We start from the raw sequence: 115,343 nt of genomic DNA, 5'->3' as shown, positions 1-115,343 counted from the left end.
AGGAAATTTGAGAGGAGCTGTCCTTAGTACGAGAGGACCGGGATGGACTGACCTCTGGTGTACCAGTTGTTCCGCCAGGAGCACAGCTGGGTAGCTAAGTCGGGAAGGGATAAACGCTGAAAGCATCTAAGCGTGAAGCCCACCTCAAGATGAGATTTCCCATAGTATAAGCTAGTAAGACCCCTTGAAGAACACAAGGTTGATAGGTCAGAGGTGTAAGTATGGTAACATATTTAGCTGACTGATACTAATAGGTCGAGGGCTTGACCTAATTAACTTTATCTTAATGCTTAGTGTAATTTTGAGAGAATATATCTTTCATATAAATAACATGATTATCTGGTGATAATGCTCTTTAAGGTAACACCCGTTTCCATTCCGAACACGAAGGTTAAGCTTTTAGAGGCTGATGGTACTGCATGGGAGACTGTGTGGGAGAGTAAGTGGTTGCCAGGTTTATATGGCTCGATAGCTCAGTCGGTAGAGCAGAGGACTGAAAATCCTCGTGTCACTGGTTCGATTCCAGTTCGAGCCACCAAAAAGCTTAGCATTAGCTAGGCTTTTTCATTTTATATAAAATAATGGTATAATTTATTTATTAAAGATATTAGTTATTTAAATTACTACTATTTCTTTGATAAAATAGATAATAGATTCATATTTAAATAAATTATAGTTAAAGATAATAAGAAAGGATGAATTTTACCATGGATAATAAGGTTTTAGCAAGAGTAGCGGGAAGAGAAATAACTTCTCAATATATATCAGAAGTTATTTCAAGATATCCAGCTCAACAACAAGCAATGATTGACAATGAACAAGGAAGAAGAAATATATTAGAACAAGCAATTGCTTTTGAATTAATGTATGAGCTAGGAAAAGAAAAAGGCATGGATACTTCAGCTGAGTATGTAGAACAAGTTAATAAAATAGCTAAGGAATTATTAGCTCAAATTGTTATGAAGAAAACTTTAGATGAGGTTACTGTTTTAGATGAAGAAGTTTTAAAATACTATAATGAAAATCAAGAAGCTTTTAAAGAACCAGCTAATGTAACTGCAAAACATATTTTAATTGATTCAGAAGAACTTGCAAAAGAAATTAAGGAAAAAATAGCTTTAAATCAATTAACTTTTGAAGAAGCAGCTGCCAAATATTCTTCTTGCCCATCTAAAGAGCAAGGTGGAAATTTAGGATCATTTTCAAAAGGAATGATGGTACCTGAGTTTGAAGAAGTCGCATTTGTTTTACCAATCGGAGAAGTTAGTGAACCTGTTAAAACTCAATTTGGATATCATTTAATTAAAGTTGTTGATAAAAAAGAAGATTCAATAAAAGGTTTTGAAGAAGTTAAAGACGAAGCTTTAAAACAATTATTAGGTCAAAGACAAGAACAAAAGTATTTAGACTTGATAAAGGAATTAAAGAATAAATATACTGTAGAAATCTTATAATATAAAAAAGTAAATACACAAAATTGGGATATTAATATTTAATTAATATCCCAATTTTGTGTATTTAAAGAAATAAAAAATAAATTTTATTTAGATAGTATATTTAATTTATGTATATTTAAGTAAAAGATGAAAACAATATGTAGATGAGAGGGGACTAAGGAGATGAATTAATTGAAAAATTGGTTTTATATTGAAAAAAGCATTTTTTATAATTGGTTTACTATTTTAGATTTGTCAAAAAAAGAATTTGTTCAAGAGTTTGCAAATGCAAGATTAGGAATAATATGGGCAATAATAAAACCATTGGTTATGATAGCAGTGTTTTGTTTTGTATTTTCTTCAGGTATGAGGAATATAACAGGAGATATACAGGTTCCTTATTTAATATGGCTTGTTTCAGCTTATATTCCATGGATATTTATATCTGATGTAATAGTTTCTGGGGCTAGTTCTATAAGAAGTAAATCTTTTTTAGTAAAAAAAATTAAATTCCCTGTAGAAATATTGCCTAACGTGAGGATGTTTATAAGTTTTTATACTTTTTTAATTCTGCTTTGTATAACATTTATAATTTTTGGGGTTAATGGAATGTTAAATATTATAAATTACTTTAAGCTCATTTACGCAATTATAATTACTATGATATTTTTGTCGGCATTACTTAGATTATTAGCAACATGGGTTGTTATGTCAATTGATATATTACACGCTATAGGAGTAATAATGCAATTTTTATTATGGACATGTCCAATTATGTGGCAAAGTGGTGAATTACCTATTGCTCAAAGTATGCCTTGGTTAAATTTAATTTTAAAAATTAATCCATTATATTACTTGGTAGAATTATTTAGAGATGCTTTTTTAGGAACCAATGTTAGTACATTAAGTTATGCTATATATTTTTGGATAATTACGTTATCCTTGTTTATTTTTTCTTCTAAAGAATTTTCTAGATTTAGACCAGAATTTGATGATGTTCTATAATCAATGTGAGCAAAATTTATGTATTATGAGGTTGAAAGTTAATGGAAGTTATAAATGCACTAAATATTACAAAGGAATATAAAATATATAATACAAATAAGGAAAAATTGAAGTTATTAATAAATAAAAGATATAAAATAAAAAAATTTAATGCATTATCTAATGTTTCATTTAATATAAACAAAGGAGAAATTATTGGGATAATAGGAAAAAATGGTGCTGGGAAGTCAACACTTTTAAAGATATTAACTGGAGTAGCGTTTGTAACTTATGGAAAAGTATTCATAAATGGTAGAGTATCATCATTGTTAGAATTGGGTTCTGGTTTTGATATAAGACTTACAGGTTATGAGAATATTTATTTTAATGCTACCTTAAATGGTCTTAAGAGGGTAGAAATTGATAAAAAAATTAATGAAATAATAAAATTTGCTGATATAGGGGATTTTTTGTATCAACCAGTTAAAAATTACTCAAGTGGAATGTTTGCAAGACTTGCTTTTGCTGTTGCAATAAATATAAATCCTGATATTTTAATAGTAGATGAAATTTTGTCAGTAGGTGACATTAAATTTCAAGTTAAATGTATGGAGAAATTTGAGAAATTTAAAAAACAAGGTAAAACTATTTTATATGTTTCTCATTCATTGGCTACGGTAAAAAAATTTTGTAATAGGGTTATATGGATAGATGAAGGCAAAGTTGTGGAAGATGGAAATCCTGTTATGGTAGTTGAGAAATATTTTAATATGAATTTCGGAAATAAAAATCATCTGACATATAAAGAGTTTAGAAATGATATTATTGAAGATTTTAAAATGAATAAAATATCAAATGAAATTGATTATTTAAAAAATTTAGAATTTAAAATTACTTATCTAGTGAAAAATAGTATATATAAAAATGTATATATGGTCATAGAAATAAGAAAAATAGAAATTAATGCTGGGAAAGAATATAGCCAATTTGTTTGTGATTTTAACAGTATTGATTCGCATAAAAATATACCATTTTCTTTGGGGAAAAATACAATATATTTCAATTTAAAGAATCTAAATTTAGTATCTGGGATTTATTATATAGATGTAGTTTTCTTGTGTAATAATGAAGAAATATATAAAAAGATAAAAGCTTACAATTTTACTATAAATGATAAATATAGGGGGGAAGGTTTTATTGTTTTAGAGCATGAATGGGAGCAATAGTTATCATTTATATTTAATAAGATAGTATATTTAAATAAAAGGGAGAAATTAAGTGAGGTTTAAACTATTAATAAAAAAGAGTATACAATTATTGAAAAGCTATAAATTTAATTTTATATTAAAAAAAATAAATATATTCAAATATAAAAGAATATACAATAAATATTATGAAATGATAAATAGTATATTAAGTTATGAAAAATATCACTCTATAATTATTTTTGATTCGAGAGTTGGTTGGAATATACCGTTGTTTCAAAGACCTCAACATATGGCAATTGAATTGTCTAAAAAGGGATTTTTGTATTTTTATAGATCATCTGAGCAGTTTGATTTTAATATAAATGGCGTAAAAAAGATAAAAGAAAAATTGTATTTGGTAGATATGTCTAATTATATTTTTCAAAATGTTTTGATTGATGTGTTAAGCAAAACTAATACTGAAAAGTTTTTACTGTTATATTCAACAGATATATATTTAGATGAAGAATACATAAAGGAAAGATATTTAAATAATGGATTCAAGCTTGTTTATGAATATATTGATGAAATATCGCCGGAAATATCTGGGGATGTACAGAATTTTGTATACACAAGACATAAAAATATTATAAAAAATAAACAAAATTTCATTATAGTAACAGCTGATAAATTAATGAATTATGTTAAAAGTATAAGAGATATACATAAAGTAGCAATGATAAGTAATGGGGTAGATTATGAGCATTGGCAAACTCATATGGATATAGTACCTGAAAAAATTAAAGCTATTGTTAATGATAAAAAGCCTATAATAGGATATTTTGGAGCTTTGGCTAGATGGGTTGATTATAATCTTATAAGGGAGATAGCAAAAAGGAAACCTGATTATAATATAGTTTTAATAGGTTTTTTATATGATAACGAATTTAGGAAAAGTAAAGTGGAGGATATAAAAAATGTCCATTATTTAGGGGTTGTTGATTATAAAGAATTGCCTTTGTACGGACAATGTTTTAATGTAGCGATTATACCATTTTTATTGAATGATATTACAGAGTCTACAAATCCAATAAAACTTTTTGAATATATGGCATTAAATGTTCCCATAGTAACAACTAATCTTAGGGAATGTCAAAAATATAAATCAACATTAATTGCTAAAAATTATAATGAATTCATAGAAAAGTTAGATTATGCGTTGAAAATGAGTAAAGATGATGAATATTATACATATTTAAAAAACGAAGCATTAAAAAATATATGGGAGAAAAAAGCTGAAGCTTTCTATAATTTGGTGAAAATAAGTAAAATTTAATTTTAGGTGATTTTGTGAATATTAAGAGGAAAATTAAGAATGTTTTAAGACCAATTATAAGATTTTTTATTATAAAAATTAAGTATAGAAAAATTAATGGTCTTAAGTCAAAGTTTTTTAGTGATTTAAAAAAAATAATTTTCAGTAAACAGTATGATGCTGTAATTATTTTTGATAATTATTTTGGCTTTAATATGAAAATGTTTCAAAGACCACAACATATGGCTATAAATTTATCAAATGAAAATATACTATATTTTTATAAGGCATCTTCTTGTATAGATAATGATGTAAAGGTATATAAAGAGATAAAGCACAATTTATATCTTATAAATACTGATATTTATTGGGTTCAAGAAGGATTATTAGATATGATTAAAGAAAGTCGTATTGAAGCATTTGTTCAAATTTATTGTACAGCTTTTATGGAATATGATAAATATGTTAAAAAATTTTTAGATAGAGGATTTAAGATTATATATGAGTTTATTGATGAATTATCAGATGATATTGCTGGATTTAAATTAACAGATGATATAAAAGACAGTCATATGCGTATGTTAGAAGACAGTAAAAACATTTATGTCATAACTACTGCTGATAAATTATACAATGAGGCTAAACAGATAAGGGGGCAAAAAAGGTTAGCTCTTATAGAAAATGGTGTGGAATTAGGGCATTTTTCTAATGTAAACTTAAATTATATACCTGAGCAAATAAAAAATGTAGTGAATTCTAATAAAAAGATAATAGGGTATTTTGGGGCTTTAGCTAAATGGTTTGATTATGAGCTTATAACAAAGATTTCTAATAAGTTTAAAGATATTAATATTTTGCTTATAGGTGTAGATTATGATAAATCTATCATAAATAGTGGAATACTTAATTTGCCTAATGTTTATTATGTAGGAACTGTTGAATACAATAATCTTTCTCATTATTCTAAATTTTTTAATATTTCCATAATACCGTTTGTTATAAATAATATAACTAAATCCACATCACCTGTTAAATTATTTGAATATATGGATTTAGGGAAGCCGATAGTTACGACTAATTTACCAGAGTGTAGAAAATATAAGTCTCCCTTAATAAGTGAAAATCATGATGAATTTATAACAAATATAAAGAGAGCTATTTTGTTAGAAGACAATTATGAGTATATATCTTTAATAGAAAATGAAAAAAATAATAATACATGGAAGCAAAGAGCTATTAGTATGAAGAATTTCATATTAAATTCATAAGTGGAGGAATAAAATGAGTTATGCTATAAGAGTTAAAAATATTTCTAAAAAATATAAGATTTATAACTCTGAAAAAAATAGGTTGGGACAAATAATAAATCCATTTAATAAAAATACTCAAAAGGAATTTATAGCTTTAAATAATATTTCATTTGATGTTAATGAAGGAGAAATATTAGGTATAATAGGAAGTAATGGATCTGGTAAATCTACATTACTTAAAATATTAACTGGTGTATGTTTTAAAACTTCGGGAGAGTTATTTATAAAAGGAAAGGTAGCATCTATTTTAGAACTTGGCACGGGATTTAATAATGAACTTACTGGAATAGAAAATATATATTTAAATGCTAGTATAATGGGGATAGGGAAAGAAGAAATTAATAAAATAAAAGATGACATAATAAATTTTGCAGATATTGGAGAATTTATAAACTATCCTATAAAAACATATTCAAGTGGAATGTATGCAAGGTTAGCTTTTGCAGTAGCTATACATGTTAATCCAGATATATTAATAGTAGATGAGATATTATCCGTGGGAGATATAGAGTTTCAAAATAAGTGTATGGATAAATTTAAAGAGTTTAAATCATTGGGAAAAACAATTATTTACGTATCTCATGGGTTGGATGCAGTTCAAAATTACTGTGAAAAGGCTATCTGGCTTGAAAAAGGAGAAATTAAAGAAATAGGTTCTGCTATAGAAGTTGTTGAAAAATATTATAAAAATATTTTAGAATTAGATAATGGTGCTGAATCTAAAAATTGTTTTGTAAAACTTAGTGATGTATTGATATGCGAAAAAAAGAATGTTTATCAATATAATGATTCGATAACATTTAATATAAAATATGAAGTTTTAGATGAAGATATAAGCACCCCTGGGATTACAGTTGAGATGAAAAGAGCTTATACAAAGCCTTGTGAGTTTAGGCATATGGATCAGTTTATATGTTCTATAAATAGCAATGTAGATGATTTTTTGATACCTTGGAATTTAGGTGAGAATAATATTAAACTAACATTTAAGAACTTAATGTTAAAAGGTGGAGTTTATTATATTAATATAATATTTTCTGAAAGTCAAAATTTGATTTCTTTAGAGAGCATAGAAAATGCTATGAGTTTTACTATTAATAGTGAAAGAAAAAGTAGTGGTTTTGTATTTTTAAAAGAAGAATGGAGGGTATAAGGTGTTTGGATTAAAAAAATTAAAGCATAAAGTCCCTAGTGATATTGTAAGTAATGCTATTGAGTATGGATATGATAATTTGGAAGATGAAGAAAAAATAGAGTTAACTGAATCTATATTAAATGCGTATCCAGAAGTAAGTAATATTATGTATGAAGGTTTTGATATTGATGATGAAGAGGAATTTAATTATCAGGTATTAAATGGAGAAATATATGAAAGATATAAGAATGTTAATAAAATAATAGAGAGTGCATTTAATTCAATAGTATATAATACTCAATATGAAGCTTTTAGAAAAGCTTTTATAAGTATGTTTCAAGAAGAATATGATGCAATAGTTGTGTTTTATGCTTCTTTTGGTTGGAATATTGATTTAAAACAAAGACCTCAACATTTAGCGGAAGCTATGAGTAATGAAAGGATATTATATATATATAGAACAGATCCTAATCAAGATAGGGAAGTATTCTCTATAAAACAGATAAAAGAAAATCTTTATTTGGTAAATTTAGATATGGATAGTCTAAACCAAGCTTTTTTTGATGTGATAAATGAAGTTGATAAGCCTAAATTTGTACATGTCTATGCTACGTGTCTTTATGATGTATCTTATGAAAAAATAAAAAAATATTATATGGATAAAGGTTTTAAAGTTATATATGATTTTGTAGATGAAATTTCTTCAGAAATAAGTGGAGTAACTGTAAGTACTCAAATGATAGAAGATCATAAAAAACTTTTAAAGGATGTTGAAAATGTGTTAGTTGTATCTACTGCTAAAGATCTTAAAAAGACATCAGAAAGTATTAGAGGATCGTCAGAAAAAAGCATACTAGTTCCAAATGGAGTGAATTTGGAGGACTTTAGCAAAACAGGATTTAGTATAGCAAAAAGGATGAAACAAATAGTGGACAAGGGTAAGCCTATAATAGGTTACTACGGAGCTTTGGCTAAATGGTTTGATTATGAAAAGATTAAAAAATTAGCAATTAAAAGACCGGATTATGAAATTGTATTAATCGGGATAAATTATGATAGAAGTTATGACAGAAGTGGATTAGATAAATTAACTAATGTATCTTATTTAGGTATAATAAATTATATAGATTTGATAACATATTCAGCATTTTTTGATGTATGTATGGTGCCTTTTATAAAAAATGATATAACTGATGCAACATCACCTGTAAAAATTTTTGAATACATGGCATTAGAAAAGCCAATAGTCACTACAGATATAAACGAATGTAAATCGTATGAGTCTTGTCAAATTGCATATAATGATGATGATTTTATAGATAAAGTAGATTATGCTGTTAAAGTGTTAGTGCATGATGAACAGTATAAAAAAATATTAAAAAAAGAAGCAGCAGATAACACATGGAAACATAGGGCAAAACAAATAAAAATAGCATTAAAGAATTTTAATTAATAAATAAAAGCTATATCTTAGTAATATTATAACTTTATTAAGCTTAGATTTTTATGGCTTATCTAAATTATAATTTTTATGCTAAGTATATAGCTTTATTTTTATATGGTAACTTTTATTTCATTAAGTAATGTATTATAGTCATTAATGTAAATATCGGCTTCTTTTATGATTTTAGCTTTGTCACCTAAAGGGGTGTAGGGCTCATCATTAACTGCAATAACTTTCATACCAGCTGACTTAGCTCCATGAATTGCAGGGAGTATATCTTCAAAAACTATGCAGTCTTTAGGAGAAACATTTAGTTTTTCTGCTGCTAAAAGATATACGTCAGGAAAGCTTTTGTCTCTAGAAACTTCAGATGTAAGAGTAATTTTATCAAATAAATTAAATATGTTATTAGATTTTAAACAAGTTTCAACTAAAATCATAGGATTGCTAGTTGCAAGTCCGATTTTTACACCTTTATTAGAAAGATACTCTAAAAATTCTTTAGCACCTGGTTTTAATTTTATATTATTTGTGTATTCATTATAGGACATGTTATACCAAGTTTTTAGTATTGATTCAATGGAATTGGGGATATTGAATCTTTTTTTAAAATATTCGGCTGTTTTATCAAAACTAAGGTGGGTTATTTCTTTTTTCAAATCTGAAGGCTTGTCTATTCCTAGGCTATTTAAATATGTAGTATCAATTTTATCCCAAAGCCACATAGAATCAACTAGTGTACCATCTAAATCGAATATTGCTGCTTTAGCATTTTCTATCACAATAAATCACGCTCCTTTAGGTTAGTTTAACATAGAATTTATCAATTATATAGAATAAAGGTTAAAAGATAGGAATATAATTATTAAAAACATAAAATTAGAGGTTTATTATGAAAGATTTATTAGATTCAAATAGCAATGTGGAAAATGTGTTAGATGAAAAAAAAGTCAATTATAGTTTTAATATTAATGATAAGCTAAAAATTTTAATAAATGATAAAGATGTAAATTTCAATGAAGAGGAAATAAAGAAGTGGGCAAAAAGAAATAATGCAACAGAATTGTTTTTAAATCTTTGGAATATATATAATGATTTATATAAAACATGTGGGGGTATTAATCCTGTAATAGCATATGTTCAAGCAGCTATAGAAACTAATTTTGGGAATTTTGATGATGATTTGAAAGAATCTTTCAATAATCCTTATGGGGTAAAAGAATTTAAATATGATGATAACGGTGTTCTGAACGAAGAATATACTAAATTTGTTTCTTGGCAAGAGGGGATTGAAGCGCATTTAGATCACTTAGCACTTTATTTTGGAGCAGAAGGTTATCCTAAAGATAATAGTAAAGATACTAGACATTTTTATTATTTATATGGAATATGTTCTAATATACAAGATTTGCAAGATAAATGGACAACTAAAAAAGAGTATTCAAATAGAATTTTAGATGAATTAAAAAATATATATAGTAGCTCAAGTAAAAATGTTAAAAGGGTTGATAATTTAAGTGATGTTGACATACTTAGGTGTGAAAATAAACTTTTAAAGGATAAGTATAATAGGTTAATAGATAGTTTAAAAACTATTTTAGATAATGAAATAAAATAATAAAAAAAGGATTGTAATTTTTACAATCCTTTTTTGGTCGGGGTGACAGGGATCGAACCTGCGACCTCATGGTCCCAAACCACGCGCGCTCCCATCTGCGCCACACCCCGAGAACATATTTATTTTATATTAAATTTTAAGTTTTGTCAATATTGCTTATTAAATTGTTTGTAGTTTATTTAATTGGTTTTATTTGTAAAATATGTTATAATGAAACTTAATATAGTGAACAAGAAGGGAGAGATGCGTTCTCGTTATATGAATGATGAGGGCAAATTAAAATGAAAAAAAAAATAATTTCTTCAATGCTTGCATTTATATCTGCTTTTAGTGTAAGTATAAATGTTTATGCAACTCCTGTAACTGAAGAAAAAACAGAGGCGATAAAACAAAGTTTAAATGAGTATAATGAAATAGAAAATACTATAAGAGAATTAGAGGAAAAAATAGATACTTTAACTGATGAAATAGAGCCTATATTTTTTGAAATAGAAAAGAACAATGAAGAAATTAAAAAACTGGAAGATGAAATAATGCGTCTTGATGAAAATATTTCGCATATTACATCTTCAATAAAAGAGCAACAGGAAGTTTTAGGAGAGAGATTAAGGGCTACTTATAAGAGTAGTTTTTATAATAATTATATAGCAATATTATTATCATCTGATGATTTTGGAACTTTATTACAAAATATTAATGTGGTAAGTAAGATATTTTTGCTTGATAGAGAATTAATAGACAATTTAAATAATGCAAAGCAAGAATTAAATGATAATATATTAGAATTAGATGAAAAAAAGAAAAGTTTGAATGATATAAATAAAGAAAATACAGAAAAAATACAAGAACTTAATATGAAAAAAGAAGAACAGCAGTTGGTAATAGATGAAATGAATCAAAAGAAAAATAGTGTGAGGGGATATATTGAAGTTTTAGAAAGTGATTTAGTTAGTGATTTTTTAAATAATATAAATGATGATAAATCAATTGATGAATTAAATAATTTAATAACATCTTTAAATGGTTTAAAAAATCAAATCAAAACAAAGAGTGTTGTAGAGGATATTAATAATGGAATACAAAAAGCTAAGAGTATAATATTTAATAAAGAAAAAGAGTTAGAAGTTAAAGTTATTGAATTTAGTAATAATATAGATGTTGATAATAGTAATGAAAGTAGTAAGGATTCTGATGTAGAGATAAATAATGATGATGTACAAACTCGTAGTATTATTGATGAAAGCGTTTCTTTAAATAATGATGCATCATCTATTGTATCATATGCATATGAATTTATAGGAGCAGCATATGTGTATGGAGCAACGGGTCCAAATTCATTCGATTGTTCTGGATTTACTCAGTACGTTTTTAATAAATTTGGTTATTCTTTAAGTAGAACAACATATACTCAAGTTAATCAAGGAATACATGTTGATAGAGAAAATCTGCAACCTGGTGATTTGATTTTTACAAGGGGAAGTGTACAAACTCCTCAACATGTAGGAATATATGTTGGAAATGGGAAGATGATTCATGCATCAAGACCGGGAGTTGGTGTTATAGTTGGAGATATATATGATTATGTAACGGCAAGAAGAATAATTAATTGATTTAATTTACAAGTATGAAATATAGAGATTATATTTCATACTTTTTTAATGTGGTGGATTTATATTAATTACTATATAATAGATTTAGTATTAAAAAATTTTAAGAAAGAAATAGAAGTTAATAAATTTTAAATTCTGTTTAAATGGTGAAATTTTATTATGAGAGATTTAGATTTATCATTGGTTAAAGATGGAGAAACTTTAGATGACTTACAGTTGAAGGATATATGTATTATTCAGAAAAGAGAAGGTTTTAGGTTTGGAATAGATGCTGTACTTTTAGCTAACTTTGCAAATGTAAAAAAAAAGCATAAAGTAATGGATTTGTGCACAGGTACAGGAATAGTTCCATTTATAATAAAGGGTAAAAAAGAACCAGAGAAAATTGTAGGTTTAGAGATTCAAAATGAATTTGTTGAAATGGCAAATAGAAGTATTAAAATAAATGGATTTAATGATACTATGGAGTTTTTACATGGTGATTTAAAGGATAAAGAACTATTAAAATCCGTAGGCAGATTTGATGTAGTAACAGTAAATCCACCATATAAACTTGAAAAATCAGGTATAGTAAACCCTAATGATAAATATGCAATAGCAAGACATGAGGTTATGTGCAATTTAGATAATGTTATAGAGGCATGTAGAATTGTTTTAAAAGATAATGGAAGGCTTTATATGGTACATAGACCAGAGCGATTAGCAGATATATTTTGTATTATGAGAAAGTATAAAATTGAGCCCAAAAGAGTTCAAATGGTACATCCAAATACTAAAAAGCCAGCTAATATACTCTTAGTTGAGGGACAAAGAGATGGAGGAGCATACCTAAAATGGGAACCACCTATTTATGTGTATAATGATGATGGGAGTTTTAGTAAAGAAATAAATGAGATATATGGCAGAATATAAGGAGGAATTATGGGAAAAATATATTTAGTTCCAACTCCAATTGGAAATTTAGGAGATATAACTTTAAGAGCTTTAGAAGTTTTAAAATCAGTTGATTTAATTGCTGCTGAAGATACAAGGCAAAGTTTAAAATTATTAAATCATTTTAATATAAAAAAGTCACTTATAAGTTATCATAAACATAATGAGCAGGGAAAAAGTGAAGAACTTATAGATAGGGTCAGAAATGGAGAGAATATAGCAGTAATTAGCGATGCAGGAACACCAGGAATATCAGATCCTGGGAGTATTGTATTAAAAAAATGTATTGAAAATGGAATAGATGTAGAAGTTTTACCAGGAGCAACTGCATTTACAACTGCTATTATTTATTCGGGCTTAGATACAAGTGCATTTATATTTAGAGGCTTTTTACCAAGAGAAAATAAGGAAAAAAAAGAATTTGTAGAAAGTTTAAAGGATAGAAGGGAAACAATTATATTTTATGAATCTCCATATAGGGTAATAGACACTTTAACATTTTTAAAAGAAAACTTTGGAAATAGAAATATTGCTGTTTGCAGAGAATTGACCAAATTACATGAAGAAATATATAGAGGTAGCTTAGAAGAGGCTATATGTTATTTTAATGATAATATACCAAAAGGAGAGTTCGTTTTAGTTTTACAAGGAAAATCTTTAGAAGAAATAAGAAATGAAAATGTAGCTAAATGGGAAGATATGAGTATAAAAGATCATATAATTTATTTTATAAATCAAGGAATGTCTAAAAAAGATGCTATAAAGCAAGTGTCTAAAGATAGAGAATTGCCTAAGTCAGAAGTCTATAAACATTCGATAGAGATAAAATAATAAAAACATAAAAAAGACACTTCTTTCCCCTATGAAGTGTCTTTTTTATGGGTAAATAAACTGATTAAATATGTAAATGTTAATTTAGATTATTTTTTTAATTCATCTAAACAATGTTGGCAGATGTTTTTACCTTTGTAATTAACAACATCTCTAGCATCTCCACAGAATATACAAGCTGGTTCATATTTCTTTAAAATTATTTGTTCACCGTCAACATATATTTCTAAAGCATCTTTTTCAGCTATGTCTAAAGTTCTTCTTAATTCTATTGGAATAACTATTCTTCCTAATTCATCTACTCTTCTTACTACACCTGTTGATTTCATGTTTGTTCCTCCTCATGTCTACATCTTTCGACAAAATATAATATGATAATAACAAAGTTGTCATAATAAGTCAATACTTTTTTTGAAAATAAAATTATAAAAATTTTTTTAAATTAATTTATATATTCAATATACTACCATTATTTTGAAAAGTCAATACCCAAAACTTATATATAATAATAAAATTATAAAAAAAATACAATAAAAAATTTTTTTACTAACATTTTATACACTTAAAATTATAAAAAATTAGATATTTATTTAATTTAATGAAAATAAATCAAAAAATATATAAAAAATAATTTTAAAATATATGCAAAAATTATTTTTGAAAATATAAAGAATTATATAAAACTAATGGTAAAAAGAGTATTTAAAATGCAAAATTAGTCGGAAAAGATAGAAAAATAATTTTAACTTATAATATAAGTTTTGTTTATAAAATTATGATTTAAACTAATATATAAAGAAGCAAATAATAACTTGTAATGTAATTTAAAATACTATATAATATAAATAAGTAAAATACTAGGAATGAGGTGCGATTTTGAGTTGTAGTGATTTGAATAATGATTACATAATGAATATTATTGAAGATATTTCAAAATGTAATATGGTAGCTTATGATGATTTGCCTAAATATGATCTTTTTTTATCTCAAGTTATAGATTATTTAAATGATAAATTTCCAGATGATAAATACACTAACAATATAGTTCAAAATTATATAAAAAGTGAAGTTATTTCAAAACCTGAGGATGGAAAAAAAAGAGGCTATACTAAAATGCATTTAGCACAATTAGCTCTTTTAAGCTACATGAGACCTTTATTAACAACAGAAGAAATAAAAAAGGTTTTTAAACTGGCTTTTAATAATATAAATGATAGAACTGATGATATATTATCATGGGAGGATGCTTATCAAGGATTTTGTGAAATTCAAGAAAAAAGCGTAAAGGATTTTTTGTCAGTCCCTTTACTAGATGAAGGAAAGTTAGAAGAATTGATAAAGGGAACAAATAAAATACAAAATGAAAAAGATGCAGAAGCTATTAGAACTTTTTTAATTGTTATGACGTTAATTGCACGAGGTAGTGTTATAAAAAGTTTAGTGCAAAAAATAGTAGAAGATTATTATTCTGCACATGAATAAAAAACAATAAATATAAAAAATATATGTGAAGCAAGTTATATAATTAGTAGTATGACTTGCTATATTTTTGTAGAATAATTAATAAATTATATGGTATAGTAAGAATATCTGTATTTTCATACTACCATAATATCATTTATATTATTATGATTTTTAGGGAATAATAAAATATAGTAGGTGTGTTAAATGAGTAATGAAAAAGAAAAAAAAGTCTCTTTCATAATAGGACTTATTAAAAAAATATTTAAAGATGACATAATAGGTAATGGAGCACAACTTGCATATTTCTTGATGTTAGCATTTATACCTTTTTTAATATTTTTAATAACTTTGATAGGAAAAAGTAGAATTAGTAGTGATGATTTACTTATGTTTTTATCAACAATAATGCCAAAAACATCGTTTGAATTAATAAAAACTACAATAGGAACAATTATAGATACTCAAAGATCTGATGTGATGTGGGGAAGTATTATACTTGCTATATGGGTATCATCTTCGGGGTTTGGAGCAGTAATTAAAGGGCTTAATATGTCCTATGATGTTCAAGAAACTAGAAGTTACATATTAAGAAAATTTTTATCTATAGTATATACATTATTATTAGCGTGGACAATAGCTATGACTCTACTATTATTTGTTTTTGGAGGAGTAATAGAAAAATTTATAATTTTAAAATTGCATCATCAGTTTTTAATAAACATATTTTGGTATGCAGGGCGTTATAGTATAATTCTTATAGTAATGTTTATAATATTTTTGTTTTTGTATAATGTTACCCCTTGCAAAAGATTAGGATGGAAAGAAGTAATGCCAGGAGCAATTTTTACAACTATAGGGTGGATTGTAACATCATTGATATTTACTTTTTATGTAAATAATTTTAATAATTATGCTAGAATTTACGGTGGATTGTCAGCTGTGTTTGCTATTATGATTTGGTTGTTTATAAGTTCATTGACTTTATTAGTCGGTGGAGAGTTAAATGCTTATATAATAGAGTATAAAAAAAAGAAAAATAAATAATACACTTAGAAAACAGAATAAAGAATAAGCTTGATTTAATATAATTTTAAAGTATTATATAAGCTTATTCTTTATTATATAATAAATGTAAAGAAATTTATATTATAAATAAGTCACGATTATTTTGAATAACCGTCAATATGTGAACTATGCCATTTCCAAGCAGTTTCAATTACAGTTTCTAATGAGTTGAATTTAGGTTTCCAATTTAATTCAGATATAGCTTTATCTGATGAAGCTATAAGAATGGCAGGGTCTCCTGCTCTTCTTGGAGCTATTTTAGCTGGAATAGGATGATTAGTAACCTTTCGAGCTACTTCTATAACTTCTTTTACTGTAAATCCAGTACCATTACCAAGATTATAAATTCTACTTTCTCCACCATCAATTAATCTGTTTAAAGCTAAAAGATGAGCTGATGCTAAATCAGATACATGGATATAATCTCTTACACAGGTACCATCTTTAGTTTTGTAGTCATCTCCAAATATCATTATTTCATCCCTCTTATTTAAAGCTACTTGGAGTATTAGAGGGATAAGATGTGTTTCTGGTGAGTGATCCTCTCCTATTTTTCCATTTATATGTGCTCCAGCAGCATTAAAGTATCTTAAAACAGTAAATTTAATTCCATAGCATGTATCGCACCATTTAAGTATCTTTTCAACTAATAACTTAGATTCGCCATATGCATTAGTAGGAATAGTTTTATCATTTTCTAAAATAGGTGTGTTTTCAGGTTCACCATAAGTTGCAGCAGTAGAGGAAAATACTATATATTTTACTCCATATTTCTTCATTGCTTCTAGTAAACTTATTGTACCTGAAACATTATTATTAAAATATTTTAGAGGTTCTACCATACTTTCGCCAACTAATGAATAGGCAGCGAAATCGATAACAGCTTCTACATGATTTTCAGTAAAAATTTTATCAAGAATATTTTTATCTCTTAAATCACCTTTATAAATTTTACCTCCTAAAATAGCGTCTTCATGACCTTTTTCAAAATTATCAAGGATTATTACTTCTTTATTTTGTACAAGTAGTTCAGCCACCATATGGCTTCCTATATAACCAGCACCACCACATACTAATATAGCCATTTAATTACCTCCTAGAATAAAATATTTATACTTATATTATAACTAAAATTTTTACTAGAGTGAATAGAAAATAGAAAAAAATATCATTCTGATAATAATATATAGTTAAAAAAATTAGGAAAATATATATGCAAGAATTAAATTAATATTATAAAAGAAAGAATTATAAGTGAACCAATAGCATATAAATATAAGAAAAAAAATGTTATCATAATATATGTAGGGAATTGGTAGTAAGAAGATATAAAAAATTAAAAATAGAAAAGTATATATTAGATTTAGGTAAAGAATTAAATGTTAACAAATTGTAAATTTTTATATGGATTAATTTTACATTTTATTATTTTTTTAATAATTTAATAAGAAAATAAAAAATGCTATAAATTTAATTTACAAAAAAAGTAATCATTTTTTTGCTTACATAAAAATTAGTCGAAATAGTACAATTTAAAAGTTAATTAAATACAAAAAATAATAAAAATGTTAATTAAATGTCGTTAATTAACTTTTAGATAATAAATTTACATTGCATGATTTGACATACTTTTTCCCATATAAGTGCTAATATTATATTACTGAGTTAGTGTTTTTGTTTAAGGGGGATATTTATGAAAATTGTTCAGAATTTGAATATTGTTAGAAATTATGATAATTTAAGACATGACTATCAATATAGGATTATTGAAACTAAATATAATGAAGTAAATACTTATGGAATTGAAATTGAAAGAAAAGACTTTAATAATGATGTTTTAATAAATATTGAAAGAAATTCAATAGAAAAAATATCTTACTATTTAGAAAAAGTTAGGGAGCTTCTTTCTATTTTATATAAAAATGAAGTATCTCCAATTCATTTAGTTGATATAATTGGAGAGAAAGTGGATGAATATGTGAGTGAATTTAAATAGGATTTAAATATAATTTTTAGTAGTCTAAATATATACCTTATAAAGTACCATGGAGGAAAAATGATTTTAGGTATAGGAGTAGATATAATAGAAATAGATAGAATAGAGAAAGCTATTAAAAAGCAAAATAAGTTTTTGGAAAAAATTTTTACAAATAAAGAAATAGAATATTTTCAGAATAGAAAAATGAATATTGAAGTAATAGCTGGAAATTTTGCAGCAAAAGAAGCAATAAGTAAAGCTTTAGGGACAGGGTTTAGAGGTATTTCTTTTTTAGATATAGAAGTGCTAAGAGATGAGCTTGGTAAACCCTTAGTCAATATAGAAAATAAAATAAAGAAAAATATAGAATATATTTTAGGGGATAGACAAGCATATAAAATTCATCTTACTATTTCTCATAGTAAGAGCAATGCTGTTGCTTATGCTGTATTCGAAAATTTAGGTTAATCTTTTGACATGGTTGTAATAATATTGAGATAAAAAAATGTTATACATAAGAAGAAAAAGAAAAGTATAGTATCATAGAATAAAATTTAGTTAAGTTTAATAGTATGTAATATAATATTTGAATTTCGGAGGAAATAATGAAAAAGAAAAAAAATATTTTATTATGTATACTATTAACTATTGGCATGATGGGTGTTTGTGGGGTTCTAATTTATAAGCAGAATGTGGAATTAAATAGACCAGAGAATATTTTAGACAAGTTATCAAATATTGATTCTTATTCCACAAAGGTTACATATATTGTGAAAAATTCAAGGGCAGAATTTAAAGAAGAGGGATTAATTGAGTTTAATGGAGATAATGAAACTAAAATAACATTAGAAAACAGGATGGAAATATTTAAAGATGGTAAGATATATATGAAATATATAGATGAAAATAAAAATTATTCAGTATCAGAAGATTTTGATAATTTTTATCAATTCATGTTTATTAATTATTTATCTAGATTTTTAAATGAGGAAAATAATGTTACTTATTCTTATGAAACTATAGAAAATATAGAGTATCTTGTTATTGATTACCTACTTTTAAGTGGAAATCAAAATTTTTATAAGGAAAAATTATATATTGATATAAAAAATAAAAAGCCATTTAAAGCTATAATATATGATAAAAATAATGCTGAAAAGCTTAATATAGGTTATAGTGAATTTATAAAAGGAAATTAAGTTTGATTTAATAATGAAAAATGATTTGGCAAGATAAAATGCAAAAAAATAAAAACAAATGCAAAAAAATAAAAAAACTATAGAAGAACCCTTTGACAACATGATATATATTGCAATATAATGAATACATATTTAACTCTTTTTTGCATTTAAGGAGAACAGAAGTCATGTCAAAATCAAAGGAATTTAAAAAAAATTTAAAAAAAATACAACCAAATAGTGGATTTATTAACTATAAGTTAATATCATGTAGTAAATCAGAAAATAATGATTTATTTGAATGGATGAAAAGAGGCTATAAGGAAATGGCTTCTATCAATTTAGGTTATGCTGAAGAAGCAGTAACTGCAGAATTTTATGATGAATTAGAATATGAGAGATGGCTTTGCGGAGTGTGATAAAAAATGACTAAGTTGAATGTAAAAAGAGGGGACATATTTTATGCCGATTTAAGCCCAGTTGTAGGCTCGGAGCAAGGCGGAATAAGACCTGTAATAGTAATACAAAATGATATAGGAAATAAGTATAGCCCTACTGTTATAGTAGCTGCTATTACTTCACAAATAAATAAAGCTAAATTACCAACACATGTTGAGATTTCATCAGAAGAATATGGACTAAATAGAGATTCTGTTGTTTTGTTAGAACAAGTTAGAACTTTAGATAAAAGAAGATTAAAAGAAAAAATAGGACATATGACTGACGAAGACATGAAAAAGGTTAATAAAGCAATGATGATAAGCTTATCATTAAATCGGTAAAAAAAGTGGACAAGTGAGCTGTTTAATTTTATTAAACAGCTTTTTTTATATTTTTTAATGATTTAATGTGTCAAATATTTAATAAATATGCTATACTATTTAATGGATTTATGATATATATTATACCTTATTGGAGTAATAGTGTAGAAATATGAGTTTTACCGTAATAAATTAATTTAAATACAATATATAAATAAAAGTTAAGTTGAATAATTAGAATAAATATTTATAATATTAATCATATAATCAAAAACTAAAATTAAGAAGTAATTTGAAAGACGAAAATAAAAGTTTTTAATAAATTGTAGGAGGAGCACATGAATAGCATAGAAAATTTAAAAGAAATATCAAGAGTAATAAGAAAAGATATTGTAGAAATGTTGACAGAATCAGCATCAGGACATCCAGGAGGATCATTATCAATAGCAGATATAATAGCAACATTATATTTTAAGGAAATGAATATAGATGTTAAAAATCCAAAGGATGAAAATAGGGATAGATTTGTTTTATCAAAAGGGCATGCAGCACCAGCTCTATACAGTGCTTTAGCAAGAAAGGGATTTTTTGATGCTAAAGAATTAAAAACTTTAAGAAAAATAGGTTCAAAGCTTCAAGGACATCCAAACATGAATGATTTACCAGGGATAGATATGTCAACAGGTTCATTAGGTCAAGGAATATCAGCAGCAGTTGGAATGGCATTAGCAGGAAAGCTTGATAATAAATCTTATAGAACATTTGCAGTTTTAGGGGATGGAGAGCTTGAAGAAGGACAAGTGTGGGAAGCAGCAATGGCAGCAGCTCATTATAAATTAGATAATTTAACAATATTCGTAGATTCAAATGGATTACAAATAGATGGAGATGTTACAAATGTAATGAATCCAAGACCAATAGATAAAAAATTTGAGGCTTTTGGATGGAATGTTCTTATAATAGATGGACATAGTCATAAAGAAATAATAGAAGCTATAGAAAAAGGAAGAAATACTAAGAATATGCCAACTTGTATAATTGCAAATACTATAAAAGGAAAAGGTGTTTCATTTATGGAAAATGAAGCAGCATGGCATGGAACTGCTCCAAGTAAAGAACAATGTGCAAAGGCACTTAAAGAGTTAGGAGGACAAGAGTAATGGCAAATAAAATAGCAACAAGAGAAGCTTACGGAAAAACTTTAGCAAAATTAGCTGAAGAAGTTGAAAATATAGTAGTATTAGACGCAGATCTTTCAAAGTCTACAAAAACAGCGGATTTTAAAAAGGTAGCAGAGGATAGATTTTTCAATATGGGAATTGCAGAAGGAAATATGATGGGAGTTGCAGCAGGACTTTCAACTTGTGGAAAGATTCCTTTTGTTAGTACTTTTGCTATGTTTGCAGCAGGAAGAGCTTTTGAACAAATAAGAAACTCTATATGTTATCCTAATTTAAACGTAAAGGTATGTGCAACTCATGCAGGACTTACAGTAGGAGAAGATGGTGCATCTCATCAAGCTATTGAAGATTTATCTTTAATGAGAAGTATACCAAACATGACAGTTATATGTCCATCAGATGCAATTGAAACTGAAGCTGCAATAAGAGCTGTTGCAAAATATAATGGGCCTTGTTATGTAAGACTTGGAAGAGCGGCAGTAAATGTTATAAATGATAGAGCTGGATATAGTTTTGAAATTGGAAAAGGTGTTGAACTTGCAGGTGGTAATGATGTAACAATAGTTGCAATAGGAATAATGGTAGATGTTGCTTTAGAGGCTAAAGAAATGTTAGCTAAAGAAGGTATAAATGCTAGAGTTATAAACATACACACTTTAAAACCTATAGACAAAGAAATTATACTAAAAGCTGCTAGAGAAACTGGTGCAATAGTTACAGTTGAGGAGCACAGTATAATAGGAGGATTAGGTTCTGCAGTATCTGAGGTTGTGTGTGAAGAAAGACCTGTTCCAGTTATAAGAATTGGTGTTAATGATAAGTTTGGTGAAAGTGGTAAACCAGATGAACTTCTAAGAGCTTATGGTTTAACTTCTGAAAATGTTGTTTCTGCTTGTAAAAGAGCTGTTAGTTTAAAATAGAATATATTAAATAATGGAATAGTTAAAAGCTTTATTGGTAGTAAGACTGCTAATAAAGCTTTTTTATTTAAGTGGAATTTAGATACTTTCTATGGTATAATGTAATATATTTTTTAAAAATATATTAAAATTTCAACAATTACATAAATATTCAATTGTTGAGAAAAATAACTAAGGAGTGTCTATATGATTGAATTTAAGAATGTTAGTAAGGTGTATGATAACAATGTAAAAGCATTATCTAACGTTAATATTAAAATTGACGCTGGTGATTTTGTTTTTTTAGTTGGTCCAAGCGGTGCTGGAAAATCAACCTTTGTTAAGATGTTACTAAAAGAAATTGAACCATCAGAAGGACAGATAATAGTAGACGGAATAGAATTATCAAAGATAAAAAGAAAAAAAGTTCCTTTCCATAGACGAAAAATAGGTATGGTATTTCAGGATTTTAGACTTATACCATCACTTAATGTTTATGAAAATGTAGCTTTTGCAATGAGAGTACTAGAAGCATCACCGAGTGAAATAAAAAAACAAGTACCTATAGCATTATCTCTTGTGGGTTTATCTAATAAACAAAAGATGTTTCCAAATCAGTTATCAGGTGGAGAACAACAAAGGGTTTCTATTGCAAGAGCAATTGTAAATAAGCCACTTGTTTTAATAGCAGATGAACCAACTGGAAATTTAGATCCAGAAACAGCAAAGGAAATTATGGCTTTAATTGAAGATATAAATAGAAGTGGAACAACTGTTGTAATGGCAACTCATGCAAAAGAAATAGTTGATGATATGCAAAAGAGAGTAATAGCAATTGAGAAGGGACAAGTTGTTAGAGATGAGGAAAAAGGGGGATACGAGTATGAGAATTAGTACGTTTAAACATTTCATATCCGATGCCTTCAAGAGTTTAAATAGGAATAAGACAATAAGCATAGCTTCCGTGGCAACAGTTTTAACTACCTTACTTGTTTTTGGAGCTTTTATGCTTACAGCTTTAAATGTTAATATGGAACTTAATACTGTTCAGTCTAAAGTTGAAGTAAAAGTTTTTTTAAATGATAACATAGATGCAACACAACAGCAGAACATAGAAAATATGCTTAAAAATATTGAAGGCGTTACAGGAGTAATTTATGTAAGTAAAAATGAAGCTTTAGCACAGTTTAAGAAACAAATAGAGGGAAATGAAAAGATTTTAGCTGGTTATACTGATGAGAATAATCCTCTTCCAGCATCGTTTACTGTTAAATTAAGTGATCCTAATGTTGCTGATGCAGTAGTTAAAGCTATGAGCGTTACAGAGGATAATACGAATGCAGAAAGTTTAGCAACTGGTGAAACACAATATTTAGCTGGTGTTGAGAGTGTTGGAAATGATCAAAATTTAATAAATACTATAGACTCAGTATCTAGAACTGTAAGATGGGTTGGTATAGCATTATTCATAGTTCTTATTGGAATATCTTTATTTTTGATAATGAATACAATAAAAATAACTGTATTTTCAAGAAGAAGAGAAATTGGAATTATGAAATTTGTTGGTGCAACAGATTGGTTTATTAGATGGCCATTTATAATAGAAGGAATGGTTATAGGATTAGCTGGTGGAGTATTTGCTACAATAATTTTATATTTTGCATATAAAGCGGTATATGAATTATTAGTTCAAAATATTGTTTTAATGACATTCTTAAGCCCAAGTTATGTTTTGACTACAATGTCATGGGAATTTATAGTTTCTGGTATGTTAATAGGTATTTTTGGAAGTATAATTGCTTTGAGAAAATTTTTACATGTTTAAAATATAAAAATATTAGTTACTTATATAATTAGTATATTATTTACTAAAATGGTTATATTAATAAATGTAAAATAAACTGATTCATATGATTAAAATATTTGTATAAATGATTAATTTAGATAGCATTTATCTACTTATATTAAGCTTAAAATACATAATTTTTACAATGTATTTTAAGCTTTTTTTTTGAAAGGGTGAAATTGTGATTAGAAAAAATAAAAAGAATATAAAAAATATAGGTTTAGTTATGGGATTAACAGCTACTGTAAGTGGCTCTATATATATTGGAAATGTTTTAACTTCTAAAGGAATACTTCCAAGTTATGCAGGTTATGCCTCAATATCTGATGTGACTGAATTTGAAAAACTTTTTGAAATAAGAGAAACTCTTTATAAGTGGTATGATGGGGAAATAGATGATAGTATCTTAGCAGAAGGTGCAATAAAGGGAATGGTATCTTCATTGGAAGATCCATATACTTATTTTATGAATGAAAGTGAATATGCTACTTTTAAGGAGCAAAGTGAAGGGAATTATATGGGAATAGGGGTTCAAGTAGGTGTTAAAGATAATAAAATAACTGTAATAGCTCCAATTGATAATTCTCCAGCACAAAAATCTGGAATTATGTCTGGGGATATTATAACAAGTGTTAATGGAGTTGAGGTTAATGGAGAAAGTTTAGAAACAGCATTATCAATGATAAAAGGAACTGAAAAAAAAATGTTAACTATAGGTATTTATAGAGAAAATAAGGGTGATTTTGACGTTCAGGTTCAAAGGGATGTTATAGAGACAATAAGTGTTACAGATGATATTTTACAAGATAATATAGGGTATATAAGTATATCATCTTTTGATTCTGGGGTTTCAGAAAAATTTATTGAAAGTCTAACTAAACTTAAAGAATCCAATATTAAGGGATTAATTTTAGATTTAAGAGGAAATCCAGGTGGTCTTATGAAAGAATGTGTAACTGTTGCATCTCAATTTATTGAAAAGGGAAAGGTTATTGTTTCAACAGTTGATAAAAATGGAAAAGTAGAAGAAAATATTTCAACAGGTGGAATTGCGCAAGGTATGCCATTAGTTGTTTTAATTAATGGTGGAACTGCATCAGCTTCTGAAGTTGTGTCAGGTGCTATACGTGATTATAATCTTGGAACTTTAGTTGGAGAAACATCTTTTGGAAAAGGTGTTGTTCAAGTTGTTTTAGATGATAAATCAGATAATACAGCTCTTAAAGTTACAATTTCTAAATATTATACTCCAAATGGGGAAAATATACACTCAATAGGTATTAAGCCACATGTGGAAGTAGAGTATTTAAAAGATTCAACAGAGACACAATATAGTAAAGATAGTGATACACAACTTATAAAAGCCATAGACGTTATGAAAGAAAAACTTAATTAAAGTAAGCTTAAGGAGGTGCTATTTTGAATGTAGTGCTAGCAACTATAAAAGCTATATCTTATGTTTGGGTAAATCCAGTCTTGCTTTTGTTACTTTTAGTAATTTCTGTAGTATTTTATATAAAAAATAAGAAAATAAATTTTATACAAACAATGGTATTAGGGGAGAAAATAAATTCTCCTCTAGAATTAACAATTTCTCAAATAGTCATAGGAATAATTGCAGGAAGTATAGCTAGTTTAATTTTAACTACTTTTGGTGTAAGTTTCGAAGAAAATTCAGGTATTGCAATGCTGTTTTTAATATCAATAGTAGTAATAATTTATAAACCTAAAATTTTTAGTTTTCCATATGTAGCTACTGTTTTAAGTTTGATAAGTTTAATTTGTTCAAGGTTTAATGTTGGACGAGTTATTAAAATGCAGTTAAATATACCTAATATTATAATATTAATTAGTATTATTTCTATAGTTCAAGGAATACTTATAATGATTGATGGAAGAAAAGGTTATATTCCTGTTTTTACTAATAAAAATGATAAAATTTTGGGAGGATTTATTTTTAAAAGATGTTGGAGTTTACCTGTAGCATTTTTCATTATATTTAATTCTATAAATGATTTTACATTGCAAAATATTGATTTTTCTAATATATATTCTTCGATAATAGGAAGGGATTTAATTCCCATAACCACCATGACAGCATTAGCTATTTTACCATTTTATGCTGTTATAGGATATGAGGCTGTTACCTTTACTAAAAATAAGGTGCAAAAAACTTTAATTTCTGGAGGTATAATGGTTGTATATGGTGGAATATTATTTTTAATATCTTTCTTTAGTAGATATAATGTAATGTTTGAAGTATTGTCTGTAATACTAATGTCGATTATTTATATAATTATAAAATACATAGAAAAGCATATTGAAAAAAATTCTAAACCACTTTTTGTTTCAGATGAGGAAGGAATATGTATTTTAGATGTTGTCCCAAAATCTAGAGCTTTTAGAGAAGGCGTAAGAAGTGGAGATAAAATAATAGAGTTAAATGGGCTGAAACCTTTTAGTGAGAAAGAAATACTTAAATCTATAAGGGATAACTATATAAATACTACATTGAAGATTAAAAATATAAAGGGTGAGGTTAAAGAATACATTATAAGTAGTAAGAGTAAGTCTATGAGGTTTGGAGTGATTTTAGTTCCTGTAAACATAAGAAAAAAATATAATATAGATAAATTATTGCAATTATCAGAACTTAAAAAAAATGTTTAAATATACATTTAATTAATTGTATTGAAGAAAGATGATTATTTTAAATTATTTAATCTTTAATACGATTTTTTATTTTTCAGTTTCATAATTAGTGTTAGTATAAAATAAAGGGTTTTTTAGAATAAGTTTAATTTTAAAAATTATAGGAGTAATAATATAAGTTAAAATAAAAGCAAGGAAAGGATGTGGATTGTTTAGTAGAAAAAGGCTACTAAAGATTAAAATATGGGTGAATTTAAAATAAGTTCAAAATTTAAACCAAATGGTGATCAACCTCAAGCAATTGAAAGTTTAGTAAATTCAATAAATAGAATGGATTGGGGACAAACTCTTTTGGGTGTTACAGGGTCTGGAAAAACATTTACTATGGCTAATATAATAGAGAAAGAAAAAAGACCAACTCTTATACTAGCTCATAATAAAACTTTAGCAGCTCAGCTATGCTCAGAATTTAAAGAACTTTTTCCTAATAATATAGTTGAATATTTTGTATCATATTATGATTATTATCAACCAGAGGCGTATGTTCCTCATACTGATACTTTTATAGAAAAAGATGCGTCAATAAATGATGAAATAGATAAACTTCGTCACTCAGCAACATCGGCTCTTTTAGAGAGACGAGATGTTATAATTGTGGCATCTGTTTCTTGTATTTATGGTCTTGGTAATCCAGAAGAATATAAAAAACTTACTATTTCTTTAAGACCTGGAATGGTTAAAGATAGAGATGAAGTTGTTAAAAGACTTATAGAACTTCAATATGAAAGAAATGATATTGATTTTTCAAGAGGAACTTTTAGAGTTAGAGGAGATAATCTAGACATAATTCCATCATATTCATCATCTAAAGGAATAAGGGTAGAATTTTTTGGAGATGAGATAGACAGAATAAGAGAATTTGATGTTTTAACAGGAAAAATTATAGGGAATAGAAATCATGTTAGTATAACACCGACATCTCACTTTGCTACAACTCAAGAAACGCAAGAAAAAGCTATAAAAGTTATAGAAGAAGAGCTTGAAAAAAGGCTTCAAGAATTAAATGAACAGGATAGAATTTTAGAGGCTCAAAGACTTAAGCAAAGAACAAATTTCGATATAGAAATGATAAGAGAAATGGGGTATTGTCAGGGTATAGAAAATTATTCAAGAATTTTAGATAATAGAGCTCCAGGGACTCCACCACAAACTTTAATAGACTTTTTTCCAAAGGATTTTTTAATGTTTATTGATGAAAGTCATGTAACTATTCCACAGGTGAAAGCCATGTATGCAGGAGATAGGTCTAGAAAAGAAAGTTTGGTTGAATATGGATTTAGGCTTCCTTGTGCATTTGATAATAGACCTTTAAAATTTGAAGAATTTGAAAAGAAAATAAATCAAGTTGTTTTTGTAAGTGCAACTCCAGGAAAATATGAACTGGAACATTCTAAAAACATTGCAGAGCAAATAATAAGACCAACAGGGCTTTTAGATCCTGAAATAATAATAAAACCAACAAATGGACAAATTGATGATTTATATGGGGAAATTAATGAAACTATTAAAAAAGGTTTTAGAATTTTGATAACTACATTAACTAAGAAAATGGCTGAGGATTTAACAAAATATTTAAAGGAATTAAATATAAAGGCTGTCTATATGCACTCAGATGTAGATACCATAGAAAGAATGAAAATAATAAAGGATTTAAGGCTTGGCAAGTATGATGTTTTGGTTGGAATAAATCTTTTAAGAGAAGGATTAGATATTCCAGAAGTTGCATTAGTAGCGATTTTAGATGCTGATAAGGAAGGATTTTTAAGGTCTGAAATATCATTGATACAAACAATAGGTAGAGCTGCTAGGAATGCGGAGAGTAAAGTTATAATGTATGCGGATACAATAACTAATTCTATGGATAGAGCAATAAAGGAAACTGAAAGAAGACGTGAGATTCAGACAAATTATAATAAAGAGCATAATATAGTGCCTAAAACAATAAAAAAGGAAGTAAGAAAAGTTATAGAAGCTGTTGAATTAGAAGAGGTTAAGGCAAGCAAATTTAATAAAAAGGAAAAAGTTTTAGATAAGAATAAACTTATTAAAGAATATGAAAAAGAAATGAAGGAAGCGGCTAAAAATCTTCAATTTGAAAGAGCTGCAGAACTTAGGGACATTATAAAGGAACTTAAAAAAGATGTATAGCAATAAAGAATAGGCTAATTTAATATAGCTTATTCTTTTAATTTTTATGTTTTATCTAATACGCTATTAAAGCATTTGAAATAGATTTAGAATAGTTACAAACTAGTCCTTCATAAATTATCTCTTTATTATTAATATCTAATAAATCTTTAGGGCTTATTAATGCAGGAGGTTTATTACTTTTGTAAATAGAACTTTTTATAAGAAGTTCTGAAACAAATTGTGAGCAAAAATAATAATAGTCTTTTTCACGAGGTTTGTCCCAATAAGCAGTAAAAACTCCTAAAAAGTTATATCGATATTTTTTTTGTTCTTCCATGAATATATTCAATTCTTTTTTTAATGTTTTAAGTTGAGTTTCAGAAACTTTAACTTTATATATCATGCATTCGCTATAAGGAAATTTAGTGAAAATTCCACCATTTATATTTTCTTTAATTAATCCAGCTATAAAAGGATTGTCAGGATTAATTCTACCGAAGGAATACATAACATTTAAACTAGAATCAAAACTAAGAGATACATGGGCATATTTGTGGCTAAGTCCAAAATTTATAACTCTTGAAAATAACGTGCCTGTTCTTGAAAATACTAAGTAAATATATTTTTTTGAACTAATAACTACCACCCCTTTTGGTTATAACTTAATAATTATAATTTTATACAATTATTACAAAAATATCAATAAATATCTTATTAACATTAATTTTTATCTTAAAATAGATAAAGGTATTGGTAGTTATTGTTGGTTATAGATAATTTATTAATTGTTTTATAGTAAGTATCCTTTTTTTCTAAGTGAATTTAGGATATTATTATAAATTTCTTCGTTTTCGCATTTTATAGTGTGAAGATGTATCCCTTGTGTGAGTTTGGATAACATAGGAGAATCTTTAGATTTTAATTTTTCTATAAAATCTAAAATATGACGTCTAGAAGATAAATGTAAATCTCCTGTTAATTGTCCGTAAACTGGATGCTCTATTATTACGTTTATAACAGTTGCACCTTCGTCTATTATTATATTTAATTCATCTTGCATATCTTCTTTAGTATGTCTGCAGGCTATGGTTTTTAATAAAAATTTATCATTTTCTTTATTGTTATTTATAATGTAGCCTCTAGCTGTTGAAATTATATTAGAGCCAGAAGCTCTTAAAAGTGCAACATCTCCAACTATAAGTTGGCGACTTACATTTAATTCTTTTGCTATATAAGAACCACTAAGTGGTTTTTTTGATTCTTTTATCATTAATAAAATTTTTTTACGTCTTTCGTTAGCATTCATATTTTTCTCCTTAAAATTTTAATAATAATTATTTAAATTAATTATACTATATATAAAAATATTATTTTAATTCATTTTGAATTTGACATGATAAGTTAACAAGCATAAAATAATTAGTAATCGAACTTATGTTTGCATATTGAATTTAATATAATTTAAAAGAATTTTAATATAAATTAGTTAAAAACAAACTTTTTGATATAGATAAGGAGTAACAAATGAAAGATGTAATTGTTGTAAAAGGAGCTAAAGTTAATAATTTAAAAAATATAGATTTAAAAATACCTAGGGATAAATTAGTAGTATTTACTGGACTTTCGGGATCAGGTAAGTCTTCTTTAGCTTTTGATACTATTTATGCAGAAGGGCAAAGAAGATATGTAGAATCTTTATCATCTTATGCGAGACAGTTTTTAGGTCAAATGGATAAGCCAAATGTTGAGAGTATTGAAGGGCTATCACCGGCTATATCAATAGACCAAAAGACAACATCAAAAAATCCACGTTCTACTGTCGGAACTGTAACTGAAATTTATGATTATTTAAGACTTTTATATGCTAGGGTTGGAATTCCTCATTGTCCTAAGTGTGGAAAAGAAATATCAAAACAATCTGTAGACCAAATAGTAGATTCTGTTATGTCTTTATCACATAGAGAAAAAATTCAAATTTTAAGTCCAATAATAAGGGGCAGAAAAGGAACTCACGAAAAAGTATTAGAGAATATAAAAAGGCAAGGATATGTTAGGGCTAGAGTTGATGGGAGCATTTATGATTTAACAGAAGAAGATGTGAAACTTGAAAAAAATAAGAAACATAATATAGAAGCTGTTATAGATAGATTAATAGTTAAAGATGGGATAGAAACTAGATTAGCTGATTCAATTGAAATGGCTTTAAAGTTAGCTGATGGATTGGTTATTATAAATTTAATTGATAAAGAAGAGGATAAGTTGTTTAGTGAAAATTTCGCTTGTCCTGATTGTGGTATAAGTATAGATGAGTTAGAACCAAGGTTATTTTCATTTAATTCACCTTTTGGAAAATGTGATTATTGTGATGGACTTGGGACTTTATTAGAAATAGATGAAAACTTAGTTGTTCCAAATAAAGATTTATCAATAAGAGAAGGAGCTATATCCACTTGGGGAGATGCTAGGCTTAAAAAAGATTCTTGGACTTATGCAGTTTTAACCGCATTAATGAATAAATATAATTTTAGCTTAGATACAAAGTATAAAGATTTATCCAAGGAAGTTCAACATGTTCTTATGTATGGATTAAATGGAGATAAAATTGCTGTAACTTACATAAAAGATGGAGTAGAATCTGTTTATAATCATTCCTTTGAAGGTGAAATAAATAGTTTAAAGAGAAGATATATGGAAACAAATTCTGATCTTATAAAGACAGAAGTAGAAAGATATATGAGTGATAATCCATGTCCTAAATGTAAAGGAGCTAGACTAAAATCAGAGGCGTTAGCAGTAACTATTGGTGGCAAAAATATAACTGAATTTACTAAGATGTCTATTGGAGAAGAACTTGATTTTATAAATTCTTTAGAGTTTTCAGAGAAAGATACAATAATAAGTGGTCAGATAATAAAAGAAATAAAAGAGAGATTAGGTTTCTTAATAAATGTTGGATTAGATTATTTAGATTTAGCTAGAAATGCGGGAACATTATCAGGTGGTGAGGCACAAAGAATAAGGCTTGCAACTCAAATTGGTTCTCAACTTATGGGTGTTTTATATATTTTAGATGAACCATCAATAGGGCTTCATCAGAGAGATAATGATAGACTTATAGCAACCTTGAAAAAATTAAGAGATGTAGGAAACACTTTAATTGTTGTTGAGCATGATGAGGATACTATAAGAGAGGCTGATTATATAGTAGATATTGGTCCTGGTGCTGGAGAACATGGTGGGGAAGTTACTTTTGCAGGAACATATGATGAAATTTTAAAAGATAAAAATTCATTAACAGGAAGATATTTAACTGGACAAGAAAAAATAGAAGTTCCGAAGGAAAGAAGAAAAGGAAATGGAAACTTTATTACTATAAAAGGTGCAAGAGAAAATAATTTAAAAAATGTTAATGTCAAAGTGCCTTTGGGGACTTTAACAATGATAACAGGAGTATCTGGTTCTGGAAAAAGTACATTAACAAATGAAATTTTGTATAAAGGTCTTAATAAAATAATAAATAAATCTAAATATATCCCAGGAAATCACAAAGAGATTTTAGGATATGAGAATATAGACAAAATAATAGATATTGACCAAAGTCCAATAGGTAGAACTCCAAGAAGTAATCCGGCTACTTATACAGGAACATTTGATATAATAAGAGAATTATTTTCTCAAACTCAAGAAGCTAAAATGAGAGGATATAAGCCAGGAAGATTTTCTTTTAATGTTAAAGGAGGAAGATGTGAGGCGTGTAGTGGTGATGGAATAATAAAAATAGAAATGCAATTTTTATCTGATGTTTATGTGCCATGTGAGGTTTGTAAGGGAAAAAGATACAACAGAGAAACATTAGAAGTCAAATATAAAGGTAAAAATATTGATGATATTTTGAATATGACAGTAGAAGATGCTTTAGAATTTTTTGAAAATATACCAAGAATAAAAAATAAACTTCAAACTCTTTATGATGTGGGTCTTGGGTATATAAGGCTTGGACAACCATCTACTCAGCTTTCAGGAGGAGAAGCTCAAAGAATAAAACTTGCGTATGAACTTTCAAAGAGAAGTACAGGTAAGACTATGTATATTTTAGATGAGCCAACAACAGGTCTTCATATTCATGATGTAAGAAGACTTATAAAAATTCTTCAAAGATTAGTTGATGGAGGGAATACGGTTGTTGTAATTGAACATAATTTAGATATGATAAAATGTGCTGATTATTTAATTGATTTAGGACCTGAAGGTGGAGATAAAGGCGGAAAGATAGTTGGCTGTGGAACGCCTGAGGAAATATGTAAGATTAAAAATTCATATACAGGAAAATATTTAAGTAAATATTTAGAATAAATTATGCATTAAAATAAAGCAGTATATCATAAAAATTTATGATATACTGCTTTAATTAATAAGTGTATCTTAAGTTTAATGAGTTTTTGTAAACTTATTATAATAATTAAATTTTATATTTATCCAAGAGCTACATCTAAAATCATCATGACAATAAATCCTAAAATTAATCCAATAGTAGTTAAGGTTTTGTTTTCTATGCATGATTCAGGTAAAAGTTCTGAACCTACAACAGAAATCATAGCGCCTGCTGAAAATGCTAAAAGTATTGGTAAAACTGATCTTGCAGTTAAAGCGGCTAAAGCACCAAAAACTCCTGCAATTGGTTCAACTAATCCTGAGAGTTGTCCATAAAAGAAACTTCTTTTAACAGATAAACCTTCTTTTCTAAGAGGGAGTGAAACAGCAGCGCCTTCAGGGAAATTTTGAAGTCCTATTCCAAATGCTAGAGTTATGGCTGCTACTATGCTAGTTCCAGGGATTCCTGCTGCAACACCACCAAATGCAACCCCAACAGCTAAACCTTCAGGTATATTGTGAAGTGTAACTGCTATAACTAAAAGAATGCTTTTTTTATACTTACTTTCGCTAGATATTTTATTGCTATCATATCCTAGTATTTTTCCATAAGAAAACTTGTCCATAAATTTATCAGCAAAGATTATAAAAATTCCTCCAAGAAGAAATCCTATGGATGGAATAATAAATTTATTGACTGAAAGTTCTTGGCACAGTTCAATAGAGGGCATAAGCAAAGACCAAAAACTCGCAGCAATCATAACACCTGCGCTAAAACCTAACATGGAATTTAAAAATTTTTTATTTACCTTTTTAAAGAAAAACACTAATGATGCTCCTAATGCTGTAATTGCCCATGTAAAAATAGTTGCAAGAAGTCCTTGAAGTACTGGATTGAGTTCTAAAAAAGAATTCATTATATCCTCCAAAATGTAGAGTTGTTAATTTATATTATTACCAATATGTATAAGATGATAAAAAAATATATAGTTAGAAATTATTTCGTGATATAATATTCCAAAAAAATAAAAATGTGTTAAAATATAAGTATTAAAATTAACTAAAGAGATGCAATAGAGGGTTAGAATTATGGATAATATGGATAAAGTATATTTGGATATGATTAACAAAAGTCCTATCCCTTGTGTATTAGGGAGATTAGTACGTAAATGTGGTCAAATTCTAGATTTAGAAATAGAGTATTTAAATATAAAAATGATAGAATTGATTAGTTTAAAAGATAATAGCTTTTTAAAAACTTTTGGATTAAGTAGTTTTGAATCAGTAGAAAAGGCTATATTAAAGTTAGAACATGATATAGAATGTAGCTTAGATTTATATATACCCAGTATAGATAAATATTATAATATAAGTATTAATAAATTAGAAAATAATAAAATTTGTATTTGGTTTACTAGCGAATTAAGCCTTTTATGTAGATGTGAAAAAAAATGTCGTAAACAGGAAAAGCTTATAGAAATAATAAATAAAAAAATTCCAGATAAAATATCATATAAAGATGCTAAAGGTGTAATTACTTATTGCAATGAAGCATTTGCAAAAGCTTATAATTCCAAAATAGAAAATATAATAGGTAAAAAAGAAAATGAAATAGAAACAGATATGGATATGAATCCTTGTGAATGTATGAATCAAGATGAAGAAGTAATGTTATGTAAAAAAGAAAAAGCATACTATAATAAAATTGTAGATAAAAAAGGAAAGGTTAAATATCTAGAAACAATAAAGATACCTTTTACTGATAAAAATGATAATATTGATGGATTATTATGCTTAACTAGGGATATAACAACTAGAAAAAAATTGGATTTGGAATTTGAAAGATTGAGGACTGAATTTTTTGCTAATTTATCGTATGAATTTATGACACCTTTAAATGTTATATTTAGTGCACTTCAAATGATAAATCAAACTATTGGAAAGTGTTATAAATGTGAAAATAGAAAGTATCATGGTTATATTCAAGATATAGATAAAAATGCTTTAAGATTATTAAGATTAGTAAATAATTTGATAGATTGTACAAAGTTAGATACTGGAACTTTAGATTTTAATCCTCAGACTTATGATATAGTAAGATTTATTGAGGATATTTTCGATTCAACTGTTGAATTTGGTAAGAAAAATAATATAAATATGATTTTTGATACTGAAATGGAAGAAAAAATAATATCTTTTGATTTAAATAAGATTGAAAAGGTCATGTTAAATATTATATCAAATGCTATCAAATTTAATAATGAAAATGGTGAGATTAATGTTTTTATAAAAGAGTCTAATGATTTTATAAAGATTATAGTTAAAAATACAGGAATCGGTATAGAGGAGCATAAGTTAGAAAGAATATTTGAAAAATTTGGACAAGTAAATCATAGATTAACTAAAATAAGTGAAGGAAGTGGTATCGGTTTATCATTATCAAAATCATTGATTGAACTTCATGGTGGTAGCATAGAAGTTGAAAGTGAAGTAAATAAATGGACTGAGTTTACTATAAAATTACCTAATATAATTTATGAAGATGCTATGTTAATAAATGAATACACAGATTTACAAAATTATATTAAGGGCACAAGAGTAGAGTTTTCAGATATATATCTAAAACAAAATATATAAAGGCATTAAAAGAGATAATATCTCTTTTAATGCCTTTATTTTAATGTATGATTTTAGTCTCTATATTGATTTAAGCAATCACAAGCTGTTTTAATAGAATGTAAAGCATTTTCTATTTTTTCTTTATTTTGAGTTTTTTCTGCTTTATTACATGCTTGTTGTAAACATGATTCAGCTGATGTTAGAGTAGTTTTTACTTCGTTAATATAATCTTGAGCTTTTTTTTCTTGCATTTTAGTTTCTCCTTTTATTTTAAGATTATAGGTTAAGAATTTAAAAATCTTTAACTTACATTCTTATTATGGATATAAACATTTTAAAATATTACAAGAAATAAAAGTAAAACGATAAAATTATTTCATTAATTAACCTTAGATGTCTCACATTTTATTTTTGTTTTTTTCATAGAATTTTTTTTAAATGCGGTTTTAGTTTTTTGAAGAAGTAATATAATTGCACCACCTATTAAAAAGAAAATAATACTAAATGTATTAAAAGTCATTGCAGGTTTAGGAATTTCTAATGTTGTAGGTCCCATAAATACTGCATAAATAGAACCTAACATAAGCCCTAATATGAAATAAATTAATTGAGATCTTTTAGTAATTAATAATTTTTTTATTAATTTTATAATGGATAAAATTCCGATAATAACTCCTATTGCAAAAACAAAAACTATTGGAAAATAAGAAAAATTAAAGTGTAAAATTTCTTTTATAGAAGATATTATAGGAACATATAATCCAAAAATAAGTAACAATGTTGAACCTGAAATCCCAGGTAAAATCATAGCGGATATAGCGATGATTCCACATATTAGTACATAAATGTATAGTATTAAATTAGGATTAGCAAAGGATATAGAATTAGTTGCATCAGAAGATACTGGATTGAAGTAAGTTATTAAAACAACTAATGCTAATCCTAAAACAGTCCAAAGAATATTTTTATATTTACCTATTATTGATTTTCTTTCTTCAATAATTATTAATGGTAATGAAAATATTATAAAGCCAACAAATAATGAACTGATTTTGTATATTTGGCTTTCAAAGATTGCAGATATAAATATAACAGATAATATAAAACCAAATACCCAACCTAATCCTATTTTAATTAGAAAGGATAAAGCTCTCTTTCTTTCTTTTTTGCTTCTATTTTTTGAAGTAATAGTATCTAGTGATGAAATAAATTCATCATAAAAACCGAGTATAAATGCGATAGTACCACCAGATACACCAGGGACACTATCTGCCATTGCCATAAAAATACCTCTAATAAAATTAAGTATTATCATATATACACTCCTTTTTACTATATTAACATATATTATAATAAACTGTTTTTTATGAAATGTCATTAAAATATGGTTAATTTTTCTTTAGGATAATAAAATGTTTCAATGTAATAATGTGTATAAATTTAAATAAATAAGCTCAACATAATTAGGTACAAATGTGAGTAAAGTCTATGGTTTAATTTACAAAAACAATATATTACGAAAGAGAGGTGAAACGTCATAAAGATATATTTTTATGACGAAAATGCATGAAAAAGGGAAAAATACTGTCACTAACAGCTCTTATGACAATTGCATTAAATGCTCCCGTTTTTGCAACTAATTATACGGTAAATGCTACACCTAATATACAAACAAGAGAAACTTTAGAAATTGAAAATGGTGAGGAACAAAAGGGCGGAAATACACAAAATAATAAACCAGAAACAAAAATAGAAAATCCAAGTAAAAAGTCTACTGATGGTAAAGAATCAAATGAAAAAAATAAGCCAATAGAAAATAAATCTAATGAAAATAAAAAACCAATAGAAAATAAAGAACCTAATAAATCTAATGAAAATAATAAAGCGACAAATGATAAAGGATTAAAAGAGGATAAAAATCAAACAGAAAATAAAGATTTAGATAAGAATAAGAAAGACGAAAAACCAATAGAAAATAAGAGTTCAGATTCAACAAAAGAAGATAAAAAATCAATAGAAAATAAGAATTCTGATAAAATAAATGAAAATAAAAATTCAACAGAAAATAAGGAACAAAGTAAAAAGCCACTAGAAGAAAATAAAGATTCAAATAAAGTAAATCAAGATAAAAAGCCAAATGTAGAAAACAATAAAAAAGAAGATAAAAAAGAAAATAAAAAGGAAGATAAAAAAGAAGAAAAGAAAGAAGATAAAAAAGCTCAAGATGGAAATAAACAAAAGAAAAAAGGTTGGTCTTTATTTAAAAAGAATAAGGATAAAAAAGAAGAAAATATGAATAAATAATACAATTTTAAATTTCTTTAAGTATCATAAATATCATAACGTATTTATGATACTTTTATTTTAGTAATTTAAATTATTTTGAATTTTAATAAATTAGTTTAATAAGAAACTTTAAAAGATAAAATGAAATGATAATTGCAAAATATAAATGAAATCTTATGCATTATGACATTATTTCGTAAAGAATTAGAGGTATAATTTTCATGATTGACCTTTATAACATTAATTATAATTGTTTTTTATATTTATAATAGTTTTTATATGATGGATTAATATAAATTTAATCTACATTATATAAAATAAAATTAATGTTAAATGGTAATAGCTTTATTAATATTTTTAATTTAAGTTGGGAGGTAATGTATTTACAAACATTATACAATATAAATAATTTGGAATATTTTAATAATAATTCTTTTATTTTATAATAATAAATATATTTATTATTATAATAAATGGCATTTATACAAACTGCAAAAATATTTTAAGCAATTTATTAAATGAATATAAATTATTACTATAATTTAATTGTTTAAATATGAAAACAGGTAAATTTTAATATGAATTTGATATGAAAATAATTTATTTTATTGTATAATGATTACTATGTGCATGGTGTATACGTGCATAATGGAGCGACAGACTAAAATAAACTATAAAACTAATGTAGAGGTGAAATGATGGATTTTGATCAATTAGCTGGTTTATTTTTTGGAGTAATTTTCATAATAGTTTTATACTCTATAATTCTTTATGCATTAAGAATCATGTATAAAGATATCAAGGGGGGTAAAAGAAAAACTACGAATACTATTCAAAAAAATACTACTCAAAAGACCAATGATAGTACTAAAAAAGCAAGTGGTTCAAATATAAGGGGACTAGAAGTTTTAACTTCTATGGATGAGGCTAAATTAAAAGTTGGTTCAGTTATTCCTATGGCTACTGCAATTACTTTAGGTAGAAAAGAAAATAATACTGTAGTTCTTAATGACAGATTTGTCTCCTCATATCATGCAAAAATATACTTAAAGAATAGAGAATATTATTTAGAGGATTTACAAAGTACTAATGGAACTTATGTAAATGAAAATAAAATTGAAGGTAATATTAGATTAAATGTCAATGATATCATAAGATTTGGAAGTACAGCCTTTAAGGTTATAGGATAATAGAGGTGATAAAATGAATACTGTTAAATATGAAGTAAAGATAATGTTGCTCATATGCATTTTATGTGCTGGTATATTTATAAATTTGGCTTTAATAGCAGATCCGGTATCTACAACTGCACTAGCTATGGGTGGAATTCTTATAGTAGCAATAATAGTGCCTTATATTATCTTGAGAAAATTTAAACCTAATGGGGATAAATACATACTTATGTTTATAGATGTTTTTATTACAGTAAGTACTGGGATACTTTATGTAATTAATTCAAGTTTAGCTCAAAAGCAGTTAACATGGTTTTGTGTAGGACTAGTTATGTATCTTATTATAACTTTAGCTTTACCTGATTTAAAAACATTTGCTAAATATAAAAGAATATATTTAATAGGAACATTAATATTTATGGTTATGTCTCTTATTATAGGTAAAGAGATAAATGGTGCTAAAAACTGGGTATATATTGGAGGCTTCAGTTTTCAACCTGCCGAGTTTGGTAAATTGTTCTTAATTTTATACCTATCCTCTGTTCTTGTAACATATAAGAAAAAAGACAAATTTATAGATGATGTAAAAGGATTAATGAAGCCGATTTTAGTTGTAGGGTACTCTATAATTTTAATGTTTTTACAACATGACTTAGGTATGGCACTTATGTTCTTTATAGTTTCATTAACAATATTATATTTAGCAACTTCAAATGGGAAATATGTATTAATATGTTTAGTGGGACTTGTATTTGGTGGAACAATCGGTTATTTTAGTTTAGGATATGTTAGACAAAGATTTGAGGTAGTCGGACCTAATGTATGGAAATATGCAGCGAGTTCTGGTTATCAAATAGTTCAAGGATTTTATACAATGTCTACTGGAGGATTGTTTGGAACAGGTCTTGGAAATGGATATCCGTCTTTAGTACCAGAGGCATCTACAGATTTTATATATACTATAATAGCTGAACAATTTGGTATGATATTTGCTGTAGGATTAATGATTTTATATTTCTTATTATTTTATAGAGGAATAAGAAGTGCACTTTATGCTAAAGATAAGTTCTCTCAATTAGCAGCAATAGGATTTAGTACAATGATAGTTGCACAAGTTTTAATTATAGTAGGTGGTGTATTTGCTGTAATACCATTAACAGGAATAACTCTTCCAATGGTAAGCTATGGTGGAACATCTATGCTAACAATATTATTTGCTCTAGGAATACTTCAAAAAGTTTCAGAGGAGGGCAATAGATAGTGAATGATAAAGAAAATAAAAATCCAAATGATTTAAATAAAGCAGATACTAAACAAAAGAAAAAAGATAATGGAAAAAACGAAAAAAAGACACTTAATTCACAAGAAAAATCATCAAGTAATATTAAAAGAATAATGATAATTTTCTTTATTCTTTTAATAGGGCTTATATCATATATAGCTTATTTTGGTGTTATAAAAGACCCTACAATATATAATAAGACAAATAATACAGCTAAGCTTGCCACTGAACATAAAGTAGTAAGAGGTAATATTTATGATACTTTTGGGCAAGTTTTAGCACAAACTAATGTTAATGGAGCAGAACAAAGTATTTATTATCCTTTTGGTAGAGCTACATCAGCAGTAGTAGGGTATGTAAGCTCAGTATATGGTACATCAGGACTTGAATCTACATATAACAAAGAGCTTTCAACATATACTAGTGATACTAGCATATGGGATGATTTTAATATATTTAAATTATTTAAAGATAGAGCTAAAAAAGAATATGGAGATAATGTTTATACAACTATAGATGCCCAACTTCAAGAAGTTGCATATAAAGAGTTAAGTCAATATAAGGCAGGAGCGGTTGTAGCTATTGACCCTAAGACAGGAGCAGTGCTTGCAAGTGTATCTTATCCTGATTTTGACCCTAATAACTTAAATACATCTATGAAGAAAGATGAACAAACAGGCGATGGTTTATTCTTTGATAGAGCAACACAGGGATTACTTGCTCCAGGTTCAACTTTTAAAATGGTAACTATGACATCTGGACTTGAAAATATTCCGGGGCTTGGAAACCAAACATTTAATGATCCAGGGTATATACAACTAGGAGATTATAAATTAACTGATGAAGGTTCAACAAATTGGGGAACTCTTACATTAAATGGAGCATTATCAGTATCAAGTAATGTTGTATTTGGTGGAATAATAGCAGTAGAATTAGGAAATGCAAAACTTAAAGCGACTGCTGAAGCTTTTGGATTCAACCAAAATATTCCGACAGTTGGATTTAGTTTAGCACAAAGTCAATTCCCTACATATTCAGAAAACCAAGAAGCTGATATAGCAATGAGTGGTATGGGACAAGCTCAAGACCTTGCAACTCCAACAGAAATGGCATTGATAGCGGGAACAATAGCTAATAATGGTGTTATGATGAGACCTTATTTAGTTGATAAGGTTGTTGCAAGTGATGGTAAAACTGTGGAACAAACTTCTGTGGAAGCTTATAGAACAGTTATGTCTCAAGATATTGCAAAGAGAGATCAAGAAGCTATGGACTTTGTTGTTAAACAAAGGGTTGATCCAAGTGATGGTCCTCCATATATAGGGGATTGGAATGAATGGCCAGAGTTTGATCATATTCCAGATGCAGGAGCTAAAACTGGAGCAGCACAAACAGGTGCGAACGGTGATTCTGTTGACTCATGGTTTGCTGGATATTCTGGAGATACAATAGCTGTTGCAGTTGTTGTTCAAGATACTAGTCCAGAAGATGCGATAGCAGGTCATATAGCTGGAGCTGTAATGAATACATACCTAAAACAATTAGGTATTATACCAGATGATGTTGATAATACAACCAATGAAGGTTCAGGAGATATGGTAAGTGGTAAATTAACTGTTACATCAGACCCAACTAATGGTTCAAAGACAGCTAATACTATGAACACATCTTCAGCAAATGATAATGTTATACCAACATCATAAAATCTAAATGTAGTATGTTAGATAAACTATTGTAATAATCTTTTAAATAGGATTTAGTTTTTAATTAGAAGATAGAGTTATAGTATTTAATAATATGCTTAAAATAAAAGAAGTGATAGGAGTTAATTTATACTCTTATTACTTCTTTTATTTTCTTTAATTTAAAGTTAATAAAAATAAGATTAAATAAAACATATAAATGAGAAAATTAAGTTACTTAAATATAAAATAAAGGTTTATGAAAATATATATAAATTATTAATTGAAATTTAATTGATTTATTATAGAATATTTAATAAAAAGTTAAAATTTTTATAATGTAATTGAAGCATATATAATAAGAAGATATGATAACATAGTAATAGAATGTTTAATTATATTAAATATTCTATTAAGAGAGGAGTTTGTATTTGAAAAGAAACATAAGAAAAAGAAGAAGATCAGTTAATGTAATAACTAGGAGAAATAAGAGAGACGTAAGACTAATAATGACCATATACTTAACAATGCTTACAGCCCTTATAATATATATAATATATTTTGCATTGGTTTATGGGCCTGAAATAGCTAAGATGAAGAGTAATTATATAATACATTTAACAAAATAAACAATAAAAAAACATAAATATATTTACTATATTTATGCAAAAACATATCAAAATTTAAACAATTTAAGAAAAATTATCATAACATATTTACAAATATTTAAAATAGGTCTTTAATAATATCATTAGGCTCTATAATTTTTCTAAATGTGCTTAATAAAATTAAAACAAAAATTAGTTTCTATTTGGGGATAACTATAGGACTTAAAGGGGGAAATGACATTTGAAAAATGATACAGAAAAAAGTACACGAAAAATTATGATAGTTTATCTAGTTATATTGCTCGCTCTTATATCTTATATAGTTTATTTTACTGTGGTATGTGGACCTAAGATAGCTGCTATGGATAGTAATACAAGAGGTGCAGCTAGTCAGAATACGATTTTAAGAGGTACTATATATGATAGTCAAGGTAATGCATTAACTATAAGCAAAAAAACAAGTACATTAGGTCAAACTATCAGTTATCCTTATGGAGATATTTATTCTAACGTAGTTGGATATTGTAGTAGCGCTTATGGAAAAACTGGATTAGAAAAAACTTATAATAATCAATTGACTACTTATCAAAGTGGGAAAGGAATTCTTAGATATTTTAATATAGTTAAAAGTTTTAAAGAAAGAAGTACTCCAAAGGTAGGTAATAGTGTTTATACAACTTTAGATACTAATTTACAAAAGGTAGCTTATGAAGGCTTAAGTCATTATACTGCAGGAGCTGTAGTTGCTATAAATGCTAAAACAGGAGCAATACTTGCAAGTGTATCTTATCCATCTTTTGATCCTAATGATTTATCAGGTGCTATGGCAAAAGCTACACAATCTGGAGTTACTCCATTTTTAAGTGATAGAGCAACTCAATGGCTTTATGCTCCAGGCTCAACATTTAAAGTAATAACACTTGCATCTGGTCTTGAGAATATATCAGGTTTGGCATATAGAACATTTGATGACACTGGTAAAGTAACAATTGGAGATTATACTCTTCCAAACGAAAACGGAGTAGCATATGGTAAAATTGGTATAAATAAAGCTCTTTCTGTATCAAGTAATGTTGTTTTTGGTGGAATTATAGCAGAAGAACTTGGAAATGCAAAACTTAAGGCAACAGCAGAAAGTTTTGGATTTAATGAGGATATTCCAACAGTTGGATTTTCTTTAAAACAAAGTAGCTTCCCAACACTTTCATCATATGAACTTGGGAATATAGCACAAAGTGGTATAGGTCAAGGGTCAGTACAAGCAACTCCAACACAAATGGCATTAGTTGCAGCAACAGTTGCTAATGATGGTATTATGATGAGACCTTATTTGGTAAGCAAAATTGTTGATAGTGAAGGCAATGTTGTAGATGAAACTAAAGTACAACAGTATAGACAAGTTTTATCTGCAAGTGATGATTCTGTTATTAAAAATGCTATGGCGTATGTTGTTTCACAAAGAGTTCAAAGTGGAACTTGGTCATATTTTAATGGTATAAATAATGTAGGAGCTAAAACTGGAACAGCACAAACAGGCAGTGGAGAGCCAAACTCATGGTGGATGGGTTATGCTGGAGATTTAGCAGTAGCAGTAGTTGTAGAAGGAGCTGGAAATGTTGATGGAGCGTCAGCTAAAATAGCAGCATCTGTGATTAAAGCATATTCAGGACAATAATAGGAGGATGATAGCTATGTTTGATTTTGAACATCAGCTTAAAATATTACCAGATAAACCTGGAGTTTATATAATGAAAAATTCATTAGGTGAGGTAATATATGTTGGAAAGGCTAAAATTCTTAAAAATAGAGTAAGACAGTATTTTCAAAACTCTAAAAATCATTCAGTTAAGGTTAAAGCTATGGTTAAAAATATTTCTGAATTTGAATATATAGTTACAGATTCAGAAATGGAAGCTTTAATTTTAGAGGGTAATTTAATAAAGAAATATAATCCTAAGTATAATATTGCTTTAAAAGATGATAAATTTTATCCATTTATAAAAATAACTACTAATGAAGATTTCCCGAGAGTTTATATGACTAGAAATTTCGTTAAAGATGGAAATAAATATTTTGGCCCATATACAAGTAGTGCTTCGGTGCATGAAGTTATGGATCTTATAAAGAAAAACTTCCTCTTAAGAACTTGCAAAAAAGTTATAAAAGAGGGTGGAGAAACTACAAAACCTTGCTTAAATTATCACTTAAATTTATGCAAGGCACCTTGTAGTGCTTACATAACAAAAAATGATTATAAACAAATAATTGATGACATAATAGGAATATTAAGTGGAAAAAATTTATCGATTTTAAGTTCATTAAAAAAAGATATGGTTAAATTTTCAGATGATTTAGATTTTGAAAATGCGGCAAAGCTAAGAGATAAGATACTAGCAATAGAAAGTATTGTAAGTAAACAAAAAATGTTTATTTTAAATTATGGAGAAGAAGATTTTATAGATGTTTATTCAGATGAAAAAGATAGCTGTGTTCAAGTGTTTTTTGTAAGGAATGGAAAGGTTACAGGGCGTGAACACTTCATGATAGAAAATACTGATGATTCACCAAAGGAAGACGTAATATCGGAATTTATAACAAGATTCTATGGTGGAACAGCCAAAATACCAAAAGAAGTATATGTATCTAAAATTAATGATTTACAGCTTTTAGAAGCATATTTAACACAAAAAAAAGGTAAAAAGGTAAATATAAAAATACCTAAAAAAGGAATTAAAAAAGAGATGTTAGATATGGTATGGAATAATGCTAAGATAACTTTAACACAATTTAAGGATAAAATGATTAAAGATAAAAAGGAAAATATAGAAGCATTAGAAAGCATAGTAGAAAAATTAGAGTTAGATAGTATACCAGAGAGAATAGAAGCGTATGATATCTCTAATATACAAGGAGTGGATTCGGTAGGAAGTATGGTAGTCTTTGAAAATGGAAAGGCTAAAAATTCTGATTATAGAAGATTTAAAATAAAAACAATTGATGGTCCAAATGATTATAAAAGTATGGAAGAAATATTACAAAGAAGATTTGTCCATGGATTAGAAGAAATAAAAATGATTCAAAAGGGGCAAGTTGAATATTCAAATGGGAAGTTTAGTATTTTTCCAGATTTAATAATGATGGATGGAGGAAAAGGGCAAGTAAATATAGCCTTAGATATACTAAAAAAACTTAATATAAATATACCAGTTTGTGGTCTTGTAAAAGATAATAAGCACAATACTCGTGGAATTATATATAATAATAAAGAGATAATTATAAGTAAAAATTCTAGTATTATGAGGCTTATAACTAGAATTCAAGATGAGGTTCACAGGTTTGCTATAACTTATCATAGAAGTTTAAGAGATAATAAGTCTTTATATTCATTATTAAATGATATTCCTAGAATCGGAGAAAAAAGGAGAAGAAATTTACTTGTAAAGTTTGGAAATATAGAGAATATAAAAAAGGCTTCTATGAGTGAATTGTTGGATACTCCTAGCATAGATAAGGCTGCTGCACAAAGTATATTAGATTATTTTTCTAATTCTTCAAGTAAAAATATTGTTAATAAGGAAGAAAAAAATATACCATAGATGGATATTTTATAGTATATTAAATAATAGGAAACTTTTATCTATAAAAATTATTAGTATTTTTATCCTTTAGATGCAAGATTTAAGTGCTAGATATATAGGTAATTGTAGGCTTTATATAATAATGAATAATTTATCATTTTTATTATTTTATGATTAAATAGTAGGATATTTATTTTATAAAATATTTGGTAGGAATAATATTAATTTTGAGGAGTTTGGAGTTTATAATGAATAAATACATCAATTTTAGTAAGTTACTTTATGAGTTTTATAATGAGGAAGATGTACTTATAGATGCTCCTATGAGTGAACACATCTATTTTAAGGTTGGAGGCCCTGCTGATATTTTAGTTACACCTAATACTAAAGAGCAGGTAATAAAAACTATTAACTTATGTAGAGAACACAATGTACCATATTTCTTATTAGGCAACGGTTCTAATCTTTTAGTTAAAGATGGTGGAGTTGAAGGGGTAGTTATTAAATTTTGCAAATTAAATAAAATAACTGTGAATGGAAATGAATTAACAGCATATAGCGGAGCTTTGTTAAAAGATGTATGCAAAGCTGCACTTGCTGAAGATTTAGTTGGTATTGAGTTTTCGTGTGGAATACCTGGAAGTATTGGCGGAGCTGCTTGCATGAACGCTGGAGCTTATAATGGAGAAATTGCTGAAGTTATTAAGGAAGTAGAAGCCATAGATACATTAGGTAATCTTGTTACTTTAAATAGAGAAAAATTGGCTCTTGGTTATAGAAGTTCGTTAATAATGAAAGAACACTATGCTGTGATAAGTGTTACTCTAACTTTACAAAAGGGAGTACATGATAAGATAGAGTTTAGGATTAATGATTTAACAAGACGAAGAGAAGAAAGGCAACCTCTTGAATATCCTTCAGCAGGTAGTACATTTAAAAGACCTGAGGGACATTTCGCAGCTAAATTAATTGAAGACGCTGGTCTTAAAGGATTTTCAATTGGTGGTGCATCAGTATCCAATAAGCATTCAGGCTTTGTTATAAATCATGGACAAGCCACTGCTAAAGATATTTTGGATGTTATAGCGCATGTACAAAAAGTAGTTAAAGAAAAGTTTGATGTGGATCTTAAAACAGAAGTAAGAATAATCGGCAGAGATTAATCAAAAAATAAAAGACCTAAAGTATATTTCTTTAGGTCTTTTTAGTATTTAAATAATATTTTATTTAAATGAATATTGTATAAGGTGTTTACAAAAGGAAAGAGTGGGGGGACCACTCTTTAATATACAATAGTATTTTTGGGGGAACTTATTGTATAATGTATTTTAATTATTTGCAAAAATTCAATATTTTATACATATTAAAGCAAATATTTTTTATTTTTTTATAAAGAAATCCTTTGGTTTTAGTGTTATACTAAAATATCATAGTAGACATCTTTTTATCAATAATTACTCTAGTGCTTATGAGTAGTATTGGTCAGTTTATGATATAATTTTTAATATAAAAGTTTTGAGGAGGATTTCTATGAGGTTTGTAATAGTAACAGGACTTTCAGGAGCAGGAAAAACCGAAGCTACAAGAAGTTTGGAAGATTTGGGATATTTTTGCGTTGATAATTTGCCACCTAAATTAATATCAAAGTTTGCAGAGGCATGTACTCAAAGTCAAGGGAAGATAAATAAGGTAGCTTTAGTTATAGATATTAGAGGTGGGATATTTTTTGACGATTTATTTGAAAGCTTAGAGTATTTAAAAAAAGAAAATTTTAAATATGAAATATTATTTTTAGATGCTTCAGATGAAATGTTAGTTAAAAGATTTAAGGAAAGTAGAAGAAGCCACCCACTTTCACCAGATGGAAGAGTTTTAACTGGTATAAATGAGGAAAGGATGAGGCTTAGGGAAATAAAAGATAGAGCCGATAATATAATAGATACATCTAAATATGCAATTAGAGATTTAAGAGAAAAGATAAATTTATTATATGGAGATGGAAAAGGGCGTGATAGGAGTTTAACATTAACTATATTATCGTTTGGATTTAAGTACGGAATACCAACTGATTCAGATTTAGTTTTCGATGTAAGATTTATACCTAACCCTTTTTATATACCGGAGTTAAAGCCTTACTCAGGATTAGATGAACAGGTTAAAAATTATGTTTTTGAACAAAAAGAAGCTCAGGAGTTTGTAATTAAACTTAAGGACATGCTATATTTCTTAATACCTAATTATATAAAAGAAGGGAAAAGACAATTAATTGTATCAATTGGATGTACTGGTGGAAGACATAGGTCAGTTGCTATAGCAAATGAAATTTATGAAGAATTAAAAGCATCAGATTATATTGTTGGAATAGAGCATAGAGATATAAATGAGGATATAAATAGAGGAGCTAAAAAATTATGATTCCTCTAAAGTCTTTCAAATTAGGAAAAAGAGTAAAAGGATATATTATAGCATCAGTAATATCAATTTTAGTTTTAATAATATTAATAACAAAAACTGTTTTAAGTAGATTACATGAAAATAGTACTGATATAGTTTTGATTATAGTTTTTATTGTATTATCATCTATTTTTATATATAAATCTGTTGAAGAGGTTATAAAATGCATTGTTGTCCTAGCTAAAAGAGGATACATTGATATAAATATAGATGAGGATTTAGAGGAACTTATAGATGATGATGTTATTTTATTAAAGGGACCTAAGATAGTTGTAATTGGTGGGGGAACTGGATTATCAACTATGCTTAGAGGGCTTAAAAATTATACTTCAAATATAACTGCAATAGTTACGGTAGGTGATGATGGTGGTGGCTCTGGAGTTTTAAGAGAAGACCTTGGAATTCTACCACCTGGAGATATAAGGAATTGTATATTAGCTTTGGCAAGAACAGAACCTTTAATGGAAGAACTTTTACAGTACAGGTTTAAAGATGGAAGACTTAAAAATCAAAATTTTGGTAATTTGTTCTTAGCTGCTATGGATGGAATCTCAGATAATTTTGAGGATGCTGTTCAAAAGATGAGTTCAGTTCTTGCTGTGAAAGGAAAAGTTTTACCAGTTACATTAGAAGATATGGTTTTAGAAGCGGAACTTGAGAATGGAAATAAAGTCAGAGGGGAATCGATAATTGGTGAAGAGGTTATTGAACAGGATAGTAGAATAAAAAAACTTAAAATATTTCCAGAAGATGCGAAAGCTTTAGATGATGCTATTTTAGCTATTGAAGATGCAGATGCGATTGTGCTTGGACCAGGAAGTTTATATACGAGTATTTTGCCTAATCTATTGGTAAAAGATATTACTAGAAGCATAAAAAAGAGCAAGGCTCTTAAGTTATATATATGTAATATTATGACTCAGCCTGGAGAAACTCAAAAGTTTTCAGTTTCAGATCACATTAAAGTGATTTTTGACCATTGTGGTAGGGATATTATTGATTGTGTGATAGCTAATGAGGAGAGTATTCATCCTGATTTAAGGGATAAATATTATGCAGAAGGGTCTGATATAGTTAATCTGGATATAGAAGAACTAGAAAAGTTAGGTGTAGATGTAGTAAAAGATGATTTAACGGAAACACAAAAAACTTATGTTAGGCATAATGCGCAAAAGTTAGCTAAAATAATAATAGAAACGGTTATGGAAAGGAAAATGCTCTATGATAGAAATAAAATTTTAGAGTATATATATTTGTGCAAAAAAATAAAAACTCGAGATAACTAGAAAGGATAGTATTATGTCGTTTTCAGCAAAAGTCAAAGGAGAGATTTGTAGATATATAGATATGTCAAAAGAGGAGGCTCTTGCTCAAATATCAGCTATAATGAAGGTAAGTGGAACTTTAGCTTTTAGTGGTAGACAAATAAGCTTTAAAATAACAACAGAAAATCCGGCGGCGGCAAGACTTATGTTTACACTTTTAAAAGATTACTTTTCAATTCACTCAAAGCTTATGGTGAAAAAAAGTAATTCTTTAAAAAAGAATAATATATATATGGTTGTAATTACTGAAGATATGGGAGTAAAGGAACTATTAAAGACAACAGGAATTTTAAGAGAAGTAGATGGAATAATGTCTTTAGATTATACTATTGATGACAGTTTAGTAGATACTGAGACTAAGAAAAAATCCTATATTAGAGGAGCTTTTATAGGTGGAGGAAGTATAAGTAATCCAGAAAAAAATTATCATCTAGAGTTTGTAACTCACTCTCAAGAATATTCTGAGGATTTATGTAAGATTATAAATAGTTTTGGTCTTAATTCAAAGGTAATTCAAAGAAAAAATAGTTATATAATTTATATTAAAGAAGGAGAACAGATAGTTGATCTTTTAAATATAATAGGTGCACATACTGCTCTTTTAGAGATTGAAAATATAAGAATAATCAAAGAAATGAGAAATAATGTGAATAGATTAGTTAATTGTGAAACTGCTAACCTTAGTAAGACTGTAAATGCTGCTGTAAGGCAAGTTGAAAGTATAAAGCTTATAGAAAGAGAGATAGGTCTTGCAAGACTTCCTAAAAATCTTAGAGAAATTGCAGAACTTAGATTAAAGTTTCCTGATGAATCATTAAAGGAGCTAGGGGAAATGTTAGAACCTAAGGTGGGAAAGTCTGGTGTGAATCATAGGCTTAGAAAAATAGAGAAAATAGCTGAAGAGTTAAGAGAAAATAACTTTTAACATACTAAAAGATTCTAAATTTTGGTTTAGAATCTTATTTTTTTCTAAAGATTTATAAATAATAAAGACTATAAGATTAATGTATTTTAGTGTAGTATTTAAGATGTGTTGTTAAGACTCATAAAGTGTTAAAATATTAATGAAATTAAGATGTATTTTAGAAAGGAAGTGAAAAATATGTCTGATAAAAAATTTTGTCATTTGCACCTACATACAGGGTATAGTTTGCTTGATGGATCAGGTAAAATAAAGCAGATAATTTCAAGGGCAAAAGAACTTGGTATGGAAAGCATAGCAATAACTGATCATGGAGTTATGTATGGATGTGCAGACTTTTATAAGGAAGCAAAAGAACAAGGAATAAAGCCGATTTTAGGATGTGAAGTATATGTGGTTCCTAAATCTATGAAAATAAAATCTGTTGATAGTGATAATAAAACATATCATTTAGTCTTATTAGTAAAAAATCAAAAAGGTTATGAAAATTTAATGAAGATAGTTTCTGTAGCTTCTATAGATGGATTTTATTATAAGCCAAGGGTGGACAGAGAGTTTTTAAAGGCTCATTCTGAAGGTTTAATAGCATTAAGTGCATGTCTTGGAGGAGAAGTTCAAAAAGCTATTTTAGAAAATAATATAAATAAAGCCACAGAAGCAGCTTTGTTTTATAAAGAAATTTTTAAAGATGGATTTTATTTAGAACTTCAAAATCATGGGATGAGGCAACAAAGAAAAGTTAATGAAGAAAATATTAAGCTAGCGAAGGAATTAGACATTCCGCTTATAGCTACTAATGATGTTCACTATATTTATCAGGAAGACTCAAAGGCTCATGATATACTTATGTGCATTCAAACTGGAAAAACAGTTAATGATGAAAATAGACGAAGATATCCATCTGACCAGTTTTATTTAAAATCACCTGATGAAATGTGGGATATGTTTGATTATATTCCCGAAGCCTTAGAAAATACTATAAAGATAGCTAATGAATGCAATTATGATTATGAGTTTCATGTATCCAAATTACCTAAATATCAACTTCCAGAAGGAGAAGATGATCCTTATGAATATCTTTTAAAAAATTGTTTTAAAGGTTTAGTAGAAAGATATGATGTTTTTAAAGAAATTAAGGGTAATTTTAATTATAAGGATGTAGTAGAATTTTCAAAGACAAACGAAGATGCAAAAGTATTAGTTGATAGGCTTCTTTATGAAACAGAAATTATAAAACAAATGGGGTATGTTGATTATTTTTTAATTGTTTGGGACTTCATAAAATATGCAGTAGATAATGGAATACCAACAGGTGCAGGTCGTGGGAGTGCAGCTGGGTCAATAGTATCATATACATTAGATATAACTAAAATAGATCCTATGAAATATGGGTTGTTGTTTGAGCGTGAGCTAAGATGCGCTCGTTAAATTGGGTGAATTGCTGGAAGACTAAGTTTAAAAAAATATGTTAATCAGCAGCCAAGTCTAGGAATAGCGTAAAGTACTAGAAAGGTTCAGAGACTAGAAAGATGAGTAGCTAATCAATAAATCTTTCCAAGAGTGCCCAACTTATTGAATGATATATTAAATTCAGTAAGATGATATAGTCCAAACTGGAATGGAATAAACCATTTAATGAAAATGAGGGAAACCTCCAGAGCACAGAATAAAGAGTCTGTGGATAATACAAATGTTCTTAAACCCAGAGAGAGTAAGTATGCCTGATGTGGATTCAGATTTTTGTTATGAACGTAGGCAAGAAGTTATAGATTATGTAGTTAAGAAGTATGGAAAAGATAATGTATCCCAAATAATAACTTTTGGGACAATGGCAGCTAAGATGTGCATAAGAGATGTTGGAAGGGCTATGGATTATTCTTATGCAGAAGTAGATAGAGTTGCAAAAATGATTCCGACGGCTCTTGGTATGACAATAGATAAAGCTTTAGAGTCAAATCCAGAGTTTAAAGATATTTATAATTCAGATAATAGAGTTAAGGAACTTGTTGATATAAGCAGAAGATTAGAAGGACTTCCAAGACATTCTGCAACTCATGCAGCAGGCGTTGTTATAGCATCTAGACCTTTAGTTGAGTATGTACCACTTCAAAGGAATGATGAATCAATTGTAACTCAATTTGATATGACTACTTTAGAAGAACTTGGACTTTTAAAAATGGATTTTTTAGGTCTTAGGACATTAACAGTTATGAGTGATGCTGTTAAGATGATAAAAGAAAATAGGGGAGTAGATATAGATTTAAATAATTTGGATTTTAATGATAAGGAAATTTATGAGATGATAAGTAAAGGGCAAACAGCTGGAGTATTTCAATTAGAATCAGCTGGTATGATTTCTTTTATGAAAGAACTTCAGCCCGATTGTTTTGAAGATATAATTGCGGGAATCTCTCTTTATAGACCAGGACCGATGGCTGAAATTCCAAGATATATAAAGGGTAAAAGAAATATAGATAGTGTAAAATATGAAACTCCAGAAATGGAAGAAATATTAAATGTTACTTATGGAGTAATGGTATATCAGGAACAAGTTATGGAAATAGTTAGAAAATTAGCTGGATATTCCATGGGTAGAAGTGATTTAGTTAGAAGAGCTATGTCAAAGAAGAAACACAAGGTAATGGAAGAAGAAAGAAAGAATTTTATTTATGGAATTCAAAATGAAAAAGGTGAAATAGAGGTTCCAGGTTGTGTGAGAAATGGAATAAGTGAAAAAGTTGCGAATAAAATATTCGATAATATGATAGATTTTGCTAGTTATGCGTTTAATAAATCACACGCGGCAGCCTATGCAGTAATAGGATTTCAAACAGCATATTTAATGAGATATTATCCAACAGAGTATTTAGCAGCAATGCTTAACTCATTTATGAATAATAGTGAAAAAGTATCTGAATATATACGAAGTGCTGAGAATTTAGGAATTCAAATATTACCACCAGATATAAACGAAAGTTATTCAAAGTTTACAGTTAAAGGCGATACTATAAGGTTTGGATTAGCTGCAATAAAAAATGTTGGAGTAAATGTTGTAGATAGTATAGTTAAAGCAAGGAAAAATAAAGGAGAGTTTAAATCATTAACAGATTTTTGTAATAAGTTAGATGTAGGTGCAATAAATAAAAGGGGTATAGAAAGTTTAATAAAATCGGGAGCTTTTGATTGTTTTAAAATTTATAGATCTAGACTTTTAGCTGTTTATGAAAAGATAGCTGATAGTGCAGCAAATGAAAAAAAGAAAAATATTGATGGTCAAATATCATTATTTGGAGATGATGTAGAGAGTAATTTTTTACAACTTAAAGTTTCTTATCCAGATATAAATGAGTTTGATAAAAATCACTTATTAGCTATGGAAAAAGAAATGACAGGGCTTTACATAAGTGGTCATCCTTTAGATGAATATGAAAAAACTTTAAAAATGCAGACATCTATAACGATAAGAAAAATATTAGATGAAGAAAAAAAGTTAAAAGAAGAAAACTCCATTGATTCAAATTTGGATAGTGGGGAAAATATAAAGGATGGAGATAGAGTAATAATTGGTGGAATTGTGTCTTTTGCATCTAGAAAAGTCACAAGGAACAATACTTTAATGGCATTTATGAAAGTGGAAGATCTATCAGGTACGATAGAGGTAATAGTATTTCCAAAAACTTTAGAAAAATATACAGCTTTAGTTAATGAAGACGAAATGGTATTGGTTAAGGGAAGAGTTTCATTAAAACCAGATGAAGATGTTAAAATTATTTGTGAAAGTATAAATATTTTAGAAAAAATAGATAGCTCTAAGGTTTATATTAGAGTTCAAGATATTCAAAAGGCAAAAGAAATAAATAAATTATTAAAATTTATAGTAAAAGATTATACTGGGAAAACGCCAATATACTTATACGCAGATAGAGAAAAAAGAAAATTTTTAACCAATAGGGATGTTTGGGTAGATTTAAATAATGATGTTTTAAGTGTTTTGAGAGAAAAATTTGGAGAAGAAAATATAAAAGTTTTAGAAGAATAAAAAATTAATTTATTATATAAAAGTATGTTTAAATATTTGTAAAGTGTAAATAATAAACAATGAAATGCTTATTTATATTTAAAGTTTATTAATATAAAAAGATGCAATGAAATTTATAGCATATATTTTCCTGTAAAAAGGAAAATATATAGCTTTTTATATTAATAAAAAATTTTAAATATTTATGTAAGATTAAAATATGTTTTTAAGATGAAATTATTTTTTCACTAGTATATTAAAAAATTATAGATTGATGGTAAGGTATACATAAAAATACTCGATGTTTTTTTATGCTATTCTACATAAAAAGGTTGAAAATAACTTATATTTTAAGTAAAATTATTATTGTAGTGATTTAAATGTGAGAAAATTTAAAAAAATAGCAATTGTATTGTTATTTAAATAAATATGGGCAATTTTAATACCAGAGGGACTTTTAAAGACCCGGTCTAGTTTAGGAGGTATACTATGAAGAAAATAGCTGTATTGACAAGCGGTGGAGATGCACCAGGAATGAATGCTGCTGTAAGAGCAGTAGTTAGAACTGCTTTACACCATGGAATAGAAGTAATGGGTGTGCAAAGAGGTTATGCAGGACTTGTAAACGGTGAGTTATTTAAAATGGATAGAAAATCCGTTTCAGATATAATAAATAAAGGTGGTACAATTTTAAGAACTGCAAGATGTGTGGAATTCAAACAAGAAGAAGTAAGAGAAAAAGCTGCAGGAATATTAAAGGCTTATGGAGTTGATGCTTTAGTTGTTTGTGGAGGAGATGGTTCTTTTATGGGAGCTAAGCTTCTATCGAAATTAGGAGTTAAGACAGTTGGACTACCAGGAACTATTGACAATGATTTACCATACACAGATTATACAATAGGATTTGATACAGCATTAAATACCATTGTAGAAGATATAGGTAAATTAAGAGATACTTCTTCTTCTCATGAAAGGGTATCTGTTATAGAGGTTATGGGAAGAAATTGTGGAGATTTAGCTTTATTTGCTGGAATAGCAGGTGGAGCAGAAGCAATAATTGTTCCAGAATTACCTTTTGATAAGGAAGAATTAATAAAAACAATATTAGAAGGAAAAGTTAATGGTAAGCTTCACAATATAATAATCCTTGCAGAAGGAGTTGGAGGAGCTGAAGATTTAGCTAAAGAAATAGAAGCTACAACAGGAATAGAAACAAGAGCTACTATTTTAGGACATATTCAAAGAGGTGGTTCACCATCAGCTATGGATACTGTTTTAGCATCAAGAATGGGAGCTAAGGCTGTAGAAGTCTTATTAGAAGGAAAAACTTCTAGAGTTATAGGAATAAAAGCAAATGAAATATTTGATATGGATATAGATGAAGCTTTAGCAATTCCAAGAAGTTTTGATGAAAAGTTATATAATACAGCTAATTCTATAAATAAATAATTAAGTTATTAAGGTTATAAACTTTTTAAGTTTGTGATTTATAATATATAAAAAAATTTAGGGTTAATTTAAAACGAGGGAGTGTTGTTAGATGAGAAAAACAAAAATAGTTTGTACTCTTGGACCAGCAAGTGAAAATGAAGAAGTATTATCAAAATTAATAGAAGCAGGATTAAATGTTTCAAGACATAACTTCTCTCACGGTGATCATGAAGAACACGGTGGAAGAATAGCACTAGTTAAAAAATTAAGAGAAAAATATAATAAACAAATAGCTATAATGTTAGATACAAAAGGACCAGAAATAAGAACTGGAAAATTTGAACCAAACAAGGTTGAATTAACAGCAGGAAGCGATTTCACTATATTTGCTGGTGGAGACGTAGTTGGAGATACAACTAAATGTTCAGTAACTTATGCAGGATTATCTAATGATGTTAAACCTGGAAATACTATATTAATAGATGATGGTTTAGTTGGATTAGAAGTTAAATCAGTAGAAGGAAATGCTATTAAATGTGTTGTTAAAAATACTGGATTAGTTGGAACTCATAAAGGAGTTAACGTACCAGGTGTTTCTATACAATTACCAGCATTAACTGAAAAAGATGAAGCTGATTTAATATTTGGTTGTCAACAAGAAGTTGATTTAGTTGCAGCTTCATTTATAAGAAAAGCTTCTGATGTTGAGCATATCAGAAAAGTTTTAGTAGAAAATGGTGGAGAACATATTCAAATATTCTCTAAAATAGAAAACCAAGAAGGTTTAGATAATTTAGATGAAATATTAGAAGCATCTGATGGAATAATGGTAGCTAGAGGAGATTTAGGTGTTGAAATACCAATGCAAGAAGTTCCAGCTGCTCAAAAATTAATGATCAGAAAATGTAATGAAGCAGGTAAGCCAGTTATAACAGCTACTCAAATGTTAGATTCTATGATGAGAAACCCAAGACCAACAAGAGCAGAGGTTTCAGACGTAACTAATGCTATATTAGATGGAACAGATGCAATTATGTTAAGTGGTGAATCAGCAAACGGAAGCTGGCCAGTAGAAGCAGTTCAAGCTATGGCTACAATAGCTACAGAATCTGAAAAATTATTAAACTATGAATTAGCTGAATCAAAAGCTAAAAATCATATACCAGCTATTTCAGGAGTAATTTCAAGAGCTGCATGTAATGCTGCTAATGAATTAAATGCTTCTGCAATAATATCAGTAACTCAAACAGGAGCAACTGCTAGAAGAATATCTCAAAGCAGACCACAATGCCCAGTAGTTGCTGTAACTCCATGTGAAAAAGTTGCTAGAAAATTAGCATTAAGCTTTGGAGTATATCCAGTAGTAGTTAAGAGCATGAACTCTCATAAAGAAATAATGGAAGATTCAGTTAACTATGCTAAAGAAGCTGGATTTGTTAATGCAGGAGAAACTGTAGTTATAGCAGCAGGTATACCAGCTGATAAAGCAGGAAGCACAAATGTTTTAAAAGTTTCAGAAGTAAAATAATTGTTATTAAATTATTTTAAGTATAAAAGTACGTTGAAAATTTCAACGTACTTTTTTATATTTAGTATAGTTTAAATAAGATTTTTAATTTTATATAATAAAATATTTTAAAAGGCTTTTAATTTATTTTTGGTAAAAATTTAATATAAATAAATAAAATATTTTTTTATCTATAAAAAAAGGTAAAAAATATGATAAAAATTATATGTTCACAAAAAATTTACAAATTAATTTGTGTTTTTTAGTGAAATATAATGAATAATATATTATACTTATGTAACAATAATAAATAAGATATATTTGGCAACTGATTCTATATAAAGCATTTAATGTTTCTAACCATTAGGTGCTTTTTTTTTGTAAAAATTTCATAAGAAATTTATATGAATTATATTTAAAATATATATAAATTTAAGTATAATTTATATATAGTAATGTTTAAATGTTTTTTAAAAATAAAAATTTATATCATTGATTAAGATGTAAATCTAATATAAGATTAATTAGTATTCAAATTCAAGATGAGAATACATTGTTAAAATACATAGATTTAATCATATTAAATGAGTTATAGTATAGGGGAGAGTGGGTATAATGGTTGAAAATATAGATTCACATATAAAATCATTATTTGATTTTGTTAGAATTGTAGACCCTATAAGTAATAATATAGTAGATCAAGAATGCAGAAATAATAACGGTATTAAATGTTATAAAATGTGGAATAATAAAGGTTTGTGTAAAAATTGTATTGGTGCAAGAGCCTATAATTATGATGATAAGTCATTTGTAAAAATTGAGTGTAGTGATGAAAATATTTATTTGGTTATGGCTAAAGTTATTAAATATAAAAATCGAAAATATATTTTGGAAACTGTAAAGGATATTACAAAATCTGATGTTTTAGAAGAAATAACTAAAATGACAAATGAGCAAATGAAAGAAGAAGTGGATAGAATGAACATGTTAGTTGCCTTAGATGGTTTAACTGAATGTTTTAATAGAAGATATATAACTGAAAAATTGCCTATAGAAATGACTAAAGCAAAAAAAAATAAAAAAGATTTATCAATAATGATGATGGATATAGATTTTTTTAAAGATATAAATGATAAATATGGTCATTTGGCGGGTGATTATGTTTTAAAAAGAGTTGTTAACATAATTAAAAAAAATATAAGATCTTCTACTGATTGGATAGCTAGATATGGTGGAGAAGAATTTATTATAGTTTTGAATGATACAAATAATGCTAGTGCATTTTTATTGGCGGAAAGAATAAGGTTAGCTATAGAAAATACTCATTTTAGGTATAAAGATGTTACTATAAATGTTACTGTAAGCATAGGTGTTACATCCATGTCTGATAAAATAAATAATAAACAGCAATTATTAGAAAAAGTAGATAAGAATTTATATAAAGCTAAAAGCATGGGAAGAAATATGTGTATTTTAGATGAAAAATCTTTTTCTTATAAATAAAATATAAATTAACAAAGGTGATATAAAATATGGTGGAAAAAAATAAAGAATATGTTGTGCAAGTAATTTCACAAGGATATGAGGGTGAAGGTATTGCTAAAATAAATGAAAGTTATCCAATATTTATAGAAGGTGCATTAAGTGGTGAAGTAGTTAGAGTTAAAATAATTAAGGTTAATAAAAATTTTGCTTATGGAAAATTAATAGAGATTATAGAACCTTCAATAAATAGAGTTGAACCAATTTGTTCTATATATAAAAGATGTGGAGGATGTAAAATTCAACATATATCCTACAAAGGGCAATTAGATTTTAAATGGGGAAGAGTTAGAGAGTGTATAGAAAGAATCGCTAAATTGGATAAGGAAATAGTTAAATATCCATTAGGTATGACAAACCCTTTAATGTATAGAAATAAAGTTCAACTACCAATAGGAATGTTTAATGGTCAGTTAAGGATAGGTTTTTTTGTGTCGAGAAGTCATGAAATAATAGATATGGAAGAATGTTTCATTCAAGATGATATTGCAAATAAAATAGTTAAATTAACTAGGGAATGGATAAAGAAATTTAATATATCTCCATGTAATGTGGATGGTGAGTATAAAAGTTCTGGCGTGATAAGACATTTAATGATAAGGCGTGGCTTTAAAACTGGTGAGGTTATGGTAGTTTTAGTAACTAATAAGCAAGAATTACCTTATAAAAATGAGTTTATTAAAGTTATTACTAACAGTATACCTGAAGTAAAAAGTATAATACAAAATGTAAATTCTAAGAATACAAATGTTATATTGGGAGATAAGCTTATAACACTTTGGGGAAATGACACTATATCTGATTATATAGGGGAATTTAAATTTAATATTTCACCATTATCATTTTTTCAGGTAAATCCTGTGCAAACAGAGGTATTATATTCAAAGGCTTTAGAATATGCTAATCTTACAGGAAATGAAACTGTTTTTGATGCGTATTGTGGTACTGGAACAATAACTCTCTTTTTATCTAAAAAAGCTAAAAAGGTTTATGGTGTGGAAATAATTCCCCAAGCAATAGATAATGCTAATGTAAATGCTAAAGAGAATAATATTTCTAATGCTAAGTTCTTTGTTGGAAAATCAGAAGAAATAATTCCAGATCTTATAAATAAGGGGATTAAAGCTGATGTTATAGTTGTTGATCCACCAAGAAAAGGCTGCGATATAAGTCTTTTAAATGCTATAAGTAAAGTAGCACCGAAAAGAATAGTTTATGTAAGTTGTGATCCAAGTACATTAGCTAGAGATTTAAAAATATTAGATGAAAATGGATATAAGGCAATAGAAGTTCAACCAGTTGATATGTTTCCTCAAACAGCACATATTGAAAATGTTGCATTAATATCAAAGGTAAAATAATAAATATATAATATACGAGAAATGAAATTTTAATTAGCCGTTTTATTTCTCGAATTTTTTTATTTATTATAGAGTATATTTAAATTTTAGAATCATCTAGTATTAAATAACTAAGTGTGTAATTGTATATAGATAAGCCATGGAATGAATTGCATTAAAAATGGCGTGATAAGATGTTAAAATAAAAGTTTAAGAAATGTATAATAACGTTATAAAGAAATCTTGGGGGTGGCGTTATGAACAAAGTAGTTTTAGTAACAGGAGCATCTAGCGGTATTGGAACAAAGATAGCACAGGAACTTAAGAAAACAGGATTTACTGTATATGCAGCTGCTAGGCGTATAGATAAAATGAATGATTTGAGAGAAAGGGGAATTATACCAGTTTTTTTGGATTTAACTAATGAAAAATCCATGGTAGATTGTGTGCAGACAGTTTTACAAGAATCTGGACGTATAGATGTATTGATTAATAATGCAGGATATGGTTCTTATGGTCCTATAGAAAGTGTTTCTATGGAGGAGGCTAAGAGGCAATTTGATGTTAACTTATTTGGTATGGCTAGATTGATTCAGCTTGTGCTACCAGGAATGAGGGCAAATCATTGTGGAAGAATTATTAATATTTCTTCAATGGGAGGAAAAATATGGACAAGGTTTGGAGGATGGTACCATGCAACTAAATTTGCAGTTGAAGGTTTTTCAGACTGTCTTAGAATGGAAGTTGCTCCATTTGGGATTGATGTTGTAGTAGTGGAACCAGGTGGAATTAAGACTGATTGGGGAGTTATTGCAGCAAATAATTTGAAAGATACAGCTAAGGGTAGTGTATATGAAACAAATGCCAATAATGTGGCTAACAGTATGATTAAAAATTATTCTGGGAATATGTTAACAGAACCAGAAGTAGTTGCGAGAACTGTTAAAAAGGCTATTGTAAAAAGAAGACCACGTACACGTTATTTGATTGGTTTTATGGCTAAGCCTATGGTATTAATTCAAAAAATCTTTGGAGATAGAGTGTTTGATTGGGTAATTACAAATTTAAGTTAGGAGATATTGATTTTATGAGACGTTTTCCTTTAGATAAAAACTATGCTATTTTGCTAGATAAATATAGAATTTCTATGAATGAAGTATTAAAAAAGTCAAATCTTCCATTGGATTTATTTGCAAGAGTGAATCCTTCTGTAACGTGTGAAGAATATTATAGATTTATGAAAGCTATTGATGATGTTGTTGCTAATAGAAAATTGCCAATATACCTTGCAACAGCTGAAAATATAGAGAGTATAACACCATCTATTTTTGCTGCTTATTGTAGTGCTAATGCTAAGGAATGTGTTAAGAGAATTGCAAAATATAAAGCTTTAGTAGGAGCAATTGTTTTTGAGATTATAGAAGATGCTAATTACATAAAAGTAAATATTTATGGAGAAGAAAACATAGAATTACCTGAAATTATTGTTGGAATTGAAATGGTTCTATTAGTAAATTTAATTAGAAAAGCAACAAAAAGAAAAATTATACCACAAAAAGTTATGGCCAAACAGTTTTTTTCTAATCCAGAGTATGAAAAATTTTTAGGAATTAAAGCGGAGAAAAGTGAAGTAAATTCAATTGCTTTTTCTAAGCGTGATGCAGAAATTCCTTTTGTCACAAGGAATGAATCTATGTGGAATTTTTTCGAGCCAGAATTAAGAAAAAGATTAAATGAAATGGATATAGATGATAGCTTTTCTACAAGAGTAAGAAGTATTTTGGTGGAACTTCTTCCAGCTGGAAAATCTACAATTGATGACGTAGCTAATGCACTTGCTATAAGTAAACGCACATTACAGAGAAAACTTAAGCAAGAGGATACAACTTTTCAGAAACAGTTAAATCATACAAGAGAATTACTTGCTAAAAATTATATTAAAAATACACAATTTTCGTCTGAAGATATTGCATATTTGTTAGGATATCAGGATTTAAATTCTTTTTTTAGAGCATTTTCAGTTTGGACGGGAAAAAGTGTTACGCAATATAAAAATGAATTTTTATTACAAAGAAAATAACATAATTAATTAAAATTAAAAAAGTTTATTAACAAAGAGTATATTAACTAATAATATACTCTTTATTTTTAATAATATATATTTAAATTTTTGTGGTGTATTATATGAAATTTAGGATTTGTAAATATTTAAAAATTTATTGATTGTATATAAATAAAGAATTATATTATTTTTTTATTTTGGATAGTTCCTTATTTAACATAAAGACAAGTTTTTCATCAATACCTTCATCAAGCATTTTAAATAAATCATCAATACTTGATGTTTTTATCATTCCAATCATTGGACTAGCCAATAATTTAGAAAAATATTTATTTAAAATAATACTAGCTTTTTCATTTTCTAATATATCACAAATTCTAGTGGCACTAGAAAATACATCATCTGGTATGTCTAATGCAGTTATTTCTACGTCTGTAAATTGATTAGCTAAATCTTCATCAAACCAATTAGCAGCAAATCCACCATTTTTGTCTGGACATTCATACATTGCATTTGGCTCATTTACTTTATTAAAGAAAGCATAATCTGTAAATTCTTTATCGTTTTTAGTGCCTACGGCTCTTATATTTGTTTGTGTGTGTGCTAATTTTATATTTTCAAATATAAAATTATGTTTAGATTTAAGAGTAGCAAATTTTTCATTATCTACAAATAAAGTTACAGCATCACAGTTAGAATAAACCTTGATATTAATAGAATCAGTAGCTCTATCTATAAATCTCTTACTTGTTATATGCACAAAAGGCTCGTCAGACCAAGCTGCTTTGTAAGCAAAGAAAGCATCTTTTTTTATTTTTCTATCAAAAGTCACAAGACCTTTATTATTTCGTCCTTTAATGCCACCTTCATCTCTTATTGCAGAGCCAAAATCAAAGAAATTCCAAACATAAGAACCCCATAAAAACTCTCTTTCATTAAATATTTTTATTAGTGTTTCATGGGATAAAGAATGATATTCTTCAGTATAATCTCTAATTTTTGGATTATCACTATGATAAGTAATGATGCCCTCAAAACCATATTCAGAAAGTCCAACACATCTGTTTGGATTAAGTTCGTGATAGTTATCTAGCCATGTTGCAAAATCTTCAGTTTTTCCATTATACCATCCAAAATATTTATTGTATGCAACTATATCTGTATATCCGTTATATTCATCAGTATCAGGAACCATAGAAACAAGTGCTTGGGTTGTTAAACGTGTTGGATCTTCTTTGTGAGTAATCTCATTTAAATTTTTTACAATATCTCGTACATAAGGCAAATCTCCACCTATTTGTATTTCGTTTTCAACTCCCCACATAATAATTGATGGATGATTAAAGTTTTGTCGTATTAATTCAATCATTTGAGATTTTGCATTTTCACCGGTATGATCTGTACTAGATGCTACGGATATAAATGGTATTTCAGCCCAAACAATCATACCTTCTTTGTCACAAAGGTCATAAAAATATTGGTCATGTTGATAGTGAGCAAGTCTTATAGAATTGGCTCCAACTTCCTTTATTAAAGCCATATCAAGTGCATGATCTTCCTTAGATAAAGCCCAACCCAAATCTTTTTTGTCTTGATGTCTAGATACCCCTTTAAGCTTTATATGATTTCCATTTAAAAAGAAGCCTTTGTTAGGATTAAATTCAAAATATCTAAGTCCAATAGGAATATTAAGTTCATCTAAAATATCATTATGCTTTTCTATAGTTATTTTCATAGTATATAGATAAGGGTTTTGAGTACCGTTCCAAAGAATAGGATTCTCAATGCTCAATGGCATTTTAATTTCACTACTTTTTTCTATTAAAATATCTTTAGCAGTATATTTAACAACTTGTCCATTAGCGTCTAAAAGATTGGCAACAATTCTTATAGGTTGTTTTTCAGTTACTTCAGAAATTATGTTAGTTTTTATGGTTAGGTTTGCAATATCATTAGTAATTTTATCTTGATATACAAAGACACCTTTAGAGCCATTATCCATTAAATCAAAATGAATTGGGTCAACGATTAATAAATTTACATCTCTATAAATACCACCATAGAAAGTAAAATCAGCCATTAAAGGATACACTTCTTCTACATGAGAGTTATCAACTTTAACTGCAATAAAATTTGTTGAATTGAATTCTATTAAATCGGTTATATCATATCTAAAGGTTGAATAACCACCTTTATGCTCACCTAGATGTTTTTCATTAACATAAACATTACAAATACTATTAACTCCGTTAAATTCTAAAAATATCTTTTTATTTTGAAATTTTTTGTTTATATAAATATTTTTTGTATACCAACAAATACCTCTAAAGTATTCATTACCAGAAGCCCCATCAATATCATTCCATGTATGAGGTATGTTTACGTTTTCTCCAAAGATATTATTAAATTTTCTTAAAAATAATTCATTAGTATTATTTTTAAGAAAATTCCAATTATCATTTATGTTTAAAATTTTTCTCATAATATTCCCCCTTAGCTTGTATTCTAGTATTATAAATATAATATACCACTTTTTAGAAAATTACAACAAAATAATTAATTTAAATTATTTAATTTATTTTATATAATAAAAAATTAGTATTATAAAAAAATAAAATTACAAAAAATTTGAAAAAGTATTGAAATACTAATATTAATATGTTAGTATACAAGTATAAGGTAAAAGGTTTACAAAAAAAGCTCTAAATTAATTTAATTATTAAAAGGAGTAAAAGAATGATGAATAGCTTAGAAAAATTTAAAAAGAAAAAGGATTTTCTTATCTGTATAGATTCAGATGGATGTGCTATGGATACTATGGATATTAAGCATATCAAATGTTTTGGTCCGTGTATGATAAATCAGTGGAATTTAGAAAAATGGAAAAGTCCTATATTAAAGAGATGGAATGAGGTAAATCTTTATACGTTAACTAGGGGGATAAATAGATTCAAAGGTTTAGCTTTGGCTCTTGAGGAAATAAATGAGAGATATATACCCGTTGAAGGATTAAATGAATTTATTGATTGGACTCATAGCACTAAAGAACTTTCAAATGAGTCTTTAGAAAGGCAAATAAAGATACAAAAACAAAATATTACTTGTTTAAAAAAAGCCTTAGATTGGTCAAGAGCTGTTAATGCTTCAATTAATGAGTTGAAAGATGAGGAAAAACTTCCATTTAATGGTGTATATATTGGGATAAAAGAGGCTAAAAAATTTGCAGATGTAGCAATAGTGTCATCAGCAAATGAACAAGCTGTTTTAGAAGAATGGAAAAAGCATGGACTTTTAGATAATGTTGATATAGTTCTAACTCAAAATACAGGTTCAAAGGCATATTGCATAAGTAAACTTGTTGAAAAAGGTTATGATAGAAATAATGTGTTAATGGTGGGGGATGCAGTTGGTGATTTAGATTCTGCAAAGTTAAATAATATTTTATATTATCCAATATTGGTTAAAAAGGAAAATCAATCTTGGAGTAGATTTACTAATGAAACTTTAGAATTATTTATTAGTAATGCTTATAAGGGGAAATATGAAGAAAAGGTGATAAAAGAGTTTAAAGAAAACTTATCTGGAGATAAGTAAAATTTTGAGGGGGAAATAGAAAAATGATAGATTTAAAGGCAAAACCATTTAATTTAACTGATGAAGATATAAAATGGGTGAAAGATACGTTAGGCAATTTGTCATTAGATGAAAAAATAGGACAAGTATTTGTTGATATGCTTTGGAATAATACTAATGATGAAATAAAGGAACGTATAAACAAATATGGAATTGGTGGATTTAGATATAATAATATGTCGCCAGAGCAATTATATGAACAAAATAAAATTATACAAGAAACTAGTAAGATACCAGCATTAATAGCAGCTAATATAGAAGCTGGTGGAGATGGTGGAGTTAAAGGTGGAACGCATTTTGGATATCATGTAACAATAGGTGCTACTCAAAATAAAGAAAATGCTTATAAATTAGGATATTATGGATGCAAAGAGGCAGCTGCAATAGGTTGTAATTGGACTTTTGCACCAATAGTTGATATAAATAAAAATTGGAGAAACTGTGTTGTATCTAACCGCTGTTTCTCAAGTGAAGCAGATGTAGTTCTTGAAATGTCAAAGGAATATTTGCAAGGAGCAAAAGATGCTGGACTTGCAAGTTGTATGAAGCATTTCCCAGGTGATGGTTTAGATGAGAGAGACCAACATATAGTTACAACTAATAATACAATGAGTTGTAAAGAATGGGATGAAAATTTTGGGAAGGTATATAAAGGAATGATAGATGCAGGAGTTGAGGCTGTTATGATAGGTCATATAAGACTTCCTGAATATTCTAGAAAGTTAAGAACTGGAATAAAAGATAATGAAATAATGCCAGCTACTATAGCTCCAGAATTATTACAGGATTTACTTCGTCAAGAATTAGGATTTAATGGTCTTATAATAACTGATGCTACTCATATGGTTGGATTAACTTCAGCAATTAGAAGAGAAGAGATGATACCAACTGCATTAGCAGCTGGATGTGATATGATACTTTATTATAGAGATAAAGATGAGGATATAAATGCCCTTAAAAAAGGATTAGAAAATGGAACTTTAACTTATGAACGTTTAGATGAGGCTGTTACTCGTGTTTTAGCATTTAAAGCAATGTTAAAATTACACAAAAAGAAAGAAGAAGCAAATTTAGTTCCAAATAAAGATGGATTGTCGGTAATTGGCTGTAATGAACATTTAGAAGTTGCTAGGGATATAGCAGACAAGGCTATAACATTAGTTAAAAATACTAAAAATCAATTGCCAATAACACCAAAAACCCATAAAAGGATAATGCTTTATACAATAGACCAAACAGGTAGTGCAGCAGCAGTATCTATGGCAAATGAAGGCTCTTTAGAATCAAGAGTAAAAAGCAAATTAGAAAGTGTAGGATTTGAAGTAGATACATTTAATCCACAAGGTGGGCTAAATGGTAAACAATTATTAGCTATGACTCCTATAAAGGAATTTGTTGATAAATATGATGCAGTAATGTTGTTTGTAAATGTTGCAGGATTTTCTCAAAGTAATGTAAGGCGTATAACTTGGAGTATGCCAATGGGACCTGATATTCCTTGGTATGTAACAGAATTGCCAACCGTTTGTGTATCTGTGAACAATCCATTCCATTTAATAGATGTACCAATGGTACCAACTTATATAAATGCTTATAATGGCAATGATGTTAGTTTAGATTTAGTAATAGAAAAAATAATGGGAAAATCAGAGTTTAAAGGTGTAAGTCCTGTTGATGCATTTTGTGGTGCGTGGGATACAAGATTTTAATATAGGTTATAAAAGTATTAAACGTAGAGCATATTTAATTAAGTTTAGGAGAGATTTTCATGAAATTACCATTTAATATTGATTTAAAAGATAAAGTTTGTGTAGTAACAGGTGGAGCAGGGGTGCTTTGTGGCACTATGGTAGATGCATTAGCAGAGTGTGGTGCAAAAGTAGCAATACTTTCTTTAGGACAGGAATGTTGTGATAAAAAAGCTGAAGAGGTTCGAAAAAATGGAGGTATTGCCATTGGAATAGACACCAATGTTTTAGATAAAGAAAGTTTAAAACATGCTCATGAAATAATATTAAAGGAATTTGGTAGCTGTGATATATTAATAAATGGTGCTGGTGGAAATCATCCGAAAGGAACAACAAGTAATGAATATTTGAGGCTAGAGGATTTAGAAAATGATGAATTAACAACATTTTTTGATTTAGATGAAAAGGGAGTTGAGTTTGTATTTAATTTAAATTATTTAGGAACACTTCTTCCAAGCCAAGAATTTGCAAAGGATATGATAAATAAAAAAGGTGCATCAATTATTAATATTTCATCCATGAATGCATTTACTCCTCTTACGAAAATACCTGCATATTCAGGGGCTAAAGCTGCGGTAAGTAATTTTACTAAATGGCTTGCAGTTCATATGTCTAAGGTAGGTATAAGAGTTAATGCAATAGCTCCAGGATTTTTTGTAACAGCTCAAAATGAAAAATTGTTATTTAATGAAGACGGAACGCCAACTGAAAGAACAGAAAAAATATTAAGAAGCACACCAATGGATAGGTTTGGTAAACCTGAAGAATTATTAGGTACATTATTATATTTAATAAGTGAGGAAGCTTCAGGTTTTGTAAATGGTGTAGTTATTCCTGTGGATGGAGCATTTTCTGCATATTCTGGTGTTTAAGTGATGTAATATAAATAAATTTAAAATAAGGGGTGAGATTATGTATATGACTTTTAGATGGTATGGCAAAGATGATCCAGTTAAAATAGATTATATTCGCCAAATACCAGGAATGAAGGGCATAGTGAGTGCCATATACGATATACCAGTAGGGGAAGTATGGCCACTTGATAGAATACTAGAACTTAAGAAGGAGGTTGAAGATGCTGGTTTAGAGCTTTCAGTTATAGAGAGTGTTCCAGTTCATGAAGATATAAAGCTTGGACTTCCTACAAGGGATAAATATATAGCAAATTATAATGAAACAATAAGAAATTTAAGTAAGGCGGGAATAAAAACAATTTGTTATAATTTTATGCCAGTATTTGATTGGACTCGTTCAGATTTGGAATATAGATTAGCAGATGGTTCAACATGTTTAATATATGATGAAAAAGATATTGCTAAAATGGATCCTAAACTAGGAGAATTAGAACTTCCAGGATGGGATACTTCATATGGTGAAGGTGGACTTGGTGCATTACTTGATAAATATAAAAATATAGATGAAGAAAAGCTTTGGGAAAATTTAGAGTACTTCATAAAGGGAATAATGCCTGTTGCAGAGGAAGAGGAAGTAAATATGGCAATACATCCAGATGATCCACCTTGGGGAATATTTGGTCTTCCAAGAATAATAACTAATTTTGAAAATTTAGAGAGATTTTTAAATTTATATGATAGTAAATATAATGGATTGACACTTTGTACAGGTTCATTGGGATGTACAAAAACTAATGATATAGTAAAAATGATAAAATATTTTGGTGGTGAAAGAAATAGAATACATTTTGCTCATCTTAGAAATGTGTTAATTACTGGGGATAGTAGTTTTAATGAAGTTGCTCATCTGTCAGATGCAGGTTCATTAGATTTTTATGAAATAATGAAGGCATATTGTGATTATGGCTTTGATGGACCATATAGACCAGACCATGGAAGAATGATTTGGGGTGAAACAGGAAGACCTGGATATGGTTTATATGATAGAGCATTAGGTGCTGTATATTTAAATGGCTTAAAAGAAGCCATAAATAAGGGGAAATAATAAATTTAGGAATATAATTGTATATAAATAATTATGTTTATATGCAATTATATCCATTATAAAAGATTGAATTGTGTGATTAACAAATAAATGAATTAATATATGCAGTTAAATATAAATTAAAATACACAACATATTTGATAAATGTGCCAATCTTGAAAACGTTTTTAAATATATAGGTTCAGAAGGTGTTTAATAAAGCACATAAATGGGATTTAAAGATTCGTTGCTTGATTTATTAATAAATATAACATGATTAAGAATTATTAATACTGACACAAAGAATTTGAAAATATGGGGTGAAAATATGAATTTAGATAAAAATATTAAGTATAATAACGCTAAAACATGGCAAATAGGTTTTTATGCACTTAATAATACTGCTACAAATGTGATAATGCTTTTAATGACTTATGTATCGTATTATGCGACAGGGGTTGTTGGGCTTGCAGTTGTTCTTGTATCATCATTATTAACATCAATGCGTATGTTTGATGCTATCACAGATCCAATTATAGGTTTTGTAATAGATAAGACTAATACTAAGTTTGGTAAGTTTAGACCTATGATTATTATTGGATATACAATAATGGCTGTAAGTATATTAGTTTTGTATAATTGTTTATATTTAATGCCTGAAAATATGAGGCTTATAGGATTTATAGGGTTATATGCTTTATATATAATTGGATATACATTTCAAACAGCATGTACAAAGGCTGGGCAATCATGTCTAACTAATGATCCTTCTCAAAGACCTTTGTTTGCAAGGTTTGATGGAATTTATAATTTATTCTTATTTTCTTTATCTGCTCAATACGCTTCAGCATATTTATCACCTAAATATGGTGGATTTACATTGGAAGCTATGCAAGAGTTTTCATTAACTTATATCATAATAGCTGGTTGTTTCACATTATTAGCTATAATTGGTATATGGAGCAAGGATAGAGAAGAATTTTTTGGTGATAAAAAAGCGCCTAATGTTAAATTTAAGGATTATTTGACAATTTTAAAAGGTAATAGAGGTTTGCAAATGCTTACAGTAGCTGCTGCTACAAATAAATTAGCAAGTCAAACATCAGGAAATACAACCGTTATGGTAATGCTATATGGAATAGTAATGGGTAACTATGCTTTATATGGAAAAATGTCAATGATAACTGCTCTTCCAACATTTATAATAATAATGTTGGGAACAAAATATGCGAGTAAATTTGGTTCTAAAAAAGCTTTAATAAAATTTACTAAGGCGGCTATGGCAATGTATACAGGGTTATTCTTAATATTATTTATTGGAGATCCTACAAAAATATCTTTAGATAGTATTGGATTAATGACTATACTTTGGATAGTTGTATATAGTTTAGGATATGGAGCTTCATCTTTAGCAAGTGGAATAGTAGTTCCTATGATAGCTGATTGTGCAGATTATGAAACTTATTTAACAGGAAAATATGTACCTGGTATGATGGCAACTTTATTCTCCTTTATAGATAAATTAGTATCATCTTTTGCTACAACTATAATAGGATTTGCAGTTGCATATTTAGGATATACATCTGCAATGCCACAAGCTACAGATCCTAATATAAAAGGGATGTTTGCAGTAACTGCAGCATTATTTATAGGAATGCCAATGCTTGGATGGATAATTGGCTTAATAGCAATGAGATTTTATCCATTAGATGATGTAAAAATGCAAGAAGTTCAAGAGGAGATAATAAAAACAAAATTAGAAACAGCTGTGGATATGAATTAGATTTTAGAGAGAGTTATATAAAAATTTATATAACTCTCTTTAAATATTTTTAAGAATAAAAGTTTTTAAAATTTTTGAGTAACAAAAACTTTAAATTTTAATATTATAACTAATGAAATGGAAATAAAAACTTGTTATAGGACAGGTACAATAAGGAGTGTTTTATATGTCAGCACCTAAAATTGAAAGGTCTAAAAATGCGATAGATAAGGAACAAGCTGTAGCAGATATAATTGAATCAATAGCTTTAGAAGAAACAGGACTTGCACATATAATAAATGCAGAGGGTGAAAAGATTCAAAGAGCATTAGAAATTGCAGATAGTACAGATGATTTAATTAATGTAAATAAATCTGTAAAAGATACTATCGTAAATATTATAAAAATGCAGATGTTATTACAATTTAAATTGGAAGAAGCAAGTAAAATAAATGGAAATAATTCAAAAAGACAAGTAGTTCAAAATGAAGTAGATAAAGAATAGTAGGAGGGATTCATATGTCAGCACCTAAAATTGAAAAACCACAAAATTCTATAGATAAGAATCAAGCTATATCAGATATAATTGAATCAATAGCTTTAGAAGAAACAGGACTTGCACATATAATAAATGCAGAAGGTGAAAAAATCCAAAAAGCATTAGAGATTGCAGATTGTGCAGATGATTTAATTAGTGTTAATGAATCTGTAAAGGATACATTGGTAAATATTATAAAAATGCAAATGCTATTACAATTTAAGCTAGAGGAAGTTAGTAAAATACAAGAGCAACAATGCTAATAACTCTCAAAAACAGATTTAAATTAGGTTTTATAATGATACATTAAACATTTAATAAAGTATGTGAAAAATTAAAGTAACGATAATTAAGAGAACTAGAAAGTTATATACTTCTAGTTCTTTTATAATTTCATGAAGAGAAAAAAGGTATAAAATAAAAAAATATAGATAAAAATATTAATTAAAAATAAAATTTAATAAATATTGTTCGTCATTTTAATTAATAAAATAGTTGCAAAAAATTAAAAAATAATATAATATTAATATTGTAAATGATTAATAATAGCTATTAATATGAATTTGCATAATTAAGAATAATTTATATATTGTTCGTATTATTGTCTATTTTCAATTAAATTTAGATGATGATTAAATAAAATAAAAGTTATATCGCTTATATAAGCTCATAATTTAGGTTGAGCGTTTCTACCCACTACCGTAAATAGTTGATTTATAAGTAACCATTAAGTTATATGGTCTATAAATCTAATATTTATGGTAGTTTTTTATTTATAAATTTATAAGAATTAATAAATAAATTGGTTAAAGATTTGGAGGGATAGGTATGAATAATTATGATGTTGTTATTATAGGTGCAGGACCAGCTGGAATATTTACAGCTTTAGAGATGATAAGAAATGGAAGTAAAAAAAAGATTGCTATTGTTGAGAAAGGAAGACCTGTTGAAAAAAGAAGTTGTCCTAAAACTAAAACAAAAGTCTGTATGAATTGTAAACCATATTGTCATATAACTACTGGTTTTTCAGGAGCTGGGGCTTTTTCAGATGGTAAATTATCTTTAAGTTATGAAGTTGGTGGAGATTTACCAGAGTTAATTGGTGAGGATTTTGCTCAAGAAATTATAGAGTATACTGATTCTATATACTTAGAATTTGGTGCAGATTCTAAAGTTGAGGGTATTGGTCAGGAGGAAAAGGTAAAAGATATTAGGAAAAGAGCAATACAGGCTGGATTAAAGTTAGTAGATTGTCCTATTCGTCATTTAGGGACTGAAAAAGCTCAGGAAATTTATTATAGTATAGAGAAATATCTTATTCAAAATGGTGTAGATATATATTTTGGATATGCTTGTAAAGATGTTGTTATAGAAAGTGGAAAATGTATAGGTGCAATTATTGAAAGCGCTGCAAAACATGATGATTTAAAAACTTTAGTCGGAAAACATATAGTTGTTGCGACTGGAAGAAAAGGTGCTGATTGGCTTGAAAAACTATGCGAGGAGCATAATATATTGCATGAACCTGGAACTGTTGATATAGGGGTTCGTGTAGAGGTTAGAAATGAGATAATGGAAGATGTAAATAATGTTTTATATGAATCAAAATTAATTGGATATCCACAACCTTTTAAAAATAAAGTAAGAACTTTTTGTCAAAATCCAGGTGGATTTGTTAGTCAAGAAAATTATGATAATGATTTAGCAGTTGTAAATGGACACTCATATAAAGAGTTAAAATCAAATAATACTAATCTTGCAATTTTATGTTCTCACAATTTTACAGAACCTTTTAATCAACCGATTGAATATGCTAAAAAAGTTGGGGAGCTTACAAATATGCTTGGAAATGGACATATTTTAGTGCAAAGATATGGAGATATTTTAAGTGGAAAGAGAACATGGCAAAAAGAGCTTACAAGGTCAAATGTAAAACCGTCATTACCAGATGCAATAGCTGGTGACATTACAGCAGCTATGCCATATAGGGCTATGATTAATATAATAAACTTTATTCAAGCTGTAGACCATGTAGTTCCTGGGTTTGCAGGAGATGAAACATTGCTTTATTCACCGGAACTTAAATTTTATAGTAATAGAGTAAAGATGACAAAAGATTTTATAACAAACATAGATGGTTTATATTGTTTGGGTGATTCTAGTGGATGGACTAGAGGACTTATGATGGCTTCTGTTATGGGGGTTTTGATGGGTAGAAAGTTAGTTTAAATATTAGTTTGTAGTTAAAAAATGGTTTATATTTTTAGTTGTAATTAATTTCACATAAAATTCATAAAAAAGACGTTGAGAAAATCAACGTCTTTTTTATGAATTTTTTCTATATATAGTGAGTTTTAAGTGATTAAAATAGAGCTATTGTTATTTTTATAGCGTATATAAATTGAATTTTAAGGGTATTAATTATAAATGTAATAAAAAGATATTTTATATAGTAATTATAGAGTAAAGATAAAAATAGGGGGTGATTTGTTGAATAGAGAATTATTATGTAAGGTTAGAGAAGCTATTTTTTCTGTACTTCCAATAACATTAATAGTTTTATTATTGAATTTTACTATAATACCAATGTCTTCAGGTACTATTAAGTTATTTTTGACGGGAACTTTTATGCTTATATTAGGAATGGGCTTATTTACTTTAGGCGCTGATATGTCTATGATGCTTATGGGAGAAAAGATAGGTGCATATTTAACTAAATCTAAAAATTTAATATTAGTTATTGTTTCGTGTTTTTTTATTGGAGTAATAATTACACTAGCAGAGCCTGACTTGCAAGTATTAGCGCAACAGGTACCTAATATACCTAATATGACAATAATATTAGCAGTAGCTTTGGGTGTAGGAATATTTCTTGTTATAGCAGTATTAAGAATACTTTTTAAAGTTAAATTAAATTATATATTAACTTTTTTTTATATTGCTATATTTATTTTGATGTTTTTTATAGAAAAAGATTTTTTACCTGTGGCTTTTGATTCAGGAGGGGTAACAACTGGGCCAATTACTGTGCCTTTTATTATAGCTTTAGGAATAGGAATAGCTTCTGTATGTGGTGATAAATCTGTTGAGGAAAATAGTTTTGGTTTAGTAGCTCTTTGTTCAATAGGGCCAATTATTGCAGTTTTATTTACAGGTAATTTTTATGATTTTTCTCAAGAAGCTTATTCTATAAATACAATTCAAAATGTGGATAATTTATTTGATATATATAATTTGTTAAAGGGTAGTTTGCCTAGTTACTCTTTAGAAGTTGCTGGTGCTTTATTACCTATTTTATTATTGTTTTTAATATTTCAAATTTTTGCTTTTAAAATTAGTAAGAAAGGTCTAATCAAAATTACTATAGGTATATTATACACTTATTTAGGATTAGTTCTTTTTATTACTGGGGTTAATGTAGGGTTTATGCCTGTTGGTATATATGTAGGAAAAAATATTGCATTGTTATCATATAATTGGATATTGGTACCTTTGGGAATGATTATTGGATATTTTATTGTTATGGCAGAACCTGCAGTATATTTATTAAATAAACAAGTTGAAGATATTTCAGAAGGTGCTATTTCAAGAAAAATGATGCAAAGAAGTTTGTCAATTGGGGTAGCCATTTCTTTAGGATTAGCTATGTTTAGAGTATTAACTGGAATTTCTATATGGTACTTAATAGTACCAGGATATAGTATTGCTATAATATTATCATTTTTTGTTCCCGAGATGTTTACTGCAATAGCTTTTGATTCAGGGGGAGTAGCATCTGGGCCTATGACTGCGACATTTTTATTACCAATTGCTATGGGAGCTTGTGATGCCATAGGGGGAAATATATTAACAGATGCGTTTGGCATAATAGCAATGGTAGCTATGACTCCTTTAATATCCATACAAATCTTAGGTCTAATTTATAATATCAAAATAAAGAAATCTAAGAAAATTGCTAATAGAAATGTGTCTAAAGAGGAGTATGAAATTATTAATTATGATGAGGAGAAATAATCTGTGGGTGATATAAGAAAGATTAAATTATTAGTTAGTATTGTAGAGCGTGGTATGGGTGAAAAAGTAGTTGGTATTTATAGAAAGCATAATGTGGTAATTAACCTTATTTGTTTAGGAAAGGGAACAGCAAGCTCAGAAATTTTAGATTATCTAGGATTAAATAAGAACGAGAAAGATATAATTTTAAGCATAATACCAAGTTGTAAGAGTAAATTAATATTAGAAAGTTTAAATAATAGTATTAATTTAATTAATCACGGAAATGGTATTGCGTTTAGTGTTCCTATATCAAGCGCAGGTGCAATAATATCAAAAGAGGTGTTTCTGCCAACTAATGATTGTTGGAATAAAGAAAATAAAAAGGATAGTGATAATATGTCTACAACTAAAGAATTTGGTGTAATAGTGGCAATAGTTAATTATGGTTTTTCAGAGCAAACAATGGAGTTTGCTAAAAAAGCAGGTGCTACGGGAGGGACAGTAATTCATTGTCGTAGTTTAGATACAAACGAAGTATCAAAATTTCTTGGAATAACTATAGAACCTGAAAAGGAATTTGTATTAATTTTAGCAGAAAATAAAAATAGATATGAAATAATGAAAATGATAAATGAAAAAGTTGGATTAAAAACAGAGGCTAGAGGAATTTGTTTATCATTACCAGTAGATGATGTGGTAGGAGTTATTTAAATTTTAGATAAAAAATCCATTCTAAATTATTGTGAATGGATTTTTTTATATTAATTTTAACAGATTTTTGTATAATAAAATTAATAATTTTTAAAATATATATGAATTGTAGTGAGGAGATGGATATGAGGTTAGATAAATATTTAGCTGAGGCTGGCATTGGAAGAAGAAAAAATGTTAGAGAATATATAAAACAGGGATTAGTTATGGTAAATGGAGAAGTTTCGATACAGCCAGCGTTAGAAATTAAAGAAGGCATTGATATAATACTTTATGATAATACGGAGGTTAAATATAAAGAAAAAGTTTATTACATGTTTAATAAACCAAGTGGATGTATAACTGCAACTAGGGACAAGAAAAATAAAACTGTTTTTGATTATTTTAATGATGAGGCAAGTGGGATTTTTCATGTAGGAAGGCTTGATAAGGATACGGAAGGATTGCTTTTATTTACTAATGATGGGGAGTTTGAGCATCTTTTAATGCATCCAAGTAAGCATATTAATAAAACTTATTTTTTTTGGGCTTTAGGTTCTTTAAATGAAAGTGATAAAAAATCTTTAGAAGAAGGAGTTTTTTTACAACAAAATGAAATATTAACTAAACCAGCTAAAATAGAGATATATAAAGAGGGAAGATATTTAGATTTTAAAGAAGAAATTTATATTAAAAGTTTAATTGATGTAGATTGTAAAAATTATAATCCCAAAATAGTTTCTGGATATCTTACAATTTCGGAGGGGAAAAAACATCAAGTAAAGAGAATGCTTAAAGCAGTAGGCTGTTATGTAGTTTATCTTAAAAGGGTAGCAATTGGTGATTTAAAATTAGACCAATCTTTAAAGAGTGGTGAGTATAGGAATTTGACTGTGGATGAAATAAATATGTTATTAGATAATCATAATTATTAGTAAGAGGGAGATTAAAATATGATATTAAGACCGCATCATTTGTTATGCACTCAATCGTATGAGGGTAGAGGGTATAGTGCAGAATTTATAAAAAATATGGATAAAAATATAGAAATTTTAAAAAATAAACAAGGTTTTAAGATTAAGATAGAATGTGGATTGGATGATTTGTGCGTAGCTTGTCCACATAACAAAGGACAAGCTTGTAGTAGCGAAGTTAAGGTTAAAACTATGGATGAAAAAGTATTAAAGTACTTTAACTTAAAGGAAGAATTTTATGTGTATAAAGATGTTATAAATCTTGTGCAAAGAAAAATAACAAGTGATATATTAGCAGATATTTGTAAGGAGTGTGAATGGTATGAGTATGGAATGTGTAAAAAAATAATATTAAAAAAGCATTAATATTATTTAGTGTTTTAAAGGTGAAAGAGAGTGTTTTAGTGATGGGGAAATTTTTTTATTATTTTGTAATAGCAATTTTTTCTATTAACTTATTTGGATGTGCTGAAGAGGAAAAGAAAGTTGCAGAAACTAGCACAGTTTATACTACCGAAAAAGAAATAAATAGTGTAGAAATTAAAGAATCGGCTACTATGGATATAATAGAAGCTGATTTTGATTTAGGGGAAAAAAGTTTTATTACAGAGTTGGGAAATACTGTTTACTATAATGTTAGGGGGCTTGCATCTATACCTAGTAAAGAGGGGAGATATCCAGTAGTTTTAATAATTCATGGAAGATACAATAATACCAGTAATGATACTAGATTTGATAAGGGTTTTAAGTATTTAGTGGATTATTTAGCGAGTTGTGGATATGCTACCTTTACTTTAGATATACAGGGAGCTTATAATTCAAATTTTGGAAATGAAGATGATAATAAAAAGGTTAGAAATATGTTTCCTAGTTTTATTAAAGCTTTTGAGGATGCTAATAACGGAATATTAGAAGGGTTTAGTGTTGATTTAACAAGAATGCTTGATTTAGATAATATATTTCTTATAGGACATTCAAGAGGGGGAGAAACTGCGATTGATATAGCTTTAGAAAATGATAATGTAAAGGGAGTAATAAGTGTAGCACCAACTCTTCCAGATGAATTAGATAGAGAATATCCAGATATACCAATATCAATAATAGTTCCAGAACTTGATGGTGATGTTGATACTTTAGATGGTTTTTCATTGTTTGATTCTATAACTTTAAATAAAAATAGGACAAGTGATGTTAATCTAGTTTTTCTTAAAAATTCTAATCATAATTGGTTTAATTCTATGCTTATAAAAAATGATTCTAATTATTTAAATAGTAAGGATAAGATAAAAAATCAGATAAGCAGGATAGATCAGGAAACCTTTTTAAAAAATTTTTCAAAAGATTTTTTAGATAGTGTTTTTTATAAGAATAATATTGTATCTTTTAATGATTATAGTAGTTTTGAGCCTGCATATATGTATGGTTTAGAGGTGAAAATTCAATTTTGGAGAAAAAAACAGCAAGTAATTTTAGATTATGAAAATATTCATGATATGGTTTATGAAAAAGTAGAAGTTAATGTTTTAAAGCAAGCTTTACAAAGTAGAGAAAATGAGATAGATGGATTTAATCTTCCTCTTCAAAATATTGAAGGCTTTGATTGCAAGAAATTAATAAATATAAAGTGGGAAGATAGATTAGGGGTATTTGAAATTCCTATAAATAATATTAATTTTAAAAAGTATGATAGTTTAATTTTAAATTTAGCAATAGATCCATCAGATAATTTAAATTTAAAAAATCAAAGTCAATCTTTTATAATTAGATTAGAAGATAAATTTGGTAATAAATCTCAAATTGTTTTGGGAGATGAAAGTCAAAGTTTAAATTATGTAGAGGGTGATAATGTATATGGTAAATTTGAAGATAAGATAGTGTATTCTTGGTCAAGTTATACAGTTTTAAGTGATATTAGAATTCCTTTAGAGGTATTTAGTGAGGTTAATTTAAAGAATATATCTAAGGTAACTTTAATATTTAATCAAAAGGATAGTGGTTCAGTTATGATAAATAATATAAGATTATCTTAAAATATAAATGAAAATGAGAATTTTTTAAAAATAGATAAATTTTAATAAAGTGGTATTAAAAGTTAATATTTTTTAATAAATAAATAAATTGTAATTAGAAAAAATAAACTTTTATCATCAAGTTAAGAAAATGTTATAATATATAAGTAGCGTGGTTTAAAGTAATTTTGTGGATGGTGATAAAAGATATGAGTAAACCCAAAAAGTTAAATGAAGATTTTTATAATGATTCAGCTGTAAATTTGGCTCCAAAACTTTTAGGAAAACTGCTTTGCAGAAGAGTTGATGGCGAAATAAAAAAAATACGTATAACAGAAACAGAGGCTTATTATGGCGAGCAAGATACTGCATGTCATGCCCATAAAGGAAAGACTGAGAGAACTAAGATAATGTATAGAAATGGTGGAGTAGCATATATATATTTGTGTTATGGAATACATTATATGTTAAATATAGTAACAGGAGTTGAAGGGTTTCCTGAAGCAGTTTTAATAAGAGGAGTAGAAGGTTTAATAGGACCAGGTAGACTCACAAAAGCTCTAAAAATAGACAAAACATTAAATGGTGAAGATTTAGTGTCGTCGGAATTATTATGGATTGAGGATGATGGATATATTCCAAATTATGATGCGACACCAAGAGTTGGAATAAACTATGCAACGGAAGAATATAAAAATATCCAATGGAGATTTATTGTGAATAATTCTCAAAATAAACATCAATATGTATAAAGTTTAGTACATATATAGTAAATAATTTTAAAGGGAGTCACCAATGTTATTTTAGTATGACTCCCAATACTTTTATTTAATTTTTTTATGTTTTTGTTTAAAAATTTGATAAAAAGATGCATAAAAAAAGAAGTTATAAAATATTATAACTTCTTTTTTATATATTATTTTAAGGTTTTTACTTTTGATGGAGATTGTCTTTTTCCGCATTGTGAAGTACAACCAGAGCAATGACATTCCCCTTTAGCTGATTTTCTTAAATTTTTAAATATTATAAAAGCAACAAATAAAATTATTATAGCTGTTATTATATATTCCATTTTAACCCCTCCATTTGTTGTAAGCATAGCAACATTATAAAATAATAATGAAACAATCCAAGCTAGACCTATTTGGAAGCATGCTGCCATAATAGTGAATTTGCCTCCAAATTCTTTCTTTAACATACCTAATGCGCTTATACAAGGTGTATATAATAAAACAAATATTAAGAAGGCATAAGCTGATATAGTAGTAAAGTATGCTGGAAGTACTAAATGAAGTTCTCCAGGATAAATTACTTGCATTGTTGATAGAACTGTTTCTTTTGCCATTAATCCTGTTAGTAATGATACAGAAGCTTGCCAGTTTCCAAAACCTAATGGTGCAAAGAATGGAATGAATATATCTCCAATAGATTTTAAAAAGCTAGTATCTATATTAGTGGTAAATCCATGAGCATTAAAGCTTTGTAAGAACCATATTAGAACACTCATAGCAAAAATTATAGTTCCGGCTTTTACTAAAAATCCTTTAGTTTTGCTCCAAATTTGTTTTACCATAGATGTAACTGTTGGAATTTTGTATTCTGGAAGTTCAACCACAAAAGGTTCAGTATCTTTTTTAAATACTGTTTTAGAGAATAAAGTTCCAACTATAAATGCAATAACTACACCAAGTATATATATTGATGATATAGCTAAGGCTTCGTGACCTCTAAAGAATACAGATACAAATAATGCGTAAATAGGTAACTTAGCGTTACAAGACATTAAAGGTGCTAAAAGACCAGCAAGTTTTCTATCTTTTTCACTTTCTAATGTTCTTGCAGAACCTATAGCAGGAACTGAACAACCAAATCCAAGCATCATTGTAATAAATGCTTTACCTGAAAGCCCCATTTTTTTCATTATTCCGTCCATTAAAAAGGCAACTCTTGCCATGTATCCACTTTCTTCTAATAAGAAGATACAGAAATATAAAGATACTATAAGTGGTAAGAATCCTATAATAGAACCAACACCACCAATTATTCCATCTACTACTAATGAACTAAACCATGGAGATGCATTAGCAAGTATGGTGCTAGTTAGATAGTCAGGAATAGAACCCGTTAGAAAATCTGTTAACTTGTCTGCCAATGGTTGTCCAACCCAAGCAAAGGTAAACAAGAATATTAGAACTATTATAGCAAAAAATATTGGATAAGATAGCCATGGGTTTAAAGCTATATTATCAATTTTATCTGTTAAAGAAAGGTTATTACCATTCTTTTTATAGCTAGACTTAAGGTTAGTATCTATGAATTTATATACTTCATTCTCATTTTTAAATTCATAAACCGAGTTGTCTAGATATTTAGAAAAATCATTTGTATTTTTGATAAAGTCTTGTACAACGTCCAAACCTTTGCGTTTAGAAGCTGATATTGGTATAACTTTTACTTTAAATTGTTTTTCAAGAGCATTGAAATTTAAAAATATATTTTTCTTTTCAGCAACATCTATCATGTTTACTAAAAGAACTATTGGTTTGTTAAATTGTTTAAGTTGCATTGTTAAATATAGGTTTCTTTCAATGTTAGAAGCATCAACTATATTTAAAATAAGGTCAACTTGTTCATTTTGTAAAAAATGTTTAGATACTTTTTCTTCGTTAGAGAATGTATCCATAGCATAAATCCCAGGTAAGTCCACTATTTTTGTATTTTCCAAAAAAGCCTCTTTCTTGTCAACAGTAACACCTGCCCAGTTACCAACCTTTTGTTTAGAACCGGTAAGAGCATTAAATAAAGTGGTTTTACCTACATTAGGATTACCAATCAAAGCGATTGTTTTCATTAATAAATCCTCCCTAGGTAATTTTCTTTTTAGTTTTATTTAAAATTATCATTGATTTAATATTTATTTTAATACTATTCCTTTAATATCACTTTTTCTTAAAGCTATATCAAAGCCTCTTATATTTATTATTAAAGTTTCACCGAATAATACTTTTCTTTTTAATTTTAAGGTAGATCCCTTGATGAAACCTAATGCAGTTAATCTTTTGCATAATTTTTCATCACCGTGTAATTCTACTATTTCAGCAGAGTCACCACATTTTAATTCGTCTAAAAACATTCTTTTTCCCCCTATATAAGTTCTTCTGTTTAAATAAATGAAAATCATTATCAATAAGTATATAATAAGTTTAGCACTATTGGTAGCGCATTACAATAATTAAATACCATAATATGTAATAAAAGTATTAATATTTAATTAACATTTGATTAATATTTTGTGAACAAAATTTATATTATAAGTTATTGTTTTTATTATTTAATACAATTCTAACGTTTGAAAATAAAAATGATATCAGATAAAGAGTTGATTTTGCATCATAAAAAATCTTCTTTATCTAATATCATAAAATTTTATTAACAATCTTTAAATTTTTTACTTTTGATAGACGTATTATTTATATTAACATATATGTGAATTAGTCTTTTTTAATTAATCTCCATACTTTTGAAGCAAAATCTCCCTCAAACATAGGAATATTAAGTCCTAAATTCATCAATATATCTCCTCCTAATGTTAAATTTTCTCCGACAACTTCATAGGAAGAATTTTCGTCTAATCCTTTTAATTTTAAATTAGTGAAGCCTCTATTTACCGTAGCGTATTGTCTAACTAAAGTTACAATAATCTCTTTTTTATCATCAGATACATACATCCAAGCTACGTCATTATCTTCAAAAGGGTTAGAAAGTCTATAAAGTTTACCAAATTGAATAGTATCTCTAACTTCTTTATAGAAATTTATTTGTTCTTTCATGATTTCTTTTTCCTCATTAGATAATTTAGTTATATCTAATTCGTATCCAAAATTTCCTGACATAGCTACAGCTCCTCTTGTTTTTAAAGGGGTTATTCTGTGAGCTTGATGATTTGGAACAGCAGAAACATGGCAACCCATTGTAACATTTGGATAGACAATAGATGTTCCATGTTGAATTTTAAGTCTTTCTATAGCATCAGTATCATCGCTTGTCCAAACTTGTGGCATATAATAAAGCATTCCAGCATCAAATCTTCCACCACCGCCTGAGCAACTTTCAAATAAAATGTTAGGGAATCTATTAGTTATTTCCTCTAGAATTTCATAAAGACCTAAAATATATCTGTGAGAAGTTTCCCTTTGTCTTGCAGGGTCTAAAACTGATGAAGCTACTTCACTCATGTTTCTATTCATATCCCATTTTACATATTCTATATTGGCGCTTTTTAAAACATTACTAACTGTTTCTATTATATATTCCTTAACATCATTTCTTCCAAGGTCTAAAATAAGTTGATTTCTAGCAGTAGATTTTGTTCTACCATCTATATGAATGCACCAGTTAGGATGTTTTTCATATAATTTACTTATAGGGGAGACCATTTCAGGTTCAAACCATAAACCAAATTTCATTCCCATATTATTTATTTTATTAGCTAAGTTATTAAGCCCACCGTTTAATTTTTCTTTATTAACAAACCAGTCGCCTAAGGAACTTTTATCATCATTTCTTTTTCCAAACCAACCGTCGTCTAAAACAAACAATTCAATTCCCAATGATGAAGCCTCTTTTGCTATTGCTTCAATTTTTTTATCATCAAAATCAAAATAAGTAGCTTCCCAGTTGTTTATAAGAATAGGTCTTGTTTTATCTCTATATTTTCCTCTGCAAAGTCTTTTGCCGTAAAGATTGTGGTAGATGTGGGACATTCCTGTAATTCCTTCGTGAGAATAAGCCATTACAACTTCAGGTGCTTGAAATTCTTCTCCACTTTCTAAAAGCCATTTAAAATCAAAAGGATTAATACCTATTTGAACTCTTGAATTTTCATACATATCAACTTCGATATTAGCTAAGAAGTTTCCACTATAAACAAGGCTAAAACCAAAAATATCTCCAGTATGTTCGTTAGTGTCTGGTCTTGCTAATGCTATAAAAGGATTTTGAGCGTGACTACTAGCACCACGTCTACTTTCGATACTTTGACTGCCTCGTCTTAAAGGTGTGCGTACAAAATCTCTTTCTCTTGCCCAAGCTCCTGATAGTTGAATGAAATCAAATTTAGCATCTTTAAAATCAAAATTTGCACTTAAAATTCTTTCAATATTAACAGGTTCTTTGCTTAAATTTTTAACTTTAACGCTTCTTGTTATTGCATTAAATTCTTCAAAAACACTATAAGATAGAATAACTTCCACATTTTTTAAAGAATCGATAAGTGTTATTTCAAGGGTTTCAGCTTCTGTATCATTTTCAATATACGTGGCAGGTAGGTTATCAAGCTTGTTTTTTCCTTTATATATATTATGGCATTTGTATCTTAGGTCAGTTGCACTTGTACCATCTTTGAATTGAAATTCAATAGCTGGCGATCTAAGGTCAGTTGCACCAAAGCTTGGATATTCTAAGCTTGTAGATTCTATCATAAATCCATTGATATTGTCTGTATTAGTTAAAAAACTTCCAAAATCTCTAGTTCTAAAAACGTATTCAACATTATCAGAATTTAGTTTTTTACCCCAATAAAGGCTAATTAAATGATTAGTATCTAAAATTTTTATGATATAACTTGTTTTGTTTGATGATATATGAAACATTTTTTTATTTTGATTAAAACTTATTCCCATAGTGATGTCTCCTTAAAAAAAAATTGTATTTGTTTACATAAACACGTAATTTAATATAAATTCTTTAATATTAGATTATATATTTGATAAATTTGTTTTTATAGTATTAATTATACATATATACTAGGTAGATTTAAATATACATATGTTAGATGTTATATGTAAAAATGTTATATATAGGTTTTAGAATATAGAGTATTGGGAATAGTAATTAAGTTTTACAAATAATTTTTTAATATTTAAATCTAATTAGGTAAAAATTACATTAAATATTAATTTATACTAGAATTGCAATGTAAATTGATATAAAATAATATAACATATAGTGTATTGCATGGAGGAATTTATTATGGCACCTGTTAAATATTCTGAAGATAATTATTTTAAGTATTTAGAATATAAAAATGAAGAACAATCAGATTTGTTTTTATGTCAATGTGGCATTGAGGAATGTTTACCAGAGCATAGTTTTGGACCTGCAGTTAGAAATCATTATTTAATACATTTTATATTAAAGGGAAAAGGATGTTATATTGTAGAAAATAAAAAATATAATTTGACACAAAATCAAGGATTTTTAATATGCCCAGATACATTAACATATTATGAAGCAGATAAAACTAATCCTTGGACGTATATATGGATTGGTTTTAATGGGCTTAAGGCTAAAAGTTATTTAGAAAATGCAGATTTAAATAGAGAAAATTTGATATTTAATTATGCAAAAAAACCTAATGCTTTAAAATTATATATTGATGAAATATTAAAATTAAAAAATATAAATTTTGAAGATGAACTTAAAAGAGAGGGATTATTGTATTTATTTTTGGCTGAATTGGTTGGAAATACAGAGTATCAAAAAGAGAAAGTAGAAAAGCAAACCGATATTTATATAAAAAAAGCCATAGAATATATAGAGCATAATTATATAGAGGACATTAAAATTACCGATATAGCTAATTTTATTGGAGTAAATAGAAGTTATCTTTTTACTGTTTTTAAGAAAAACTTAAATATATCGCCTCAGGAATTTTTATTAAACTATAGAATGGAAAAGGCATATGCTTTACTTAATAATGATAAATTATCTATAAGTGATATAGCAAGGTCAGTAGGATATAGGGATCCATTAAATTTTTCTAAAATGTTTAAAAAAATAAATGGTGTAAGTCCTAAAGCATACAGAGAAAAAATAAATATGGAATTATAGGCATTTTATAAAGCTAGGCAATAAATTACTAGTATTGACATAAATAATAAAATGTGTTATATAAAAATTATGGTTAGCACTCGAATTGATTAAGTGCTAATAAATAAAACATATGTAATATGTTATAAAGGAGAGATTATTTTGGAAAAGAAACAGTTTAAATCAGAATCTAAAAGAATGTTAGACCTTATGATTCATTCTATCTATACAAATAGAGATATATTTTTAAGAGAGCTTATTTCAAACTCGAGTGATGCTATAGATAAGATTTATTATAAAGCATTAACTGATAAGTCAATAAGTTTTAATAAAGATAACTACTTTATAAACATACACATAGATAAAGAAAATAGAATTTTAAAAATAGAAGACACAGGTATTGGAATGACTGAAGATGACCTTGAAAATAATTTAGGTGTTATTGCTCAAAGTGGTTCATTAAAGTTTAAAAAAGAAAATGAATTAGATGATGAGCATGGAATAATTGGTCAATTTGGTGTCGGTTTTTATTCAGCATTTTTAGTAGCTGATAAGGTTACTGTTATAAGTAGGGCATTAAATAGTGGTGAAGCTTATAAATGGGAATCAGAAGGTGCTGATGGATATACTATTGAAAAAACTAATAAGGAAACAGTTGGAACTGAAATAATACTAAAAGTAAAAGAAAATAATGATGATGAGAATTTTGATAAATATTTAGATGAATATAATATACAATCTCTTATTAAGAAGTATTCAGATTTTATAAGATATCCAATTAAAATGGAATTAACTAAGAGCAAGCCTAAAGAAGGTAGTGAAAATGAATATGAAGAATATAAGGAAATAGAAACTATAAATAGTATGGTTCCTCTATGGAAGAAAAATAAAACTCAACTTAAGGATGAGGATTATAATAATTTCTATTTAGAGAAACATTATGGTTTTGACACACCACTTAGTCATCTTCATATAAGTGTTGATGGGGCAGTAAGTTATAATTCAATTTTATTTATTCCAGAGAGAGCACCGTATGACTTTTATTCTAAAGAATATGAAAAAGGTTTAGAGTTATATTCAAATGGTGTTTTAATAATGAATAGATGTGCAGACCTTCTTCCAGACTATTTTGGATTTGTAAAAGGGGTTGTGGATTCAGAGGATTTATCTCTTAATATATCAAGAGAGATTCTTCAACATGATAGACAATTAAGACTTATTGCTAAAAATATTAAAACTAAGATAAAAAATGAATTAAAAAGTATGTTAAAGAATAATAGAGAAAAATATGAAAAATTCTATAATTCTTTTGGAAGACAATTAAAGTATGGCGTATATAGTGAATTTGGAGCTAATAGAGATGTTTTAGAAGATTTATTAATGTTCTATTCTTCAAAAGAAAAGAAATTAGTAACTTTAGATGAATATTTAGAAAGAATGCAAGAAAATCAAAAATATATCTATTATGCAGTTGGAAGTTCGATAGATAGAATAGAAAAACTTCCTCAAACAGAGCTTTTATTAGATAAAGGATATGAAATTTTATATTTTAAAGAAGATGTTGATGAATTTGCTATAAAAATGTTGAACTCTTATAAAGAGAAAGAATTTAAGTCAGTGTCTAGTGGAGATTTAGGAATTGAACCTGAGGATAAAAAAGAATTATCAGAAGAGGAAACTAAAGAAACAGGAAATATTTTAGACGCTATGAGAGAAACTTTATCCAATAGAGTTAAAGCAGTTAAAGCATCAAAGATATTAAAAAATCATCCAGTTTGCTTATCAGCAGAGGGAGAAGTAACAATTGAGATGGAAAAGATTTTGAGTGCTATGCCTAATAATGAAGGTGTAAAGGCTGAAAAAGTCTTGGAAATTAACACAAATCATGATGTGTTTAAGGCATTAAAGAATGCTTATGAAAATGATAAAGAAAAGTTTAATTTATATACAAATCTTTTATATAATGAGGCACTTCTTATAGAAGGATTAGCAATAGAAGATCCAGTTGAATTTACAAATAATATTAGTAAGCTTATGAAATAATTTTAATAAAAAACCTCTTCATAAATGTTTATTTTATGAGGAGGTTTTTAGTTATTTTATCATAGTAGGAATATGTTTTTAATAAAGATTAATATAATATTAGAGAAATACAATTTATAATTCTAAAAATTTAGGTTGGGTTTTAATTTAAGTTATTATAAAAAATACCTAGTAAAATGGTTTTAATTTTATAAATTATTTCTATATTTTTTTATATATTGTACTAAGGTTTTTATATTATTAAATTAAATAAGTGATATAAAAATTTATTTAATTAATTTTAGGTTTATTGTTTATTTAAATTGAATAATGTGATAAAATAAGGCCTAATTTATAAAGGCTTTAGCTTTTATATTGTAATCATATAATTTTACAATCGTATACATATTTAATTATTATTACAAAGGGGGAAGATATATGAATGCAGTACCTACTTATAATATTCATGATATAGTACTTAGAATTGTTCTAGCTGGAATTTTAGCGGGAGCTATTGGTCTTGAAAGAGAGCTTCGTTCAAAAGAGGCTGGGCTTAGAACTCATTTTTTAGTTGGAGTTGGTAGCGCTCTTATAATGATAGTATCTCAATATGGATTTGCAGATGTTTTAAGGTATAATAATATTTCTTTAGACCCGAGTAGAATTGCAGCACAAGTTGTAAGCGGAATAGGTTTTTTAGGAGCAGGAACTATAATAATTGAAAGAAAAATAGTAAGAGGTTTAACAACAGCAGCCGGTATATGGGTTGTAGCAGCAATAGGTCTTGCATCAGGTTCTGGTCTTTATATGATAGCTATTTTAGGAACAATTGCAGTTTTGGTAGGACTTGAGTTTTTTCAAAGAATATTTAAATTAAGTTCTCATAAAGTTGTTGAGATGAATATTAAGGTTCAATCTAAGCCTAGAAATGAAATAATGGATATACTTGGAAAAAATTCTAATTATATTTTAAGTTATAAAATTGAAAAAGAGGCTTTAGATGAGATAAATATATATCATATAAGTTCTAAGTTTAGATGTAAGAATAATGTAAAAATCATGGAGCTAGTAAATGAAATTAAAGATTTAAGTGGCGTTGTATGTGTAAATGTTGAAAATTATTAAAAAATATTTTAATTTATATTTGAAATAATAAAAAAGGTTTGTATTAAATAAAACTATGTGTAGTTTTAAAGAATACAAACCTTTTTGTATTTTCAACTTTAATTGAATAAAGGTACAAATTGAAATACTATTCCAAGGACTGCCGCTAAAATAATTATAAAGATTGGATGAACCTTTTTAGAGAATAGAAGAATACCTGAAATCACTGTAATTACAATTTCATGCCATTCTCCATTGAATGTTTTTCCTATGTAAGCTGTTTTACAAACCATAACCAAAGCGCTTAAAAGTAATGCGATTAACGCTGGTTTCATTCCTTTTAAACAAGCATTCCAAACAACAGAATCTTTAAATTTAGAGAAGGCTTTAAAGGCAATCGATACTAAAATAAATGGTGTAGTACATAGTCCAATCATGGCCAATATTCCACCTGGAACTCCTGTTAATTTAAATCCAACAAAATATGTAAGGTTAACTGAAACAGGGCCAGGAGCTATTTGGCATATACCTATATAGCTTGTAAATTGAGCTGCTGTTATCCAATGCATATTGTTTACCAAAAGACTTTTTATAAATGGAAGCATTGCGTATCCTCCACCAAAAGCTAATGTTCCAACCGCTAAAAATACTACATATAATTGAATCAATATCATTATTTAGCTCCTCCTTTATCTCTGAATAAGAATCTAAATACAAATAAACCGTAAATTGCTGCTGCTATTATTACAACTGCTGGATTCACATCAAATACTTCTAAAGCAATAAGTGCAATAATTGCAACTATAATGTTATGCACATTTTTTTTAAGTTTTGCAGCAAATTTAACAACTGCTAGTAAGATAAGCATAGGAACTACTCCATCTATACCAGTTATGGCAGCCTTAACATATGGGTTTTGGTCAAATGTTAGTAATATAGTAGAAATTATAAAAATTATAACAAAAGAGGGTAATAAAACTCCTAGAAGGCAAGAAATAGCTCCGCCAATTCCTGCTAATCTATAACCAATAAAACCTGAAGATGTTATAGCTAATGGTCCAGGGAATGTTTGGCAAATCCCTACAGTTTCCATATAATCTTCACCGGACATCATTTTTTGTGTTTCAACAAGTTCTCTTTCCATTATCCCAACCATGGCATATCCTCCACCGTGTGTTGTAGCAGAGATTTTTAAATATGTCCAAAAGAGGTGTAAATATTTTTTCATATGTAATCACTCTTTCTTTTAAATTTATAATAGTTTGTTTTAAATTATTTTAAGGAATAAGAATAATTTGTTAGTGAAATGAATTATAATTGCAGTTTGTTAAGTAGCATAGTAAAAGCCGCACCAGTTGAAATTATATTTTCTTTAAAATATCCTTCAGTGGTGTATATCGAATCTACTGAGCCATTATTGTGTATATTTTTTAAATGATAACAAAGCAAATTGTAAATTATATAATCTAATTGAATTAAGGGACCATTTATAACTATCCTATCTGCATTTATTAGATTAGAAAAATTATTTAGTCCTAAGGATAATATTCTAATTCCTTCATTTAATGCCTTAAAAGAAAAATTATTTGTTTTTTCTGAATAGTTAATCATGTGTTCAATAAATTTAGTATTACTTAAGTCAGCTTCTGTATACTTAAATTCATCTTTTATATTTTGAACTATTAAATCTAAAGAAATATCTTTGTTTGAATATTTTTTATATATTTTTTCTATACCGCCAATAGTTGCGTAAAGTTCAAGACAACCATTGTTTCCACAAGGACAAGAATCACCGTCATATTTAATTGTCATATGACCGAAGGCATCTTCTTTGCTATTAGGATTTTTTATTATTTTTCCATTAACTACTAAGCCATATCTAATTCCAAGCCCTAAGTTTACATAAGCAACTTTTTGAACTAATGGATTATAGTTAAAGTGAAATTCTCCTAATGCTGCCATGTTAGCTCCATTTCCTATAAATAGAGGAAATGAAAAGTGTTTAGATACTAATGATTTTATGTCAGCTCCACTCCAAGAATTGTTTTTAAAATTAGTCACATTTCCTAAAATACCAGTTTTAATATTTACAGGTCCAACAGTTCCAATACCCATTCCTAGTATTTTATCTTCATTGATATATAATTGATTTAAAGCCTCTTTAATCTTAGATGATAGATAATTAATTACAGATTCAGGAGTTGAAGTTTCTGTCATTGTAATTTTATGATTAAAAATTATTTTTAGAGAACTATTTAGTATAATTACTTCTGAATAACTTCTAGCTAAATCCATGCCTATTATATAAAAACTATCTTCTTTACTACCATAAATAATAGGTGGTCTGCCACCTGTTGATTTATCAGTACCAATTTCTTTTATAAGATTTTTATTTATTAAAGATTGCAATAATCTATTTGCTGTGGTTTTAGGCAAATTAAGTTCAGTCATTATATCTTTCTTTAATTTGTTATTAGATGTGATTATTGCTTTATAAATTTGCTTTTCTTTTTGGTTTAAGTTATCTAAGCTAAACAAAATATGCATCTCCTTAAAACATTAAAAACTTAAATCCAATTTGGACTCAAGAAAATTATATTATTAACAAATTGTTAAGTCAAGTTTTGTAAATGTTTATATTTTAAAATTAGCTATGTAAAATATTAAGGTTATTAAAGTAAATTATAAAAAACTTTAATAAGGTTTATTTTTCTTTATATAAAAATTTAAAAACAATTAAACCATAAACTGCATAGATAACAATTGATATAGCCGGATTTAGATTGAAAAATTCTAAAGCTATGATAGCTATAATAGCAAGTATTATATTATGAGCATTTTTTTTAAACTTTGCACCAAATTTTACAATAGCAAGTAGTATAAGCATTGGTACAACGGCATCTATACCACTTATGGCAGCTTCTACATAGGGGTTTGTATGATATTCGACAAGTAAAGATGATATTATAAAAATTACTATGGCAGATGGCAATAAAATACCCAAAAGAGCTGCAATGGCACCTGTTAGACCATATAATTTATATCCTACAAAGGCAGTAGATGTAATTGCAATAGGTCCAGGAAATGCTTGGCACATACTTATAATTTCCATGAATTCATCATCAGAAATTAATTTTTCATTTTCAACTAATTCCCTTTCTGTTATTCCAATCATGGCATAGCCACCTCCATGAGTTGTGGAAGATATCTTTAAATATACCCAAAATAGATGAAATAATTTTTTCAATATATAGTCACCCTTTCTAAATTATTTTTTATTTATTTAAACAAACTTAAATCCAAATTGGATTTAAGTTGATTATAAAATTAATAATTAAGTAGGTCAAGGTATGGAGTTGTTTACATTAAATAAATTTTATTATTTCAAAAAATGTACATAAATATGTTTAAATTTTTAAAAATTAATGAATATTAGTAATTATTTTTTGTTTTTTGGTAAAAACTATTTTAAGGAAGAATTTTGTAAAGGAGAACAGTAGTGAGTAAAAGTAATTTAGTGTCTAGTAGAAAAAATATTTTAAAAGAATTAAAAGATAGTTTAATTAAAATAAAAGATACTCATAGCTACATAAAAAAATTATCTAATGAAAAAGAAGAAATTATAGGGGGTGGGCAATGGCTTCTTGATAATATTTATCTTATTGAAAAAGAGTATAAAGTTGTTAAACTCAATATGCCTATTCAATATTTTAATAATTTGATTTTAGAAGATATTGATAAAAAAGTTTCTCCTAGAATATTTAATTTAGCTATGAAAATAGTTAAAAGTCATAGAGGAAAAATTACAGAAATAGATTGTATAAATTTTATAAAAAATGAGAATGAAATGTTAACAATGGGTGAACTATGGGCATTTCCTTTAATGCTTAGAGCAAGCTTAATAATAAATTTATCAAAGTTTACTGATAGTTTAAAAGATATGCAAAAAGATAAAAAAGAAGGGGAAGATTTAGCTCGTACTTTAGAATTATTAGATGAAAATTATAACAAATTAAATGATTTAAAAGAACAAATAAAAAATAAATCATTTATATTTTTGCAGTCATTAAATAATGCTATAAAATATAATTTAACTCAAAATAATGAAATAAATGAAATAATAAGAGAAGAATTTAAACATAAAGAAAACGGAGAAAATATTAATTTTTTAGAGGCATCATTAGAAGAGGAAATTGGAGCATCTATAATATCATTTCGACAAATAGACAGTATAAATTGGAGAAATTTTTTTCAAAATACTTCAATGGTTGAGAAAATACTTATGCAAGACCCAGCTTTGGCATATGAAAAAATGGATTTTAAATCTAAAGATTATTACCGTCATAAAATAGAGAAAATATCTAAGAAATGTGGGATAAATGAAATTGATATTGCAACAAAAGCAATTGATTTATCAAGGAGAAATAATGTTATTAATTGTGAATATAAAAAGCATGTTGGGTATTATTTAGTAGATAATGGTATTGAAGAATTGGGAGAGGAATTAAAACTTAATCTTAAAAATATTTATTCATATTCAAAATTTTTAAGTATAAATATTTTTGGAACACTTTTAATAGATTTTATAGTTTTATTTATAATTTATCTTTTAGGAGAACCTTTTGAGATATATAAATATTTAGTGGCAGCAATAATTCTTTTAGTGCCTTGCAGTGAAATAATAGTATCAATAATAAATAGATATGTGTGTAAACATGTGGATATAAGACATGTGCCTAAGATGTATATAAATGATTTAGAAAATAATAATAAAACTATAGTTATAATCCCTACTATTATATCTTCTAAAAATGATATTTTAAATTTAGTAGAAAAATTAGAGATTATATATTTAGCTAATAAACTTAGTAATGTTTATTTTGCTATACTTGCAGATTTTAAGGATTCTGTTACGGAAAATAGAGATGAGGATAGCATATTAAACATTTTTGCTCTAAAAAATATAGAGAATTTGAATAAGAAATATAATTTTGAAGAAGAATGTAAGTTTTTCTTTTTAAATAGAAAAAGAACTTACAACCCTAAAGAAAATATATTTATGGGAAGAGAAAGAAAGAGAGGAAAAATAGTAGAGTTTATTAATCTTTTAAAGAAAGATAAAAATCATACATTCAATCTTATAAGCACTTCAATTGAAAACTTAAGAGATGCAAGATATATAATAACCTTAGATACAGATACTTTTGTTCCTAGAAATAATATAAAAAAATTAATAGGTGCAATGGTTCATCCGTTAAATAAAGCTATTATTAAAAATGGTAGGGTTGAGAGAGGATATGGAATTATGCAGCCTAAAGTGTCAATATCTCTAGAAAGTGCTAATGCTAGTAAATTTGCAAAGATTTTTGGTGGAGAAGGAGGAGTTGATGGGTATTCCATAGCTTATTCTGATACCTACGAAGACCTTTTTGCGGAAGGAATATTTACAGGAAAAGGTATTATAGATATTGATGTTTTTTATGAGGTTGTAGAGAAAAATATACCTAATAATAAGGTTTTAAGTCATGATTTGTTAGAGGGATGTTATGCTAAATGTGCTCTTGTAACTAATAGTGAATTTATAGATGATTATCCTACAACGTATATAGGTAGTATAAAAAGATTAAAAAGATGGGTAAGAGGAGATTGGCAGCTTATACCTTGGCTTTTTAATATGGATATTTCTCATCTATCAAAATGGAAAATATTTGATAATTTAAGAAGAAGCATAATTGCACCGTGGATTTTGTTTGGATATGGGGTTATTTTATATTTTTTAGATTTTAAAATTGAATTAATTTTTATACTATTCTTAGCAGTTATGATTCCTTTACTATTTAATATAACTGACTTTGTTGTAACTCCTAAAAATAAGTTAATAGGAACAATTAAAAGTTTTAAGCAAGTGCTTTTAATTATAAGTTTTATTCCGTATCAAGCATATACTATGGTTTGTGCAATAATAAAAACTTTATATAGAGTCTTTATATCTAAAAAGCATATGTTAGAATGGGAAACATCTGATGAAGCAGATAAAGCTGTAAAAGGTACATTAAATTATTATTATTCAAAGATGTGGTTTTCAACTGTATGTGGAATAATTTTTATGATTATTGCTTTTAAAGGAGGATTAGCAATATTTTTAATAACTTATGCTCTATCAATTCTTTGGATTTTAGCTCCACTTATAGCATGGAATATTAGTAAAAAAATAGTTTGTGATAAAGTTGATTTAGAAGAGAATGACAAAAAATATTTAAGACAATTAAGTAGAAGAATTTGGGCATATTATGATGATTTTATAAATGAAGAAAACAATTATTTAGCTCCAGATAATTATCAAGAATTGCCTTTTAAAGGAATAGCTTATAGAACGTCACCAACTAATATTGGAATGGGGCTTATATCAAATGTAGTAGCATTAGATTTAGGATATATAGTTTTTGAAGATGCGTTATCTAGAATAGAAAAAATAATAAGTAGTATGTTGTTATTAGAAACATATAATAGGCATTTTTTAAATTGGTATGATACAAAAACAAGAAAACCACTATATCCTAGATATATCTCAACAGTTGATAGTGGAAATTTATTGGCTTGTCTTTTAATTGTAAAAGAGGTACTTAATGATTATAAAAAAAATACTATATTCACAAAAAAACAAATCTTTGCTATTAAAGATACTTATTCTATTTTGGGAGAAGAATTAAACATAAATAAAGTTCTTTTGAATGAAACTGACTTTATAAATGTGTTAAATGAAGAATTGCAAAATATTAAAAATAAAAGAGAGTATTTTAAAGGAGAAGAAAATGTTTATTGGAGAGAAAGATTAGAGAATGAGATTACCTCTAAATTGAACTGTTTAGAAAATCCAATAGATATAAAAGATATAGAAGTTCGGGTAAAGAAATTAATAAATAATATAGATGAAATATGCAATAAAATGAATTTTAAAATATTATATGATAAGGATAGAGAGCTTTTTTCAATAGGTTATAATTTGGAAAATAATTCATTAGGAGAATCTCATTATGATCTTTTAGCTTCAGAATCTAGAATAGCATCATTTTTGGCAATATCAAGAAATGAAGTTGATTATAGTCATTGGTTTAAGCTTGGAAGAGCTATGACAAATGCATTTAGGGGAAAGAGTTTAGTTTCATGGAGTGGAACTATGTTTGAATATTTTATGCCAAATTTAATAATGAAAAATTATTCAGGAACTCTTTTAGATTTGACTTATAAATCTGTTATAAAGGCTCAAATTGCATTTGGTAAAAAGAAAAGGGTGCCTTGGGGAATATCAGAGTCAGCTTTTTATGAGTTTGATGCATCAGAGAATTATCAATATAGAGCTTTTGGTGTCCCAGGAATTGGATTAAAAAGAGGTTTAGAAAATGAACTTGTAGTATCACCTTATTCAAGTATAATGACACTTACAATGGCACCAATAGAATCAATTAAAAATTTAAGATTATTAGAAAAATATGGTGCACTAGGTAAGTATGGATTTATAGAAGCCATAGATTTTACACCAAACAGAATAAATAAAATATTAGATGATAATATAATTTCTAAAAGTAATAAAGATGGGATAACGAATATAAAGAGAAAAGGCAGGAATGTTAGATGTTATATGGTTCATCACTTGGGAATGTCTTTATTAGCTTTAGACAATGTTTTAAATGATAATCACATACAAAAAATATTTCATAGTATTCCTGCAATTAAAGCAACTGAAGTTATTTTAAAGGAGAAAATTCCTAGTTTTATAACTTTTGAAAGAAATTTAGAACAAATTGAAGATAAAAAAAATATCAATATTAAGGAACTAGTACCAAGAGTATATAAAAATATTTTAAGAAAAAATCCAGAGGTTTTATTGCTTTCAAATGGAACATTTTCAACTATGTTAACTTTGACTGGAAGTGGCTATTCTAAAAAAAATGAAGAACTTTTATATAGATGGAAAGGTGATAACACTTTAGATAATAGTGGATTTTTTATTTATATAAGGGATTTAAAAGATAATAGTTATTGGAGTGCAACTTATGAACCTTGTAGGAAAAATAAAGAAAACTATGATGTTAGTTTTTCTGTTGATAAGGCTTTATTTAACAGTAAATATAAAGATGTTGAAACTTCAATGGAGGTTGTAGTAGCTCCAGAAGATGATTTAGATATAAGAAAAGTAACGTTAAAAAATATTGGAGAGATTGATAAAACTTTAGAAATAACAAGTTATATGGAAGTTGTTTTAGCGACTTTTGATGCAGATACTGCTCACCCTGGATTTTCAAATCTTTTTATAGAAACAGAATATGATAAAGAACATAAAGTTTTAATTGGAAAAAGAAAACCAAGGACTAAAAATGGTAAAGTTTCTTATATATTTCATAAATTAATAGGAAGTGATTTATTCGATGTAAGTTATGAAACTGCTAGATTAAATTTTATAGGAAGAAATAAAGATTTGGATTGTCCTAGTGTTTTTGAAAGTAATAAATCATTGTCTAACACATTGGGAACAGTATTAGATCCTATATTAAGTATACGAACAAATATTAGCTTACTTAAAGATGTTAAAAAGCAGGTTTATTTTATAACTGGTGTAGCTTCGTCGAAGGAAGATGTAATAAAACTTGTTAAGGAATATAGTGAGGTTTCGAGGCTAGAGAGTTCGTTTAATATGTACAATAAATCTATGCAGATTGAATTAAAGTCTTTTAATATAAGTTCAGAACAGGCTAATATATATGAAGCACTAGCATCATATATGTTGTTTTTAAATTATAATATGAAAAGTTATGAGAAATATATAAAAAGTATAAATAAATTTCAAAAAGATTTATGGGCTTATGGAATATCTGGAGATTTAAAAATAGCTATGGTAGATATTCAAAATAATGATGAAATGAATCTTGCAATAGCTATGATTAAAATGCAAAAGTATTGGAGAAGCAAAGGATTAAAAACAGATTTAATAATTTATAATAATGAAAAAATAAGTTATGATCAACCTCTTCAAAAAGAAATACTAAATAGTATAAATAATCTATATTTAGAAGATGTAATAAATAAACAAGGTGGAGTATTTCTTTATAATAAATCAACTATGAGCGAAGATATTCACGACTTTTTATTAGCAATAGCGTCTTTTTATATAAATAAAGAAAGAGAAACTATATTAACACAAATAACATCAGATGATATTGTAGAGGATATGAAGTATGATTTCCCTGAAAACATAAATGATTTAAATGAAAATATGACAGAAGAAAAAATATATGATATAACATCAGAACTAGATTTTTTTAATGGATATGGCGGATTTGATAAGAAGGATTCAAGTTATGTTATATATTTAGATAATAACAAAAATACTCCTGCTCCATGGATAAATGTAATAGCAAACAATAATTTTGGATTTAATGTTTCAGAAAGTGGTTCTAGTCATACATGGTGTGAAAATAGCAGAGAAAATAAAATAACGCCTTGGAGTAATGATTATATAAAAGATACTTTAGGAGAGGCATTATATATTAGAGATGATGAATCCGGAAAATATTTTTCAATATCACCAGAGCCAGTTCGAGATAATGGTGAATATTTAATAAGACATGGATTTGGATATTCAATATTTAATCATAAAGCTTTGGAAATAAAATCTGAGATGACTTTGTTTTGTCCAAAAGATGAGAAAGTTAAAATTGAAAAGATAGTTTTAGAAAATACATCAAATAGGGATAGAGAAATATCGGTATTTTTCTATGCACAGCTTGTTTTAGGCGTGTTAAACTTTAATACTAAAAAATATATTACAACTTATAAAAAGGATAATTATATATTTGGAGAAAATAGATATTCTGAATATTTTGGAAAGTTAAAAGCTTATGCAACTATACTAGGTGGAGATAGTTTGAACTTTACTTGTGATAGGAGTGATTTCTTAGGATTTGACAAAGGATTAAAAGCCCCTAAAGCATTAAGACAAAAAAATTTAAAGGGAGTTTTCGGAAGTGTTTTAGATTCTTGTTTAGTGATTCAAAGTAAAATAAAACTTAATGCAGGAGAGAGAAAAGAGCTTGTAGTACTTTTAGGTGAAGAAGAGGTTTTAGAGGATATAGAAAATAAAATAAATAAATATTCTAACATGAACAATGTGGATGAAGCTTTAGAGGATATTAAAGCTTATTGGAAAAAATTTTTAGGTGCTATACAGGTTAAAACATCAAATAAATCTATGGATTATTTATTAAATGGTTGGCTTTTATATCAAAATTATAGTTGTAGATATATGGCGAGAACAGCTTTTTATCAATCAGGAGGAGCCTATGGATTTAGAGATCAACTTCAAGATTCTATGTCTATCGGTCTTATAAAGCCTAATATAACTAAAGAGCAAATTTTAAAAAGTGCGTCAAGACAGTATATAGAAGGGGATGTTCAGCATTGGTGGCATCCTATAATAAATAGTGGTATAAGAACTAGATTTTCAGATGACCTTTTGTGGCTTCCATATGTTACCGCAGAATATATAAACTTTACTGGAGATTATACGATTTTAAATGAAGTATCTCCTTATTTAGAAGATGAACCTTTAAAATCTGGTGAAGATGAAAGATATACAATAGTTAATCAATCATCAAAAATGGGAAGCATATATGAACATTGTATAAAAGCTATAGAAAAATCATTAAAATTTGGAATTCACAATATTCCTCTTATGGGGAGTGGAGATTGGAACGATGGTATGAGTACTGTTGGCAATGAAGGAAAAGGTGAAAGTGTTTGGCTTGGTTGGTTTATATATGATATACTTTCAAGATTTGATGATATTTGTACTTATATGAATGATGTTGAGCGTAAAGAAAAATATTTAAAAATGAAAGAGTTTATAAGGGAACATTTAGAGAAAAATGCTTGGGACGGTAGTTGGTATAGAAGGGCTTACTTTGATGATGGAACTCCACTTGGTTCAAAGGAAAATATTGATTGTAAAATAGATTCATTAGCACAAAGTTGGTCAGTAATATCTCATGCTGGAGATTTAGAAAGGGCTAAAAAGGCTATGAGTTTTGTTGAAAAATATTTAATTGATGATAATTTAAATATAATAAAATTGCTATCTCCACCATTTGAAAAGTCTAAAAAAGAGGAGCCGGGTTATATTAAAGGATATGTAGCTGGAGTTAGAGAAAATGGAGGGCAATATACACATGCTGCAACTTGGGTCATTTTAGCTTTTGCGAAACTTGGTATGGGTGAGAAAGCATTAAAATATTTTAATATGATAAATCCAATAAATCATACAAAGAACAAAGATGACTGTGAGAAATATAAACTAGAGCCATATGTTATGGCGGCGGACGTTTATATGAGAGAACCTCATGGAGGACGTGGGGGATGGAGTTGGTATACCGGAACAGCAGGTTGGATGTATAAAGTTGGACTTGAATGGCTTTTAGGATTTAAGACTTATAAAAATGAAGGATACAAAATAAATCCTCTAGCGTTAGATTCATTGGGAGATTTTGAATTAGAAATAAATAATGAAAAAGAAAATTATAAAATAAAAGTGGTAAAATTTGATGAGAATAAAATACTTATAAATGGAGAAGAAATAAAAGGTGATTTAATACCAAGAAATTTAGGTGTAGCAAATATAGAGGTTTATAGAAAAGTTTAAGAATAAAAAAATATGTTGATTTTAGTAAAGTAAAAAAATAGTTTAGCTTATCTAAAATCAACAATCATTAAAAAATATTAAAATGGCATTAAGTTCTTAGGTTAAATTTATGTGAACAAGATTTGCAAGTAACAATTATAGCACCTTTTCCACGAGGAAGTCTTAATTTTTGTTTGCATTTTGGGCATTTAACAATTTTGTATTTTTTGAAATTAGTTATTTTATATTGTACTTCATATTTTATTTGATTAAAAAATGAAGGAATATTATTAAAAGTTAATCTAGGAAGAGTATCTGGGAGTTTTTTATTAAACTTAGATAATATATTGTTAACAATAAAAGTGAATCTATTAAGTTCATTTATTCTTTTATATGTTTTTTTTGAAAAAGCTCTATATATGGCAAAAATAAAAATAGCTAAACCTATAATAGAGGTGATGTTAAAAAGACTTAATATACAACTTAATATCATCAAAAAGATAGATAGTATATCAAAACCATATGAACCGTAAAAAATTTTCATTAAAATTCCTCCTAATCTCATTTAATATATATTATATTAGGAAAATATTTCACAGGAGAATAAAAAAAGAATTTTTAAATAAATATTAAAGTTTATTAATATTTTTATGAACTCATACATATATAAATATTAGTAAATTAAAAATATTTATATTAAATTTTAATGAATGTTATTTATTTTTAAATGTGAATATGTTAAAATAAAAACATAAATTAATAAAAAGTCTTCAGGGCAGGGTGAAATTCCCTACCGGCGGTAAAGCCCGCGAGCCTAATTAAGGCAGATTTGGTGAGATTCCAAAGCCGACAGTAAAGTCTGGATGAAAGAAGAAAATGAAAAAAGCATTAGTTTAGATGATGCGTGTGTTTGATTTGTATTTATGCTCTGAAATAATATTATTTCAGAGCTTTTTAATTTTTAAATATAAATTATAGTGTATTAAAATTCATATTTATGCTTTAAAATCTTTTGAATAGAATGTTTATATAACATGAAATTTAGATTTTATTTATATATTTTTAAATGCAATCAAATTTATAGAAATGATAATTTTGAGCCCTAAAGATTTTTCTTTAGGGCTTTTATTTTTTTAGCTAGGAGGTGCTTAATGTGGACAACTTTTATATGAGTTTAGCATTAGAAAATGCTAAAAAAGGAATAGGAAAAGTTAATCCAAATCCAATGGTCGGATCTATTATTGTAAAAAATGAAAGAATAGTGGCGAGTGGTTTTCATAAATGTTATGGAGGAGATCATGCTGAAATAGATGCATTTAAAAATGCTATGGAAGATGTGGAGGGAGCTACTATGTATGTAACTTTAGAACCTTGCTCTCATTATGGTAAAACACCACCTTGTGTAGAAAAAATTATAGAAAAAAAAATAAAGAGGGTTGTAATAGGCACTTTAGATCCTAATCCCTTGGTTTCGGGAAATGGAGTAAGAAAGCTAATAGATGCAGGCATCGAGGTTAGTGTAGGAGTTTTGGAAGAGGAGTGTAAAAGAGTAAATGAAATTTTTATGAAGTATATAACAAGTAAAAAGCCTTTTGTCATTATGAAATGTGCAATGTCATTGGATGGAAAAATATGCACGAAATATGGTGAATCAAAATGGATAACTGGGAAGGAGTCAAGAAGTCATGTTCATAAAACTAGGAATATGGTTTCGGCAATAATGGTTGGGGTGGATACTGTGATAAAAGATAATCCAAAATTAACTTGTAGAATGGAAAATGGTAAAAATCCTATAAGAATTATTGTAGATAGTACACTTAGAATCCCTCTAAAATCTAATGTTTTAGTTGATGAGTATAGAGATAAAACAATAATAGCAACTACATGTTCTGCAAATAAGGAAAAGGTAGAATATATTGAGAGTTTGGGAGCTAAAGTTTTAATTGTTGATAAAAAAGAGAGAAGAGTGAATCTTAATGATTTAATGAATAAATTAGGTGCCATGAATATAGATAGTATTTTATTAGAGGGTGGAGGAACATTAAATTTTTCAGCACTTAATGAAAAAATTATTGATAAAGTTCAGGTATATATAGCACCTAAAATAATTGGGGGAAAATTAGCTAAAACTCCAGTTGAAGGCGTTGGAATTGATAAATTGAATGAAGCATTTAATCTTAAAAATTTAAGGGTTGATGTTTTAGATGAAGATATATTTATTGAAGGGTATTTCAAATAAAGAGAGATTTAATTGTTTAGCTGAAAGAAAAGTTGAGTAACTAAATTTAAAAATTAGCTTTATGGCAGATTTAATAAGGAGGTGTTTTATGTTTACTGGGATAGTTGAGGAAATAGGGAAAGTTCAAAGTATAGACAGTGGAAATATATCATCAAGTTTATATATAGAATGTTCTAAAGTGTTGGAAGAAACGAAAATAGGGGATAGTATAGCGGTAAATGGAGTGTGCTTAACAGTAGTGAAAATTTTGGAGAATGGCTTTAAAGCAGATGTGATGCCAGAAACTTTAAAAAGGAGTAATTTAGGAAATTTAAGTATAGATAGTGAGGTTAATTTAGAAAGAGCGTTAACTTTTAATAGCAGATTGGGAGGTCATATAGTAAGCGGGCATATTGATGGAGTTGGAAAAATAATTTCTTTTGAGAGGGAGGGCAATGCTGTATGGATTAGCATAAGTGCTGATTTTAATTTGTTAAAATATATAATTTTTAAAGGATCAATAACAGTAGATGGAGTTAGTCTTACAGTTGCATATATAGATAATGAAATTTTTAAGGTATCAGTAATTCCACATACAGAAGAAGAAACAATACTTCTAAAAAAAGGTATTGGATCTTTTGTGAACTTAGAGTGTGATTTAATAGCAAAATATGTAGAAAAATTACTTGATATTAATAAAAAAACTGAAATAAAGGATATTGATAAAAATTTTTTATTAGAAAATGGATTTTTATAAATATGCAAAGTTAAGTTATAAATTATTAAAATTAGTTAGATTATTTAGGAGGAAATATTATGAATAGATTTAGCAGTATTGATGAAGCAATTTTAGATATAAAAGAAGGCAAAATGATTATTGTAATAGATGATGAAGATAGGGAGAATGAGGGAGATTTGTTAATGGCTGCTGAAAAAGTAACTTCAGATTCTATAAATTTTATGGCTAAATTCGGAAGAGGACTTATATGTATGCCTATTGAAGAGGGTATAGCAAAAAAATTAGAATTTAATCCAATGGTTTTAAATAATACAGATAACCATGAAACTGCATTTACAGTATCTATTGATCATGTTGATACACAGACTGGAATATCTGCATTTGAAAGAGCTTATACAATAAAAAAAGTTTTAGATGAAAAGTCAAAGAATGATGATTTTAGAAGACCAGGACATGTATTTCCATTAATAGCTAGAGAGGGTGGTGTTTTAAATAGAAGTGGTCATACAGAGGCTGCAACTGATTTAGCTAAATTAGCTGGATTTAAGGGAGTTGGAGTTATATGTGAAATAATGAGTGATGATGGAACAATGGCAAGAACTGATGAGCTTTTAAAATTTGGAGAAAAGCATAACTTAAAAGTAATTACGATAGCAGATTTAGTTGAATATAGGAGAAAAAAGGAAGCTTTTATTGAGAGAGTTGTAGAAACTAAAATGCCAACAAAGTATGGAGATTTTAGGATATTTGGATTTGTAAATAAGTTAAATGGAGAACATCATGTAGCTTTAGTAAAAGGTGATATTAAGGGAGGTGAAGCAGTTTTAACAAGAGTGCATTCAGAGTGTTTAACTGGAGATGCTTTAGGTTCTAAAAGATGTGATTGTGGGGAACAATATGCTGCTGCTATGAAACAAATAGCAAAAGAAGGAAGAGGAGTTCTTCTATATATGAGGCAAGAAGGAAGAGGAATTGGATTAATAAATAAGTTAAGGGCTTATGAACTTCAAGATAAAGGAATGGACACAGTGGAAGCGAATATAGCATTAGGTTTTCCACCTGATATGAGAAATTATGATATAGCAGCAGAAATACTTAAGGATTTAGGAGTTAATAAGGTGAGGCTTATGACTAATAATCCTGAAAAGATTTCAGGATTATCAAAATATGACATAAAAATAGTTGAAAGAGTTCCCATTGAAATGAATTATAACGAAATTAATGAATTTTATTTGAAAACAAAAAAAGAAAAAATGGGACATATATTACACTATTAATTTATATAGAAATGAATTGTTTATAGCATTAAAAAAATATATAGCATAGTTTTAAGGAGGAATAAAAAATGAATTTAATAGAAGGAAATTTAATTGCAAATGGTTTTAAAATAGGTATTGTGGCGTCTAGGTTTAATGAGTTTATAGTATCTAAACTTGTAGATGGGGCTTTGGATGGATTAAAAAGACATGGGGTTTTGGATGAAAATATAGATTGTGCTTATGTACCGGGAGCTTTTGAAATACCTCTAATTGCAAAGAAGATGGTAATGAGTAATAAATATGATGCAGTTATTTGCTTAGGAGCTGTTATAAAAGGTTCAACACCACATTTTGATTATGTTTGTGCGGAAGTATCAAAAGGAATTGCCAATATTTCACTTGATACTCAAATGCCTGTAATATTTGGTGTGCTTACAACTAATAGTATAGAACAAGCAATAGAAAGAGCGGGAACAAAAAGTGGAAATAAGGGGTATGATGCAGCAGTATCAGCAATAGAAATGGCTAATTTAATAAAAAATTTTAAATAATAAAATATATAATGATTAAGGTTGTTTTAATAATATTAAAATAACCTTAACATATGTATATTTATAAAAAATCTAGATATTAAAAATTATAAAACAACATTTTTAGCTAATTAAGTAATTATTGAATATTTTTTTATATTATTATATAATTAGAAACTGTTATTGGAACAAAATTCAAGAAAATTTTTCATAAATAAATATTTTTTTGGTGTAATTTAGATAAACATTAATAAATAAATAGAAATTTTAAGCTTAATCTATTAAATAATAATAGATTTTTTTATAAATACTATTTGTTTAGTAGTATATAAGTTTATTGAAAAAAAAAAGAATTTTTAATAGAATATATATATCTTATTAAATGTTTTTTATAATTTAGATGAATAGAGGTGTTTGATTTAAACAATTGTTATAATAGACATGAGGATATAAGTGGTAAAAATAAATGATATATATGTAAAAAAGTTTATTAAATAAAAGTTTATATTAAAAAATTCAAAAAAATAAGTCGAATTATGTAAAAACAAGTTGATATGATAAAAAAAATAATATATAATTATAAACAAAGACAAATTTAAATGTATTATTTGCGTCTTGTGTTTATGATAATAAAGTATTATTATAAATAAGTTAGCGTAAATAATAAGTTTAAAAAATATTAAGTACATATGTTAACAGTTGCTTACAATTATTAAAAACAGATTTTGTTATTAAATTGGAATTAATAATAAATAATTAGGTTTTATATATGGATAATAAAAGAAAAAATGTTTTTATTTAAAAATATGAATAATAATTTAGGCATTATGAAAATATATAATTATATGGAATAATTATATATTAATAGTCATAACTATAATAACAATTATAAAGTACATAAAAAATAGAAATTATAAATAGTTATACCGCTCTTAATTCATAAATATGATTTATAATTATTTGATTGTGGTTTGTTGACGGATTTAAATTATGTTTATGTTTTAAATTTAATTGTAGCAAATAAAAATAAATTATATAAGTAAGGAAGGGAAAGCTATGAACATTAAAGAAAAAGCAGAAAAATTAGCTGCAACAGCTGTAATAAATACTGTTTTGCAAATAATTGATAAAGACCCTGAAAAGAATGTTGATAAAATATTCGCAGCAATAAAGAAATTTGTAAAAGATGAAGATCAAAAGAAACAAATTGACAACGTATGTCAATACTATAATGAAAACCCAGCAGTAAAAGAATTTATACAAGGAATTCTTAAAACTACAAACAAGAAAGCGTTAAAGAAATTCTTTACTAACTTCTTTGTTAATGGTGTTTGGCTTTCAGCAAGCAAAAGAGAAAAATATATGGAAGAAGAAAATGTTAAAATTCCATTTATAATGCTTATAAGTCCATCAATGAGATGTAACATACATTGTACTGGATGTTATGCTGCAAGTTTCAGCAAAAAAGACGATATGTCACCAGAAGAAGTTGATAGATTAATTGGTGAAGCTAGAGATTTAGGAATTCACTGGATAGTTGTTTTAGGTGGAGAACCATTCTTTAACAAATATATGTTAGATTTATATGAAAAATATAACGATGTAATGTTTACACCATTTACAAATGGAACATTAATAGATGAAGAAACTGCTGATAGATTAGCAAAAGCAGGTAACGTAATACCAATGCTTTCTGTTGAAGGTAGTGAAGAAGCTACAGACGGAAGAAGAGGTAAAGGAGTTTACCAAAAAGTAATGCATGCTATGGATTTACTTAACGAAAGAGGAGTATTATTCGGAGTTTCTACAGCTGCTACAAGTCAAAACATAGAATCAGTAACAAGTGATGAATTTACTGACTTAATGATAAGTAAAGGTTCAAAAATGTGCTGGTACTTTATATTCATGCCAGTTGGAGACGCAAAACCAGACTTTAGCTTAATGCTTAGCCCAGAACAAAGATTATACTTAGGTAAGAGAGTTAGAGAAATCAGAAAAACTAAACCTTACTTTACATTAGACTTCTTTAATGACGCACCATATGTTGGAGGTTGTATAGCAGGTAAATATTACTTCCATATAAACTCAAAAGGAAATGTTGAACCATGTATATTCTCACATTTCTCAACACAAAATGCTATTGGTAAGCCATTAATAGATGTTTTAAGAGACCCATTCTTCAGAATAATGAGAGAAAAACAACCATACAACAAGAACATGTTAAAACCTTGTTCAATGATAGATAACCCAGGATTCATTAGACAAATAGTAAAAGAAGCAGGAGCTAAACCTGATGATGAAGGTGCAGATGCAATGATAAATGATCCAGAATTTAAAGCTACTTTAAATCAAATAGCTAAAGAATTCACACCATATGCTGATAAAGAATGGAAAGAAGTATTCCATGAAAAAGGAAATATGCAATTCTCAACAGGTCATAGTAAGAAATTAAACGGAAAATTAGATAAATAATAAAAAAAGAGATGCAGTATGCATCTCTTTTTTATTAACCCCATAATCCTGCTAACATTAAAAATCCTGGTATCCAAGCCGTTACAATCCCTTCAAAGACTGATAAATAGCCAACTGATTTCCCTAAATTTATCTTTAAGACTGTTTCTATCCAACCAGTAAGCCATAAAAGACCCCACAACCACCAAATTATAGCCATGCTTATATTAAAAAATCCGCCAGAGAAAAAGCTAATAAGTCCAGCTGGAATTGAGTTAATTGCAACAAATAGAGAATACCAACCATATAATCTTTGATCTAACTTAAAGATACCGTTAAGTGCTATATAAAGATAGGTAAAACCAAACAATAGTCCAGTAGCAGCGGCGTAAAAATCACTTCTAGATGTTAAAAATTCTCCAAATACAATAGTTATTATATTTGCTATTACTGATAAACCTCCTGTAAATAAATTCATGATTGATTGAGAGCGGGGGTCAATTTTACTAAGTCTAGCGATACCATTACTTATAAGTACAATACCAACATATAAAAGAACTACTCCTAACATTTTAAAATCCTCCTTTTAAATAAAAAAATTATTTTAGTTATTTTGTGTTTAAAGAAGAATAATAATACTCAAAATTAAAAATTTTTAAGAATAAATACATATATAATCAATAAAATGGAAATATTAATAGGGGATAGTTTATAGAGTTAACTTTTATTTAGGAAAATAAAATTATGTCATATAATCTATAAAATAATAGTATAAGAAGGAGGAGTAAAAATGAGATTAACAATGAGAGAGCAAGAAAAACTTATGGTTTTTGTTGCTGCACAGGTTGCAAGAAAAAGGCTTGAAAAAGGATTAAAACTTAATTATCCAGAGTCTGTTGCTATCATTACAGATGAAATAATGGAAGGTGCTAGAGAGGGGAAAATGGTAGAACAATTAATGGATGAATGTAGAAATATATTAAAGAGAGATCAAGTTATGGAAGGGGTACCAGAGATGGTTCACACTGTTCAAGTTGAATGTACATTTCCAGATGGAACAAAACTTGTGACAGTTCATGATCCGATTCAATAAAAGGAGGTTAGAGTACAATGATACCAGGAGAATACATATTAGCGAAAGAGTCAATTAAATATAATGAAGGGAAAGAAGCAATAGAACTTAGAGTTGTTAATGATGGTGATAGACCAATTCAAGTTGGTTCACATTTTCATTTTTATGAAGTTAATGATCAATTAGATTTTGATAGGCAAAAAGCATATGGAAAAAGATTAGATATACCTGCAGGAACTGCTGTTAGATTTGAGCCAGGGGATGATAAAATAGTTAAGCTTATAGACATTGGTGGAACTAGAAGAGTTTATGGCTTAAATAATAAAGTTGATGGATTCTTAGATAAAGGAGGAAGAGATTAATGAGTTTTGAAATAGATAGAAAACGTTATTCACAATTATTCGGTCCTACTGTAGGCGATAAGATAAGACTTGGAGATACAGATCTTTTTATAGAAATAGAAAAAGATTTAACTAGCTATGGAGATGAATGCAAATTTGGAGGAGGTAAATCTTTAAGAGATGGAATGGGTCAAAACTCTATTGAGACTAGAAAGAATCCATTAGTTGTCGACCTTATAATAACAGGTGTTACCGTTGTTGATTATACAGGAATATATAAAGCAGATATTGGTATAAAAGATGGTAAAATAGCTGCTATTGGTAAAGGTGGAAATCCTCATGGAATGGATAATGTTGACTTTATAGTTGGTGTTAGTACAGAGGCATTAGCTGGTGAGGGGCTTATTTTAACAGCTGGTGGAATAGACACTCATGTTCATTATATAAGTCCAGATTTAGTTGAAACAGCCCTTCATGGTGGAATAACTACAATTATAGGTGGAGGAACTGGTCCTAATGATGGAACTAATGCTACAACTGCATCACCTGGTGCATGGAATATTGAGAAAATGATAGAATCAGCTGAAGGGCTTCCAATAAATATGGGCTTTTTAGGAAAAGGAAGTGGAGCTAATATAGAGGTTAATGCTGAGCAAATAGAAGCTGGTGCTTGTGGTCTTAAAATTCATGAAGACTGGGGTGCAACTAAATCTGCAATAGAGTATTCGCTTCAAGCAGCTGATAAATATGATGTTCAAGTTGCAATTCATACAGATACATTAAATGAAGGTGGCTTCGTTGAACATACAATAGAAGCAATTAGCGGAAGAACAATTCATACATATCATACAGAAGGTGCAGGTGGTGGTCATGCGCCTGATATATTAAAAATGTCTGGTCAAGTAAATGTATTGCCAGCATCAACAAACCCAACAAAACCATATACAGTAAATACTATAGCAGAACATTTAGATATGCTTATGGTTTGTCATCATTTAGATGCTAAGGTTCCAGAGGATGTAGCTTTTGCTGATTCAAGAATTAGAAAGCAAACAATAGCAGCAGAAGATATATTACATGATTTAGGAATATTTAGTATTATGAGTTCGGACACAATGGCTATGGGAAGAATTGGTGAGGTTATAACTAGAACATGGCAAACAGCTTCAAAAATGAAACTTCAAAGAGGACCATTGAAATGTTCTTGTGGATGTAATGATACGGAACAAAATGATAATAACAGAGTTAAAAGATATGTTGCTAAGTATACAATAAATCCAGCTATAGCACATGGAATAAATGAATATGTAGGTTCAGTTGAAAAAGGTAAAATGGCTGATTTAGTTCTTTGGGAACCAGCATTTTTTGGTGCTAAACCAAAGATGATAATTAAAGGAGGAATGGTTAGCTTAGCTGTTATGGGAGAAGCCAATGCATCAATTCCAACTTGTGAACCAGTGCTTTTAAGATATATGTTTGGAGCTTATGGAAAAGCCAAAACTACTACTTGTGCAACATTTGTTTCTCAAGCGTCTATTGAAAATGGCATAAAAGAGAAATTAAATTTAGATAATATGGTATTGCCTGTTAAAAATATAAGAAACTTAACTAAGAGAGATATGAAATTGAATGATGTAATACCAAAGTCATTAGAAGTAGATCCTCAAACTTATGATGTTAAAGTTGATGGAGAACTTATAACTTGTGAGCCAGCAAAATGTTTACCACTCACTCAAAGATATTTCTTATTCTAATATAAATATTTTATGCTTATCACATTATGTGTGATAAGCATAATTAAAATAATTAAGATTGGAGAATAAAATGGTTTTTGAAAGGGTATTAGGAAATATAAAAGATATAGAGAATATAAATAATTATCATGTAGAAAAAATTATTCTAAAAAGCGATGATTTATTAAAAAGAATAATAAGGGTTACGTCGGATCATGGTCACGAATATGGAATATCTTTAGATAAAGGGAAAACTTTAAATAATGGGGATATTTTATTAAATGATGGTCATAATTTGGTTATAGTTCAATATGAAAGCAATGATATTTTAGTAATAAAACCAAAATCTATAAATGAAATGGGAAAAATAGCTCACGCCCTTGGGAATAGACATCTACCAGCGCAGTTTGAAAATGATACTATGATTGTAGAGTATGATAATTTAGTTGAAGATAAATTAAAACACGATAACATAAATTACTCTAGAGAAAATAGAGTATTAGAAAAGGCGTTTAGACATGTTGAGTTTGAACATAGACACTAAAGATACACATATATTGGAAGTTTTAAGAATAATACAATTGTGCGATTCAAATTTTCCCATAGGTTCTTTTAATCATTCTTATGGAATGGAAACTTATTTAAGAGATGATAGAGTACATAATACAGATACTTTTGCAAAATGGCTAACTACTTATTTAACAAAACAATTTATATATTCAGATGGAATGTGTATAAAAATGCTATATGAGTTGTTAGATAAAAAAGATTTTAAAGGTATTTTAGATTTAGATAGAAAAATAACTGTTCAAACCATAGCAAAAGAGAGCAGAAATGGAAATAAACTTGTTGCAAGTAGAATGATAAAAATGTTTTTAGAACTTTATAATTGTGAAGAAATAAGAGTCTATGAACATGATATAAAAAATAAAAAAGCTTTTGGTCATCCATCAATAGTTTTTGGAATGCTTATGTATAGTTTAAATTTTACTGTCAAAGAGGCAATTATATATTATATATACAGTACAATATCAACTCTTATTCAAAATGCAGTCAGAACTATTCCACTTGGTCAAAAAGATGGGCAAATTCTTTTAAAGAAATTTATAGAAATTTTAGAGGAATTATATGAAATTATAAATAGGACAGAATATGATTATTTTGGAGTAAGTATACCTGGAATCGAATTATCACAAATAAATCATGAAACGTTAACCTTTAGACTTTTTATGTCTTAAAATTCATAAATATTTAAGGGAGGTTTAGGGATGAAACCAGTAATAATAGGGGTTGGTGGTCCAGTTGGGAGTGGAAAAACCCTTCTTATAGAAAGATTGACAAGAATGATAAATAATGATTATAGTTGTGCGGTTATAACAAATGATATTTATACTAAGGAAGATGCAAAGTTTATGGTTAAAAACTCCGTTTTGTCAGAAGATAGAATCATGGGAGTTGAAACAGGAGGATGTCCTCATACGGCAATTAGAGAAGATGCATCGATGAATTTTGCAGCAATAGACGAGATGAAATCTAGGTTTAAAGATTTAGATATATTGTTTTTAGAAAGCGGAGGAGATAATTTAGCTGCTACATTTAGTCCAGATTTAGTTGATTTTTCAATATATATAATAGATGTTGCTCAAGGTGAAAAAATTCCAAGAAAAGCAGGTCAAGGAATGATAAAAAGTGATTTATTTATTATAAATAAAATTGATTTAGCCCCTTATGTTGGAGCAAATTTAGATGTTATGAGAGAAGATACTTTAGCATTTAGAGGGCAGAAAGATTTTATATTTACGAATCTTAAAAATGATTCTGGAGTTTTGGAAGTATTAAATTGGATTAAGAAAAATTGCCTTTTAGAGGGGATTTCTTAGGTTATGAAAAACGCAATAAATACAAAAAGGAAAGCGGGAGTTATAGATTTAGTCTTAGAAAGATTAAATGATAAAACAATAGCCTCTAAAAAATATTTTACAGGAGTTTTTAAATTGTCTCCTAAGATTAATATAGGTTCAGAACAAATTCCTACATATTTTTTAATGCAGTTAGGCGGAGGAGTTGTTGAAGGTGAATACTATAACATATTAGTAGAGCTAAAAAAAGATACGAGAGCGGTGCTAACAACTCAAGCTGCTAATAAAGTTTATAAATGTGAAAATGATATTGAATCTTTACAGGAAACAATAATAAGGCTTCATGAAAACAGTATATTAGAGTATATAAACGACCCTGTAATTCTTTATAAAGATGCAAAATATAAACAAGAAAATAAAATATATATGACTAAAAGTTCGACTTTAATATATACAGATGGAATAACTTCTGGATGGTCGCCAGATAAAAAAAGATTTCAATATAGAAGGGCTAGGTTGAAAACTGATATATATGTAGATGATAATCTTGTTCTATCTGATAATATGATAATAAATCCTAAAGAAGATAATGTAGAGGCTTTAGGTTTTATGGAAGGGTATAAAAATTTTGCAACGTTAATTATTATAAATAACAATATAGATGAAAAAATTATTGAAAAATTAAGGAATAAAATTAATGAACTTAATTTAGATGTAAATGTAGGTATATCTTCAATAGAAGTTAATGGATTCATAGTTAGAATAATGGGTAATTTAACTCAAGAAATAGAAAAGATAATTCTGTTTTGTCATAATTACATAAGAAATAATGTATTAAAATCTGAGGATTTTATAATTAGAAAGCTTTAATCTTTATAAGAGTTAAAAAATAAGGACGTAAATTTTACGTCTTTATTTTTTAAATAATTTTAGTAAGGCATAGAGGATATTATTATTTTTGGGCGATATA

The 115,343-nt window shown here is 27.5% G+C and carries 92 protein-coding genes, 2 tRNA genes, 2 rRNA genes, 2 pseudogenes and 2 riboswitches (1 of these 100 only partly in view); of the genes and pseudogenes, 79 read left to right on the top strand and 19 right to left on the bottom strand.

The features are described from left to right. From DR020_RS03545 to DR020_RS03500, 10 genes are all read left to right on the top strand, one after another. A 23S ribosomal RNA gene (locus DR020_RS03545) occupies window positions 1–271 on the top strand; it begins 2,633 nt to the left of the window's first position. 67 nt (window positions 272–338) lie between these two features. Then, window positions 339–456: ribosomal RNA gene (gene rrf, locus DR020_RS03540) — 5S ribosomal RNA — on the top strand. Window positions 457–462: 6 nt separating this feature from the next. After that, window positions 463–538, top strand: a tRNA-Phe gene (locus tag DR020_RS03535). 169 nt (window positions 539–707) lie between these two features. After that, window positions 708–1,454: a peptidylprolyl isomerase gene (locus DR020_RS03530; protein WP_112365276.1), complete on the top strand. Its 747-nt coding sequence runs from the start codon at window positions 708–710 to the stop codon at window positions 1,452–1,454. A gap of 174 nt (window positions 1,455–1,628) precedes the next feature. Further along, window positions 1,629–2,441, top strand: a complete 813-nt coding sequence (locus DR020_RS03525; RefSeq protein WP_112365275.1) for an ABC transporter permease — start codon at window positions 1,629–1,631, stop codon at window positions 2,439–2,441. Window positions 2,442–2,482: 41 nt separating this feature from the next. Continuing rightward, window positions 2,483–3,646, top strand: a complete 1,164-nt coding sequence (locus DR020_RS03520; RefSeq protein WP_112365274.1) for an ABC transporter ATP-binding protein — start codon at window positions 2,483–2,485, stop codon at window positions 3,644–3,646. 91 nt (window positions 3,647–3,737) lie between these two features. Continuing rightward, complete coding sequence (locus DR020_RS03515; protein ID WP_235804596.1) at window positions 3,738–4,943, top strand: glycosyltransferase; 1,206 nt, start codon at window positions 3,738–3,740, stop codon at window positions 4,941–4,943. Between the two features lie 14 nt (window positions 4,944–4,957). Beyond that, a complete protein-coding gene (locus DR020_RS03510) occupies window positions 4,958–6,190 on the top strand; it encodes a glycosyltransferase (protein ID WP_112365273.1) in 1,233 nt (410 codons plus the stop codon). A gap of 13 nt (window positions 6,191–6,203) precedes the next feature. Next, window positions 6,204–7,385 carry an ABC transporter ATP-binding protein gene (locus DR020_RS03505; protein WP_055260215.1) on the top strand — a complete coding sequence of 394 codons (1,182 nt, stop codon included), beginning with the start codon at window positions 6,204–6,206 and terminating at the stop codon, window positions 7,383–7,385. Between the two features lies 1 nt (window position 7,386). Beyond that, on the top strand, window positions 7,387–8,820 hold the full coding sequence (locus DR020_RS03500) for a glycosyltransferase (protein ID WP_235809720.1): 1,434 nt from the start codon (window positions 7,387–7,389) through the stop codon (window positions 8,818–8,820). Between the two features lie 101 nt (window positions 8,821–8,921). Here DR020_RS03500 and DR020_RS03495 read toward each other — a convergent pair whose 3' ends face one another. Beyond that, window positions 8,922–9,593 carry an HAD family hydrolase gene (locus DR020_RS03495; RefSeq protein ID WP_112365272.1) on the bottom strand — a complete coding sequence of 224 codons (672 nt, stop codon included), beginning with the start codon at window positions 9,591–9,593 and terminating at the stop codon, window positions 8,922–8,924. Window positions 9,594–9,703: 110 nt separating this feature from the next. On the opposite strand from DR020_RS03495, the gene DR020_RS03490 reads away from it, so the two are divergent. Further along, entirely contained in the window at window positions 9,704–10,429 is a 726-nt protein-coding gene (locus tag DR020_RS03490; protein ID WP_112365271.1) for a glucosaminidase domain-containing protein, read from the top strand. Window positions 10,430–10,463: 34 nt separating this feature from the next. Here the strand turns inward: DR020_RS03490 and DR020_RS03485 are convergent. Next, a tRNA-Pro gene (locus DR020_RS03485) sits at window positions 10,464–10,539 on the bottom strand. Window positions 10,540–10,710: 171 nt separating this feature from the next. Between DR020_RS03485 and DR020_RS03480 the strand changes: the two genes are divergently transcribed. The 3 genes from DR020_RS03480 to rsmI all read left to right on the top strand — a co-directional run bounded on the left by DR020_RS03480 (window position 10,711) and on the right by rsmI (window position 13,803). Next, on the top strand, window positions 10,711–12,039 hold the full coding sequence (locus DR020_RS03480; RefSeq protein WP_112365270.1) for a C40 family peptidase: 1,329 nt from the start codon (window positions 10,711–10,713) through the stop codon (window positions 12,037–12,039). Between the two features lie 159 nt (window positions 12,040–12,198). After that, complete coding sequence (locus DR020_RS03475) at window positions 12,199–12,951, top strand: tRNA1(Val) (adenine(37)-N6)-methyltransferase (RefSeq protein WP_055260219.1); 753 nt, start codon at window positions 12,199–12,201, stop codon at window positions 12,949–12,951. A 9-nt stretch (window positions 12,952–12,960) separates the two neighbouring features. Beyond that, window positions 12,961–13,803, top strand: coding sequence for a 16S rRNA (cytidine(1402)-2'-O)-methyltransferase (gene rsmI, locus DR020_RS03470; protein WP_055260220.1), 843 nt, complete (start codon window positions 12,961–12,963; stop codon window positions 13,801–13,803). 89 nt (window positions 13,804–13,892) lie between these two features. Here rsmI and DR020_RS03465 read toward each other — a convergent pair whose 3' ends face one another. Next, window positions 13,893–14,132, bottom strand: coding sequence for an AbrB/MazE/SpoVT family DNA-binding domain-containing protein (locus DR020_RS03465; RefSeq protein ID WP_055260221.1), 240 nt, complete (start codon window positions 14,130–14,132; stop codon window positions 13,893–13,895). Between the two features lie 580 nt (window positions 14,133–14,712). Between DR020_RS03465 and DR020_RS03460 the strand changes: the two genes are divergently transcribed. Together DR020_RS03460 and DR020_RS03455 are read left to right on the top strand one after the other, a co-directional pair. Further along, window positions 14,713–15,285 (top strand): DUF1836 domain-containing protein, encoded by a 573-nt coding sequence (locus DR020_RS03460; RefSeq protein ID WP_112365304.1) that lies wholly within the window; start codon window positions 14,713–14,715, stop codon window positions 15,283–15,285. A gap of 186 nt (window positions 15,286–15,471) precedes the next feature. Continuing rightward, window positions 15,472–16,311 carry a YihY/virulence factor BrkB family protein gene (locus DR020_RS03455; RefSeq protein WP_055260222.1) on the top strand — a complete coding sequence of 280 codons (840 nt, stop codon included), beginning with the start codon at window positions 15,472–15,474 and terminating at the stop codon, window positions 16,309–16,311. 119 nt (window positions 16,312–16,430) lie between these two features. On the opposite strand, the gene galE is transcribed toward DR020_RS03455, so the two are convergent. After that, complete coding sequence (galE, locus tag DR020_RS03450; RefSeq protein WP_112365269.1) at window positions 16,431–17,417, bottom strand: UDP-glucose 4-epimerase GalE; 987 nt, start codon at window positions 17,415–17,417, stop codon at window positions 16,431–16,433. 608 nt (window positions 17,418–18,025) lie between these two features. On the opposite strand from galE, the gene DR020_RS03445 reads away from it, so the two are divergent. From DR020_RS03445 to uvrB, 12 genes are all read left to right on the top strand, one after another. Continuing rightward, window positions 18,026–18,328, top strand: a complete 303-nt coding sequence (locus tag DR020_RS03445; RefSeq protein WP_055260224.1) for a DUF6514 family protein — start codon at window positions 18,026–18,028, stop codon at window positions 18,326–18,328. A 60-nt stretch (window positions 18,329–18,388) separates the two neighbouring features. Then, entirely contained in the window at window positions 18,389–18,778 is a 390-nt protein-coding gene (acpS, locus tag DR020_RS03440) for a holo-ACP synthase (protein ID WP_055260225.1), read from the top strand. Between the two features lie 137 nt (window positions 18,779–18,915). Beyond that, entirely contained in the window at window positions 18,916–19,509 is a 594-nt protein-coding gene (locus DR020_RS03435; RefSeq protein ID WP_112365268.1) for a germination lipoprotein GerS-related protein, read from the top strand. 167 nt (window positions 19,510–19,676) lie between these two features. Continuing rightward, window positions 19,677–19,907, top strand: a complete 231-nt coding sequence (locus DR020_RS03430) for a hypothetical protein (RefSeq protein ID WP_112365267.1) — start codon at window positions 19,677–19,679, stop codon at window positions 19,905–19,907. A 6-nt stretch (window positions 19,908–19,913) separates the two neighbouring features. Continuing rightward, the gene (locus DR020_RS03425; protein ID WP_112365266.1) at window positions 19,914–20,270 is read left to right on the top strand and encodes a type II toxin-antitoxin system PemK/MazF family toxin; all 357 of its coding nucleotides are present in this window, start codon (window positions 19,914–19,916) and stop codon (window positions 20,268–20,270) included. Between the two features lie 317 nt (window positions 20,271–20,587). Then, window positions 20,588–21,409: a transketolase gene (locus DR020_RS03420; RefSeq protein ID WP_112365265.1), complete on the top strand. Its 822-nt coding sequence runs from the start codon at window positions 20,588–20,590 to the stop codon at window positions 21,407–21,409. After that, window positions 21,409–22,350 (top strand): transketolase family protein, encoded by a 942-nt coding sequence (locus DR020_RS03415; protein ID WP_112365264.1) that lies wholly within the window; start codon window positions 21,409–21,411, stop codon window positions 22,348–22,350. Before DR020_RS03420 ends, DR020_RS03415 begins: the two co-directional genes overlap by 1 nt. 186 nt (window positions 22,351–22,536) lie before the next feature. Then, on the top strand, window positions 22,537–23,223 hold the full coding sequence (gene ftsE, locus DR020_RS03410; RefSeq protein ID WP_112365263.1) for a cell division ATP-binding protein FtsE: 687 nt from the start codon (window positions 22,537–22,539) through the stop codon (window positions 23,221–23,223). Further along, window positions 23,213–24,154, top strand: a complete 942-nt coding sequence (gene ftsX / locus DR020_RS03405) for a permease-like cell division protein FtsX (protein ID WP_112365262.1) — start codon at window positions 23,213–23,215, stop codon at window positions 24,152–24,154. The genes ftsE and ftsX overlap by 11 nt, the downstream gene beginning before the upstream one ends. Before the next feature lie 247 nt (window positions 24,155–24,401). Then, entirely contained in the window at window positions 24,402–25,571 is a 1,170-nt protein-coding gene (locus tag DR020_RS03400) for a S41 family peptidase (RefSeq protein WP_112365303.1), read from the top strand. Window positions 25,572–25,594: 23 nt separating this feature from the next. Further along, window positions 25,595–26,845, top strand: a complete 1,251-nt coding sequence (locus tag DR020_RS03395) for a PDZ domain-containing protein (RefSeq protein ID WP_112365261.1) — start codon at window positions 25,595–25,597, stop codon at window positions 26,843–26,845. A gap of 225 nt (window positions 26,846–27,070) precedes the next feature. Next, window positions 27,071–29,035 (top strand): excinuclease ABC subunit UvrB, encoded by a 1,965-nt coding sequence (gene uvrB, locus DR020_RS03390; protein WP_112365260.1) that lies wholly within the window; start codon window positions 27,071–27,073, stop codon window positions 29,033–29,035. 55 nt (window positions 29,036–29,090) lie between these two features. On the opposite strand, the gene DR020_RS03385 is transcribed toward uvrB, so the two are convergent. Together DR020_RS03385 and DR020_RS03380 are read right to left on the bottom strand one after the other, a co-directional pair. Continuing rightward, window positions 29,091–29,663, bottom strand: coding sequence for a hypothetical protein (locus tag DR020_RS03385; RefSeq protein ID WP_235804588.1), 573 nt, complete (start codon window positions 29,661–29,663; stop codon window positions 29,091–29,093). A 144-nt stretch (window positions 29,664–29,807) separates the two neighbouring features. After that, the gene (locus tag DR020_RS03380; protein WP_058992254.1) at window positions 29,808–30,323 is read right to left on the bottom strand and encodes a transcription repressor NadR; all 516 of its coding nucleotides are present in this window, start codon (window positions 30,321–30,323) and stop codon (window positions 29,808–29,810) included. A gap of 218 nt (window positions 30,324–30,541) precedes the next feature. Between DR020_RS03380 and uvrA the strand changes: the two genes are divergently transcribed. Beyond that, window positions 30,542–33,370, top strand: coding sequence for an excinuclease ABC subunit UvrA (gene uvrA / locus DR020_RS03375; RefSeq protein WP_112365259.1), 2,829 nt, complete (start codon window positions 30,542–30,544; stop codon window positions 33,368–33,370). Between the two features lie 119 nt (window positions 33,371–33,489). On the opposite strand, the gene DR020_RS03370 is transcribed toward uvrA, so the two are convergent. Next, the gene (locus tag DR020_RS03370; RefSeq protein ID WP_055259895.1) at window positions 33,490–34,305 is read right to left on the bottom strand and encodes a ZIP family metal transporter; all 816 of its coding nucleotides are present in this window, start codon (window positions 34,303–34,305) and stop codon (window positions 33,490–33,492) included. Between the two features lie 172 nt (window positions 34,306–34,477). Between DR020_RS03370 and DR020_RS03365 the strand changes: the two genes are divergently transcribed. Then, on the top strand, window positions 34,478–36,025 hold the full coding sequence (locus DR020_RS03365) for a PAS domain-containing sensor histidine kinase (RefSeq protein WP_112365258.1): 1,548 nt from the start codon (window positions 34,478–34,480) through the stop codon (window positions 36,023–36,025). 53 nt (window positions 36,026–36,078) lie between these two features. On the opposite strand, the gene DR020_RS03360 is transcribed toward DR020_RS03365, so the two are convergent. Together DR020_RS03360 and DR020_RS03355 are read right to left on the bottom strand one after the other, a co-directional pair. Then, window positions 36,079–36,258, bottom strand: a complete 180-nt coding sequence (locus DR020_RS03360; RefSeq protein WP_055259891.1) for a hypothetical protein — start codon at window positions 36,256–36,258, stop codon at window positions 36,079–36,081. 128 nt (window positions 36,259–36,386) lie between these two features. After that, complete coding sequence (locus DR020_RS03355) at window positions 36,387–37,322, bottom strand: DUF368 domain-containing protein (RefSeq protein WP_058992264.1); 936 nt, start codon at window positions 37,320–37,322, stop codon at window positions 36,387–36,389. A gap of 251 nt (window positions 37,323–37,573) precedes the next feature. On the opposite strand from DR020_RS03355, the gene DR020_RS03350 reads away from it, so the two are divergent. The 19 genes and pseudogenes from DR020_RS03350 to DR020_RS03260 all read left to right on the top strand — a co-directional run bounded on the left by DR020_RS03350 (window position 37,574) and on the right by DR020_RS03260 (window position 63,234). Then, window positions 37,574–38,311 carry a hypothetical protein gene (locus DR020_RS03350; protein WP_055259888.1) on the top strand — a complete coding sequence of 246 codons (738 nt, stop codon included), beginning with the start codon at window positions 37,574–37,576 and terminating at the stop codon, window positions 38,309–38,311. Between the two features lie 680 nt (window positions 38,312–38,991). After that, the gene (locus DR020_RS03345) at window positions 38,992–39,483 is read left to right on the top strand and encodes an FHA domain-containing protein (RefSeq protein ID WP_112365257.1); all 492 of its coding nucleotides are present in this window, start codon (window positions 38,992–38,994) and stop codon (window positions 39,481–39,483) included. A gap of 13 nt (window positions 39,484–39,496) precedes the next feature. Further along, window positions 39,497–40,726 (top strand): FtsW/RodA/SpoVE family cell cycle protein, encoded by a 1,230-nt coding sequence (locus DR020_RS03340; RefSeq protein ID WP_058992270.1) that lies wholly within the window; start codon window positions 39,497–39,499, stop codon window positions 40,724–40,726. After that, window positions 40,726–42,450, top strand: a complete 1,725-nt coding sequence (locus DR020_RS03335) for a penicillin-binding transpeptidase domain-containing protein (protein ID WP_055259882.1) — start codon at window positions 40,726–40,728, stop codon at window positions 42,448–42,450. Before DR020_RS03340 ends, DR020_RS03335 begins: the two co-directional genes overlap by 1 nt. Before the next feature lie 410 nt (window positions 42,451–42,860). Continuing rightward, window positions 42,861–43,058 carry a hypothetical protein gene (locus DR020_RS03330; protein WP_055259880.1) on the top strand — a complete coding sequence of 66 codons (198 nt, stop codon included), beginning with the start codon at window positions 42,861–42,863 and terminating at the stop codon, window positions 43,056–43,058. 220 nt (window positions 43,059–43,278) lie between these two features. Then, complete coding sequence (locus DR020_RS03325; RefSeq protein ID WP_235865652.1) at window positions 43,279–44,712, top strand: peptidoglycan D,D-transpeptidase FtsI family protein; 1,434 nt, start codon at window positions 43,279–43,281, stop codon at window positions 44,710–44,712. Window positions 44,713–44,728: 16 nt separating this feature from the next. Next, window positions 44,729–46,633 carry an excinuclease ABC subunit UvrC gene (uvrC, locus tag DR020_RS03320; RefSeq protein WP_112365256.1) on the top strand — a complete coding sequence of 635 codons (1,905 nt, stop codon included), beginning with the start codon at window positions 44,729–44,731 and terminating at the stop codon, window positions 46,631–46,633. 230 nt (window positions 46,634–46,863) lie between these two features. Further along, window positions 46,864–47,778, top strand: coding sequence for a UDP-N-acetylmuramate dehydrogenase (gene murB / locus DR020_RS03315; RefSeq protein WP_055259874.1), 915 nt, complete (start codon window positions 46,864–46,866; stop codon window positions 47,776–47,778). A 367-nt stretch (window positions 47,779–48,145) separates the two neighbouring features. Beyond that, window positions 48,146–49,030: an RNase adapter RapZ gene (rapZ, locus tag DR020_RS03310; RefSeq protein WP_055259872.1), complete on the top strand. Its 885-nt coding sequence runs from the start codon at window positions 48,146–48,148 to the stop codon at window positions 49,028–49,030. Beyond that, window positions 49,027–50,355: a gluconeogenesis factor YvcK family protein gene (locus tag DR020_RS03305; RefSeq protein WP_112365255.1), complete on the top strand. Its 1,329-nt coding sequence runs from the start codon at window positions 49,027–49,029 to the stop codon at window positions 50,353–50,355. The genes rapZ and DR020_RS03305 overlap by 4 nt, the downstream gene beginning before the upstream one ends. A 13-nt stretch (window positions 50,356–50,368) precedes the next feature. Then, window positions 50,369–51,319 carry a DNA-binding protein WhiA gene (gene whiA, locus DR020_RS03300; protein WP_112365254.1) on the top strand — a complete coding sequence of 317 codons (951 nt, stop codon included), beginning with the start codon at window positions 50,369–50,371 and terminating at the stop codon, window positions 51,317–51,319. Between the two features lie 177 nt (window positions 51,320–51,496). After that, window positions 51,497–52,723, top strand: a pseudogene (dnaE, locus tag DR020_RS03295) (DNA polymerase III subunit alpha); the annotation flags it as partial. A 286-nt stretch (window positions 52,724–53,009) separates the two neighbouring features. Further along, window positions 53,010–55,355, top strand: a pseudogene (gene dnaE, locus DR020_RS03290) (DNA polymerase III subunit alpha); the annotation flags it as partial. Window positions 55,356–55,823: 468 nt separating this feature from the next. Beyond that, a complete protein-coding gene (pfkA, locus tag DR020_RS03285; RefSeq protein WP_055259866.1) occupies window positions 55,824–56,783 on the top strand; it encodes a 6-phosphofructokinase in 960 nt (319 codons plus the stop codon). 91 nt (window positions 56,784–56,874) lie between these two features. Beyond that, complete coding sequence (gene pyk, locus DR020_RS03280; protein ID WP_055259864.1) at window positions 56,875–58,293, top strand: pyruvate kinase; 1,419 nt, start codon at window positions 56,875–56,877, stop codon at window positions 58,291–58,293. 594 nt (window positions 58,294–58,887) lie between these two features. After that, a complete protein-coding gene (locus DR020_RS03275) occupies window positions 58,888–59,775 on the top strand; it encodes a GGDEF domain-containing protein (RefSeq protein WP_055259862.1) in 888 nt (295 codons plus the stop codon). Between the two features lie 29 nt (window positions 59,776–59,804). Further along, entirely contained in the window at window positions 59,805–61,175 is a 1,371-nt protein-coding gene (gene rlmD, locus DR020_RS03270) for a 23S rRNA (uracil(1939)-C(5))-methyltransferase RlmD (RefSeq protein WP_112365252.1), read from the top strand. Window positions 61,176–61,411: 236 nt separating this feature from the next. Further along, entirely contained in the window at window positions 61,412–62,227 is an 816-nt protein-coding gene (locus DR020_RS03265; RefSeq protein WP_112365251.1) for an oxidoreductase, read from the top strand. 14 nt (window positions 62,228–62,241) lie between these two features. Then, window positions 62,242–63,234 (top strand): helix-turn-helix domain-containing protein, encoded by a 993-nt coding sequence (locus tag DR020_RS03260; RefSeq protein ID WP_112365301.1) that lies wholly within the window; start codon window positions 62,242–62,244, stop codon window positions 63,232–63,234. 166 nt (window positions 63,235–63,400) lie between these two features. On the opposite strand, the gene DR020_RS03255 is transcribed toward DR020_RS03260, so the two are convergent. Next, the gene (locus DR020_RS03255) at window positions 63,401–65,698 is read right to left on the bottom strand and encodes a glycoside hydrolase family 2 protein (RefSeq protein ID WP_112365250.1); all 2,298 of its coding nucleotides are present in this window, start codon (window positions 65,696–65,698) and stop codon (window positions 63,401–63,403) included. A gap of 254 nt (window positions 65,699–65,952) precedes the next feature. On the opposite strand from DR020_RS03255, the gene DR020_RS03250 reads away from it, so the two are divergent. The 14 genes from DR020_RS03250 (at window position 65,953) to DR020_RS03185 (ending at window position 81,256) form a co-directional block, all read left to right on the top strand. Continuing rightward, a complete protein-coding gene (locus DR020_RS03250) occupies window positions 65,953–66,810 on the top strand; it encodes an HAD family hydrolase (protein ID WP_112365249.1) in 858 nt (285 codons plus the stop codon). 23 nt (window positions 66,811–66,833) lie between these two features. Next, a complete protein-coding gene (locus tag DR020_RS03245) occupies window positions 66,834–68,558 on the top strand; it encodes a glycoside hydrolase family 3 protein (protein WP_112365248.1) in 1,725 nt (574 codons plus the stop codon). A 59-nt stretch (window positions 68,559–68,617) separates the two neighbouring features. Further along, entirely contained in the window at window positions 68,618–69,469 is an 852-nt protein-coding gene (locus tag DR020_RS03240; protein ID WP_055259850.1) for an SDR family oxidoreductase, read from the top strand. Between the two features lie 40 nt (window positions 69,470–69,509). Then, window positions 69,510–70,556: a mannonate dehydratase gene (gene uxuA, locus DR020_RS03235; protein WP_112365247.1), complete on the top strand. Its 1,047-nt coding sequence runs from the start codon at window positions 69,510–69,512 to the stop codon at window positions 70,554–70,556. A 307-nt stretch (window positions 70,557–70,863) separates the two neighbouring features. Next, window positions 70,864–72,318, top strand: a complete 1,455-nt coding sequence (locus tag DR020_RS03230; RefSeq protein WP_112365246.1) for an MFS transporter — start codon at window positions 70,864–70,866, stop codon at window positions 72,316–72,318. 166 nt (window positions 72,319–72,484) lie between these two features. Then, on the top strand, window positions 72,485–72,802 hold the full coding sequence (locus DR020_RS03225; RefSeq protein WP_055259844.1) for a hypothetical protein: 318 nt from the start codon (window positions 72,485–72,487) through the stop codon (window positions 72,800–72,802). A gap of 14 nt (window positions 72,803–72,816) precedes the next feature. After that, a complete protein-coding gene (locus tag DR020_RS03220) occupies window positions 72,817–73,098 on the top strand; it encodes a hypothetical protein (protein WP_112365245.1) in 282 nt (93 codons plus the stop codon). Window positions 73,099–73,472: 374 nt separating this feature from the next. Beyond that, a riboswitch (purine riboswitch) is annotated at window positions 73,473–73,572 on the top strand. A 91-nt stretch (window positions 73,573–73,663) separates the two neighbouring features. Further along, window positions 73,664–75,064 carry an NAD(P)/FAD-dependent oxidoreductase gene (locus DR020_RS03215; RefSeq protein ID WP_055259840.1) on the top strand — a complete coding sequence of 467 codons (1,401 nt, stop codon included), beginning with the start codon at window positions 73,664–73,666 and terminating at the stop codon, window positions 75,062–75,064. Between the two features lie 261 nt (window positions 75,065–75,325). Further along, a complete protein-coding gene (locus DR020_RS03210; RefSeq protein WP_112365244.1) occupies window positions 75,326–76,849 on the top strand; it encodes a DUF1538 domain-containing protein in 1,524 nt (507 codons plus the stop codon). A 3-nt stretch (window positions 76,850–76,852) separates the two neighbouring features. Beyond that, window positions 76,853–77,542 (top strand): hypothetical protein, encoded by a 690-nt coding sequence (locus DR020_RS03205; RefSeq protein WP_055259836.1) that lies wholly within the window; start codon window positions 76,853–76,855, stop codon window positions 77,540–77,542. Window positions 77,543–77,667: 125 nt separating this feature from the next. Next, window positions 77,668–78,456, top strand: coding sequence for a pseudouridine synthase (locus tag DR020_RS03200; RefSeq protein ID WP_112365243.1), 789 nt, complete (start codon window positions 77,668–77,670; stop codon window positions 78,454–78,456). Between the two features lie 18 nt (window positions 78,457–78,474). Then, on the top strand, window positions 78,475–78,861 hold the full coding sequence (locus DR020_RS03195; RefSeq protein WP_112365242.1) for a DUF1284 domain-containing protein: 387 nt from the start codon (window positions 78,475–78,477) through the stop codon (window positions 78,859–78,861). 41 nt (window positions 78,862–78,902) lie between these two features. After that, complete coding sequence (locus DR020_RS03190; RefSeq protein WP_112365241.1) at window positions 78,903–80,525, top strand: alpha/beta hydrolase; 1,623 nt, start codon at window positions 78,903–78,905, stop codon at window positions 80,523–80,525. A gap of 188 nt (window positions 80,526–80,713) precedes the next feature. Beyond that, window positions 80,714–81,256 carry a DNA-3-methyladenine glycosylase gene (locus DR020_RS03185; protein ID WP_055259828.1) on the top strand — a complete coding sequence of 181 codons (543 nt, stop codon included), beginning with the start codon at window positions 80,714–80,716 and terminating at the stop codon, window positions 81,254–81,256. A gap of 164 nt (window positions 81,257–81,420) precedes the next feature. Here the strand turns inward: DR020_RS03185 and feoB are convergent, their stop codons facing one another. The 3 genes from feoB to DR020_RS03170 form a co-directional block, all read right to left on the bottom strand. After that, complete coding sequence (gene feoB, locus DR020_RS03180) at window positions 81,421–83,355, bottom strand: ferrous iron transport protein B (RefSeq protein WP_070101202.1); 1,935 nt, start codon at window positions 83,353–83,355, stop codon at window positions 81,421–81,423. A gap of 63 nt (window positions 83,356–83,418) precedes the next feature. Continuing rightward, a complete protein-coding gene (locus tag DR020_RS03175; protein ID WP_112365240.1) occupies window positions 83,419–83,637 on the bottom strand; it encodes a FeoA family protein in 219 nt (72 codons plus the stop codon). A 358-nt stretch (window positions 83,638–83,995) separates the two neighbouring features. Beyond that, window positions 83,996–86,185 (bottom strand): alpha-galactosidase, encoded by a 2,190-nt coding sequence (locus DR020_RS03170; RefSeq protein ID WP_112365239.1) that lies wholly within the window; start codon window positions 86,183–86,185, stop codon window positions 83,996–83,998. Window positions 86,186–86,534: 349 nt separating this feature from the next. Between DR020_RS03170 and DR020_RS03165 the strand changes: the two genes are divergently transcribed. The 3 genes from DR020_RS03165 (at window position 86,535) to DR020_RS03155 (ending at window position 90,521) form a co-directional block, all read left to right on the top strand. Continuing rightward, window positions 86,535–87,395 carry an AraC family transcriptional regulator gene (locus DR020_RS03165; protein ID WP_112365238.1) on the top strand — a complete coding sequence of 287 codons (861 nt, stop codon included), beginning with the start codon at window positions 86,535–86,537 and terminating at the stop codon, window positions 87,393–87,395. Window positions 87,396–87,536: 141 nt separating this feature from the next. Continuing rightward, window positions 87,537–89,417: a molecular chaperone HtpG gene (gene htpG / locus DR020_RS03160; protein WP_058992300.1), complete on the top strand. Its 1,881-nt coding sequence runs from the start codon at window positions 87,537–87,539 to the stop codon at window positions 89,415–89,417. A 417-nt stretch (window positions 89,418–89,834) separates the two neighbouring features. Further along, a complete protein-coding gene (locus tag DR020_RS03155; RefSeq protein WP_055259818.1) occupies window positions 89,835–90,521 on the top strand; it encodes an MgtC/SapB family protein in 687 nt (228 codons plus the stop codon). A 98-nt stretch (window positions 90,522–90,619) separates the two neighbouring features. Here the strand turns inward: DR020_RS03155 and DR020_RS03150 are convergent, their stop codons facing one another. The 4 genes from DR020_RS03150 to DR020_RS03135 all read right to left on the bottom strand — a co-directional run bounded on the left by DR020_RS03150 (window position 90,620) and on the right by DR020_RS03135 (window position 93,747). Continuing rightward, window positions 90,620–91,174: a chromate transporter gene (locus DR020_RS03150; RefSeq protein ID WP_112365237.1), complete on the bottom strand. Its 555-nt coding sequence runs from the start codon at window positions 91,172–91,174 to the stop codon at window positions 90,620–90,622. Then, window positions 91,174–91,728 carry a chromate transporter gene (locus DR020_RS03145; protein WP_055259814.1) on the bottom strand — a complete coding sequence of 185 codons (555 nt, stop codon included), beginning with the start codon at window positions 91,726–91,728 and terminating at the stop codon, window positions 91,174–91,176. The genes DR020_RS03150 and DR020_RS03145 overlap by 1 nt, the downstream gene beginning before the upstream one ends. Window positions 91,729–91,811: 83 nt before the next feature. Next, complete coding sequence (locus tag DR020_RS03140) at window positions 91,812–93,038, bottom strand: ROK family transcriptional regulator (protein WP_160110438.1); 1,227 nt, start codon at window positions 93,036–93,038, stop codon at window positions 91,812–91,814. Between the two features lie 166 nt (window positions 93,039–93,204). Further along, window positions 93,205–93,747: a chromate transporter gene (locus DR020_RS03135; protein ID WP_112365235.1), complete on the bottom strand. Its 543-nt coding sequence runs from the start codon at window positions 93,745–93,747 to the stop codon at window positions 93,205–93,207. A gap of 252 nt (window positions 93,748–93,999) precedes the next feature. On the opposite strand from DR020_RS03135, the gene DR020_RS03130 reads away from it, so the two are divergent. Beyond that, on the top strand, window positions 94,000–102,192 hold the full coding sequence (locus DR020_RS03130; RefSeq protein ID WP_112365234.1) for a GH36-type glycosyl hydrolase domain-containing protein: 8,193 nt from the start codon (window positions 94,000–94,002) through the stop codon (window positions 102,190–102,192). An 88-nt stretch (window positions 102,193–102,280) separates the two neighbouring features. Here DR020_RS03130 and DR020_RS03125 read toward each other — a convergent pair whose 3' ends face one another. Further along, window positions 102,281–102,715, bottom strand: a complete 435-nt coding sequence (locus DR020_RS03125; protein WP_055259806.1) for a zinc ribbon domain-containing protein — start codon at window positions 102,713–102,715, stop codon at window positions 102,281–102,283. A 218-nt stretch (window positions 102,716–102,933) separates the two neighbouring features. Next, window positions 102,934–103,050, top strand: a riboswitch (FMN riboswitch). Window positions 103,051–103,324: 274 nt separating this feature from the next. Between DR020_RS03125 and ribD the strand changes: the two genes are divergently transcribed. From ribD to DR020_RS03100, 5 genes are all read left to right on the top strand, one after another. Beyond that, window positions 103,325–104,410 (top strand): bifunctional diaminohydroxyphosphoribosylaminopyrimidine deaminase/5-amino-6-(5-phosphoribosylamino)uracil reductase RibD, encoded by a 1,086-nt coding sequence (gene ribD / locus DR020_RS03120; protein WP_112365233.1) that lies wholly within the window; start codon window positions 103,325–103,327, stop codon window positions 104,408–104,410. A gap of 88 nt (window positions 104,411–104,498) precedes the next feature. After that, window positions 104,499–105,146, top strand: a complete 648-nt coding sequence (locus DR020_RS03115) for a riboflavin synthase (RefSeq protein ID WP_055259802.1) — start codon at window positions 104,499–104,501, stop codon at window positions 105,144–105,146. Between the two features lie 59 nt (window positions 105,147–105,205). Continuing rightward, window positions 105,206–106,405, top strand: coding sequence for a bifunctional 3,4-dihydroxy-2-butanone-4-phosphate synthase/GTP cyclohydrolase II (locus DR020_RS03110; protein ID WP_058992309.1), 1,200 nt, complete (start codon window positions 105,206–105,208; stop codon window positions 106,403–106,405). A gap of 68 nt (window positions 106,406–106,473) precedes the next feature. Then, entirely contained in the window at window positions 106,474–106,938 is a 465-nt protein-coding gene (gene ribH / locus DR020_RS03105; RefSeq protein WP_112365232.1) for a 6,7-dimethyl-8-ribityllumazine synthase, read from the top strand. Between the two features lie 1,035 nt (window positions 106,939–107,973). After that, a complete protein-coding gene (locus DR020_RS03100) occupies window positions 107,974–109,389 on the top strand; it encodes a radical SAM protein (protein ID WP_055259796.1) in 1,416 nt (471 codons plus the stop codon). 34 nt (window positions 109,390–109,423) lie between these two features. Here the strand turns inward: DR020_RS03100 and DR020_RS03095 are convergent, their stop codons facing one another. Beyond that, entirely contained in the window at window positions 109,424–109,939 is a 516-nt protein-coding gene (locus tag DR020_RS03095; protein ID WP_055259794.1) for an AmiS/UreI family transporter, read from the bottom strand. A gap of 219 nt (window positions 109,940–110,158) precedes the next feature. Here DR020_RS03095 and DR020_RS03090 point away from each other — a divergent pair, with 219 nt between their 5' ends. The 7 genes from DR020_RS03090 (at window position 110,159) to DR020_RS03060 (ending at window position 115,243) form a co-directional block, all read left to right on the top strand. Further along, a complete protein-coding gene (locus tag DR020_RS03090; RefSeq protein WP_055259792.1) occupies window positions 110,159–110,461 on the top strand; it encodes an urease subunit gamma in 303 nt (100 codons plus the stop codon). A 17-nt stretch (window positions 110,462–110,478) separates the two neighbouring features. Next, window positions 110,479–110,802 carry an urease subunit beta gene (locus DR020_RS03085; RefSeq protein WP_055259790.1) on the top strand — a complete coding sequence of 108 codons (324 nt, stop codon included), beginning with the start codon at window positions 110,479–110,481 and terminating at the stop codon, window positions 110,800–110,802. Further along, the gene (ureC, locus tag DR020_RS03080; protein ID WP_055259788.1) at window positions 110,802–112,535 is read left to right on the top strand and encodes an urease subunit alpha; all 1,734 of its coding nucleotides are present in this window, start codon (window positions 110,802–110,804) and stop codon (window positions 112,533–112,535) included. Before DR020_RS03085 ends, ureC begins: the two co-directional genes overlap by 1 nt. Before the next feature lie 70 nt (window positions 112,536–112,605). Further along, window positions 112,606–113,058, top strand: a complete 453-nt coding sequence (locus DR020_RS03075; RefSeq protein WP_112365231.1) for an urease accessory protein UreE — start codon at window positions 112,606–112,608, stop codon at window positions 113,056–113,058. Beyond that, window positions 113,033–113,752 carry an urease accessory protein UreF gene (locus tag DR020_RS03070; protein WP_055259784.1) on the top strand — a complete coding sequence of 240 codons (720 nt, stop codon included), beginning with the start codon at window positions 113,033–113,035 and terminating at the stop codon, window positions 113,750–113,752. Before DR020_RS03075 ends, DR020_RS03070 begins: the two co-directional genes overlap by 26 nt. A 30-nt stretch (window positions 113,753–113,782) precedes the next feature. Beyond that, window positions 113,783–114,394, top strand: coding sequence for an urease accessory protein UreG (ureG, locus tag DR020_RS03065; RefSeq protein WP_055259782.1), 612 nt, complete (start codon window positions 113,783–113,785; stop codon window positions 114,392–114,394). A gap of 3 nt (window positions 114,395–114,397) precedes the next feature. Then, entirely contained in the window at window positions 114,398–115,243 is an 846-nt protein-coding gene (locus DR020_RS03060; RefSeq protein WP_055259780.1) for an urease accessory protein UreD, read from the top strand. Window positions 115,244–115,343 lie beyond the last annotated feature (100 nt).

The sequence above is a fragment of the Sarcina ventriculi genome, from assembly GCF_900456775.1.
Lineage (GTDB): Bacteria > Bacillota > Clostridia > Clostridiales > Clostridiaceae > Sarcina > Sarcina ventriculi.
This window is presented reverse-complemented; position numbering and strand designations above follow the sequence as displayed.

Bases quoted from the DNA above. Each gene is read 5' to 3' on its own strand.
- ribH (WP_112365232.1), top strand. From the start codon at position 106,474: ATGAATTTAATAGAAGGAAATTTAATTGCAAATGGTTTTAAAATAGGT.
- DR020_RS03195 (WP_112365242.1), top strand. From the start codon at position 78,475: ATGATATTAAGACCGCATCATTTGTTATGCACTCAATCGTATGAGGGT.
- DR020_RS03430 (WP_112365267.1), top strand. From the start codon at position 19,677: ATGTCAAAATCAAAGGAATTTAAAAAAAATTTAAAAAAAATACAACCA.
- DR020_RS03445 (WP_055260224.1), top strand. From the start codon at position 18,026: ATGAAAATTGTTCAGAATTTGAATATTGTTAGAAATTATGATAATTTA.
- DR020_RS03275 (WP_055259862.1), top strand. From the start codon at position 58,888: ATGGTTGAAAATATAGATTCACATATAAAATCATTATTTGATTTTGTT.
- DR020_RS03370 (WP_055259895.1), bottom strand. From the start codon at position 34,305: ATGAATTCTTTTTTAGAACTCAATCCAGTACTTCAAGGACTTCTTGCA.
- DR020_RS03190 (WP_112365241.1), top strand. From the start codon at position 78,903: ATGGGGAAATTTTTTTATTATTTTGTAATAGCAATTTTTTCTATTAAC.
- ureC (WP_055259788.1), top strand. From the start codon at position 110,802: ATGAGTTTTGAAATAGATAGAAAACGTTATTCACAATTATTCGGTCCT.
- DR020_RS03155 (WP_055259818.1), top strand. From the start codon at position 89,835: ATGAATGCAGTACCTACTTATAATATTCATGATATAGTACTTAGAATT.
- DR020_RS03175 (WP_112365240.1), bottom strand. From the start codon at position 83,637: ATGTTTTTAGACGAATTAAAATGTGGTGACTCTGCTGAAATAGTAGAA.
- DR020_RS03100 (WP_055259796.1), top strand. From the start codon at position 107,974: ATGAACATTAAAGAAAAAGCAGAAAAATTAGCTGCAACAGCTGTAATA.
- DR020_RS03345 (WP_112365257.1), top strand. From the start codon at position 38,992: ATGGATTTTGATCAATTAGCTGGTTTATTTTTTGGAGTAATTTTCATA.
- ureG (WP_055259782.1), top strand. From the start codon at position 113,783: ATGAAACCAGTAATAATAGGGGTTGGTGGTCCAGTTGGGAGTGGAAAA.
- DR020_RS03150 (WP_112365237.1), bottom strand. From the start codon at position 91,174: ATGATATTGATTCAATTATATGTAGTATTTTTAGCGGTTGGAACATTA.
- murB (WP_055259874.1), top strand. From the start codon at position 46,864: ATGAATAAATACATCAATTTTAGTAAGTTACTTTATGAGTTTTATAAT.
- DR020_RS03060 (WP_055259780.1), top strand. From the start codon at position 114,398: ATGAAAAACGCAATAAATACAAAAAGGAAAGCGGGAGTTATAGATTTA.
- DR020_RS03090 (WP_055259792.1), top strand. From the start codon at position 110,159: ATGAGATTAACAATGAGAGAGCAAGAAAAACTTATGGTTTTTGTTGCT.
- DR020_RS03490 (WP_112365271.1), top strand. From the start codon at position 9,704: ATGAAAGATTTATTAGATTCAAATAGCAATGTGGAAAATGTGTTAGAT.
- uvrB (WP_112365260.1), top strand. From the start codon at position 27,071: ATGGGTGAATTTAAAATAAGTTCAAAATTTAAACCAAATGGTGATCAA.
- DR020_RS03185 (WP_055259828.1), top strand. From the start codon at position 80,714: ATGAGTAAACCCAAAAAGTTAAATGAAGATTTTTATAATGATTCAGCT.
- DR020_RS03230 (WP_112365246.1), top strand. From the start codon at position 70,864: ATGAATTTAGATAAAAATATTAAGTATAATAACGCTAAAACATGGCAA.
- acpS (WP_055260225.1), top strand. From the start codon at position 18,389: ATGATTTTAGGTATAGGAGTAGATATAATAGAAATAGATAGAATAGAG.
- uxuA (WP_112365247.1), top strand. From the start codon at position 69,510: ATGTATATGACTTTTAGATGGTATGGCAAAGATGATCCAGTTAAAATA.
- DR020_RS03420 (WP_112365265.1), top strand. From the start codon at position 20,588: ATGAATAGCATAGAAAATTTAAAAGAAATATCAAGAGTAATAAGAAAA.
- DR020_RS03305 (WP_112365255.1), top strand. From the start codon at position 49,027: ATGATTCCTCTAAAGTCTTTCAAATTAGGAAAAAGAGTAAAAGGATAT.
- DR020_RS03075 (WP_112365231.1), top strand. From the start codon at position 112,606: ATGGTTTTTGAAAGGGTATTAGGAAATATAAAAGATATAGAGAATATA.
- DR020_RS03200 (WP_112365243.1), top strand. From the start codon at position 77,668: ATGAGGTTAGATAAATATTTAGCTGAGGCTGGCATTGGAAGAAGAAAA.
- pyk (WP_055259864.1), top strand. From the start codon at position 56,875: ATGAGAAAAACAAAAATAGTTTGTACTCTTGGACCAGCAAGTGAAAAT.
- DR020_RS03415 (WP_112365264.1), top strand. From the start codon at position 21,409: ATGGCAAATAAAATAGCAACAAGAGAAGCTTACGGAAAAACTTTAGCA.
- DR020_RS03215 (WP_055259840.1), top strand. From the start codon at position 73,664: ATGAATAATTATGATGTTGTTATTATAGGTGCAGGACCAGCTGGAATA.
- DR020_RS03365 (WP_112365258.1), top strand. From the start codon at position 34,478: ATGGATAATATGGATAAAGTATATTTGGATATGATTAACAAAAGTCCT.
- DR020_RS03455 (WP_055260222.1), top strand. From the start codon at position 15,472: ATGAGTAATGAAAAAGAAAAAAAAGTCTCTTTCATAATAGGACTTATT.
- DR020_RS03460 (WP_112365304.1), top strand. From the start codon at position 14,713: ATGAATATTATTGAAGATATTTCAAAATGTAATATGGTAGCTTATGAT.
- DR020_RS03505 (WP_055260215.1), top strand. From the start codon at position 6,204: ATGAGTTATGCTATAAGAGTTAAAAATATTTCTAAAAAATATAAGATT.
- DR020_RS03095 (WP_055259794.1), bottom strand. From the start codon at position 109,939: ATGTTAGGAGTAGTTCTTTTATATGTTGGTATTGTACTTATAAGTAAT.
- DR020_RS03400 (WP_112365303.1), top strand. From the start codon at position 24,402: ATGGGATTAACAGCTACTGTAAGTGGCTCTATATATATTGGAAATGTT.
- ftsE (WP_112365263.1), top strand. From the start codon at position 22,537: ATGATTGAATTTAAGAATGTTAGTAAGGTGTATGATAACAATGTAAAA.
- DR020_RS03225 (WP_055259844.1), top strand. From the start codon at position 72,485: ATGTCAGCACCTAAAATTGAAAGGTCTAAAAATGCGATAGATAAGGAA.
- DR020_RS03520 (WP_112365274.1), top strand. From the start codon at position 2,483: ATGGAAGTTATAAATGCACTAAATATTACAAAGGAATATAAAATATAT.
- DR020_RS03170 (WP_112365239.1), bottom strand. From the start codon at position 86,185: ATGGGAATAAGTTTTAATCAAAATAAAAAAATGTTTCATATATCATCA.
- DR020_RS03070 (WP_055259784.1), top strand. From the start codon at position 113,033: ATGTTGAGTTTGAACATAGACACTAAAGATACACATATATTGGAAGTT.
- DR020_RS03265 (WP_112365251.1), top strand. From the start codon at position 61,412: ATGAACAAAGTAGTTTTAGTAACAGGAGCATCTAGCGGTATTGGAACA.
- DR020_RS03255 (WP_112365250.1), bottom strand. From the start codon at position 65,698: ATGAGAAAAATTTTAAACATAAATGATAATTGGAATTTTCTTAAAAAT.
- DR020_RS03350 (WP_055259888.1), top strand. From the start codon at position 37,574: ATGAAAAAGGGAAAAATACTGTCACTAACAGCTCTTATGACAATTGCA.
- galE (WP_112365269.1), bottom strand. From the start codon at position 17,417: ATGGCTATATTAGTATGTGGTGGTGCTGGTTATATAGGAAGCCATATG.
- DR020_RS03165 (WP_112365238.1), top strand. From the start codon at position 86,535: ATGGCACCTGTTAAATATTCTGAAGATAATTATTTTAAGTATTTAGAA.
- DR020_RS03245 (WP_112365248.1), top strand. From the start codon at position 66,834: ATGATAGATTTAAAGGCAAAACCATTTAATTTAACTGATGAAGATATA.
- DR020_RS03530 (WP_112365276.1), top strand. From the start codon at position 708: ATGGATAATAAGGTTTTAGCAAGAGTAGCGGGAAGAGAAATAACTTCT.
- uvrC (WP_112365256.1), top strand. From the start codon at position 44,729: ATGTTTGATTTTGAACATCAGCTTAAAATATTACCAGATAAACCTGGA.
- feoB (WP_070101202.1), bottom strand. From the start codon at position 83,355: ATGAAAACAATCGCTTTGATTGGTAATCCTAATGTAGGTAAAACCACT.
- uvrA (WP_112365259.1), top strand. From the start codon at position 30,542: ATGAAAGATGTAATTGTTGTAAAAGGAGCTAAAGTTAATAATTTAAAA.
- rapZ (WP_055259872.1), top strand. From the start codon at position 48,146: ATGAGGTTTGTAATAGTAACAGGACTTTCAGGAGCAGGAAAAACCGAA.
- DR020_RS03475 (WP_055260219.1), top strand. From the start codon at position 12,199: ATGAGAGATTTAGATTTATCATTGGTTAAAGATGGAGAAACTTTAGAT.
- pfkA (WP_055259866.1), top strand. From the start codon at position 55,824: ATGAAGAAAATAGCTGTATTGACAAGCGGTGGAGATGCACCAGGAATG.
- ftsX (WP_112365262.1), top strand. From the start codon at position 23,213: ATGAGAATTAGTACGTTTAAACATTTCATATCCGATGCCTTCAAGAGT.
- DR020_RS03360 (WP_055259891.1), bottom strand. From the start codon at position 36,258: ATGCAAGAAAAAAAAGCTCAAGATTATATTAACGAAGTAAAAACTACT.
- DR020_RS03145 (WP_055259814.1), bottom strand. From the start codon at position 91,728: ATGAAAAAATATTTACACCTCTTTTGGACATATTTAAAAATCTCTGCT.
- DR020_RS03380 (WP_058992254.1), bottom strand. From the start codon at position 30,323: ATGAATGCTAACGAAAGACGTAAAAAAATTTTATTAATGATAAAAGAA.
- rsmI (WP_055260220.1), top strand. From the start codon at position 12,961: ATGGGAAAAATATATTTAGTTCCAACTCCAATTGGAAATTTAGGAGAT.
- DR020_RS03110 (WP_058992309.1), top strand. From the start codon at position 105,206: ATGAATAGATTTAGCAGTATTGATGAAGCAATTTTAGATATAAAAGAA.
- DR020_RS03260 (WP_112365301.1), top strand. From the start codon at position 62,242: ATGAGACGTTTTCCTTTAGATAAAAACTATGCTATTTTGCTAGATAAA.
- DR020_RS03125 (WP_055259806.1), bottom strand. From the start codon at position 102,715: ATGAAAATTTTTTACGGTTCATATGGTTTTGATATACTATCTATCTTT.
- DR020_RS03480 (WP_112365270.1), top strand. From the start codon at position 10,711: ATGAAAAAAAAAATAATTTCTTCAATGCTTGCATTTATATCTGCTTTT.
- DR020_RS03465 (WP_055260221.1), bottom strand. From the start codon at position 14,132: ATGAAATCAACAGGTGTAGTAAGAAGAGTAGATGAATTAGGAAGAATA.
- DR020_RS03240 (WP_055259850.1), top strand. From the start codon at position 68,618: ATGAAATTACCATTTAATATTGATTTAAAAGATAAAGTTTGTGTAGTA.
- DR020_RS03250 (WP_112365249.1), top strand. From the start codon at position 65,953: ATGATGAATAGCTTAGAAAAATTTAAAAAGAAAAAGGATTTTCTTATC.
- DR020_RS03115 (WP_055259802.1), top strand. From the start codon at position 104,499: ATGTTTACTGGGATAGTTGAGGAAATAGGGAAAGTTCAAAGTATAGAC.
- DR020_RS03220 (WP_112365245.1), top strand. From the start codon at position 72,817: ATGTCAGCACCTAAAATTGAAAAACCACAAAATTCTATAGATAAGAAT.
- rlmD (WP_112365252.1), top strand. From the start codon at position 59,805: ATGGTGGAAAAAAATAAAGAATATGTTGTGCAAGTAATTTCACAAGGA.
- whiA (WP_112365254.1), top strand. From the start codon at position 50,369: ATGTCGTTTTCAGCAAAAGTCAAAGGAGAGATTTGTAGATATATAGAT.
- DR020_RS03425 (WP_112365266.1), top strand. From the start codon at position 19,914: ATGACTAAGTTGAATGTAAAAAGAGGGGACATATTTTATGCCGATTTA.
- DR020_RS03085 (WP_055259790.1), top strand. From the start codon at position 110,479: ATGATACCAGGAGAATACATATTAGCGAAAGAGTCAATTAAATATAAT.
- DR020_RS03435 (WP_112365268.1), top strand. From the start codon at position 18,916: ATGAAAAAGAAAAAAAATATTTTATTATGTATACTATTAACTATTGGC.
- DR020_RS03355 (WP_058992264.1), bottom strand. From the start codon at position 37,322: ATGATAATACTTAATTTTATTAGAGGTATTTTTATGGCAATGGCAGAT.
- DR020_RS03340 (WP_058992270.1), top strand. From the start codon at position 39,497: ATGAATACTGTTAAATATGAAGTAAAGATAATGTTGCTCATATGCATT.